Origin of the sequence: Ectothiorhodospira lacustris (assembly GCF_022227845.1) — a bacterium.
GTDB classification, from domain to species: Bacteria; Pseudomonadota; Gammaproteobacteria; order Ectothiorhodospirales; family Ectothiorhodospiraceae; genus Ectothiorhodospira; species Ectothiorhodospira lacustris.
This window is the reverse complement of sequence record NZ_JAJNQN010000015.1, coordinates 1-95,800: the sequence shown is the minus strand read 5'-3', so window position 1 is coordinate 95,800 and position 95,800 is coordinate 1. Positions and strand designations below refer to the sequence as shown.

At 62.5% G+C, this 95,800-nt stretch carries 79 protein-coding genes, 2 tRNA genes and 2 pseudogenes; 36 read left to right on the top strand and 47 right to left on the bottom strand.

Annotated features, from left to right (window positions below; translation table 11 throughout):
* Positions 1-74: 74 nt before the first annotated feature.
* A complete protein-coding gene (gshA, locus tag LQ956_RS11645; protein ID WP_238630020.1) occupies positions 75-1,661 on the bottom strand; it encodes a glutamate--cysteine ligase in 1,587 nt (528 codons plus the stop codon).
* 69 nt (positions 1,662-1,730) lie between these two features.
* Between gshA and LQ956_RS11640 the strand changes: the two genes are divergently transcribed.
* From LQ956_RS11640 to LQ956_RS11630, 3 genes are read left to right on the top strand one after another with little or no spacing between them, the layout of a single operon-like run.
* Entirely contained in the window at positions 1,731-2,549 is an 819-nt protein-coding gene (locus tag LQ956_RS11640; protein WP_238630021.1) for a M90 family metallopeptidase, read from the top strand.
* A gap of 3 nt (positions 2,550-2,552) precedes the next feature.
* Positions 2,553-3,113 (top strand): DUF2058 family protein, encoded by a 561-nt coding sequence (locus LQ956_RS11635; protein ID WP_238622145.1) that lies wholly within the window; start codon positions 2,553-2,555, stop codon positions 3,111-3,113.
* A gap of 58 nt (positions 3,114-3,171) precedes the next feature.
* A complete protein-coding gene (locus tag LQ956_RS11630; protein WP_238622144.1) occupies positions 3,172-3,597 on the top strand; it encodes a flagellar basal body-associated FliL family protein in 426 nt (141 codons plus the stop codon).
* 30 nt (positions 3,598-3,627) lie between these two features.
* On the opposite strand, the gene LQ956_RS11625 is transcribed toward LQ956_RS11630, so the two are convergent.
* On the bottom strand, positions 3,628-5,532 hold the full coding sequence (locus LQ956_RS11625; protein ID WP_238622143.1) for an ATP-binding cassette domain-containing protein: 1,905 nt from the start codon (positions 5,530-5,532) through the stop codon (positions 3,628-3,630).
* Between the two features lie 202 nt (positions 5,533-5,734).
* On the opposite strand from LQ956_RS11625, the gene LQ956_RS11620 reads away from it, so the two are divergent.
* The gene (locus LQ956_RS11620) at positions 5,735-6,673 is read left to right on the top strand and encodes a GGDEF domain-containing protein (protein ID WP_238622142.1); all 939 of its coding nucleotides are present in this window, start codon (positions 5,735-5,737) and stop codon (positions 6,671-6,673) included.
* A 4-nt stretch (positions 6,674-6,677) separates the two neighbouring features.
* Here LQ956_RS11620 and LQ956_RS11615 read toward each other — a convergent pair whose 3' ends face one another.
* The gene (locus LQ956_RS11615) at positions 6,678-7,613 is read right to left on the bottom strand and encodes a hydrogen peroxide-inducible genes activator (protein ID WP_238622141.1); all 936 of its coding nucleotides are present in this window, start codon (positions 7,611-7,613) and stop codon (positions 6,678-6,680) included.
* Between the two features lie 495 nt (positions 7,614-8,108).
* On the opposite strand from LQ956_RS11615, the gene LQ956_RS11610 reads away from it, so the two are divergent.
* Positions 8,109-9,542 carry an adenylate/guanylate cyclase domain-containing protein gene (locus LQ956_RS11610; protein ID WP_238622140.1) on the top strand — a complete coding sequence of 478 codons (1,434 nt, stop codon included), beginning with the start codon at positions 8,109-8,111 and terminating at the stop codon, positions 9,540-9,542.
* Positions 9,539-10,621: a tetratricopeptide repeat protein gene (locus LQ956_RS11605; protein ID WP_238622139.1), complete on the top strand. Its 1,083-nt coding sequence runs from the start codon at positions 9,539-9,541 to the stop codon at positions 10,619-10,621. The genes LQ956_RS11610 and LQ956_RS11605 overlap by 4 nt, the downstream gene beginning before the upstream one ends.
* A 10-nt stretch (positions 10,622-10,631) precedes the next feature.
* Here the strand turns inward: LQ956_RS11605 and LQ956_RS11600 are convergent, their stop codons facing one another.
* The 4 genes from LQ956_RS11600 to LQ956_RS11585 form a co-directional block, all read right to left on the bottom strand.
* Positions 10,632-11,846 (bottom strand): TraB/GumN family protein, encoded by a 1,215-nt coding sequence (locus LQ956_RS11600; protein ID WP_238622138.1) that lies wholly within the window; start codon positions 11,844-11,846, stop codon positions 10,632-10,634.
* An 85-nt stretch (positions 11,847-11,931) separates the two neighbouring features.
* On the bottom strand, positions 11,932-12,876 hold the full coding sequence (locus LQ956_RS11595; protein WP_238622137.1) for a pentapeptide repeat-containing protein: 945 nt from the start codon (positions 12,874-12,876) through the stop codon (positions 11,932-11,934).
* A gap of 63 nt (positions 12,877-12,939) precedes the next feature.
* The gene (locus LQ956_RS11590) at positions 12,940-13,476 is read right to left on the bottom strand and encodes a Slp family lipoprotein (RefSeq protein ID WP_238622136.1); all 537 of its coding nucleotides are present in this window, start codon (positions 13,474-13,476) and stop codon (positions 12,940-12,942) included.
* A 2-nt stretch (positions 13,477-13,478) separates the two neighbouring features.
* A complete protein-coding gene (locus tag LQ956_RS11585; protein WP_238622135.1) occupies positions 13,479-14,033 on the bottom strand; it encodes a Slp family lipoprotein in 555 nt (184 codons plus the stop codon).
* Between the two features lie 118 nt (positions 14,034-14,151).
* On the opposite strand from LQ956_RS11585, the gene hrpB reads away from it, so the two are divergent.
* The gene (gene hrpB / locus LQ956_RS11580; protein ID WP_238630022.1) at positions 14,152-16,659 is read left to right on the top strand and encodes an ATP-dependent helicase HrpB; all 2,508 of its coding nucleotides are present in this window, start codon (positions 14,152-14,154) and stop codon (positions 16,657-16,659) included.
* A gap of 4 nt (positions 16,660-16,663) precedes the next feature.
* Here hrpB and LQ956_RS11575 read toward each other — a convergent pair whose 3' ends face one another.
* Together LQ956_RS11575 and LQ956_RS11570 are read right to left on the bottom strand one after the other, a co-directional pair.
* Positions 16,664-17,521, bottom strand: coding sequence for an HDOD domain-containing protein (locus LQ956_RS11575; RefSeq protein ID WP_238622133.1), 858 nt, complete (start codon positions 17,519-17,521; stop codon positions 16,664-16,666).
* Between the two features lie 67 nt (positions 17,522-17,588).
* Positions 17,589-18,860, bottom strand: a complete 1,272-nt coding sequence (locus LQ956_RS11570) for a response regulator (RefSeq protein WP_255722455.1) — start codon at positions 18,858-18,860, stop codon at positions 17,589-17,591.
* A gap of 317 nt (positions 18,861-19,177) precedes the next feature.
* Here LQ956_RS11570 and LQ956_RS11565 point away from each other — a divergent pair, with 317 nt between their 5' ends.
* Both LQ956_RS11565 and LQ956_RS11560 read left to right on the top strand, forming a co-directional pair.
* Positions 19,178-19,873, top strand: coding sequence for an SDR family oxidoreductase (locus LQ956_RS11565; RefSeq protein ID WP_238622131.1), 696 nt, complete (start codon positions 19,178-19,180; stop codon positions 19,871-19,873).
* A gap of 4 nt (positions 19,874-19,877) precedes the next feature.
* Complete coding sequence (locus LQ956_RS11560) at positions 19,878-20,462, top strand: FKBP-type peptidyl-prolyl cis-trans isomerase (protein ID WP_238630024.1); 585 nt, start codon at positions 19,878-19,880, stop codon at positions 20,460-20,462.
* A 22-nt stretch (positions 20,463-20,484) separates the two neighbouring features.
* On the opposite strand, the gene LQ956_RS11555 is transcribed toward LQ956_RS11560, so the two are convergent.
* Positions 20,485-22,026 carry a bifunctional GNAT family N-acetyltransferase/carbon-nitrogen hydrolase family protein gene (locus tag LQ956_RS11555; RefSeq protein WP_238622129.1) on the bottom strand — a complete coding sequence of 514 codons (1,542 nt, stop codon included), beginning with the start codon at positions 22,024-22,026 and terminating at the stop codon, positions 20,485-20,487.
* Positions 22,027-22,061: 35 nt separating this feature from the next.
* Positions 22,062-25,823: a methionine synthase gene (gene metH / locus LQ956_RS11550; RefSeq protein ID WP_238630025.1), complete on the bottom strand. Its 3,762-nt coding sequence runs from the start codon at positions 25,821-25,823 to the stop codon at positions 22,062-22,064.
* A 303-nt stretch (positions 25,824-26,126) separates the two neighbouring features.
* Here metH and LQ956_RS11545 point away from each other — a divergent pair, with 303 nt between their 5' ends.
* On the top strand, positions 26,127-26,837 hold the full coding sequence (locus LQ956_RS11545) for an arginyltransferase (RefSeq protein WP_238630026.1): 711 nt from the start codon (positions 26,127-26,129) through the stop codon (positions 26,835-26,837).
* A gap of 289 nt (positions 26,838-27,126) precedes the next feature.
* Here the strand turns inward: LQ956_RS11545 and LQ956_RS11540 are convergent, their stop codons facing one another.
* From LQ956_RS11540 to ampD, 4 genes are all read right to left on the bottom strand, one after another.
* Positions 27,127-27,891: an inositol monophosphatase family protein gene (locus tag LQ956_RS11540; RefSeq protein ID WP_238622126.1), complete on the bottom strand. Its 765-nt coding sequence runs from the start codon at positions 27,889-27,891 to the stop codon at positions 27,127-27,129.
* A 59-nt stretch (positions 27,892-27,950) separates the two neighbouring features.
* On the bottom strand, positions 27,951-28,562 hold the full coding sequence (locus LQ956_RS11535) for a histidine phosphatase family protein (RefSeq protein WP_238630048.1): 612 nt from the start codon (positions 28,560-28,562) through the stop codon (positions 27,951-27,953).
* A gap of 63 nt (positions 28,563-28,625) precedes the next feature.
* Positions 28,626-29,501 (bottom strand): regulatory signaling modulator protein AmpE, encoded by an 876-nt coding sequence (gene ampE, locus LQ956_RS11530; RefSeq protein WP_238622125.1) that lies wholly within the window; start codon positions 29,499-29,501, stop codon positions 28,626-28,628.
* 479 nt (positions 29,502-29,980) lie between these two features.
* Positions 29,981-30,547: a 1,6-anhydro-N-acetylmuramyl-L-alanine amidase AmpD gene (ampD, locus tag LQ956_RS11525; protein ID WP_238622124.1), complete on the bottom strand. Its 567-nt coding sequence runs from the start codon at positions 30,545-30,547 to the stop codon at positions 29,981-29,983.
* Between the two features lie 158 nt (positions 30,548-30,705).
* Here ampD and rep point away from each other — a divergent pair, with 158 nt between their 5' ends.
* A complete protein-coding gene (rep, locus tag LQ956_RS11520) occupies positions 30,706-32,706 on the top strand; it encodes a DNA helicase Rep (protein ID WP_238630027.1) in 2,001 nt (666 codons plus the stop codon).
* Between the two features lie 8 nt (positions 32,707-32,714).
* Here rep and LQ956_RS11515 read toward each other — a convergent pair whose 3' ends face one another.
* The 6 genes from LQ956_RS11515 to LQ956_RS11490 all read right to left on the bottom strand — a co-directional run bounded on the left by LQ956_RS11515 (position 32,715) and on the right by LQ956_RS11490 (position 41,259).
* Positions 32,715-34,433 carry a potassium/proton antiporter gene (locus tag LQ956_RS11515; protein WP_238622122.1) on the bottom strand — a complete coding sequence of 573 codons (1,719 nt, stop codon included), beginning with the start codon at positions 34,431-34,433 and terminating at the stop codon, positions 32,715-32,717.
* A gap of 476 nt (positions 34,434-34,909) precedes the next feature.
* Complete coding sequence (locus LQ956_RS11510; protein WP_238630028.1) at positions 34,910-37,384, bottom strand: heavy metal translocating P-type ATPase; 2,475 nt, start codon at positions 37,382-37,384, stop codon at positions 34,910-34,912.
* A gap of 462 nt (positions 37,385-37,846) precedes the next feature.
* On the bottom strand, positions 37,847-38,479 hold the full coding sequence (locus tag LQ956_RS11505; RefSeq protein WP_238622858.1) for an OmpA family protein: 633 nt from the start codon (positions 38,477-38,479) through the stop codon (positions 37,847-37,849).
* A 148-nt stretch (positions 38,480-38,627) separates the two neighbouring features.
* Positions 38,628-40,268, bottom strand: a complete 1,641-nt coding sequence (groL, locus tag LQ956_RS11500; RefSeq protein ID WP_238622859.1) for a chaperonin GroEL — start codon at positions 40,266-40,268, stop codon at positions 38,628-38,630.
* A 54-nt stretch (positions 40,269-40,322) separates the two neighbouring features.
* Positions 40,323-40,613, bottom strand: coding sequence for a co-chaperone GroES (gene groES / locus LQ956_RS11495; RefSeq protein WP_238622860.1), 291 nt, complete (start codon positions 40,611-40,613; stop codon positions 40,323-40,325).
* Positions 40,614-40,743: 130 nt separating this feature from the next.
* Positions 40,744-41,259, bottom strand: a complete 516-nt coding sequence (locus tag LQ956_RS11490) for an FxsA family protein (RefSeq protein ID WP_238630029.1) — start codon at positions 41,257-41,259, stop codon at positions 40,744-40,746.
* Between the two features lie 575 nt (positions 41,260-41,834).
* Between LQ956_RS11490 and LQ956_RS11485 the strand changes: the two genes are divergently transcribed.
* From LQ956_RS11485 to fis, 13 genes are all read left to right on the top strand, one after another.
* A complete protein-coding gene (locus LQ956_RS11485) occupies positions 41,835-42,398 on the top strand; it encodes a thioredoxin family protein (RefSeq protein ID WP_238630030.1) in 564 nt (187 codons plus the stop codon).
* Positions 42,395-43,723 (top strand): TolC family protein, encoded by a 1,329-nt coding sequence (locus LQ956_RS11480; RefSeq protein ID WP_238622863.1) that lies wholly within the window; start codon positions 42,395-42,397, stop codon positions 43,721-43,723. The genes LQ956_RS11485 and LQ956_RS11480 overlap by 4 nt, the downstream gene beginning before the upstream one ends.
* Positions 43,723-44,502, top strand: a complete 780-nt coding sequence (locus LQ956_RS11475; protein WP_238630031.1) for an efflux RND transporter periplasmic adaptor subunit — start codon at positions 43,723-43,725, stop codon at positions 44,500-44,502. The genes LQ956_RS11480 and LQ956_RS11475 overlap by 1 nt, the downstream gene beginning before the upstream one ends.
* Before the next feature lie 81 nt (positions 44,503-44,583).
* Positions 44,584-44,904, top strand: a complete 321-nt coding sequence (cutA, locus tag LQ956_RS11470) for a divalent-cation tolerance protein CutA (RefSeq protein ID WP_238622864.1) — start codon at positions 44,584-44,586, stop codon at positions 44,902-44,904.
* Entirely contained in the window at positions 44,901-46,703 is a 1,803-nt protein-coding gene (gene dsbD / locus LQ956_RS11465) for a protein-disulfide reductase DsbD (protein WP_238622865.1), read from the top strand. Before cutA ends, dsbD begins: the two co-directional genes overlap by 4 nt.
* A gap of 2 nt (positions 46,704-46,705) precedes the next feature.
* Positions 46,706-47,275 carry a TlpA family protein disulfide reductase gene (locus LQ956_RS11460; RefSeq protein WP_238630032.1) on the top strand — a complete coding sequence of 190 codons (570 nt, stop codon included), beginning with the start codon at positions 46,706-46,708 and terminating at the stop codon, positions 47,273-47,275.
* Positions 47,276-47,589: 314 nt separating this feature from the next.
* Complete coding sequence (gene aroQ / locus LQ956_RS11455; protein WP_238622867.1) at positions 47,590-48,033, top strand: type II 3-dehydroquinate dehydratase; 444 nt, start codon at positions 47,590-47,592, stop codon at positions 48,031-48,033.
* A gap of 6 nt (positions 48,034-48,039) precedes the next feature.
* The gene (accB, locus tag LQ956_RS11450; RefSeq protein ID WP_238622868.1) at positions 48,040-48,501 is read left to right on the top strand and encodes an acetyl-CoA carboxylase biotin carboxyl carrier protein; all 462 of its coding nucleotides are present in this window, start codon (positions 48,040-48,042) and stop codon (positions 48,499-48,501) included.
* Between the two features lie 20 nt (positions 48,502-48,521).
* Positions 48,522-49,868 carry an acetyl-CoA carboxylase biotin carboxylase subunit gene (gene accC / locus LQ956_RS11445; protein WP_238622869.1) on the top strand — a complete coding sequence of 449 codons (1,347 nt, stop codon included), beginning with the start codon at positions 48,522-48,524 and terminating at the stop codon, positions 49,866-49,868.
* Complete coding sequence (gene prmA / locus LQ956_RS11440; protein ID WP_238622870.1) at positions 49,868-50,755, top strand: 50S ribosomal protein L11 methyltransferase; 888 nt, start codon at positions 49,868-49,870, stop codon at positions 50,753-50,755. The genes accC and prmA overlap by 1 nt, the downstream gene beginning before the upstream one ends.
* 5 nt (positions 50,756-50,760) lie before the next feature.
* A complete protein-coding gene (locus tag LQ956_RS11435) occupies positions 50,761-51,639 on the top strand; it encodes a zinc-ribbon and DUF3426 domain-containing protein (RefSeq protein ID WP_238622871.1) in 879 nt (292 codons plus the stop codon).
* A gap of 105 nt (positions 51,640-51,744) precedes the next feature.
* Positions 51,745-52,731, top strand: a complete 987-nt coding sequence (gene dusB / locus LQ956_RS11430) for a tRNA dihydrouridine synthase DusB (RefSeq protein ID WP_238622872.1) — start codon at positions 51,745-51,747, stop codon at positions 52,729-52,731.
* Positions 52,728-52,979 carry a DNA-binding transcriptional regulator Fis gene (gene fis, locus LQ956_RS11425; protein WP_238622873.1) on the top strand — a complete coding sequence of 84 codons (252 nt, stop codon included), beginning with the start codon at positions 52,728-52,730 and terminating at the stop codon, positions 52,977-52,979. The genes dusB and fis overlap by 4 nt, the downstream gene beginning before the upstream one ends.
* Positions 52,980-53,020: 41 nt before the next feature.
* Here fis and LQ956_RS11420 read toward each other — a convergent pair whose 3' ends face one another.
* Positions 53,021-53,773, bottom strand: coding sequence for a THxN family PEP-CTERM protein (locus LQ956_RS11420; protein ID WP_347402223.1), 753 nt, complete (start codon positions 53,771-53,773; stop codon positions 53,021-53,023).
* Between the two features lie 264 nt (positions 53,774-54,037).
* Between LQ956_RS11420 and LQ956_RS11415 the strand changes: the two genes are divergently transcribed.
* Entirely contained in the window at positions 54,038-55,141 is a 1,104-nt protein-coding gene (locus LQ956_RS11415; protein WP_238630033.1) for an efflux RND transporter periplasmic adaptor subunit, read from the top strand.
* A 12-nt stretch (positions 55,142-55,153) separates the two neighbouring features.
* Positions 55,154-58,681, top strand: coding sequence for an efflux RND transporter permease subunit (locus tag LQ956_RS11410; RefSeq protein ID WP_238630034.1), 3,528 nt, complete (start codon positions 55,154-55,156; stop codon positions 58,679-58,681).
* Positions 58,682-58,806: 125 nt separating this feature from the next.
* On the opposite strand, the gene LQ956_RS11405 is transcribed toward LQ956_RS11410, so the two are convergent.
* Positions 58,807-59,793: an EDSAP-1 family PEP-CTERM protein gene (locus tag LQ956_RS11405; RefSeq protein WP_238630035.1), complete on the bottom strand. Its 987-nt coding sequence runs from the start codon at positions 59,791-59,793 to the stop codon at positions 58,807-58,809.
* 324 nt (positions 59,794-60,117) lie between these two features.
* Positions 60,118-60,774 carry a DapH/DapD/GlmU-related protein gene (locus LQ956_RS11400; RefSeq protein ID WP_238630036.1) on the bottom strand — a complete coding sequence of 219 codons (657 nt, stop codon included), beginning with the start codon at positions 60,772-60,774 and terminating at the stop codon, positions 60,118-60,120.
* A 185-nt stretch (positions 60,775-60,959) separates the two neighbouring features.
* On the opposite strand from LQ956_RS11400, the gene LQ956_RS11395 reads away from it, so the two are divergent.
* Positions 60,960-62,174: a glycosyltransferase gene (locus LQ956_RS11395; RefSeq protein ID WP_238630037.1), complete on the top strand. Its 1,215-nt coding sequence runs from the start codon at positions 60,960-60,962 to the stop codon at positions 62,172-62,174.
* Between the two features lie 75 nt (positions 62,175-62,249).
* Here the strand turns inward: LQ956_RS11395 and prsT are convergent, their stop codons facing one another.
* From prsT to LQ956_RS11380, 3 genes and pseudogenes are all read right to left on the bottom strand, one after another.
* Positions 62,250-65,060, bottom strand: a complete 2,811-nt coding sequence (gene prsT, locus LQ956_RS11390) for an XrtA/PEP-CTERM system TPR-repeat protein PrsT (RefSeq protein WP_238630038.1) — start codon at positions 65,058-65,060, stop codon at positions 62,250-62,252.
* A gap of 218 nt (positions 65,061-65,278) precedes the next feature.
* Positions 65,279-65,623 (bottom strand): hypothetical protein, encoded by a 345-nt coding sequence (locus LQ956_RS11385; RefSeq protein WP_238630050.1) that lies wholly within the window; start codon positions 65,621-65,623, stop codon positions 65,279-65,281.
* A gap of 186 nt (positions 65,624-65,809) precedes the next feature.
* Positions 65,810-66,148: pseudogene (locus tag LQ956_RS11380) on the bottom strand (GNAT family N-acyltransferase); the annotation flags it as partial.
* 352 nt (positions 66,149-66,500) lie between these two features.
* On the opposite strand from LQ956_RS11380, the gene LQ956_RS11375 reads away from it, so the two are divergent.
* The 3 genes and pseudogenes from LQ956_RS11375 to LQ956_RS11365 all read left to right on the top strand — a co-directional run bounded on the left by LQ956_RS11375 (position 66,501) and on the right by LQ956_RS11365 (position 70,617).
* Complete coding sequence (locus tag LQ956_RS11375) at positions 66,501-67,334, top strand: PEP-CTERM/exosortase system-associated acyltransferase (protein ID WP_238630039.1); 834 nt, start codon at positions 66,501-66,503, stop codon at positions 67,332-67,334.
* A gap of 20 nt (positions 67,335-67,354) precedes the next feature.
* Positions 67,355-68,218 (top strand): annotated as a pseudogene (locus tag LQ956_RS15115) (ThiF family adenylyltransferase); the annotation flags it as partial.
* 1,184 nt (positions 68,219-69,402) lie between these two features.
* Positions 69,403-70,617: a glycosyltransferase gene (locus tag LQ956_RS11365; protein WP_238622469.1), complete on the top strand. Its 1,215-nt coding sequence runs from the start codon at positions 69,403-69,405 to the stop codon at positions 70,615-70,617.
* A 93-nt stretch (positions 70,618-70,710) separates the two neighbouring features.
* Here the strand turns inward: LQ956_RS11365 and prsR are convergent, their stop codons facing one another.
* From prsR to LQ956_RS11330, 7 genes are all read right to left on the bottom strand, one after another.
* Positions 70,711-72,084: a PEP-CTERM-box response regulator transcription factor gene (gene prsR / locus LQ956_RS11360; RefSeq protein WP_238622470.1), complete on the bottom strand. Its 1,374-nt coding sequence runs from the start codon at positions 72,082-72,084 to the stop codon at positions 70,711-70,713.
* 12 nt (positions 72,085-72,096) lie between these two features.
* A complete protein-coding gene (prsK, locus tag LQ956_RS11355; protein WP_238630041.1) occupies positions 72,097-74,229 on the bottom strand; it encodes an XrtA/PEP-CTERM system histidine kinase PrsK in 2,133 nt (710 codons plus the stop codon).
* Between the two features lie 98 nt (positions 74,230-74,327).
* Positions 74,328-75,851 carry a TIGR03013 family XrtA/PEP-CTERM system glycosyltransferase gene (locus LQ956_RS11350; RefSeq protein WP_238622472.1) on the bottom strand — a complete coding sequence of 508 codons (1,524 nt, stop codon included), beginning with the start codon at positions 75,849-75,851 and terminating at the stop codon, positions 74,328-74,330.
* 370 nt (positions 75,852-76,221) lie between these two features.
* Positions 76,222-76,297, bottom strand: a tRNA-Thr gene (locus LQ956_RS11345).
* A 91-nt stretch (positions 76,298-76,388) separates the two neighbouring features.
* Positions 76,389-77,021, bottom strand: coding sequence for a hypothetical protein (locus tag LQ956_RS11340; RefSeq protein WP_238630042.1), 633 nt, complete (start codon positions 77,019-77,021; stop codon positions 76,389-76,391).
* Positions 77,021-77,776 carry a type III pantothenate kinase gene (locus tag LQ956_RS11335; protein WP_255722444.1) on the bottom strand — a complete coding sequence of 252 codons (756 nt, stop codon included), beginning with the start codon at positions 77,774-77,776 and terminating at the stop codon, positions 77,021-77,023. Before LQ956_RS11335 ends, LQ956_RS11340 begins: the two co-directional genes overlap by 1 nt.
* The gene (locus tag LQ956_RS11330; protein ID WP_238622475.1) at positions 77,773-78,765 is read right to left on the bottom strand and encodes a biotin--[acetyl-CoA-carboxylase] ligase; all 993 of its coding nucleotides are present in this window, start codon (positions 78,763-78,765) and stop codon (positions 77,773-77,775) included. The genes LQ956_RS11335 and LQ956_RS11330 overlap by 4 nt, the downstream gene beginning before the upstream one ends.
* Before the next feature lie 108 nt (positions 78,766-78,873).
* On the opposite strand from LQ956_RS11330, the gene LQ956_RS14975 reads away from it, so the two are divergent.
* Entirely contained in the window at positions 78,874-79,479 is a 606-nt protein-coding gene (locus LQ956_RS14975; RefSeq protein ID WP_347402065.1) for a lytic transglycosylase domain-containing protein, read from the top strand.
* Here LQ956_RS14975 and pgeF read toward each other — a convergent pair.
* The 6 genes from pgeF to LQ956_RS11290 form a co-directional block, all read right to left on the bottom strand.
* On the bottom strand, positions 79,460-80,206 hold the full coding sequence (pgeF, locus tag LQ956_RS11315; RefSeq protein ID WP_238630043.1) for a peptidoglycan editing factor PgeF: 747 nt from the start codon (positions 80,204-80,206) through the stop codon (positions 79,460-79,462). The two genes, LQ956_RS14975 and pgeF, sit on opposite strands and share 20 nt — an antisense overlap.
* 58 nt (positions 80,207-80,264) lie before the next feature.
* Positions 80,265-81,560: a sensor domain-containing diguanylate cyclase gene (locus LQ956_RS11310; protein ID WP_238622477.1), complete on the bottom strand. Its 1,296-nt coding sequence runs from the start codon at positions 81,558-81,560 to the stop codon at positions 80,265-80,267.
* A 389-nt stretch (positions 81,561-81,949) separates the two neighbouring features.
* A tRNA-Phe gene (locus tag LQ956_RS11305) sits at positions 81,950-82,025 on the bottom strand.
* Between the two features lie 107 nt (positions 82,026-82,132).
* Positions 82,133-82,405, bottom strand: coding sequence for an oxidative damage protection protein (locus LQ956_RS11300; protein ID WP_238622478.1), 273 nt, complete (start codon positions 82,403-82,405; stop codon positions 82,133-82,135).
* Positions 82,371-83,468 carry an A/G-specific adenine glycosylase gene (mutY, locus tag LQ956_RS11295; protein WP_238630044.1) on the bottom strand — a complete coding sequence of 366 codons (1,098 nt, stop codon included), beginning with the start codon at positions 83,466-83,468 and terminating at the stop codon, positions 82,371-82,373. The genes LQ956_RS11300 and mutY overlap by 35 nt, the downstream gene beginning before the upstream one ends.
* A complete protein-coding gene (locus LQ956_RS11290; protein WP_238630045.1) occupies positions 83,465-85,642 on the bottom strand; it encodes an AsmA family protein in 2,178 nt (725 codons plus the stop codon). Before LQ956_RS11290 ends, mutY begins: the two co-directional genes overlap by 4 nt.
* 111 nt (positions 85,643-85,753) lie before the next feature.
* On the opposite strand from LQ956_RS11290, the gene LQ956_RS11285 reads away from it, so the two are divergent.
* Complete coding sequence (locus tag LQ956_RS11285) at positions 85,754-86,203, top strand: arsenate-mycothiol transferase ArsC (protein WP_238622481.1); 450 nt, start codon at positions 85,754-85,756, stop codon at positions 86,201-86,203.
* A 23-nt stretch (positions 86,204-86,226) separates the two neighbouring features.
* Here LQ956_RS11285 and moaC read toward each other — a convergent pair whose 3' ends face one another.
* Positions 86,227-86,721 carry a cyclic pyranopterin monophosphate synthase MoaC gene (gene moaC, locus LQ956_RS11280; RefSeq protein WP_238630046.1) on the bottom strand — a complete coding sequence of 165 codons (495 nt, stop codon included), beginning with the start codon at positions 86,719-86,721 and terminating at the stop codon, positions 86,227-86,229.
* A gap of 96 nt (positions 86,722-86,817) precedes the next feature.
* Here moaC and LQ956_RS11275 point away from each other — a divergent pair, with 96 nt between their 5' ends.
* Entirely contained in the window at positions 86,818-87,051 is a 234-nt protein-coding gene (locus tag LQ956_RS11275) for a MoaD/ThiS family protein (protein ID WP_238622483.1), read from the top strand.
* Positions 87,052-87,055: 4 nt separating this feature from the next.
* Positions 87,056-87,493: a molybdenum cofactor biosynthesis protein MoaE gene (locus tag LQ956_RS11270; RefSeq protein ID WP_238622484.1), complete on the top strand. Its 438-nt coding sequence runs from the start codon at positions 87,056-87,058 to the stop codon at positions 87,491-87,493.
* A gap of 18 nt (positions 87,494-87,511) precedes the next feature.
* On the opposite strand, the gene LQ956_RS11265 is transcribed toward LQ956_RS11270, so the two are convergent.
* From LQ956_RS11265 to LQ956_RS11240, 6 genes are all read right to left on the bottom strand, one after another.
* Positions 87,512-88,903 carry a DegQ family serine endoprotease gene (locus LQ956_RS11265; RefSeq protein ID WP_238630047.1) on the bottom strand — a complete coding sequence of 464 codons (1,392 nt, stop codon included), beginning with the start codon at positions 88,901-88,903 and terminating at the stop codon, positions 87,512-87,514.
* 273 nt (positions 88,904-89,176) lie between these two features.
* Positions 89,177-90,118 carry a DnaJ C-terminal domain-containing protein gene (locus LQ956_RS11260; RefSeq protein ID WP_238622486.1) on the bottom strand — a complete coding sequence of 314 codons (942 nt, stop codon included), beginning with the start codon at positions 90,116-90,118 and terminating at the stop codon, positions 89,177-89,179.
* 86 nt (positions 90,119-90,204) lie between these two features.
* A complete protein-coding gene (locus LQ956_RS11255) occupies positions 90,205-90,639 on the bottom strand; it encodes an Hsp20/alpha crystallin family protein (RefSeq protein WP_238622492.1) in 435 nt (144 codons plus the stop codon).
* Positions 90,640-90,736: 97 nt separating this feature from the next.
* Entirely contained in the window at positions 90,737-90,955 is a 219-nt protein-coding gene (locus LQ956_RS11250; RefSeq protein WP_238622487.1) for a DUF2835 domain-containing protein, read from the bottom strand.
* 45 nt (positions 90,956-91,000) lie between these two features.
* The gene (locus tag LQ956_RS11245; RefSeq protein ID WP_238622488.1) at positions 91,001-91,867 is read right to left on the bottom strand and encodes a YicC/YloC family endoribonuclease; all 867 of its coding nucleotides are present in this window, start codon (positions 91,865-91,867) and stop codon (positions 91,001-91,003) included.
* Between the two features lie 129 nt (positions 91,868-91,996).
* A complete protein-coding gene (locus LQ956_RS11240; RefSeq protein WP_238622489.1) occupies positions 91,997-93,889 on the bottom strand; it encodes a TonB-dependent receptor plug domain-containing protein in 1,893 nt (630 codons plus the stop codon).
* 451 nt (positions 93,890-94,340) lie between these two features.
* Between LQ956_RS11240 and rph the strand changes: the two genes are divergently transcribed.
* The gene (gene rph, locus LQ956_RS11235; protein WP_238622490.1) at positions 94,341-95,057 is read left to right on the top strand and encodes a ribonuclease PH; all 717 of its coding nucleotides are present in this window, start codon (positions 94,341-94,343) and stop codon (positions 95,055-95,057) included.
* Positions 95,058-95,174: 117 nt separating this feature from the next.
* Positions 95,175-95,768: an RdgB/HAM1 family non-canonical purine NTP pyrophosphatase gene (gene rdgB / locus LQ956_RS11230; RefSeq protein WP_238622491.1), complete on the top strand. Its 594-nt coding sequence runs from the start codon at positions 95,175-95,177 to the stop codon at positions 95,766-95,768.
* The last annotated feature ends 32 nt before the right edge of the window (positions 95,769-95,800 follow it).

The following is a 95,800-nucleotide window of genomic DNA, read 5'->3' as shown; positions in this document are numbered from 1 at the left end:
AAATGCCTTCGCGACTGCGGCGTCAGGGTGCTTGCGCGGGGGTGACATCAAGACACCTGAACGGCCGTGACGGCCTATCGAAAATAACGTCGCAGGTACTCGGCGAAGGACACGTCATCCTCCGCCTCCAGGCGCTGCTGTCGTACCAGGGACTCCCGGGCCCCGGCCTCCAGCATCGCCTCCCTCGCCGGGTCAAGCCCCGCTCCCCGCAGGCAGGTTGCATGGGCCAGGGACATCTGCCGCGCAAACTCGTGAAAACCCTGCTCGCGCTCACACATCAGGGCCAGCATGCGGGCGGAAGGCGTCAGCTTCGCATCGGCCACCTTGGCCTGCTGCTCCGCCAAGGAACGGGAATAGGGCTGCTCCGCGTCGCCGTCATCCAGCACCCGACACAGCGGTGCCATCTGCTCCAGCACCTCGGTCGCCCAAGCCCGTAACGGCACCTGCCCGCCGTTGCGCATGAGCTGCAGCGACGGGTCCCTGCCCCGGTGGGCGGTGGCGCTCTGGTTGTGATCAATGGCAAAACGCTCCACCTCGCTGATGGGCGGACTGTCCAGCAGCAAGGCATAGATCATGAACGCCTCCAGGAAGCGAAGCTGGGACTCATTGACCCCCAGGGGATCAAAGGCATTCACGTCCACCGAACGTAGTTCCACATAGGCCACGCCACGCCGCTCCAGAGCCACCGTGGGTCGCTCATCCCCCTCCGTCACGGGTTTGGGGCGCACGGTACTGTAATACTCGTTTTCGATCTGCAGGATATTGGCGTTGAGCTGGCGATATTCCCCGCCCACCTCCACGCCGATCCGGGCATATTCCGGCGACGGCGTGTTGATGGCCCGGGACAGGCTGCGGACATAGCCCTCCAGGCTGTCATAGTTGGCCTTGATGCCGCTTTCTTCTTCCTTGCGGTTCTGATAGCCGATATCACCCATGCGCAGGCTGGTGGCCCAGGGTTCGTAAAAAGTGGTCTCGTCAAATTCCACCAAGGTGGTGGGCTTGCCGGCGAGGAAGGATCGACACACCGCCGGGGAGGCCCCGAAGAGGTAGGGGATCAACCAGCCCAGGCGCTGCAGGTTGCGGATCATGCCGAAATAGCCGCGGTCACGAAACCGGCGAGGCTCTTCTCCCTCTGCCCCCAGTACCTGCTGATAGATGGGCCAGAAACACTCGCCCATGGAAAAGTTGAAATGTACGCCGGCGATCACCTGCATCAGACGCCCGTAACGGTGACCCAGACCCAGACGATAGACGGTCTTCATGCGTCCGGCGTTGGAATCGCCATAGCGGGCCACCGGAATCCCCTGCTCCCCCGCCAACACGCAGGGCATGCTGGTGGCCCAGAGGAATTCATCATCGATGCGGGGATAGGTGAAGGCGTGCAGGTCCCGCAGGAAGGCCAGGGCCTCACCCGGGGTATCGCAGGGCGGGGTAATGAATTCCAGCAGGGCTTCGGAATAGTCGGTGGTGATCCAGGGGTGGGTCAGTGCCGAACCGAGCGCGCGCGGGTGGGGCGTCCGGGCGATGCTGCCGTCCGTATCCACCCGCAGGCTTTCCTTTTCCAGACCGATGCGGGTACCCCGCAGACAGCGGGCACCGCCCAGGTTGAGGATCTGCCGTAGGCGTGTTTCACAGTGGGTGTACAACGTTGACTTCTCCATCGGAGCCATCCTTCATGCCATGCCATCATACTATGGCTGTGGCTGAAAACTTCAGTGCTACCCCCCATAATGACCCTGATCCACCCCTACCTGACGCACCCCGGCATGCCCCCTCTGTTCAAATCCTGGCGACGACAGCGCACCCTGGCCCGGGACCCCATTCCGGACGTACTCTGGCATGCCGGGCTGGCGGCGCAGCCCATACTGACCGGACTGAGCGGTACCGAGCGGGCGGAGTTGCGCCGCCTGGCTACCCTGTTTCTGCATGAAAAGCACCTCCACGGTGCCCATGGCCTGGAGATCAACCCTTCCATCGCCCTGCACATCGCCCTGCAGGCGTGCCTCCCCATCCTCAAACTGGGGATCGACTGGTACGACCAGTGGTCCACCATCATCGTCTACCCCGATGACTTTCTGCCCCGGCGAGAGATCATGGACGATGACGGCATCCTGCACCTGGATGAAAGCCCCTACAGCGGCGAGGCCTGGGAGCGGGGGCCGGTGCTGCTGTCCTGGGCGGCCATGGCCGCGGGAGAGCCGCTGGCCATTCACGAATTCGTCCATACCCTGGACCTGCGTAACGGTGTGGCCAACGGCATGCCGCCCCTGCACCCGGAAATGTCCATTCAGGACTGGACCCGGGCCCTGAGCAGGGCCTACGATGAGCTACATGCTCGGCTGGACCGGGATGAGCCGGTGGACCTGGATCCCTATGCGGCCAGCGAACCGGGTGAATTCTTTGCCGTAATGAGCGAATATTTCTTCGTCGAACCCTGGACCCTGGCTCAGTCCTATCCGGATGTCTATGGGCAATTCCGCCAATTCTACCGCCAGGACCCCTTGGCTCGACTGCCACGGGGCCCCGGCGTTTTGCACGTTAAGGAGTAAGACATGACCCAGAGCCTCCGCGAGCAGTTGCTCCAGGCCGGACTGGTCACTGAAGAACAGGTCAAGCAGGTCGAACAGGCCAAGACCCCTGTCGCCCGTCAGGGTGAGCGCCGAGGGGCGCGAAACGCCGCCCCCGGCAAGGGCGGTCACGGGGCCGGACCCAAGCGCCAGGGCCCGCGCAGTCCGGGACGCAGAACCGGCAAACCCCAGGGGCAGACACCTCGCGGCAAGCCTCAAGGACAACAGGCATCAGAGACGCCGGCGCCTCAAGCCGTACCCCGACCCGATGCCCGCGCCCTCAAGCACCAACTCCGGCAACTGGTGGCGGCCCACCGCATGAACAAGGAGGAGGCCGATGTGGCCTATCACTTCCAGGTGGGCAGCACCATCAAGCACCTCTACGTGACGGCGGAACAGCAGGCAGCCCTGGCGGAAGGCCGTCTGTGCATTGCGTTTCTGGATGGCCGGCGCAACCTGCTGCCCGTGGCGCAGGGGCGCGAGATCCTGCGCATCGACCCAAGCCGCACGGTGATCTTCCCCGGCGATGACGATTCCACCCCATGACCCGGCCGCCGAATCGACCGGGGCCGGGACCCTCACTGCTTCCACACAGGCTCAAGACATGCAACGCCAAAGAACCAAACTGACCGTTTTCCCGGCCCTGCTGCTGATCGCCCTGCTGGGGTGGAGTCAGACGGCGCCGGCCGCGCCCTCCGGAGGGGGGGCCACCTGGCCGGGCTATATCCCCCTGCAGCCGGCCCTGGTGGTGAATCTGGACAATCCTCGCCGGGCCCAGTATCTGCAGCTCAATGCCCAGCTCTACGTGGAGACGGCGCAGGAGGCCCAGCTGGTGGAACACCACATGCCGGTGATCCGCCACCACCTGATCCTGTATTTCGGCGGCCGTGATCCGGAACTGGTGCAGACCTCCGCGGCCCGGGAGCAGCTGCGCACCGAGGCCCTGGACAACCTGCGTCAGGTCATGACCGATCACACCGGCACACCGGCCATCAATGGGCTTTATTTCACCGGTTTCATCGTGCAGTAATCCTCGGTATCGGCAGACTGTCGGTCGCCCCTAGTCCGCCGACTCCGCAATCTCCAGGGCCTCGCAGGCCTCCAGCCAGGTCGATTCCACCTCGGCCAGCCGCCGGGCGGTTTCCGCCTGGCGGCCCAGCAGCGACTGCAGGCGCTCCCTGGCGGATGCCTCATAGATCGCGGGGTCCGCCAGGGCCTCATCCAGGGACCGTTTTTCCTGCTCCAGGGTTTCGTGTTCCCGTTCCAGCCGTCTCACCTGATCCCGCAGGGGCTTGAGCCGCTGCCGGAGTGCCGCCTCGTCCCGCTTGCGGGCCTTGCGGGATGCCGCGCCCTGTTCACCACCCATTTCCCGGACGTCACCGCCCCCCTGGGCCCGCTCACGGGCCGCCAGCCAGTCCCGGTAATCTTCCAGGTCACCCTCAAAGGCCTGGGCGCCCCCATCGGCCACCAGCAGGAAGTCGTCACAGACACTGCGCAGCATGTGACGGTCATGGGACACCAGCACCACCGCCCCCCCGAAATCCTGCAGGGCCTGCTCCAGGGCGTGACGCATGTCCATGTCCAGGTGGTTGGTGGGCTCGTCCAGCAGCAACAGATTGGGCCGCTGCCAGACCAGCAGGGCCAGCACCAGTCGGGCCTTCTCCCCACCGGAGAAAGGTTCTACCGGCGCCAGGGCCTGATCCCCCAGAAAACCGAAGCCACCGAGGAAGTTGCGCAGTTCCTGCTCCCGAGCCCGGCCGTCCAGTCGCTGCAGATGCAGCAGGGGACTGGCCTGGGGATCCAGCTGCTCCAGCTGGTGCTGGGCGAAATAGCCCACCGACAGATCAGGTGCCGGCTCCCGGGAGCCAACCAGGGGGGCGAGGTCCCCGGCCATGATCCGGATAAGGGTCGACTTGCCCGCGCCGTTGGGGCCCAGCAACCCCAGGCGTGCCCCCGGATGCAGGGAGTATTTGACCCCCTGGATCACCGCTGTCTCGCCATACCCGCCGGAGATGCGATCCAGCTTCAGCAAGGGATCGGGCAGGCGCAGGGGCTCGCGAAAGGCAAAACGAAACGGTGAATCGGCATGGACCGAGGCCACCCGGGTCATGCGCTCCAGGGCCTTGAGGCGGCTCTGGGCCTGGCGGGCCTTGCTGGCCTTGGCCCGGAACCGGGCCACGAACGTCTCCATGTGTTCGATTTCCCGCTGCTGGCGCTCATGCAGGGCCTGCTGGCGGGAGAGGGCCTCCGCACGGGCCAATTCGAAGGCGGAATAATCGCCGGTATAGAGCCGGATGCCGCCCTGCTCGATATGAGCCACATGGGTCACCACCCGGTCCAGGAAGTCCCGATCATGGGAGATGAGCAGCAACGTCCCCGAATAGGATATCAGCCACCGCTCCAGCCACAGCACCGCCTCCAGGTCCAGGTGATTGGTGGGTTCATCCAACAACAGCAGGTCCGACCGGCACATCAGGGCACGCCCCAGGTTCAGGCGCATGCGCCAGCCACCGGAAAAGGAGGCCATGGGGCGTCGCTCATCCCCCGGCCCAAACCCCAAACCGTGGAGCAGCTTGCCGGCCCGGCTTTCCGCAGTCCAGGCATCAATGGCATCCAGGCGGGCATGCAGTTCCCCCACCCGGGCCCCCTCCCCCGCGGCTTCCGCCCGGGCCAGATCCCCTTGCAGACGACGCAGCTCGGCGTCGCCGTCCATGACGTAATCCAGGGCGCTGCGTTCGCTCCCCTCCACCTCCTGTGCCACGTGGGCGATAACCCAGTCCGAAGGCAGACTGCATTCCCCCTGGTCAGGGGCCAGCTCCCCCCGCAGCAGGGCAAACAGGCTGGACTTGCCGGTGCCGTTGGCGCCGGTCACACCCACCCGCCAGCCCGGATGAATGGTGAGATCCGCATCCTGGATCAGGACCCGGGTACCGCGTCTGAGGGAGAGATGTTCGAGTCTGAGCATGGGGGCAGAGTGTATCAGTCCGCCGCGAAAGACCGCAGCACGACTTTCCGGCACCGGCGGGAAAATCCGACCGGCAGCGGCGTCATTTTTCCGCCGCCCAGCGCATCAAAAAACAATAAATATTTGTTTTATTAAAATATTTATAGGTGGCACGGAATTCGCTTCAATTACTTCACAGAGGAACAGAGCCGAGACAGGACACATGATCCGTCAAATCATCCAGGCCCCGATTGAAACCCGTTACCAAGCAGGTAACACCGTGGTCAAAGCCCCGCAGTTCCTGGGTGGCCGCGCCGCGCCCCCCGGCCCGACCGAACTGATCGACACACCGCGGCTACTGCACCGACTGCAGACCACCCTGGACCTGGACGAACTGATTGATATCTTCTCCAACTCCATCGCCTGGCGCATCCCCCACGACGGCCTGACCTTCGATCGTGAAGACCGGGGCATTCATGTGAGCCGCGGCCGCTTGTCCCGACATAGCTGTCGTTACAACCTGATGGTGGACCAGTGTGAGCTGGGGGAACTCCGGCTGCTGCGGGGACGTAAATTCCGGGAGTCGGAACTGGCAGCCCTGGAAGAGGCCCTGACCGCCCTGATCTATCCGCTGCGTAATGCCCTCCTCTATTACGAGGCCCTGCAGGCGGCCCAGACGGACCCCCTCACCGGCCTGCAGAACCGTACCGGAATGAATCGGGCCGTGGAGCGGGAACTGGCCGTGTGCCGTCGTACCGCACAGCCGATGGCCATGCTGGTGCTGGATGTGGACCACTTCAAGCGCATCAATGACCACCATGGCCATCATTCCGGCGACCAGGTGTTGATGGCCGTGGCGCAGCGTCTGCGGGAAGTCACCCGCAAGAGTGACATGGTGTTCCGCTTCGGGGGCGAAGAATTCGTCATCCTGATGGCCGGCACCGATGCCCCGGCGGCGGCCGTGGGAGCCGCCCGGGTCCATGAGGCCATCCGCGACTGCCCCCTGCCCCTGGGAGGCGGGGATCATGTCGAGGTCACTGCCAGCATCGGCGTGACCATCTATCGAGAGGAAGACACCCCCCACAGCCTGTTCCAGCGTGCCGACCAGGCCATGTACCGGGCCAAGCAGGCAGGCCGCGACCGGATCGAATGGGCGGAATGATCCTTCAGGCGGCGCCCTTGACGTGCTCCAGGCAGGGCACATGGATCTCCATGATGGCCTGCCGGACCACCTCGATGGCGCGGGGACGCGGAAAGCTGCTGCGCCAGGCCAGGGCCACCCGACGCTCGGGCACGGGGTCATTGAAGCGTCGGATTGCCAGCAGATGCCGGGCGTAGCGATCCGCGCCCGCGGCTGAACAGGGCAGGATGGTCACCCCCATGCCGGTCACTACCATGTGACGGATGGTTTCCAGGGAACTGCCCTCCACCGAATGCTGGATACGGTTGCCTGAAGATACCGTGGAATGACAGGCGGGACAGGCCAGCAGGACCTGCTCCCTGAAACAGTGCCCCGCTCCCAGCAGCAGCAGGTTTTCCTGTGCCAGTTCATCGATATCCAGCTTCTGACGTTGCGCCAGCGGGTGATCGGCGGGCAGCACGGCAACGAAGGGTTCGGCATACAGCGGGAGGGTCACCACCCCCGGTTGCTCGAAGGGTAGCGCCACGATGATGACGTCCAGTTCTCCCTGCCTGAGTCCCTCGGCCAGGCGTGCGGTGTAGTTCTCCTCGATGATCAGGGGGAGCTGCGGCGCCCGGCGGTGTATCTCAGGCACCAGATGGGGCAGCAGGTACGGACCGATGGTATGGATGGCGCCGAGGCGCAGGGGGCCGGCCAGCTGATCCTTGCCCTGACGGGCCAGATCCACCAGGGTATCCACCCCTTCCAGAATGCGCTGGGCCTGCTGCACCACTTCCTCGCCCACCGGGGTGATGCTGACCTCGGTCTTGCTGCGCTCAAACAGCATCACACCCAGTTCTTCCTCCAGCTTCTTCACCGCCACGCTCAGGGTGGGCTGGCTCACATGACAGGCCTCGGCGGCCCGGCCGAAATGCCGCTCCCGTGCCACCGCCACGATATAACGCAATTCTGTCAGGGTCATGAGATCATCCCGTCATTGATCCACCAAGGGCGTCGCTGCTGCAACCGAGTGTAACCCAGAGCATCGGCAAGTCATCCCGCCGGAGCAACGGCCTTGACCCCGGTCTACCTTCCTACTCCCGCACACCAGAATTGAGCATAACTCCGGTCTACGGCCGAGAATGTTCTGAACACGCCATTTCCGACTCATAACACGTCACTCCCTCATAACACGCCATTCCCCCATAACACGCCATTCCCCCATAACACGTCATTCCCGACCCCATGACACGTCATTCCCGCGAAAGCGGGAATCCAGCGCGCCCTGAACTCCCGCTTTCGCGGGAGTGACACGGTAGAGAGAGGTGGGAATGGCGGTAAGGGGGCCGGAGTGATGGGGAGGCCCTTTCCGGGAGCAACCAGAAGAACCTTCTCGTAAGCGACGACAGGAGGTTTTCATGGGAGTAGTGATATCATCATGGCACCCATACCGCCACCTCATGCCCCCGAGACCTCCATGGCATCCCCCCTCCTCAGGCTGAGGCGCCATATCGACGCATATCGACCGGGTCACCTGCCGGTTGCCCATAAACTCGGCCTGAGCATTTCGCTGCTGATCATCGGCTGCGTGACCTTGCTCGGCCTGGTGATCATCAACCAGCAGAGCCGACTGCTTCACGAGCAGATGGACGGCTTCGGTCAGGCGATGGTGGAACAACTGGCGGAAACCTCCAAGGAACTGGTGCTGGCCGATGACAGCCTGGCCCTGAATGCGCTGATCATCAACCTGGCAGGCAGCCCCACGATCATGGGTGCCGCCGTCTATCATCGCGACGGCCACCCCCTGGCCCGATCGGGGCTGGTTCCGGAAACCCTGACACAGAGACTGGCCAGCCCCCTTCACCATCAGGCCTCCAGTTATGCGGGCAACATCCATTTTCAGGATGTACACCTGGGCACCGCGGTGGTGACCCTGAGCCAGGCGGAACAACACACCGCCGCACGTCATGCCGTGACCGCCATCGCGCTCTCCACCCTCATCATCAGCCTGATGGCCGGGATTGCCGCCTTTCTCATGGGCAAGCACTTATCCCGCCCCATCGACCAGCTCATGATCGCCACCCGGGCCATCGGCACCGGCGATTACCGCTACCGGCTGGAGAGTCGTCGACGGGACGAGATCGGGCAATTAATGACGGCCTTCAACCGGATGGCCCGGGGGCTGGAGGAAAAGTCCCAGGTGGAAGGGGCGCTGAGCCGCTATGTCTCCGTCGGTGTGGCGCGCAAGATCATGAACAATCTGGATCAGCTGGAGTTGGGTGGACATCAGGTGGAGGCGTCGGTACTGTTTGCCGATATTGCCGGCTTCACCTCCCTGTCCGAACAGCTGGAGCCGGATCAGGTGGCGCGACTGCTGAACGAGTATTTCAGCTACGTCAGCCGCATCGCCCATTGCTACCGGGGCACCATCGACAAGTTTCTGGGCGACGGCGTCATGGTGGTCTTCGGCGTCACCGAGGACGACCCGGACCACCGTTTTCATGCCATTGCCTGCGGCGTGATGCTGCAACGCCTGGTGGCCCGCCTGAACCGGATACGGGTCAAGGCCGGCCAGGTACCGGTGCGGTTCCGGGTGGGCGTAAACAGTGGTCTCATGCTGGCCGGCAACATGGGGGCGGACGATCGCATGCAGTACACGGTGGTAGGTGATGCCGTCAATCTGGCAGCCCGCCTGATGGCCTCGGGCGACCCGGGGCAGGTCATCATCCCGGCGGCCCTGCTGGCGGAGGATGAGCTGGCGAAAGCCATCCAGACCCGCTCCCACGGCTACCTGTCCCTGCGAGGCAAGGAAGCACCGGTCCATACCTGCGTGGTCGAGGATGTGAGCGAACCGTATCGCCCTTTCATGGAGCGGAATATCCACGCGTTAATCACGGGGCCCGCCCCATGATGATCCTACGACGTGCCGTCCTGCCGTTACTGCTCGCCCTGGGGTTGTCGGGCTGCACCACCGTGATGATCCAGCCCTACAGCCCCGAACAGCGCCTGCAACTGGCCCTGCAACGGGGTGATGTCGTCTTGGTACAGGGAATCATGGCCACCCTGCCGCCGGCGGAGGATGACCCTGAACGGGCCTCCCTCCGGGTCTGGCTGGAGCGTGCCGGCCCGCACCTGGAGCAGGCCATGTTGATGCAGGCGGCCGGACACCTGCGACGGGAACAATGGAGCCATGCACAGGAAAGTTATACCCGCGGGCTGGCCGTGCGGCCCGACAGCGAAGCCCTCAAGACGGCCCAGGCCCGAGCCCTCAAGGAACAGCAGGAGCACCTCCAGCACTTGCGGGTGAGGCTGCTGCTGTCCCAGGGACGCGCCCTGACCACCCTCACCCCGCTCTATGCCCAGATCCTGCGGGCCGACCCCGCGAACGATCGGATACAGGAGGCCCTGGTGCAGGCGAAACAGGATACCGGACGGGTGGCCGAGGCCCTGCTGCAACTGGGTCTGTCAGCCCTGGAGGAAACGGATCACGCTCTCGCGGTGGAGGCCCTGAGCTTGTCTCTGGCGCTGGCTCCCGACGAGGCGGCTGAACAGGCCCTGCGATCGACCCAGGCCGCACAGAGCCGGCAACAGGCGCTTGAGCGACGGGCTCACCAGGCCCAGTTGCAGGCGCAATGGGCGCAGCGCAACCAAGCACTCTTCAGCAGTTTCCAGGGGGCCATGGAATCAAGCGACCTGCCGGCGGCCCGCCGCCATCTGCTGGCGCTGGAACAGGCCCAACCCCGGGATGCCACCGTAAGACGACTGCGGCGGGAACTGGCCAAGGCGGTGGATGCGGAGGTGACCCTGGGACTGGAGACGGGCCGACGCCTGTATCTGGACGGCAGGATTCCCGAAGCCCTGGAGACCTGGCGCAACCTGCTGGAACTGCGGCCCGATCACCCGGAGTTGCAGGCCCACGTCAGCCGCGCGGAGCGGGCCCTGGAGTCGCTGCGCCGCCTGGAACCGGGCGCATCCGCGACCAGTCCATAAGGATCAAGCTTCAGCTGCCCAGGAGACGCTCGGCGATGCGAAAACCCGCCGCGTAGGTGCCGATGGCCGAGCCCAGGGTCGTGAACAGGAATACCAGCAACACCCGCGAGACCCGGTTCTTCCACCAGCCCCGCAGATGAGTGGTGTCCTGACGCAAGCGGGAAAAGTCACCCACCGTGGGCTTGCGCAGGAAGGTTTCCATCGCTGCGGCCACGAAACCGACGCCGATGGTGGGGTTCAGGGAGGTGAGCGGCGCCGCCAGGGCCGCGGTGACCACGGTCACCGGATGGCCGCCGGCAATGAGTCCGCCGATACCCGCCAAAGTACCGTTGATGAGCACCCAGTCCATCACCAGCTGCCAGCCCAGTTCCGGATTGCGGCTGAAGCCCAGGATGAAACCGAAGATCACCAGGGCTACCACCAGCCAGGGCAGGACCTTTGGCCACATGGCCGGCGGCGGTTCTTGGTCCAGCCGCCGGATCAGGTCCGCCGGCGACTCGGCGTCGGTCCCGGCAAGGGCCTGGCGGATACCCTGCAGATGGCCCGCCCCGACCACGGCCAGGATATGCCGGTACTTTCCTTCCCGGGCTTCCTGCCTGAGACGGGCCGCCATGTAGTGATCCCGTTCCTGGATCAGGGGGGTGTAGAGGGCCCGGGATTCCTCAGCAAACTGGGTGAAGGTGGACTCCAGCACGTCACCGCTCTTGAGGCGCTCGATCTCCTCTTCCGAGATCTTTTCCTTGCTCACCACACTGGCCATCAGGCCCGCGAACAGATTGATGCGCCGCCACCAAGGGACGTTACGGTAACAGCGCTTGAGGGTTGTCCCCACTTCCCGGTCGATGAGCAGCACGGGCAGGTGGGCTTGGCGGGCCTCGTCGATGGCCGCCCGCATCTCGGCACCGGGCTCGATACCGAACTGTTCCGCCAGCCGCTGCTGGTAGGCCCCCAGGGCCAGGCTGGCAGTCACCATGGGCACCTTGCCCTGGCGCAGCACCTGAAACAGATTCATCTGCGCCAGGGCATCCGGATTGAGAATGGCATGATGGCGACTGGGGCACAGTTCCACCGCGACCGCATCAAACCCCCCACTCTGCAGCAGTCGGCTCACCGCCTCGGCGGAAACCCGGGAGACATGGGCGGTGCCCAGCACCGTGATTCGGGTGCCGTCAAGGGTGAGGGTGAACTGGGGTTCATCCGAGGAAGAGGCGACTTGATGATCCATGCAGGCGTCCAGGGAGTGATGCGGAAACGGCCGGGCAGGCCGGGGCCGCCACCATAGCAGGGCGGCCGGACTTAGGCCATCCTCATCAGGGGGTGGGGTCCTGACACGTCCCCACGGAGCCGGCGGCGCAGATACGGCCATCCACCCAGACAGCTCGACTCAGGAGGGCACCGGTGAGGTCCGCTCCGCTCAGATCGGCACCGCGCAGGTCGGCATAGCTCAGATCGGCACCCGTCAGCCGTGACCGGATCAGGCGGGCCTCCACCAAGATCGCCCCGGTGAGGCGGGCGCCGCCCAGGTCCGCATCCGTGAAACGGGCCTGACGCAGATCGGCATAGCTCAGATCCGCGTCGGTCAGACGGGTCTGCTCCAGACGCCCGGCCAGCAGATCCGCATTGTTGAGCACGGCCCCGGTCAGGTCGGCACCGCGCAGGTCGACCCCCAGCATGCGGCAATAGCTCCAGTTCACCCCCGGTGCCGCCGGGGCCTGACAGTCCGGCGGCGGTGAGGGCGGCGTGCGCCCCAGCGAGGACACCAGAAGGCCCGCCAGCAGGAGCAACCCCAGCAGACCGCCAAACAACACCCAGGGCATCCAGGCCTTGAGTGAGTCATCGCGGGGTCGGCGCTCCAGGAGTTCCGCCCTTTGCTGGCGGAAGTTCAGGATCTCCGGCGGTTCGGACCGGCGCCGATCCGGGCACGCGCGCGCCTCCGGCGCGACCTGACCATCCTCTTCCGTCTCTTCCGGCGCTTGCGTGCGTCGCTCCCGGATGCGTTCATCCTCCCGCAGACGGGCCTGCAGAAGCCGCAAGTGCCCTTCTGGACCGTGGGTATTGAGCAGTTCCTCGGGAATCAGGTGGGGGTGCTCGGCAATGCATTTCCAGTGCTCGCCATCAGTGCTGATCTGATCTTCGATCTCCAGGCGGCCCAGCAGCAGATACCGGGACACCACACGACCGGGGTGTGGCCCGCTGACCCGGCCGTCGCGGCGCGTGAACCACAATTGGCGACCACTGTCCTTGGAGGCATCCATGAGAGAGATATTGACCCCGCCGACCCCGACAAAGCAAGCCGCAAAGAGACACCTTCGGCAGCGTCAGTTCCTGAAGATCACACCGATGCCGATGTTGAAACGCGGGCTGCCGGAAGCCGGCACGGCATGATCCCGGGGCCACAGGTGGAACTCATCCACCTCGACCCGGGGATAGAGGTACGGGGCCGCCCCCACCTTGCCCGACACGGTGCCGTCGAGACCGCCGCTCACGGTCAGACGACGCCCGGGCTCGAAGTCCACGGTTTCCAGATAGCCGGGGACGTGAGCCAGGAAACGCCCCTGAGGTGCGCGCGTGGTATCGGGTCCCTGGCTGCGGCCGAGGGGGTAGCCCAGGACCTCGATCTCGGTGACATCCGCCAAATTGCGGGCATGGACGATGACGCCACCCCACAGCACCCGGGTACCGGCCAGGGCCTGGGCATCCCGGACGGCCCCGGCCGGGGTCAGGGCCGCATCCACCCGCCCGGTATCAAAACGCGGCCCGGTGGCGCAGCCCACCGGGAGAAGCAGGATGAGCAGCAGGATCAGCAGCCGGCGAGCGCGCACCGCGGGATCTTTCCTTGCGAGGGCATCATGCATCTTCAATACCGCCATGGTCGGTAGTAGGGGTGATAGAAGGGGTACCATGGATCATACAGTGGAGAATGAAACGGCGGCGGATAATGGTGATAAGGGTCACGAGTCGGCTCGGGCCTGGGGCTCCACAGGTGGGTCCCGGTGGTCAGGATCAGGGGAAAGGCATACCGGTACTCACCGATGGGTCGATGCACCACCCCTTCCACTCGCCCGGTCACGGTAAATTCCCTGCCTTCGACATAGACCAGCGGGTCCAGAAAACCCTGGACATGGGCCAGGAACCGGCCCTCGCTGACATCCACCTGCCGGGGACGGCCCCGGCCATCCAGGGGCCGGGACACCACCTCCACCACGGTATGATCCTGCCGGTTTTCAACCCCGGCGATCACCCCGCCCCAGCGGACTTCCCGCCCCAGCCAGGCATCCGGATCGGCCCGGACCACCATCAGGGCGGGTATCGCCTCTGGCACGTCGGCAATGACCGCAGGCGGACGGGAAGCGCAACCGGCGAGCAGGACGCCGCCCAGCAGCGACACGAACACCAGCCACCCGAACCTCATGGTCTTCACCTCGTAGAGACAACGGAACCTGTTACGGACCGAATGCACGCAGCACGGTCCGACATGACGTTAAAATCCATGTCCCTTCGACAGGACCGCAGCGGAAACATTCCCCATCATGCCCCATCCTCCCCAGCCCATCGATGTCGTCCTGCCGCAGGTGATGCAGGCCCTTGCCGAACAGGGCGCCGCCGTGCTGCAAGCCCCGCCGGGGGCCGGCAAGACCACCCGGGTCCCTCTCGCCGCCCTGGATGCCCCCTGGTGTACGGGCACGATCCTCATGCTGCAACCTCGCCGACTGGCCACTCGGGGCGCGGCCCTGTTCATGGCCGGGCTGCGAGGTGAAGCCGTCGGTGACATGGTCGGCTATCAGACCCGGCTGGAACGCCATGTGGGCCCCCGTACCCGCCTGCAGGTGATCACCGAGGGGATACTCACCCGGCGCCTGCAGCAGGACCCGGCCCTGGAGGGGGTGAGTCTGGTGATCTTCGACGAATTCCATGAACGCAACCTGCAGTCGGACCTGGGACTGGCCCTGTGCCTGCAGGCCCGCGGCCTGCTGCGGGAGGACCTGCGGGTGCTGGTGATGTCCGCCACCCTGGACGTGGCCCCGGTGGCCCGGCTGATGGGTGACGTACCGGTGATTCACAGCGTGGGGCGTCGGTTTCCGGTAGACATCCGCCACCTGACGCCGTCACGGCGAGGCCCTGTCGACCTGGAGACGCTGATGACCACGACCCTGCGGGGGGTGCTGACGGAGGAGCCCGGCAGCGTGCTGGCCTTCCTGCCCGGACAACGGGAGATCGAGCGGGTGGCTCAGGCCCTTGGCAGCGGCAATCTACCCCGGGATGTGGGCATCCACCCCCTCTACGGCAGTCTGCCGCCGGAAGCCCAACAGGCGGCCATTACCCCCTGCCCTGCTGGACAACGCAAGGTGGTGCTCACCACCGACATTGCCGAAACCAGCTTGACCATCGAAGGCGTGCGGGTGGTGGTGGACAGCGGCCTGGCCCGGCGGCCCCGGTTCGATCCCGCCTCCGGACTCACCCGGCTGGAGACGGTGCGCATCAGCCGGGCCTCGGCCACCCAACGCAGCGGTCGGGCGGGCCGTCTGGAACCCGGCGTGTGCCTGCGCCTGTGGACCACCGGCGACGAACAGGCCATGCCGGAACACAGTCCGGCGGAAATCCTGGAAGCGGATCTGGCGCCCCTGGCCCTGGAACTGGCCCGCTGGGGTGCCGATGCCGGGGAACTGGCCTGGCTGGACCCACCACCGCCGGCGGCACTGGCCCAGGGCCGGGATCTGCTGCAACGGCTGGGGGCACTGGATGAGGCCGGACGCCTGACCGCCCATGGCGAGGCCATCGCCGCCCTGGGGACCCATCCCCGGCTGGCCCACCTGATGCTCAGTGGTCGCCGTCTGGGTCTGGAAACCCTGGCCTGCAGACTGGCGGCCCTGCTGGAGGAGCGGGATATTCTCGGCGGTCTGGACGGCCCCGCCGAAGCGGACATCTATCTGCGACTGGAAGCCCTTGAGGGACGGACGGTACCCGGCCACCGCATCCATCGCGGCAGCCGGGAGCGAGTGCTGCAACAGGCCCGGCGCTTTGCCACGGCCATGGCACGGCGTCCCGCCCCGCCGGCCACGGGGCCGGCACCACCGCCACCCCGGGAGGCTGCCGGACTGCTGCTGGCGCTGGCCTATCCGGACCGGATCGGACAACGCCGCTCCGGCGCCGAAGCGCGCTACCGGCTCTCCGGGGGGCGCGGGGCGACCTTCAGCCGTCACGAATCCCTCTCCGGCAACGAATGGATCGTGGTCCCCAATCTGAACGGCGCCGGGCGGGAGGCACGCATCTTTCTGGCGGCAACGCTGAACCGGGAGGACCTGGAGAGCCATCTGGGCCGGCTGCAGGAACGGCGGGAGCAAGTGGTCTGGGATGCCCGGGTCGGCGCCGTGGCCGCGCAGCAAGACATCCGCCTGGGGGCATTGACCCTGGAGACCCGCCCACTGCCATCACCGGATCCGGAACGGATCCGCACCACCCTGCTGGAAGGTATCCGGGACACGGGCCTGGCCTGTCTGCCCTGGAACCGGGAGTCCCAGGGACTGCGGGAACGGGTGAACTTTCTGCACCGCACCCAGGGATCCCCCTGGCCGGATCTGTCGGATGCGGCCCTACTGCAAGGTCTGGAGCATTGGCTGGGTCCCTGGCTGGAGGGTATGAACCGGCTGACACACCTGCAACGCCTGGACCTGACGGCCATCCTGCGTGGCTCTCTGGGCTGGCCCCTGCCCCAGGACCTGGACCGGCTGGCCCCCACCCATCTGACCCTGCCGGGGGGACAGCGGGTCAGGCTGGATTACGGCCGGGGAGAGGTGCCGGTGCTGGCGGCCCGCCTACAGTGGCTGTTCGGTCTGAAGGAGACGCCCCGCATCGCCGGCGGTCGAGTGCCGCTACTGGTGCATGTGCTGTCGCCGGCCCAACGGCCGGTCCAGATCACCAGCGACCTGGCCGGTTTCTGGTCACGGACCTATCCGGAGGTGAAGAAGGACCTGAAAGGACGTTATCCCAAGCATGCCTGGCCGGACGACCCGCTGGCGGAGACCCCTGCCCGGCGCTAAGCCCTCAGGGGTGATGCAGGACCAGGGATTCCACATCCACCACCTGCTGCTGCGCCCGTTCGATGAGGGAACGCACCACATCAGGTTCCAGTCCGACACGCTCCCAGGCCCGGGGGTCGATCGGAGGGACATCGCCGGGGTCCTGGGTATCCAGTTCGGCCATGTGGGCCACGCTGTTGGCAATGTGGACCAGGGCGACCTCGACGGGATAGTCCGTGGGGCTCGCCGGCTCGTGGTGATAGCGGATGCAATCCTGAAGCTTCCGGGGCAGGTTGAGACGGGCCGCCAGCGCCCCACCCACCTGGGCGTGGTCATGCCCGAGAATCCGGCGCTCGGCTTCGTGGGGCGGTAAAGTGCTCACATTCTGCAGGCTCAGCAGAAAGGCCTTGTGGGCCTCGTCCGGCTCCCGGTTGAAGACCAGCAACCGGCCGATGTCATGGAGCAGGCCGGCGATGAACATGGACTCACTGTGACGCAGGTTGAGGTCTTCGGCCAGCATCCGGGCAATGAGGCCACAGTAGACACTGTGACGCCAGAAGGCCTCCATGGACATGAGTTCGTTGGGGATACGCTCAAAGGCCTGCCCCACGCTGGTGGCCAGTACCAGATCCCGGATCTGCGAAGTACCGATCACGGTGACGGCGCGGGAGATGGTCTCCACTCGATGGGACAGGCCGAAGAAGGGGCTGTTGGCCAGTTGCAGCAGACGAATGGTCAGGGCCGGGTCCTGGCTGATCAGGCGACCGATATCCGCCGCGGTACTGTCCGGGTCATTGACCATGGCATTCAGGCGCACCGCTACCGCCGGCAATGAGACCAGTCCCGTGGATTCTTCCACCAGTTGTTCGATGCTGAGTGACATGCTCACCCCCGAAGTGGTTGCCCGCCTATCATACACCCTGGAACCCGGGCCGCCACGGCAACATCGTTCATCCCAGCAGGGTCCCCAGCCAGAATGCCAGAACCAGTGCCGCGAGGCCGCCCGCCGAGAGTATCAGCCACGTCCGACGACGACGCGCACGGCCACGCTCCGCTTCCCAGCGCGCCACCGATTCTGACCCCTTGCGCTCATCCCTGAACGCTTCCGCGACGCTCGGCGAAGGGCCGGATACCGGTTCGGCGATCACCGGGCCGGATGTCTCCGCCTTGTCTCGGGGCGCGGCCTCGGCCACCTGGGTCATGACCTGGGCCAACCGGCCCTCCAGTTCCCGGCAATGGGCTTCCAGCTGCTGTTCCCGCTCCCGCTGAGTGCTGCGCAGACGCCCCGTATCCGCCTTGGCCGCATGCACTTCCTGGTGAGCGGCGGCCAGGGCCGTTTCCACCTCCTCCAGACGTCGGCTGACAGTCAGTAGTTCGTCCTCCGCCTGCAGTCGGGCCAGCTCCTCGGCCTTGATGCGGGCCTCCTGATTGCGTGTCCGGCGCTCGGGGACGTCCGGCCGCTCACGGGCCCGGACCAGTTCTGCTGCGGCCTGTTCCAGATCCCGGGTCAGACTCTGCAGCCGCGCCTCCAGTTCGTTGTTACGGGCCTGCTGCTGCTCCAGCGCCGCCACCAGCCGCTGCTCTCCGGCACGGGCCGTGGCCAGGGCCTGTTCCTGCTGTTTCAGGCGCACCTGCATCTCCCGCTCATCCGAGGTCTGCTGGCGCAACATCAGCTCGGTCCGCAACTGCTTGAGTTCCTTCTCCACCTGATCCCGCCCCTTGAGCGCGGCGGTGGCCTGGGTCAGGGCCTGGGCCAGCTGATCGCGCAACGACTGGAGTTCATCCGCCGGGGCGATGGCAACCGCAGAGGCGGGCACGGCTCCCGGGGCCGGGGTGCCCAACAGACGCGTCGTGAGCTTGAGTACCTCTTCAGCGCGAAACGGTTTTTTCAGCATCTCGTCGGCGCCGTGATCCCGTACCCGCTGCGCGGTGCCCACATCATCTTCGTTGCCGGTCACGACGACCACCGGCAGCCCCCTGATCCGCGCATCCTGACTGTCACGCACCCGTTTGAGCAGGCCGTAACCATCCAGCCCGGGCATGGACAGATCGGTGAAAATGCCGGCGATGGCGGGCTCACGCTCCAGCAGGCGCCAGGCCGCTTCCCCGTCCTCGGCCTCAAGCACCTGGTAACGGGAGCTGAGAATCTTGTTCAATGCCTGTCGCATGACCCTGGAATCATCCACGACCAGAACCGTAACTGCATGGGCTGATGAACTCATCGATCCTTTCTCCCGCTCCGGCATGAGCATCGGTGTGGTTTTAACGGTTGAGTTTAGCGCCTGACACCCGGCGATGCCTCCCGACTGGTCAGTACACGGACTCCTTCCGTCGGTCGCTTGATCCCTTGCAGCACTCAAGCCATTATGAAAACACTGAACAAGTCCGCTGCCGTCACCGAGCAGGCCCCTTGCCGTCACTCCCGCGAAGGCGGGAGTCAAGGATTTTCAGCCTGTGACCGGATTCCCGCTTGCGCGGGAATGGCTTATTCAGAATATTTTTATCGGACTGTTCATTTTTGTGCGGAGGAGAAAGCGGCATGACGGAAACCGTAGTCATCACGGGGGCCAACCGGGGTATCGGGCTGGCGTTTGCGCAGCAGTACGCCGAGGCCGGTGCACGGGTGCTCGCCGCCTGCCGCCACCCGGAGCAGGCCCGGGAGCTGAACCGCCTGGCCGCCAAGACCCGGGGCCGGGTCAGCGTACATCCCCTGGATGTGACCAACCCCGTCCAGATCCAGGCGCTGGCGGGCATCCTCTCGGATACGCCGGTGGACATCCTGATCAACAACGCCGGCAGCTACGGTCCCGCAAGCGCCTTCGGCAACACGGACGTGGCGGGCTGGATGGAGACCCTTCACATCAACACCGTGGCCCCGCTGAAGATCATGGAGGCCCTGGTCGATCCGGTGGCCGCCGGCAACCGTCGCCTGATGATCAATCTCTCCAGCAAGATGGGCAGCATGGGGGACAACGGCTCCGGCGGTTCCTACATCTACCGTTCCACCAAGGCCGCCCTGAACGCGGTGGTGGTCAGTGCGGCGCGGGATCTGAAGGCCCGGGGCATCACCGTGGTGGCTCAGCATCCGGGATGGGTACGCACGGACATGGGCGGCCCCAACGGGGAAATCGACACCACCCGGAGCGTCACCGCCATGCGGGGGATCTTCGAGCACCTGTCCCTGGCGGACAGTGGCCGCTTCATTGATATCGACGGCAGCGACATCCCCTGGTGATCCGATGCTGAGTCTGTTGCGCAATGTCCTGTTTTTATCGGTCCTGAGCCTGGTGCTGCTGGTGGCCTTGTTCCTGGGCGCGCGCAGTTGCGGGCTGACCCCGGAGCAGGCCGAGGAGGCCCGCCTGCTGGTGGAGGTGAATATCGAGGACGGCGAGGCCTATCGTAGCCGCAACGGGCAACAGGCCGGGGTCGTGACCCTCCCCAGCGGCCTGCAGGTGGAGATGCTGGACCGGGGTGACGGGCCCGTGCCGACCCTGGAAGACCAGGTGGTGGTGCATTACCGGGGCATGCACCTGGATGGGCGGGTGTTCGACAGCTCCCGGCGTCGGGCGGTACCGTCGGTGGTGGCGGTGCAGGATACGATCCCCGGCTGGCGGGAGGCCCTGGTGAACATGCCGGCAGGCAGTCGGGCCCGGCTGGTGGTGCCTCACTGGCTGGCCTACGGCGAGGGGCGGGCCGGGGCCGTCATCGGGCCGGGGGAGACCCTGATCTTTGAACTGGAACTGCTGGAGGTACTGGTTCCCGGGGAACCGGAAGACCCGCCGCCGGCGGACCCCATGCAGCAGACGGTACCGGGCATCGGCTGAGCCGCCTCCCCGGCTCCGACCCTCAACGCTTCCAACGCACCTCGTACAGATCCAGCCGCCGGTCCACTAGGTTGCGCACGGCGCCGTGGGTGCGCAGTTCCTTGAGGTTGTCCAGATCCAGGTCCGCGATCAGGGTCATCTCGGTATTGGGGGTGGCCTCGGCGGCCACCGCGTCATGGGGGAAGGCGAAGTCGGAGGGGGTGAAGACCGCCGCCTGGGAGTACTGCATGTCCATATTCTCGACCTTGGGCAGGTTGCCCACGCTGCCGGAGATGACCACGTAGCACTCGTTCTCGATGGCCCTGGCCTGAGCGCAGCGACGTACCCGCAGATAGGCGTTCTTGGTGTCGGTCCAGAACGGCACGAACAGGATCTGCAACCCCTGGTCCGCCAGCAGACGGGGCAGTTCCGGGAATTCCACGTCGTAGCAGATCAGGATGCCGATCTTGCCGAAGTCGGTCTCGAAGATGCGGACCTCATCGCCGCCCTTCAGGCCCCAGTAGGCCCGTTCATCCGGGGTGATGTGCAGCTTGTACTGCTTGTCCCAGCTGCCGTCCCGACGGCACAGGTAGGAGACGTTGCGCAGCTCCCGTCCATCGTACTCGGGCATGCTGCCGGCGATGATGTTGATGTTGTAGGCCAGGGCCAGATTGACCATCTCCTGACGCAGGGTGTCGGTGTAGTCGGCCAGGTGGCGCACCGCCTCGGCGGTGTTGTCCTGGTTGAACTGGCCCATCAGCGGACCATTGAAGAATTCCGGGAACAGGACCACGTCGGCCTGGTAACCGGACACCGCGTCGACGAAATATTCCACGTGCTGCAACAGTTCGTCCAGGGATTTCAGGGGGCGCATCTGCCACTGCACCGCCCCGACCCGTACCACCTGCTTGGTGGCACCGATGAGGGTTTCCTTTTCCTCGTAATAGATGTTGATCCACTCCAGCAGGGTGGCGTAGGCGTGGGATTCCTTGTCGTCGGGCAGGTAGTCGTTGATGATCCTGCGTACGTGGAAGTCGTTGGAGAGCTGGAAGGTGAGCACCGGATCGGTGACTTCATGGGATTTCACCAGTTCCACATACTGCTGGGGGCTCATCTCATCCCGGTAACGGGCGTAGCCGGGGATACGGCCGCCGGCGACGATGGCCCGCAGGTTGAGTTTTTCACACAGTTCCTTGCGGGCATCGTAGAGACGGCGCCCCAGGCGCATACCCCGGTATTCCGGATCCACGAACACATCCACCCCGTAAAGGGTATCGCCGTCCGGATCATGGGTGGTAAGAAAGCCGTTGCCGGTGATCTCCCAGTATTTATGACGATCGCCCCAGCGCCGATAGTCCACGATCAGGCTGATGGCGGCAGCCACCACCCGGCCGTTGTCCTCGATGCAGATCTGGCCTTCGGGAAAGCGCTGGATCTGAGACTCGAACTGTTCCCGACTCCAGGCACCGTCCAGACTGGGATAGACGGCCTCCATGATGTGATGGATGCCGTCGTAGTCTTTCAGGCGGGTATTGCGCAGGACGAGGCGGTGCGAGTCGTGTTCCGTGTCGCGGGACTCAGGCATGGGGACTCCGATGGATGTGACGATGTGAACGGGGCTCAGTCCGGATCATACCCCAGGTTGGGCGCCAGCCAGCGCTGCGCCTCTTCCAGCGCCATGCCCTTGCGCCGGGCATAGTCCTCCACCTGATCCCGGTTGAGCTTGCCGACGCCGAAGTACCGGGACTCCGGATGGGAGAAATAAAACCCGGAAACGGACGAGGCCGGCGACATGGCATAGCTGTCGGTGAGGGTCATGCCCGCGTGGGTCACCGGATCGATGAGTTCCCACAAGAGCCCCTTTTCCGTGTGTTCCGGGCAGGCCGGATAGCCGGGGGCCGGACGGATGCCCTGGTACTTTTCCTTGATGAGGTCATCGTTGGACAGGGCCTCCCGGGAGGCATAGCCCCAGAACTCCCGCCGCACCCGCGCGTGCATGTGTTCGGCAAAGGCCTCCGCCAGACGGTCCGCCAGGGACTTGAGCATGATGGCGGAGTAGTCGTCGTGGGCGGCCTCGAAGCGCCTGACGTGCTCGTCGATGCCACCTCCGGTGGTGACTGCAAAGGCCCCCAGATAGTCCTGCAGACCGGTATCGGCCGGGGCGATGAAGTCGGTCAGGCACATGTTGGGGGCCTGGCGGGGCTTGCGGGTCTGCTGCCGCACATGGTGCAGCCGCATCAGCGGCTCGCCGCCCACCGCGTCCCGGTAGAGCTGGATGTCGTCGGCGCCCACCGCCTGGGCGGGGAAAAAGCCCACCACCGCCCGGGCCCTGAGCCAGCCCTCTTCGATGATCTGCCGAAGCATGGGCTGGGCATCGGCAAACAGCTTGGTAGCCTCCTCGCCCACGACCTCGTCATCCAGGATGCGGGGGAAGGCGGCATGCAGATCCCAGGCACGGAAGAACGGGGTCCAGTCGATGTAGTCCACCAACCGATCCAGGGGATAGTCGTCAAACCGCAGCAGGATGCTGCCGGGACCATGGGGATGCAGAATCTCCGGGGCCGGCCCGCCCGCAGACGGGGCCTGATCCGCATCCAGGATGAGGGGGCGCGGCGGGGTGTAGCCGGACCACTCCACCGGCGTGCGGTTGGCCCGGGCCTCGTCCAGTTTGAGCCAGTCCTGGGTCTTGCGGCGGGCATGGTGCTGTTCGCGTACCTCGACATATTCGGCTCGGATTTTCTCTCCGTAGGGGCCGCGCAGCTCCGGGCTGACCAGGCTCTGCGCCACACCTACGGCCCGGGAGGCGTCCTTCACCCAGACCGTGACCCCTTCGTAGCCGGGGGCGATCTTCACTGCGGTGTGGGCGCGGGAGGTGGTGGCACCGCCGATCATCAGCGGGGTGCTGAAACCTTCCCGCTGCAGCTCCGCCGCCAGGTGGGCCATCTCTTCCAGGGACGGGGTGATCAAACCGGACAGGCCGATCACGTCCACCTGGTGTTCCCGTGCCGCTTCGAGAATCTTCGGTGCGGGCACCATGACCCCCAGGTCAATGACCTCGAAGTTGTTGCACTGGAGTACCACACCGACGATGTTCTTGCCGATGTCGTGGACGTCCCCCTTCACCGTGGCCATGAGGATGCGGCCGTTGTTCTTTGAGTCGTCGCCCTTTTCCGCCTCGATGTAGGGGATCAGGTGGGCCACGGCCTTCTTCATCACCCGGGCGGACTTGACCACCTGGGGCAGGAACATCTTGCCCGCGCCGAACAGATCGCCCACCACATTCATGCCGTCCATGAGAGGGCCTTCAATGACATGAATGGGCCGGTCGAAGGTCTGACGGGCCTCTTCCGTGTCTTCCACCACGTAGGCGTCGATCCCCTTCACGAGGGCATGCTCCAGACGCTTGGCCACGGGCAGTGACCGCCAGGCCAGGTCCTCTTTGCGGGTCTCGCCGCCGGTGTCGCGGAAGCGGTCGGCGATCTCCAGCAGACGCTCGGTGCCATCGGAACGACGGTTGAGGACCACGTCTTCCACCCGTTCCCGCAAGTCCGGCCCGATCTCGTCGTAGACCGTCAGCTGACCGGCGTTGACGATACCCATGTCCATGCCCGCGCGGATGGCGTGGTAGAGGAACACGGCATGGATCGCCTCGCGCACCGGATTGTTGCCCCGGAAGGAGAAGGAGACGTTGGAGACACCTCCGGAGACCATGGCATGGGGCAAGGTCTGCTTGATGCGGCGAGTGGCCTCGATGAAGTCCACGCCGTAGTTGTTGTGCTCCTCAATGCCGGTGGCGATGGCGAAGATGTTGGGGTCGAAGATGATGTCCTCGGCCGGGAAACCCACCACCTCGGTAAGGATCCGGTAAGCCCGCCGACAGATCTCCACCTTGCGATCCTGCGTATCCGCCTGACCGGCTTCGTCGAAGGCCATGACCACCACCGCCGCCCCATAGCGCCGCAGCAGGCGGGCCTGGCGAATGAAGATCTCCTCCCCCTCCTTGAGGGAGATGGAGTTGACGATGCCCTTGCCCTGGATGCACTTGAGGCCGGTTTCGATCACCTCCCACTTGGAAGAGTCGATCATCACCGGCACCCGGGAGATATCCGGCTCGGCGGCGGCCAGACAGAGGAAACGCTTCATGGCCTCCAGTGCATCCAGCATGCCCTCGTCCATGTTCACGTCGATGACCTGAGCGCCGCTTTCCACCTGTTCCGCGGCCACCTCCAGGGCGGTTTCGTAGTCGCCGTCCTTGATCAGGCGCTTGAAGCGGGCACTGCCGGTGACATTGGTGCGCTCCCCCACATTCACGAACAGGGTATCCGCGGTGATATTGAAGGGCTCCAGGCCCGACAGGCGGCAGGCGGGGGCGATCTTCGGGAGCGGACGGGGGGCATGTCGTTCCACCGCCTCACGGATGGCGCGGATGTGGTCGGGGGTGGTGCCGCAGCAGCCGCCGACGATGTTCAGCAGGCCGCTGCCGGCCCACTCGGAGATCTCTTCGGCCATCTGCGCCGGGGTCTCGTCATAGCCGCCGAACTCGTTGGGCAGACCCGCATTGGGGTGGGCGGAAACGTGAGTGTCGGCGATGCGGGAAAGTTCTTCCACATAGGGCCGCAGCTCCTTCGGCCCCAGGGCACAGTTCAAGCCGATGGACAAAGGTTTTGCATGACGCAGGCTGTTCCAGAAGGCCTCGGTGGTCTGGCCGGTCAGAGTACGCCCGGAAGCATCGGTGATGGTGCCGGAGATCATCACCGGCCAGCGTTCGCCCCGATCCTCGAACAAGCCCTCCACGGCAAAGACGGCGGCCTTGGCGTTGAGGGTGTCGAAGACGGTTTCGATGAGCAGAATATCCGCCCCCCCTTCCAGCAGGGCCTCGGCGGCCTCCCGGTAGGCGGCCACCAGCTCGTCGAACCAGACATTGCGAAAACCCGGGTCGTTGACGTCCGGGGAAATGCTGGCGGTGCGGTTGGTGGGGCCGAGGATGCCGGCCACGAAACGGGGGCGGTCGGGGGTCTTGCGAGTGTATTCGTCGGCCACTTCCCGGGCCAGGCGGGCGGCCTCCCGGTTGATCTCCGGGACCAGGTCTTCCATGCCGTAATCCGCCATGGCGATGCGGGTGGCGTTGAAGGTGTTGGTTTCGAGGATGTCGGCACCGGCCTCCAGATAGGCGGCGTGCACCTCGCGGATGATCTGCGGCTGGGTCAGCACCAGCAGGTCGTTGTTGCCCTTGATGTCCGACGGCCAGTCAGCGAAGCGCTCACCCCGGTAATCGGCTTCCTGCAATCCATAACCCTGGATCATGGTGCCCATGCCACCATCCAGAACCATGATGCGGCGCTTGATCTCCTGGTGAAGCTGATTCAGTCTGTCGGAATTCATGAACATCTATCCGGTTGCGTCAAAGTTTTTCAGCATAACATGCCTGCAAGACCCATTCGTAGGCACCACCCCGCCGCCGAACCCGCATTCGGGGCATGACCGCCATCCCGGCCGGCAACTGATCCAGATCAGAGATTTACAACTCAACCTGCACTAGCCTCGATTCGTGGCTGAAGGACATATCCCGGGTCTCCTGATCCTTGGCCATTGTCCCGCTGTTATTTGCGGGTCTCCATCCTCACACGGTTCGGGCTGCCGCTGGCGGCCCTTTTTTTGTCTTGCAAAAAGATCCGGACTCGCACCGTGTCTCAACATGAATCTCTGATCTTCTATGCCACGGCGCCGGATACCTGCCCATACCTGGAGGACAGGAAAATGGTGAGCCTGTTTGCCGATCCGGGCGGGCCGATGGATGTCGGGATCTACGGGGAACTGCTTCACAACGGCTTTCGCCGTAGCGGCAATCATGTGTACCGCCATCAATGTCCCCACTGCCGGGCCTGCGTCCCCTATCGGATACCCGTGGCGCACTTCACGCCGGATCGCAGTCAGCGTCGTGCGCTCAAGCGTAACGAGGGGCTCTCGATCATCACCCATGAGGCGGGATTTGATTCAGAACACTATCACCTGTACACGCTCTATGTGACTCAACGCCACCGAGGCGGCGGCATGGACAACCCCACACCGGAAAGCTATCTGGGATTCGTGACCAGCCGATGGTGCCGCACCTGGCTGGTGGAGTTCAGGGAAGACGGCAGACTGCTGGGCGTGGCGGTGGTCGACCGGCTGCCGGACGCCCTGTCGGCGGTCTATACCTTCTTTGATCCAGCGGCCCGGGCGCGCAGCCTGGGCACCTTGGCGATACTATGGCAGATCCGGCGTGCACGGGAAGAAGGCCTGCCCCACGTCTATCTGGGCTACTGGAATGCCCAGAGCCCCAAGATGGCCTACAAGAACCGCTTCCAGCCGGGGGAAGGGCTGATCAACGGCATCTGGACACCCGTAACCACCTGAAGGCGCCCCGAGCCACGCATCCCGGCAAACATCGGTTGTAGGTCCGTCATTCCCGCGGGCATCAATCAGTCATTCCCACGGACATAAAAGCCCGTCATTCCCGCGAAAGCGGGAAACCAGTCGCGGACTGACAGCCTTGGACTCCCGCTTTCGCGGGAGTGACGGTGAAAAAGCGCTTTCAAAGTGGCCCTCACGGATATGAAAGCCACTTCTCTTGAGTCCATTGCGGGAGCGACGGTGAAGGAGAGTCTTTCAAAACGGCCCTCACTACCCGGCAGGCCCGGCTTTCTTACGGGTTGAGCAGGGCCAGGGCCTCGGTGTGAAGTTCCGGGGTAGCCGCCGCCAGCACGCTGGTAGTTTCCAGGGTCAGGGGACCACCCTGAAGGTCGGTGAAGATACCCCCCGCCTCACGTACGATCACCGCCAGTGCGGCGATATCCAGGATGTTGACATCCGACTCCACGACCAGATCGATACGCCCCGAAGCCAGCAGGTGGTAGTGGTAGAAATCCCCATAACCCCGGGTCCGGTTCACCTGCTGAACGATCTGCGCCAGCCCCTGCCAGCCGGGACCGCCCGCCAGGGTCTTGACGTTGCCGATGGACAGGGTCGCGGCTTCCAGGGTGCGAATGTCGCTCACCCGAATGGCCTCCCCCGCCAGGAAGGCACCCTCCCCCGTTTCCGCGTAGGCCATTTCCTCGAACTCGGGGGCATTAGAGACTCCGGCCACCAATTCGCCGTCGCGGCGCAGGGCGATCTGAGTCGAGAAGAAGGGATAGCGACGCACGAAGCTTTTGGTGCCGTCGATGGGGTCGATGAGCCACAGGTAATCTGAATCCATGCGCTCCTGGCCGGTCTCTTCGCCGTAGATACCGTGGTCGGGAAAGGCGGCGGTGATGATGGACTTGATGGCCTTTTCCGATTCCAGATCGGCCACCGTCACCGGTGTCTGGTCCGGCTTGATCTCCACCACCACATCCTGGCGATAGTAGCGCTGGATCACGTCCTGGGCGCTCAGGGCAGCGTCGATGGCGGTCTTCAGGAATGGGGTCATGGCATCTCCCGGCAGGTATGGAAAGGGCGCAAGGTTAGCACGAGCCGCAGGGACCGCGGTCAGGCGGAGTCGGCCGGATGCCGGCGATTGACGAATTCCAACATCATGCCCCGATCATCCCGCCGCAGGCGCGTAGCGCCCGCGTAAGGGATCCTGATGCGGTACATGGCCTCTGTGGGCACCTCCAGCGCGGCGCAGATGACCGCCCGGATCACGCCCGCGTGGGTCACCACCAGCAGGTGCTCTCCGGCATGCTGACGCAGCATCTCGTCCAGCGCCCCATCAACCCGTCGGCGAAAGTCGTCCAGGGGCTCGGCGCCCCGGGGGCGGGCGTGCATGGGATCATGGAAAAAGGCGAGGAACTCCTCCGGGCTGTTCCTGCGAAGATCCTCCGGGGTGCGGCCCTCCCAACTACCGAATCCCACTTCCCGCAGATCCGGCACTTGAGTGAGCGGCAGATTCAGGGTACGGGACAGTGGCGCTGCAAAATCCAGACAACGACGCATGGGAGAGCTGATGATCCGGGTCCAGGGCACCGAGGTTGGTGCACGCCCCCCCACGGCCTGCCACATCTGCTCCAGACCCGTCTCGCTGAGGGGGTCATCCACGCCGCTGCCGCGATAGCGTTCGCCACCGGTCGGTTCGCCGTGGCGCAGAAAATCGATACGGATCATTCAGGACAGTCCTGCCCTGCCGGGACTCCATGGCCCGGCAGGGGCATCGAACGACAAGGGCTAGCTGCTCAGCCCGACGATGGTCAACAGCGCCAGGATGGCCACGAAGGCAATCAGGCTGCGGAATACCAGACTGGAGGCGCGCTCCACGGCAGACCGGGCCTGCAGGGGTTCCTTGAGCTCTTCTTCGCTGAGCTGGATGGCCTCGCAACCGGCATCACGCAGCAGGGCCTCGTTCTCGGCGGCCATGTTGCCCCAGCTGCCCAAGACACCGGTACGCAGCACGGGGAAGGACCGGTCGAAACTGCCGGTGAGGGCGTAGAACAGGGCCACCAGGCGGGCGGGAATCCAGTCCAGCAGTCCCTGGAGCTGGGTGGCTGTCTGCTGGAATCCATCCGGCTCCGCCCCCTCGGGGGCGCGCATCAGATTGGCCAGGCGATACAGCAGGGCGCCGACGGGACCCAGTACCACGAACCAGAACAACACGGCGAAGAGACTGCTGTTGCTGCCGATGAGCATTCTCTGCAGGACGGCGCGTGCACGTTCGGCGGCGTCATCCGGGACCTGGTCACCCAGGAGGTTGCGGGCATGCTTCATCTCCCGCTCCTCATCCTTCATGGCACCGGCCTCCAGGAAGGCATCCACTTCCTTGCTCAGGTTGCGGGGTCCGATGCTGAACAACAGTACGGCCAGAGCGATGAGCACACCGACCAGGCCACCCAGTATGCCGCCGATGAGCTGCATGAGGATGACCAGCACCACCAGTGGAATGGCCACGGCGATGACCAGGGTGGGGGTGCTGCCAAGGCCGAAACCCTCGCAACGACCGCGTACCAAGGCAGTATATCGATCCAGCCAGGCAAAGTTTCTCAGGTTTTCTATAGCATTGGTGAAGCGTTCGATAAATAGCGTGACAAGTATGATGAACAGTGACATGGCGGGCTTCCCGGGTTTCAAAAGGTGACTAAAGTTTCGTCGCTAAAAATTCTGCTTGCAAGTTCCGGTGATGATGGATTTACTACGAAATCACATGATTTTTCTCCAAGCAAAAAACTTGGATTTACTTAACAGGAAGTTCTGAAAAGCCCGTTGCCGTCACCCCCGAGCTTTACCGTCACTTCCGAAATTACCTTCACTCCCGCGAAAGCGGGAGCCCAGGGCCCCCAGCCTGCGACTGGATCCCCGCTTTCGCGGGAATGACGGATTTGGAACCGTCACCCCCTCATTGGCCGTCGCTCCCGCGAAAGCGGGAGCCCAGAACCCCCAGCCTGCGACTGGATTCCCGCTTTCGCGGGAATGACGGATTTGGAACCGTCACCCCCTCATTGGCCGTCGCTCCCGCGAAAGCGGGAGCCCAGAACCCCCAGCCTGCGACTGGATTCCCGCTTTCGCGGGAATGACGGATTTGGAACATCCTATGCTCGGGGGCTGGTCGGATCATCCAGCAATACTTGCAACCTGGACCATTCAAAACAAGGTCCTGGATCAGTCTTTCGGCCTGGAGCGATATCTGAGTGACCAACCACGGGGGTATCGGCCAGACCGGCATAGTTTTTTTTCAAGGCAGCGATGAGTTCGGCAAGCCGCTCATACTGGGCGCAAGTGAAGGGATGAACATCACTGCCTTCCAGCTCAATGCCGATGGAAAAGTCATTACAGCGTTCCCTCCCCTGGAAACAGGACGCCCCCGCATGCCAGGCCCGCTGGAGAAAAGGGACATACTGCACCAGTTCACCATCACGCCGGATCAGGACATGGGCGGAGACCTTGAGCCCCTGGATCTGCGCAAAATAGGGATGCCCCTCCGGCGGCAGGGTATTGGTGAACAGCCGGTCGATCCAGGGACCACCAAACTCCCCCGGCGGCAGGCTGATGGCGTGGATGACGATGAGCCCCGGAGACATCCCCGAAGGACGGGCGTCCTGGTTGGGAGAAGGAATCCGTGTTGCGATGTCCAGCCAGCCGGCGGTGTCGATATCCATGAAAGTGTCCTGAAGCCCTGAAGCCCTGAAGCCCTGAAGCCCTGAAGCCCTGAAGCTTTGAAGCTTTGAAGCTTTGAAGCTTTGAAGCTTTGAAGCTTTGAAGCTTTGAAGCTTTGATAATTTGATAGAATGCCGCCCCGTCCCATACCCCCGTCGCCATGGACACCCTCAACCCGCAACAACGCGCCGCCATCGAGTACGTGGATGGCCCCTTGCTGGTGCTGGCCGGCGCCGGCAGCGGCAAGACCCGGGTGATCACGGAAAAGATCGCCCATCTGATCCGTCATCGGGGCCTGTCCCCGAAACGGATCGCCGCCATCACCTTCACCAACAAGGCCGCCCGGGAGATGAAAGCCCGCGCCGGAAAACTGCTGTCCCGGGACGAGAGCAAGGGCCTGACGGTCTCCACTTTCCATACCCTGGGTCTGGACTTCATTCGCAAGGAGATCAAGACCCTGGGCTACAAGGCGGGATTTTCCATCTTCGATGCCGCCGACGCCCTGGCCCTGCTCAAGCAACTCACCCACCGGGACGACGATGCGGTGGAGGCCGAATCCGCCCGCCACCGCATCAGCCGTTGGAAGAACGACCTGCTCAGCCCGGAGCAGGCCCTGTCCCTGGCCGAGGACGACCTGGAGGTAGGCCAGGCCCGCCTGTATGCCGCCTACCAGCGGGCGCTCAAGGCCTACAACGCCGTGGATTTCGATGACCTGATCGTGCTGCCCGTGCGCCTGCTGGAAGAAAACCCGGAGGTGCGCGAGCGCTGGCGTCATCGCCTGCGCCACCTGCTGGTGGACGAGTATCAGGATACCAATACCTGTCAGTACCGTCTGGTCCGCCTGCTGGTGGACGTAGACGCGAGCCTGACCGCCGTGGGCGACGACGACCAGTCCATCTATTCCTGGCGCGGTGCCCGACCCGAGAATCTGGTGGCCCTGCAACAGGACTATCCCCACCTGAAGATCATCAAGCTGGAGCAGAACTACCGCTCCACCAACCGCATCCTGCAGACCGCCAACCACCTGATCGCCAACAATCCCCATGTGTTTGAAAAGCGCCTGTGGAGCGGCCTGGGCCAAGGCGATCCCATCCGGGTGCTGCCCTGCAAGGATGCGGACCACGAAGCGGCCCGGGTGGTGACCGAGATCATGAAGCACCGATTCAAGCACCGTCTGGAATTCAAGGACTACGCCATCCTCTATCGAGGTAATCACCAGGCCCGGGTATTTGAAAAACTGCTGCGGGAAAACAACATTCCCTACAAAGTCAGCGGCGGCCAGTCCTTCTTCGAGAAGGCGGAAGTGAAAGACATCCTGGCCTACCTGCGCCTGCTGGCCAACCCCGATGACGACAGCGCCTTCCTGCGCATCGTCAATGTGCCGCGACGGGAGATCGGGGCCGCCACCCTGGAAAAACTGGGAGAGTATGCCGGTCGCCGCCACGTCAGCCTGTTCACCGCCTGTTTCGAATTCGGCCTGACGGAGGCCCTTTCCGCCCGGGCGGCGGAGCGGCTGCAGGCCTTTGCCCAGTGGTTGCAGGACAAGTCCCAGGCAGCGTCTCAGGGCGACCCTGCCACCGTCGCCCGTACCCTGGTGGAAGAGATGAACTACGAAACCTGGCTGCTGGACCAGAGCCCCAATCCCAAGGCGGCCTCTAAACGCATGGAAAACGTGCAGGAGGTGCTGGACTGGATGGGGCGGCTGGCCAAGGAAGGGACCGGCGATGGCAAGAACATCGGTGAAATCGTGGCCCACATGACCCTGATGGATATCCTGGACCGGGCCGGCGGCGAAACCGAGGCCGACGGGGTGCATCTGATGACCCTGCACGCAGCCAAAGGGCTGGAGTTTCCCTGCGTCTTCCTGGTGGGTATGGAGGAAGAACTGCTGCCCCATCGGGTCAGCCTGGAAGAGGATACCCTGGAGGAGGAACGGCGCCTGGCCTACGTGGGCATCACCCGGGCCAGGAAGGCCCTGACCCTGACCTATGCCTGTCGGCGCACCCGTTTCGGCGAGACGGTGGACTGCGAGCCAAGCCGTTTCCTGGCGGAACTGCCCGCAGAGCACATGGAATGGCCCGATGCCACCCCCCCGGACCCGGAAGAAGTCCGGCTGACGGGGAAGGCCCATCTGAACAACCTCAAGTCCCTGCTGGGGTAACGGCACAGTCAGCGGCTGAGCTTCAGGCCCACCCGGGCAATCCGGTCCCCCGACATTTCCCGCACCACCAGTTCTACCTCGCCGCATTGCAGCCGGTCCCCCACGACCGGCTGGGTGTTCAGGCGATTCAGGATGAATGTCTCCAACGTCATGCCTTTGGTGGACTCCGGCAGCTTGAGCCCGTAGACCAGAGACAGGTCATCCATCTTGGCATAACCGTTGAGTACGAATTCGCCGAAGAACTTGCGCTCAGACAAACGTTCCGGTGCCGAGCTGGCCACGAACAAACGATCCAGGATCGGCAGGTCGTCCGGCGAGGCCAGCAGATAGAGGTAATCCCCTGCTCGCAAGTCCAGCATGTTCAACGCGTCCAGCAGGATCTTATCCCGCATGTGGGCCACCACCCGCACGCTTCGGGGCAAGGTGAAGCTGGTCCATTTTTCCCGCACCACCGGCGTGTTCTCCGCCAGCCGGTAGGCCACCAGTTCCAGTTCCTGCTGACCGGGGATATTCAGCTCCACCCGCTGCACCACATGGGTGGTAGGCGGCACCTCCAGCCGCAGCCAGCGAGCCACCGGCGTGATGCTCCACCCCTGGACCAGCAGGGAGATGATGACCACGAAGAAGACGATGTTGAACAGCATCCCCGCCGCCTCGATCCCCGCCAGCATGGGAAACAACGCCAGGATGATGGGCACGGCCCCCCGCAGCCCCACCCAGCCCACAAAGACCTGCTCGCGCCATGGAAAGTTGAAGGGCAGCAGGCACAGCCAGACCGCCAGTGGACGGGCCACCAGGATCAGCACGGCGGCAATCAACAGGGCATCCACGGCCACGGGCATCAGTTCCGAGGGGGTCACCAGCAGCCCCAGCATCAGGAACATGCCGATCTGGGCCAGGCTGGCGATCCCGTCATGGAAGCGATTCACGTACTGGGAGGCCTGCATGGGCCGGTTCCCCACCACCAGCCCCGCCAGATAGATGGCCAGAAAGCCACTGCCCTGCAAAACCGACGCCAGGCCGAAGATGGTCAATCCGCCCGCCAGGGCCACCAGAGGATAGAGGCCCTGGGAGATCTCCAGTCGATTGATGAGCCAGACCAGCCCCAGGCCACCCAGAATACCCACCAGGGCACCCAGCCCCATCTGACGAATGAACTCCCACAGCACGGTGAGCCCCATGTTGCCGTGCCCGCCCACCAGCAGTTCGATGAGCACGATGGTGAGGAAAATGGCCATAGGGTCGTTGGAGCCGGACTCGATCTCCAGGGTGGAGCCCACGCGCTGCTTCAGTTCCAGGCCCTGGGAATGCAGCAGGGAAAACACGGCGGCGGCATCGGTGGAACCGACGATGGCCCCCAGCAGGAAGCCCAGCATCCAGTCGATCTCCAGCCACCAGGCCGCGAAGGCGCCGGTGATGCCGGCGGTGATGATCACCCCGATGGTGGCCAACCCCAGGGCCGGACGCAGTCCCACCCGGAAGCTGTCGATGGTGGTGCGCATGCCGCCGTCAAAGAGGATGATGGCCAGGGCCAGGCTACCGAAGAGGTGGGCCATCTGGATGTCTTCGAATTCGATCCCGCCCGGTCCCTGCTCGCCGAGGAGCATCCCGATGAACAGGAACACCAGCAACAGGGGCACCCCCAGGCGTCGCGTGATGACGCTGGAAAGGACGCTGCCCAACAGAATGAGGCTGCCGAAGAAGATGATCTGGTTAGTCAAATCCATGCATAAACTTTATCAGCCTTATTAAAAAATGGCATGAGTTTAAGGATGTTCTAAACAGACTCATTTCCGTCCATGAGCGCGTCACTCGCACCCATGGGCACCTCATTCCCGCCTATGGGCACGTCATTCCCGCGAAAGCGGGAATCCAGAGGGAGCCTGCTGGAAACGCCTGGGCTCCCGCTTTCGCGGGGGTGACGACGGAGGGAAGGCGTGACCACGGAAGAAGGAGTAACGACAGGGGGCAGGAATGACAGCAAAGGGCACGAACCGCACGAACCGCACGAACCGCACGAACCGCACGAACCGCACGAACCGCACGAACGGAGGCTGGGGGAGGGTCAGCAGTTCCTTGAAGACATGTCCTGCATAAAAAAAGGGCCGGATATCCGGCCCCAAGCGTGCGAGAAGAGGAGAAATGCGACACACACCTTAAATAATAATCTTTCTCATTATCATGTCAACTGATTTCTGCACATTCATGCTGCCGGCCGAAAACGCTTGAGCCGCAGCGCGTTGCTCAGTACCGAGACCGACGACAGGGACATGGCTGCCGCCGCGAACATCGGCGACAGCAGCAGCCCGAAGAAGGGATACAGCACCCCGGCGGCCACCGGCAACAAGGTGGCGTTATAGGCAAAGGCCCAAAACAGATTCTGCTGGATGTTGCGGATGGTGGCCCGGGACAAGGCAATGGCGTGGGCCACGTGACGCAGGTCATCGGACATGAGTACCACCGAGGCCGACTCCATGGCCACATCCGTGCCGGAACCGATGGCCAGACCCACATCCGCCGCCGCCAGGGCCGGGGCGTCATTGATGCCGTCGCCCACGAAGGCCACCTTCATGCCCGAAGCCCGCAGGCGCTGCACCGCCTCCACTTTCCCTTCCGGCAACACCTGTGCCACTACCTCGTCAATCCCCAGATCCCGAGCCACCGCCCGGGCCGTGCGCTCATCATCGCCGGTGACCATCACCACCTTGAGCCCCAAAGATTTGAGACGGGCCACAGCGGCCACCGCCGATGGCTTGAGCGGATCGGAGATCCCCAGCAGGGCAGCCGGCCGACCGCCCAACGCCACCAGCACCGGGGTTACACCCTGCCCCGCCAGGTGGGCCACGGATGCCTCGGTACCGGCAATATCAATGTTCGATTCAGCCAGAAAACGAGGAGAGCCGATGACCATCTCACGGCCCTTCACCCGGCCCTGGAGTCCGCGTCCGCTCAAGGAGTCGAAATGTTCCACCTCCGGCAGGGTCAGCCCCCGCTCCCGGGCACCACGCACCACAGCCTGGGCCAAAGGATGCTCCGAGCGGGCCTCCAGGGCCGCTGCCAGGGTCAGGACCTCGGCCTCATCCCACTCCCCCAGCACCGAGACCCCGGTCAGCTCGGGGCGCCCCTGGGTCAGGGTGCCGGTCTTGTCCAGGGCCACCACCTGCACATCCCGCAGGGACTGCAGGGCGTCACCGCCCCGGAACAGTACGCCCATCTCCGCTCCCTTGCCGGTGCCCACCATGATGGAGGTAGGTGTGGCCAGCCCCATGGCACAGGGGCAGGCGATGATGAGGACGGCCACTGCGTTCACCAGCGCCAGGGTGAGCGCCGGTGCGGGACCGAAGAAGAACCAGACCAGGAACGTGACCAGGGCAATCCCCATCACCGCCGGGACGAAATACCGGGTCACCTGATCCACCAGGTTCTGGATCGGGAGCCGGGCAGCCTGGGCAGACTCCACCATGCGGATGATCTGGGCCAGCACGGTGTCCGAGCCCACCCGCTGTGCCTTCAGGGTCAAGGCCCCCTGGCCATTGATGGTGCCGCCCACCAGGGCGGCGCCGATCTGTTTGTCCACCGGCACCGGCTCGCCGGTGATCATGGACTCGTCCACCCAGGACCGCCCCTCCTCCACCACCCCATCCACGGGAATGCGCTCTCCGGGCCGCACCTGGACCCGGTCATCGGGCTGCACCTGATCCACATCCACCTCGGCCCAGTCGCCGTCACGCCAAACTCGGGCGGTGCGGGGACGCAGTCCCATGAGCTTGCGGATGGCCTCCGAGGTGGCGCCCTTGGCACGAGCCTCCAAATAGCGCCCCAGCAGCACCAGGGTGATGATCACCGTGGAGGCCTCGTAGTAGACATGCACCGACCCCGCCGGCAGGACCCCGGGCAGGAAGGTGGCCACCACGGAATAGCCATAGGCGGCGGAAGTCCCCAGCATGACCAGGGAGTTCATGTCCGGCGCGCCCCGGACCAGGGCCGGGGCGCCCTTGCGATAGAAACGCAGCCCCGGACCGAACTGCACCCCGGTGGCCAGCAGAAAGAACAGCAGGTACACGGTCTGGGTACCCAGAGTCCCATGCACCATGTGATGGAAGGCAGGAAAGAAATGTCCCCCCATGTCCAGCACCAGCACCGGCAGGGTGAGGACAGCCGCCAGGATCAAGGCACGGCGCAGCCGGGACAGTTCCTGCTTGCGGGCTACCCGCTCCCGATCTTCCCGATCCGGCCCGGCTTCGTGGACCCGGCTCTCGTAGCCGGCCTCGGTGATACGCCGGGCCAGGTCCGCGGCGGAGAGGGCGCCGGCAGGGATGCGGACCCGGGCCTGACCGGTGGCCAGATTGACGCTGGCCTCCAGCACGCCCGGAGTCCGCTCCAGCAGGTTCTGCACGCGGCTGCTGCAGGCGGCGCAGCTCATCCCGGAGACGGCCAGGGTCAGGGTATCGAAGGCCACGTCATAACCGGATTTGCGGATGGCCTGGACCAGAGCGGCGACATCGGGGGAAGTCGAAGTGGTGACGGAGGCCTTTTCAGTGGCCAGGTTAACGCTGACGGTATCGACGCCCGGAAGAGGTTTCAGGGCATCTTCCACCCGCGTGACGCAGGCGGCACAGCCCATGCCCGTGATGGGCAGGATCAGTGTATGTGGGGAAGTACGACGGGTACTGGACATGATGCTTGCCGGAAGAGGACCGGTGTCCAGATTAATACCTGAGCGGGATCGATGGAAACTCCTGTGGTCGTTCTCCCCTCACCCCAACCCCTCTCCCACAAGGGGAGAGGGGCTTTAATGCACGTCCTGAACAAGTCCTTCCCACCCATGAGCACATCATTCTACTCATGAGCACGTCATTCCCTACCGTGAGCACATCATTCTACTCATGAGTACGTCATTCCCTCCCGTGAGCACGTCATTCCACTCATGAGTACGTCATTCCCTCCCGTGAGCACGTCATTCCACTCATGAGTACGTCATTCCCGCGAAAGCGGGAATCCAAGAGGGAACCTGCTGGAAACCCCTGGACTCCCGCTTTCGCGGGAGTGACGGCAAGGAGAGGGAGTGACGCCAAGAAAACAAAGTGACGACAAAAAAAAACAAACCGGCGACAAGGGACTTGTTCAGTATCCCCTTGACTTAGTTGACCCGCTCGGTCATCTCGATGCGGATCTCGACGCGCCGGTTGGCGGTACGGCCTTCTGCAGTGGTGTTATAGGCCACCGGACGGTCATAGGCATAACCGGCAGTTTCCATCTGGCGAGCCGGGATGCCGCGCTCCACCATAAAACGCTTGACGGACTCGGCACGGTCCTTGGACAGACGCTCGTTCAGTGCCCTGGAACCGGTGTTGTCGGTGTGACCACTGATCACCACCCGCTCCAGACGGGAACCGGCCTGGCGAATCCGATCGGCCACCCGGTTCAGTTCGCTGGTGGCAGCCGGGTTCAGCTGATGGCTACCGATGGCAAACAGCACTTCGGAGCCCAAGGTGATGGTTTCATAGACAGGCTCCGGCGCGGGGGCCGCGGGGGCCGGCGGCGGGGCACGCTCTACACGCGGTTCCGGCGCAGGGGCGACATACCCGGCACAGCCTTCAATGGCGCGATCCGTGCTCCAGCGGGGCGTACGTACACACTCACCGGAACCATCACGCACGACGGTACCGCGCGGATCCGAGGCAAAGCCGACGTCCGCAAAGGCCATCGACGTCCCGGCCGCCAGCAGGGACGAGGCCAGTATCAAAGTGCCGGCGAAAGTTGTCTTACGCATATCGTGTGTTCTCCTGAAAATGGGGCGGATAGCGTGGCGACGCCACAGCAACAATATTAAACCTAAACACAAAGCCCCGCACGAAGCGGGGCTTTGCTTGCCGTCATGGAAAGACGGCATTCACTGCGGTCTTTTCAGACTGCAGGGCTTACATCATGCCCATGCCGCCCATGCCGCCCATGTCGCCGCCCGGCATTGCGGGCTCGTTCTTCTTGGGCAGCTCGGCCACCATGGCTTCGGTGGTGATGATCAGACCGGCCACGGAAGCGGCGTTCTGCAGCGCGGTGCGGGTCACCTTGGTGGGGTCCAGGATGCCCATCTCGATCATGTCACCGAATTCGCCGGTGGCGGCGTTGTAGCCCTGGTTGCCCTTGAGCTCACGCACCCGGTTCATGACCACTGCCGGCTCTTCGCCGCAGTTGGCCACGATCTGACGCAGGGGCTCTTCCATGGCGCGCTTGGCGATGGCAATGCCCATGTCCTGATCGTGATTGATGCCCTTGACCTCGCCCATGGCTTCCAGGGCGCGTACCAGAGCCACACCACCACCGGGGACCACGCCTTCTTCCACCGCGGCACGGGTGGCATGCAGGGCGTCTTCCACGCGGGCCTTCTTCTCTTTCATTTCCACTTCGGTGGCGGCACCCACCTTGATCACGGCCACGCCGCCGGCCAGCTTGGCGACACGCTCCTGCAGCTTTTCCTTGTCGTAGTCGGAGGTGGCGTCTTCGATCTGGGCACGGATCTGTTCCACGCGGGCCTTGATCTCGTCGTGCTTGCCAGCGCCATCGATGATGGTGGTGTTTTCCTTGGTGACCACGATGCGCTTGGCCATACCCAGGTCGTCGATGCTGGCCTTCTCCAGAGACAGGCCCACTTCTTCGGAGATGACCTGGCCGCCGGTGAGGATGGCGATATCCTGCAGCATGGCCTTGCGACGGTCACCGAAACCGGGGGCCTTGACGGCAGCCACCTTGACGATACCGCGGATGGAGTTGACCACCAGGGTGGCCAGGGCCTCGCCTTCGATGTCTTCGGCGATGATCAGCAGGGGCTTGCCGGACTTGGCCACGCCTTCCAGCACGGGCAGCAGGTCGCGGATGTTGGCGATCTTCTTGTCGTACAGGAGCACGAAGCAGTCATCCAGCTCGGCGCTCATGTTCTGCTGGTTGTTGACGAAGTAGGGGGACAGGTAGCCGCGGTCGAACTGCATGCCTTCCACCACTTCCAGGGCGTTCTCCAGAGAGGAACCTTCCTCCACGGTGATCACGCCTTCCTTGCCCACCTTTTCCATGGCGCTGGCGATGATCTCGCCCACGGACTCATCGGAGTTGGCGGAGATGGTGCCCACCTGGGCAATGGCCTTGTTGTCGGTGCAAGGCTTGGACAGGTTGGCCAGTTCGGCCACGGCCGCGATCACGGCTTTGTCGACACCGCGCTTCAGGTCCATGGGGTTCATGCCGGCGGTGACGGCCTTCATGCCTTCGCGGACGATGGCCTGGGCCAGCACGGTGGCGGTGGTGGTGCCGTCACCGGCCACATCGGAAGTCTGGGAGGAGACTTCCTTCACCATCTGGGCACCCATGTTCTCGAACTTGTCTTCCAGTTCGATCTCCTTGGCCACGGACACGCCGTCCTTGGTCACGGTGGGGGCACCGAAAGACTTTTCCAGCACCACGTTGCGGCCCTTGGGACCCAGGGTGACCTTTACGGCATTGGCCAGGATGTTCACACCCTTGACCATGCGGGCACGGGCATCATCACCGAAGCGGACTTCTTTAGCGCTCATACTTGTCTTATCCTCTAAATATATTCTGTGCGGGGGGGCAGGAAGGGCCGGCTATCAGCCTTCGATGACGGCCATCACGTCTTCCTCGCGCATGACGAGGAGCTCCTGACCGTCCACCTTGACTTCGGTACCGGAGTACTTGCCGAACAGCACCTTGTCACCCACCTTCAGGTCCAGCGGGCGCACTTCGCCATTCTCCAGGCTCTTGCCCTTACCCACGGCGACCACTTCGCCGCGGATCGGCTTCTCGGCAGCGCTGTCGGGGATCACGATGCCGCCGGGGCTGGTGCGCTCTTCTTCCATGCGCTTGATGATCACCCGATCATGCAATGGACGGATATTCATGGGCCTTGACTCCTTAGAAGCAGGTTTTGGATTGACTGTGACTGTGTCTGATCCCAGGGGCTGTTAGCACTCCCCCTTGGTGAGTGCCAATAATAGGGGCGGACTTCCGGATGTCAAGGGGCAGGCGCAATTACTCTTGGCCCCGCTTGTGCTCCGGAGGCTCCTCTTCGGGACGCACCGGCTCTTCCCGCTCCCATTCTCCCTCGATGGTGCGCCCACGCTGCTCCTGACCCGGCGGCTGCCGGCCTTGGGCCTGGTACTGAGCACGGACATGGGTATGGGCGGCGAAAACCCCGCGCCGGATCATCCAGGCCGCCAGCAGTTGACGGGTGAGGGGAATCAGGCAGGCAAAGCCGATGGCGTCGGTAAAGAAGCCGGGGGTCAGCAGCAGGGCACCGCCGATGACCAGGAAGAATCCTTCCACCAGTTCCCGGGCCGGCAACTGCCCCTGGTCCATGGTGCGCTGGACCCGAGTCAGGGTGGCGATGCCCTGCTGCTTGAGCAGGTAGGCCCCGATCACGGCGGTGAGGATGACCAGGCCGACGGTGGCCCAGACACCGATGATCCCGCCCACCTTGATGAGCACGAAGATCTCGATCAGGGGGATGGTGAAGAACAGCAACAACAGGATGGGAAAGACAGGCATGATGGTGATATCCGTGTGTGGTGGATGAGCGTCGGATACACCGACCCATGATCGGAGGCACCGACAAATGAAAAGCAAACACTGAACAAGCCAACTTTGCCGCCACTGCAAGCGTTCTCTGCCGCCACCGCAAGCGTCCCCTGCCGTCACTCCCGCGAAAGCGGGAGCCCAGAATTTCCAGCCCGCGACTGGATTCCCGCTTGCGCGGGAATGACGACACCCGGAATCCATCGCGGCCTTGACCACCTGGATCCCGTCTGTGCGGGAATGACGGCCGGTGGACCACTCCGAGGCCATGCCCGCTTCCTGACCTAGACTCCCGCTTGCGCGGGAATGACGAGCGAGGCCCTGGGTTCAAGCGCCGAGCGCCCCTGGATGCCCGCTGATGCGGAAAAGACTTGTTCAGAATATCCAAAGGGTCACTTTGGCGGCCCGCCCCCATGAATTCAAGGCATACCGTTCTCGTTCTTCGGGATCTCGGTCTGGAAACACCCACTTGCCAGCCACCCCCGGGATTGGGTAAAACAAGGTTATCGACTTATCTCAATTGGAAATATGAAGCCTGGAGGCCGGCCATGCCCGTTATCGGATCACTGCCAAGGGTATTGCTCGGCACGGGCCTGTGCCTGCTGACGCTGCTGTGGAGCCTGTCCCTGCGCGCGTTGGAAAAAGACCCTTACGAGCACTTCTTCCAGTTCACCTTCGGGGATTTCCAGGAAGAACTGGACACCGCCCGGGGGGCAGGCAAGAAGGCGGTGCTGATCTTCTTCGAGATGGACGAGTGCCCCTTCTGCCACCGCATGAAGGACACCGTGCTCAACCAGCCCGAGGTCCAGGACTATTACCGTGAGCACTTCGCGGCCTTTGCGGTGGACGTGGAAGGGGCCATCGAGATCACGGACTTCCAGGGCAATGTCACCACCCAGAGGGAATGGGCCTTTCAGGACAACCGGGTCCGGGCCACACCGGTGTTCCAGTTCTTTGACCTCAATGGCCGGCCCATTGCCCGTCTGACCGGCCCTACCGCGGGGACCGAGGAATTCCTTTGGTTCGGCGAATACGTGGTCGAGGGACAATATCGGGAGCAACCCTTCAGCCGCTACCGGCGCGAGCGTCAGGAACAGGCACGGGGGCTATGAGCCGACGTATTCTGCCCCTGCTGATCGCGCTGTGCCTCCCCGGCGCGGCAGCCGGTGCCGATACCCCCCTGCCCTCGCCCCTGACCCTGGAGGACGCCCTGGCCCTGGCCGACCCGGCACATCCCCGCCTCGCCCTGGCCCGTGCCGAGCTTGACACCGCACGGGCCGAGCACCGGGTGGCCGCAAGCCGCAACGATCTGGCACTGGGCCTGCAGCTCAACCCACGTTGGGTCGAACCCAATGACCTGGCACCGATGCAGGATCATGACGACTCCCGGGCCATCCTCCACGGTCGCAAGACCCTCCACGACTTCGGTCGCAGCCGCCATCACCTGGCGGCCGCCGAATCCGCCGTGCTGTCCCGGGAGCGGGAACAGGATCATGTCCTGGCCGATCATCGCCTGCGGATCATGCAGGGCTTCTTCGAGGTACTGCTGGCGGACCTGACCTACACCCGGGACAACGAGGCCATGGCGGTGGCCTTCGTGGAACTCAACCGCCTGCGGGAACGCCATGGCCTGGGACAGATCTCGGATATCAACCTGATGGCACAGGAAAGCCAATACCAGGCAGCCCGACTACAGCGACTGGCCAGCTGGCAGCAGACACGCATCGCCCGCCAGCGCCTGGCGGCCCTGCTGGGACGGCCGGATCAGGTACCGGGGCGTCTGCGTACCCCGGCCCTGGCGGGCAACGACCGGGAGTTACCGGATGTCGAAATCCTCTGGACACTGTCCCGGGACCACAACCCTCGACGCCAGGCCCTGCACATGACGGTGGAGGCGGCCATGGCCCGGGTGGGCGCGGAGCGGGCGGAGCGCAGGCCCACCCTGAGCGCCGAGGCTCAGGCGGCCTGGTGGCAGCGGGAGTTCGGCGGCGACCGCAACCCCCTTGCCCTGGGGCTGGTGCTGGACATCCCCCTCTACGACGGGGGCCGGGTGGGTGCTCGCACGGCCCGAGAACAGGCCGGCCTGCATGAGGCCCGCGCCCGCCTGCAGGATTTCGACCTGTCCCTGCGCCAGGCGGTGTTGGAGACCTGGCTGGAGATCCAGCGCCTCAAGATCCAGCGGGAACAAGCTCGGGTGCAGGCGGATTACCGGGACCTGTACCTGGATCGCAGCCGCAGTCTCTATGAAATGGAAGTGGCCACGGACCTGGGCGATGCCATGACCCGGCAGTCGGAGGCCATGCTGTTCACCGCCGGCACGGAGTTTCAGCTCGCCCTGGCCTGGGCACGCCTGGCCCTCCTGACCGGGCAGGCCACGGCAGACCCACTGGCACCGGGGCCATTTTCACCCGCGGCCATGCAGGAGGATGATTCGTGATGCGTTCCAAGACTCGCCCCAGCCTGGTCATCTTATTCCTGCTGGCGCTGACGGTCACGGCACCGGCACTCCAGGCCGAGGAGGTCCCCGCCCGACTGGCCTGGGCCGACCGCCTGGAACTGGGCACTCCCATCTCCGGCACCGTCACCAAAGTGCTGGTAAACCCGGGGGACCGGGTGCGACAGGGCCAACCCCTGGTGGAGATGGACACCCGCGCCCTGCAGGCGGAGGAACAACAGGCCCGCGCCCAGGAGCACCGGCTGCGACTGGCCCGGGACGAAGCCCGCCGGGAGCACGAGCGAACCCGGGAGATGTACGACCGCACCCTCATCTCTGAGCGGGAACTGGCCCTGGCCGAGATTGCCCAGCGCATGGCCGAGGCGGAACATCAGGCGGCGCAGGCGGCCCTGACCCGGGTGCGGCTGGATCTGGAACATGCCCGGGTGACGGCCCCCATGGACGCCCGGGTGATCGCCCGGCATGTTGCCCCCGGCCAAGTGGTACACAACGCCCTGCGGGTACAGCCGCTGGTGACTCTGGCGGCGGATGGGCGCATGCTGGCGGTGGCAGACGTGGAGGCCGCTCTGCTTGACAGGCTCTCGCCCGGCACGGAGGTGGAGGTACGTGTGGGGGATCGGCCCCTCGCCGGGCGCGTGCTGGGACTGGGACTGGAGCCAGTGAACGAGTCCTTGCCCCGCTTCAGGCTGGAGGTGGTGTTTTCACCACCGGAAGCGCTCGGGCTGCGGGCCGGGTTGACGGCGGTGGTGGTCTTGCCCTGATGATGTGCGGGGGTCGGGGGAGAAGGGAGGACCGATGCATCTTCCGATCCGAACATTTTTCCGATCTGAAAAGGGCCACCCATGAGCGACAAACTATTGATCCTCACCACCCTCAACGACCCCGTCCGCGCCCGTGAGCTTGCCGGCGAGTTGGTCAGGCGACGCCTGGCCGCCTGCGTCAGCATCCTGCCGGCGGCCACCTCCGTCTATGTCTGGGAAGGCGAAATCCAGGAAGACGCCGAACATATTCTGCTCATCAAGTCCCGCGCCGACGGCTTCGACACCCTGCAAAGGACCATCCAGGCCCTGCACCCCTATGAACTTCCGGAGATCATCGCGGTTCCAATCACCCACGGCCTGGAAGGCTACCTGCGCTGGATAGACGACAACACCGACTCATGATGCGACGCTCACTGCGATTCCTGCTGCTGGCACTGCTGCTGCCGGCCCTCCCCGCTCTCGCCCAGTTCGGCATGGGGGACGAACTCCTGCCTCCGGACAAGGCCTTCGCCTTCGATGCCTATCTGGAAGATGAAGACACGGCGGTGGCCCACTGGCGCATCGCCGAGGGCTACTACCTCTACGGCGCCCAGTTCCGGCTCGAGTCGCAGACCGAGGGCATCGAACTGGGCGAGCCCCGCCGCCCCGCCGGCGTCATCAAGGAAGACGAATTCTTCGGCCAGGTGGAAACCTACCGATATGACATCCGCATCCACATCCCCCTCCTGCGCGGCGAGGATGCCCCTGACACGCTGACCCTCAAGGCCCGCTCCCAGGGCTGTGCCGACATCGGGGTGTGCTACCCCCCCCATTTCCAGACCGTCAGCCTGGATCTCACCGACATCCGCGGCCCCCAGGCCCTGGAACCCCGGCCTGCGGCAGACGGCCCGCCCGTGACGGAACAGGACCGCATCGCCGCCCAGTTGGCGGATGGACGCATCTGGCTGGTGGCTCTGGTGTTCTTCGGTTTCGGCCTGTTGCTGACCTTTACCCCCTGCGTCTTACCCATGATCCCCATCCTGTCCAACATCATCGTGGGCCAGAAGGATCTCACCACCCGCAAGGCCTTCTTCATCTCCCTGGTTTTCGTCCTGGCCATGGCGCTGACCTACACCGTGGCCGGGGTGATCGCCGGCCTGGCGGGGGCCAACCTCCAGGCGGCCTTCCAGAACCCCTGGATCATCGGCGGCTTCGTGGCCGTCTTCGTCGCCCTGGCCCTGGCCATGTTCGGCTTTTATGAGCTGCAGATGCCCTCCGGCATCCAGACTCGCCTGTCCGCCCTGTCCGGCAAACAGCAGAGAGGGACCCTCATCGGCGCCGCCATCATGGGCTTTCTCTCGGCCCTGATCGTCGGCCCCTGCGTCACCGCCCCTCTGGTGGGGGCCCTGATCTACATCAGCCAGACCGGTGATGCGGTGCTCGGCGGTCTGGCCCTGTTCTCCCTGAGCATGGGCATGGGCCTGCCGCTACTCATCATCGGCACCTCCGCCGGCAAGTTGCTGCCCCGGGCCGGCGCCTGGATGGATACGGTCAAGGCCGTGTTCGGCGTGCTGCTGCTGGCCATGGGCATCTGGCTGCTGGAGCGGGTGGTGCCCGCCCAGGTCGCCCTGTTCCTGTGGGCCACCCTGCTCATCGTTTCCGCCGTCTACATGGGCGCGGTGAGATCCCTGCCCGAGAACGCCGGCGGCTGGCGGGTGCTGTGGAAGGGGCTGGGTCTGGTGATCCTGATCTACGGGATCTTGGTCATGATCGGTGCCGCCTCCGGCGGTCGGGACATACTGCGGCCCTTGAGCGGCATCACCACCGGCACCTCGGCAACGGTCCAGGCCGAACTGCCGTTTCGCCCGGTGGACAGTCTGGCGGACCTGGAACGGGAGCTGGCCCAGGCCCGGGAACTGAGTCAGCCGGTGATGCTGGACTTCTATGCCGACTGGTGTGTGGACTGCGTGCGCATGAAACGCACCACCTTCCAGGACGGCGACGTGGCCCAGGCCCTGTCCGGGGTGCGCCTGCTCAAGGCCGACGTCACCGCCAATACCGGCGATCACCGGCAACTGATGCAGGCCTTCAACCTGTTCGGACCACCGGCCCTGGTCTTCTATGATGGGCAGGGACAGGAGTTAGCCCATGAACGGGTGGTAGGCTACATGAACGCCCGTCAGTTCACCGACCATCTGCTCCGCGCCCTGGGGAGATCCTGAGCATGTCATCACCACAATCCGGTCCTTCGCGCCGTTATCTGCTACCGGTCCTGCTGGCGCTCGCCCTGATCTCCGGCACCGCGGCCGGCTTCGGTTTCAGCCTGTTCTCCTCCGGCAAGCAAGCCGACGGCGAACTCACCGGGTCCGGGATGCTGGGTCAACAGCGCCCCGACTTTACCCTGCCCGACATGCAGGGCCGGGAGCGCACCATCGCCGAATGGGATAATCAGGTGGTGCTGGTCAACTTCTGGGCCACCTGGTGCCCGCCCTGTCGCAAGGAGATACCCACCTTCGTGGAAATGCAGGAAGACCATGAGGCCGCCGGTTTCACCATCGTGGCCGTGGCCATCGACGAACACCAGGCGGTGCAGGACTTCATGGATACCTATATGGTGAATTTCCCGGTGCTGATCGGTGAGGACACTGCCATGGAGGTGGCACGCCGCTACGGCAACCGCTTCGGCAGCCTGCCCTACAGTGTGCTGCTGGACCGAGAGGGGCGAATCCGGTATATCCATGCAGGTGAACTGACCCGGGCGACGCTGGAGCGAGAGTTGAAGCCGCTGCTTTAACGTGAACGAACCCAGGTTCAGCCACAGACACTCCCTTCTCCCCCTGGGGGAGAAGGGCCGGGGATGAGGGGGGCATCGCCATCAAGATGCATGAGAGTCAGGCGGCGAAGCATCCCACAAAACCTCTCGGAAAATTATTAGAACATGCCGTAAACTTCGGCAAAAAACCCATAATTCGGTTCAAACCCTGGACACCACCCCACCCTTGAGGCACAATCCCTTGCACCTTGGGGGTATTCACCTTTCCTGCGTCTGACCGCGGTTTCACCCCGCAAGGCCCGGCATTTTCCAGTCCTCGCGATGTTGTGAAGCCCATGGCCCAGTTCCTGCTGCTCAACGGTCCCAACCTGAACCTGCTCGGCACCCGTGAACCCGGCGTGTACGGCAACCGGACCCTGGACGACATCGTTCAGGCACTGACCGAACAGGCCCGGCAGGCCGGCCATGACCTGGACGCCTTCCAGTCCAGCGCGGAGCACGCCCTGATCGATCGCATCCACGCCGCCCGCCATCAAGGCGTGAACTGCATCCTGATCAATCCGGGCGCCTATACCCATACCAGCATCGCCCTGCGCGACGCCCTGCTGGGCGTGGCCATTCCGTTCATTGAAGTTCATCTGTCCAACACATTTGCCCGCGAGTCCTTCCGCCACCACTCCTACCTGTCCGACGTGGCCGCCGGTGTCATCATCGGCCTGGGCCCCCAGGGGTATGCGCTGGCGCTGCAGGCCGCCATGCAACTGACCAACCGAAGCTGAGACGCCATGGATATCAGAAAAATCAAGAAACTGATCGAACTGCTGGAAGAATCCGGCATCAACGAGATCGAGATCCAGGAAGGTGAAGAATCGGTCCGCATTACCCGGGCAGCCCCCAACAGCGGCACCGCCTTCATGATGCCGCCCCAACAGTACATGGTTCCCGGCGCCGCGCCCGCCGCCGCACCGGCGACGCCCGCCACCGTGGAAGACAAGCCTGCCGCCCTGCCCTCCGGCCACCAGGTCACCGCCCCCATGGTGGGCACCTTCTACCGCGCCCCCACCCCCGGCGCCCGCGCCTTTGTGGAAGCGGGCCAGTCGGTGAACGCCGGTGATACCCTGTGCATCATCGAGGCCATGAAGATGCTCAACCAGATCGAGGCCGACAAGGCGGGCGTGATCAAGGCCATCCTGGTGGAAAACGGACAGCCGGTGGAATACGGCCAGCCCATGTTCATCATTGACTGACCGCGGGGCCGAACAAGCACATGTTCAACAAGATACTGATTGCCAACCGGGGTGAGATCGCCCTACGGATCCTGCGGGCCTGTCGCGAGATGGGTATCAAGACCGTGGCGGTGCATTCCGACGCGGACCGGGATCTCAAGCACGTGCGTCTGGCGGACGAGTCGGTGTGTATCGGCCCGGCCCGCTCCATCGAGAGCTATCTCAACATCCCCGCCATCATCAGCGCCGCCGAGGTCACCGATGCCGAGGCCATCCACCCCGGCTACGGCTTCCTGTCGGAAAACGCCGACTTTGCCGAACGGGTGGAATCCAGCGGCTTCGTCTTCATCGGCCCCCGGGCCGAGACCATCCGCCTGATGGGTGACAAGGTCTCCGCCAAGGACGCCATGATCGCCGCCGGCGTCCCCTGCGTCCCCGGCTCCGGCGGCGCCCTCGGGGAAGACCCGGAGGCCAACCTGGAACTGGCACGCAAGATCGGATATCCGGTCATCATCAAGGCCTCCGGCGGCGGCGGCGGCCGCGGCATGCGGGTGGTGCACTCCGACGGTGCCCTCATCAACGCCATCTCCCTGACCCGCAACGAGGCGGCCTCGGCCTTCAACAACCCCACCGTCTACATGGAAAAGTACCTGGAACGGCCCCGGCACGTGGAGATCCAGGTGATCGCCGACGAACACGGCAACGCCGTCAGCCTGGGGGAGCGGGACTGCTCCATGCAGCGCCGCCACCAGAAGGTGATCGAGGAGGCCCCGGCCCCCGGCATCACCGAGGAACAGCGTCACACCATCGGCGAACGCTGCGCCGACGCCTGCCGTCGGATCGGTTACCGGGGCGCGGGCACCTTCGAGTTCCTGTTCGAGGACGGGGAGTTCTTCTTCATCGAGATGAACACCCGCGTGCAGGTGGAACACCCGGTGACCGAGATGGTGACCGGTATCGACATCGTACGGGAGCAGATCCGCGTGGCCGCCGGCGAACCGCTGAGCTTCACCCAGGATCAGGTCAAGATACAGGGCCATTCCATCGAATGCCGCATCAATGCGGAAGACCCGACCACCTTCATGCCCTCCCCGGGCACCATCAGCCAGTACCACGCCCCCGGCGGTCCGGGCATCCGCGTGGATACCCACATCTATAACGGCTACAAGGTGCCGCCCTACTACGACTCCATGATCGGCAAGCTCATCAGCTACGGGGCCACCCGGGAGATCGCCCTGTCGCGCATGCGCGGGGCCCTGGCGGAGATCGTGATCGAGGGCATCAAGACCAACATCCCCCTGCACCGGGATCTGATCAATGACGTGGCCTTCCAGAACGGCGGCACGGACATCCACTATCTGGAAAAGAAACTCAAGGCACAGAGCTGATGATTCAGATCACCATTCCGGCCGCAGCCGAGCAAACCGAGACCGTGGAAGACGCCCTGCTGGACCTGGGGGCCATCTCGGTGATGCTGCGGGATGCCGGGGATTTCCCCCTGCTGGAACCCCTGCCGGGGGAAACCCCCCTATGGCCGGATACCCTGGTGACCGGGCTGTTTGCCGCCGAGGCGGACATCCCCGCCCTCACCGCCGCCCTGTCCCAGGGACTCGGTCTGGAGCCGTCCCGCATCCACCACGAGATCTTGCCGGATCAGGACTGGGTGCGGGCCTGCATGGATGACTTCAAGCCCATCCGCTTCGGGCGGCGCCTGTGGATCGTCCCCACCTGGCACGAGGCACCGGACCCACAGGCGGTCAACATCCGCCTGGACCCGGGCCTGGCCTTCGGCACCGGCACCCATCCCACCACGGCCATGTGCCTGGGCTGGTTGGACCGGCACAGCCCCGTGGACCAAGAAGTCCTGGATTACGGCTGCGGCTCGGGCATCTTGGCCATCGGCGCCCTGGCCTTGGGCGCCCGTCATGCCTGGGGCGTGGACATCGACCCTCAGGCCATGACCGCCACCCGGGAGAACGCCCAGCGCAACGGTATCGCCCCGGAACGACTGCATGCGGCGCTGCCCGACGCCCTGCCGGACGAACTCCGTTTTGACCTGACCATGGCCAACATCCTGGCCGGCCCTCTGATCGCCCTCGCCCCGGCCCTGGGTCGACGCACCCGGGCGGGAGGACACATCATCCTCGCCGGACTGCTGGACCGCCAGGCCGAAGAAGTCGCTTCCGCCCATGACTCCTGGTTCGAGATGAGCGTGGCCGATCAGCAGGACGGCTGGACGCTGTTGCAGGGCGTCCGGCGCAGCGACATCACCTGACCCTCATGCTCACCTGCTGCCCCCATTGCCGGCACCGGTTCCACGTCAGCGATGCGGAACGGGAGGCCTGGGGCGGCCAGGTGAGATGCGGCGACTGCGGTCAGGTATTCGATATCCGGACCACCCAGAACGAACCCGTGGAGGACCTGGCTCAGCCGGACTTCGGAGAACGCCCCCGCAAGCTGAACCTGGGCGCGTTCGGCGTCTCCCTCCAGGACGCAGAGGCGCCCCGCGCCGTCGCCCGTGACAAACCGGGTCCTGGTGCCCCCGACGCTTCCCCTGAACCACCGCGGCGACGACCACCCGGGAACGAGACCCGGGATATTGCACCCACCTCGGTCCCGACGACCCCCGCCATGATCCCGGCCGTCCTAAAGGATGACCTGACCGTCGCGCACCCACCCCGTCGTTCCCTGCGCAGCACCCTGGCCTGGGGCCTGGCCTGCCTGTTTCTGATCCTGGCCCTGATGGCCCAGCTGGCCTACGAGGAACGCGAACAGTTACTGGCACATCCCGAGCTGGAACCCTGGGTACGCCAGGCCTGCGACCTGCTGGGCTGCCCGTTGCCGCCGCGCACCGACCCCGCCTCACTGCACCTGATCAGCCGTCAGGTACACAGCCATCCCGGTCATCCCGGCGCCCTGATGATCACCGGCCGCCTGGAAAACCGGGCCGACTTCCATCAGCCCTGGCCGATCCTGGAGATGATCTTCATGGACATCATGGGCAACCCGATGGCGGCACGGCGCTTTGCCCCCGAGACCTATCTGGTCCACCCCCCGGAAGGACTCATGCCGCCGTCACAACCGGCGGACATCCGCCTGGATGTGGGGGATCCGGGACCCGCGGCGGTGTCCTATGAATTCCGATTCCTCGCCCCCTGAACAACATATCCCTGCCCCGCCCGGGAACAAGGGCTTTATACCCTGCCCCCCACTGGGTATCATGGTTGGTCCGGCGCAAACCACGCATCACGCCCTTCAAGACCCATGCATATCGGACCCTACACCGTCGACCCGCCACTGATCCTCGCGCCCATGGCGGGCATCACCGACCGCCCCTTCCGTCAATTGTGCCGACAGCAAGGTGCCGGTCTGGCGGTCTCGGAAATGGTCCACTCGGACATGAGCCTGTGGGGGACCACCAAGTCCCGCCTGCGCCTGGACCAGGAGGGCGAGATCGGCCCCCGCAGCGTCCAGATCGCCGGCTATGACCCCGACATGATGGCCGAGGCCGCCCGGGCCGCCGTCGAGCTGGGCGCCCAGATCATCGACATCAACATGGGCTGTCCCGCCCGCAAGGTGGTCAACCGCAGCGCCGGTGCCGCCCTGCTGGCCGACCCGCCCCGGGTGGCCCGCATCCTGGCGGCTGTCGTCGCCGCCGTGCCGGTGCCCGTCACCCTCAAGATCCGCCTCGGCGTCGACCGGGATCACATCAATGCCCCCGACATCGCCCGTCTGGCCCGGGATCACGGCATCCTGGCCCTCACCGTCCACGGCCGCACCCGCGCCTGCGGCTTCAAGGGGACCGTGGACTACCAGGCCATCACCCGGGTCAGGCAGGCGGTGGACATCCCCATCATCGCCAACGGCGACATCCGCACCCCCGAGCAGGCCCGGCGGGTACTGGAGATCACCGGCGCCGACGCCCTCATGATCGGCCGCGGCGCCCAGGGCCGTCCCTGGCTGTTCCGGCAGATCCAGCACCACTTGACCCACGGCAAGCATCTGCCCGATCCCACCCCGGCCCAGGTCCATGACCTGCTGCAGGCCCATCTGGGCCGGATGTACGATTTCTACGGGGAAAGCCTGGGGGTGCGTACCGCCCGCAAGCACATCGGCTGGTACCTGGACGGCCGCCCCGGCGCCGCCGATTGGCGCCCCCGCATCCTGCGCGCCCCGGATCGTGCCACTCAGCAACAGCTGATCACCCGCTACTTCCAGTCGCTCCCCCAAGGCGAGGAAATTGCCGCATGAATCACGAGGTCAAGGGAGAGAGCGAAACCCTGGCCAAGGCCGTGCACCAGGCCCTGGACGACTATTTTGCCCACCTGGACGGCCACGAGCCGGACAACGTCTATCGACTGGTGATGGAAGAAGTGGAGCGCCCCCTGCTGGCCTCCGTGCTCAGGCACTGCGACGGCAACCAGAGCCGGGCGGCGCAGTATCTGGGGTTGAACCGGGGGACGTTGCGAAAGAAGTTAAGGCAATATGGGTTGGCGTGAGTTCTGAAAACGGGGCCCATTACAGACCCCGTACAATAGCATCAGACAGAGAATCTGTCCCTTCTGCGATACATCATGCCCAGCATGCCCAACCCAAACCCCATCAGAGCAATCGTTGCCGGCTCGGGCACAGGGGACGGATCCAGTGCGAGGATGCTGGTGGCAAACAGGAAAGTGGTGGTCTGCTCCTCCGGCGTCAACCATCCACGGCAACCCGAAGGCACAATATTGCCAGTTGCCGTCGCCACACTGGAGCAAGCCGCATCACTCAGCACATCCAGCCCCGGCGTCAGCCCCAAGGCACTTGCCGAAATATCGGACTCTGGTGCAATGCCAGCGGCAAGGATCCCGCCAAAGAAGCTCAAACCATACCAGTAGCCTTCGTATTCAAACATGACATCAAGGGTATCCTGATCGATCACGAAAATATCGGCGCAACCATTTACATTCACACCCTGATTGTTTGCAGTACCATCGGCACACGGATTGGCCGCATTCGGTGTTTCGTAAAAAGTGACGGGGAACGTGAGCGTCGTTGCTGCACCACCGAATGGATCCGGGGTCAGAGTCAAGGTCGAGAGTATATTGACGGATTCCAGAAAGGGGCCGGAAGTCTCGAAAATCGGATTATTCTCGTGAGTAATCCATACATTAGTGATCGCGTCACCGTTGGTGATCACCGTAGTCTCGGCACCGCCCCCACCAATCTCCAGAGCGCTTGGACCGCCGTTTCCAGCCCCCCACTCAGAGCTTAAACTGCTGTCTAGATATCGGGGTCCACTATATTTTGGTATCCGTTGCCCGGATTCGTCAAAATCACCACAAAATACCCTGATCTCGCGGCTACTGGCGCTCGCAGCGTGAGGGAAATCCGGAAACTTCAGCCAAAAAAAATAAAGCCCATAAAAAACAATAACATAAAAAACCCGCCTCTATGAGAGGGAAAGTTTGGCGCCAACATTCTCCACCAGACGTCAAAATGACCGACAGACCGCTCTCCAGTCCTAAAAACAGCTGCCGACACCGGAAAATCGCAGATTCGATGTAATGGAGTATGATTGACCATTGCCAGCAAGCTTTATCAGAGGGCGCGGGATACCATGTTCATTATTCGACTATCGGGGCGCATGAAGTTAAGCAGAACACGGTTATTACTGCTGTTTATGCTAACGTGCCTCTGGCTGACACCTCCCCTTCTCAACGCTTCGAGCGAATTCTCCCGCCCCATCACCACCCAAACCCTCGGAGAAGTGGGTTTTTTCCCTGTGCACAGCGCCCCTGCCAGCACTGTCAGCCTGAACGACACCCGCGTAAGCGCCGAGATCAACGGCGTTATTCAGGAGATCACGGTTCGTGCCGGTGAAGAGGTCGATGCCGGCACCGTCTTGGCACGCCTGGATTGCGAGGAACATACCCTCGCTCTTCAACAGGCGAGGGCCTTATCCCAAGCCGCCCGTGCTAATGCCGAATTTTCTGATTTCCAGCTTCAAAGGGCACAGCAGTTGGCGCGTTCACAGGCACTCTCCGCAGAGGTGCTCAACGAGCGTGATGCGCAGGCCAAACGAAACCGCGCCGAAGTGTCCCGACTGCAGGCGGCAGAACGCACCGCCCAGCGCAGGGTGAATCGGTGTGAAATTCGCGCCCCCTTTACGGCAGTGGTCATTGAACGGGTAGGCAGCGTCGGGGAGCTGGCCCAAGCAGGCACAGTCATCGCGCGTATTCTCGACCTGCAGGAACTGGAGGTCAGCGGTAATATCCAGCAGCAGGATCTACCGACGCTTGTGTCATCCGGTGCGATCAGGTTTGTAGCTGACGGAGAGGTTTACCCAGTCGATATCCGGGCCGAACTGCCCATGGTGGACGAACGTCTGCGCAGTGTCACGGTACGCTTTAGGTTCACCGAGCACAGAGCGCGACCCGGTCAAGTGGGTCGAATTGAGTGGGTCTCACACCAAATTCATGCACCAGCTGACCTACTGGTGCGCAGGAATGATCGCCTAGGTGTCTTTTCCGTTGCAGACGGGGAAGCGCGGTTCATCCCACTTGAGGGAATCCGGGAGGGGCAGCCACCACCGCTCAATCTTCCTATTGATACGCCATTGATCATTGACGGCAGATTCGCGTTGCGCGATGGAGATTCCGTCCGCATCGTACCCCGCTGACCGGAGTGCGCCATGCTTCGCAGTTTTTTGGAAAACCACTTCCTTGCCAATGCGGTTTTTCTTGTTGCCCTGCTTCTCGGCCTAGTCTCCTATCTTGGCCTGCCTCGCCAACAGGATCCCACTGTCAATCTGAACTGGGTCGGCATTCAGACGTTCATGCCAGGGGCTTCCGCCTCGGACATCGAGCAACAGATCACGGATGTCATAGAGGGTGCGCTGGAACGAGTCTCCGACATCCGCTTCATCTCCAGCACCAGTCGACAGGACATCTCCTTGGTCTTGGTTCGCTTCGAAAACATCAGAGATCGTGTCTTTGAAGAACGTGTGCGAGATATTCGCCGTGAAGTCCAGAATGTGGAATCAATTCTGCCCCTGGAGGCAAGGCGCCCTCGCATCACCACAGCGTCCAGCGCCAACGCTTTTCCAACCACTCTGATCGCCGTAGTCGGCAAGGGGCAAGACGAAAACCTGCGCTTTCAGGCGCAGCTGATCCAGCAGGACCTTGAACGACACGCAGGTATTGACCGTATTGATACCATCGGCCTGCAGGAACCGGAGCTTCAGGTTCTCTTTGAACCCTCCGCAATGATGGGCCTTGGGCTGACACCGTCGGATATCGCCGACACCGTCCAAGCCTATTTTCGCGACCTCGCCGCCGGGCGCATTGGTCTTGGCGAACAGGAATGGCTTGTCAGGCTTCGAGGGACGGATAATGACCCTGAATACCTGGCCAATCTCCCCTTGATATCCCGCCATGGTGAAATTCCGCTAAGGAGCGTGGCAGAGGTCCTTCGCGGCAAGGAAGATCCGGATCATTTAGCCAGATTTCAGAATCAGCCCGCAATCATCTTGACGATATTTAAGAAAGACGATGTCAACTCCATTGAGTTACTCGAGGAAATCAACGGCTACCTGCGTGATTATAACAAGCGGTTAAGCACGGCTACCGGCGTTGAAATGGTACTTCTGGACGACCAGACACTGGCAACACGCGTGGCAATCGCCACCATGGAGCGTAATGCCGCGCTCGGATTACTGTTCGTTCTGTTTACAACATGGCTACTCCTCGGCTCCCGAATTGCCTTTGCCACCTGCCTGAGCGTTGTCTTCGCCCTGGCTGGAACATTTCTGATCCTTGGCCTGATCGGTCAAACCTTGAATATCATCGTCCTGCTCGGACTGGTGATTGTACTGGGCATGCTGGTCGATGACACGGTGGTGGTCGCTGAAGCGATTCATTACCGAGTTCAATCGGGGATGCCGCCACTGCAAGCTGCTCTTGACGCGCTTCATGAAGTTGCGGCGCCCGTAATAGCTGCCGTACTGACTACTATCGCCGCTTTTTTACCCCTTATGCTGGTACCGGGAGTACTAGGCGACTTCATGAGAGTCGCCCCCATCGTTGTCGCTGTTGCACTGCTGCTCAGCCTCCTAGAAGTGTTCTGGATGCTTCCCAACCATATCATTACTTCGCGCCCCAAACCGGATGCCATGACCCGAAGCGGCCGGTTACGGCAAACTATCATACGCAGGGGACGCACAGGGTATGCAAGGCTGCTCGTTCAAGCCTTGCGGCACCCAAAACTAGCCCTTTCTTCAGTTACGCTACTCCTGCTCCTTGCACTTACAAGCGTGATCACGGGCCTGATTCGTACGGAATTTTTTGCAACTGATTCAGCTAGACTATTCTATATCAACGTGAACATGCCCTCGGCTACGCCCATTGAGAGGACACTGCAAGCCACACTTAAAATTGAAGGGGCTATTTCCGACAAGTTCCTGTCAGGTGAACTCAATTCAATCATCAGCTATGCCGGCGTGCAGTTCACGATGCGAGAGGATTTCTATGCTGGTTCCGTCGGTCAGATCATGGTTAGTCTACATCCTCAGCGGAGGAACGGGCGCAGCATAGATGCCGTCATGGAGATTGCCCGTAAATCTGCCGCCGAGATACCTGGACCCACGTCGATCGGCCTGGAAAGACAGGTTACGGGCGCCCCGCCACTAGGAAAGCCTGTCAGCATCAAAGTACGCGGCAATGACATGGCGGAACTTCGTGAAGCCGCCGACCATGTTATGAACATATTAAGTGATATCCCGGCGGCTTATGACGTTACTGACGACGCATTCGCAGGACAAATGGAGCTCTCATTGCAGTTGAATCCGGACGCAATAATGCGCGCAGGACTCAATCCGGCACAAGTGGTTCGCGACCTAAGGCTATTCACGGATGGCGAGGTAGTTGCGAGCATGCGGGATAGAGGAGAAACACTCAATGTCCGCGTGCGCGCCACCCCCGAAGCCCTCAGAAATATAGATAGCTTTCTGCATACCCCAGTAAGCCTGCCGGAAGGAGGCAACATCCTACTGGGAGCGCTGGTCACCCATGAAATCACTCGGGGGGAAGGCAATATCAGGCACTTTAACCTCCGCCGCACCATTACCGTGGAAGCAAGCGTAGATGAAAAAATCATGGACGTGGCCAGTGTCAACCGAAGAATAATTAATGACTGGCGCGATCTTTACGCTGATCGCCACCCAAATGTCGACCTGGATCTGTCCGGTGACTTTGATGATATTCTAGAAAGCATAGAAGCGATCACTTGGCTTTTTATGCTTGGATTACTACTGATCTACCTCATCCTCGGCACACAGTTTCGTAGCTACATACAACCCTTGATTGTAATCGCCGTGGTACCGATGGCACTGACAGGAGTTCTTTTGGGATTACTGGCCACACAAAATCCACTCAGTGTATTTACATTATATGGCGTAGTCGCTCTAGCGGGCATTGCCGTGAATAATGCCATCGTTCTCATTTCCGCCGCCAACGACCGGCAAAGACGAGGCATGTCGATCATGCATGCAGCATTCTTTGCGGCACGTCGTCGCCTTATCCCCATCGTCATCACTTCTACAACAACCATCGCGGGTCTATTCGCGCTGGCCATCGGCTTAGGTGGAAAATCGCTCATATGGGGGCCACTTGCCAGCGCCATCGTCTGGGGACTTATGGTATCAACCATCCTGACTCTTTTTGTCATCCCCGTCATGTATAGCCTCGTGGTGCGACCCGCCAAAAAGGAGGACGCCCTGAGTGAAGTCCCAGCCCTTCCCATCATCCAGGATGGCAGGAGCCTCAATCCAAGCCTGATTCTGCAATTACTGAAGCAAGGCGCTCTTGCAGGAGCTTCCCAGCTTGGGAAAAATCCTGACCTTGAGAAGGTGGGGAAGGATTCCACGCTGCGTGAACTATATAACGCTGGCCGTCATGCCATGATGAAGAGCGATTATGAATCGGCCATTCGAATTTTCGAAAGAGGGGCACGACTGGCACCGGAGTCAAGTACTTTCCACTTGTGTGAGGCTCAAGCACTTTTGCTTTACATGAAAAATAAAATAGGCTGGGATGAAGGTTATATGATGCGTCTCAGACGCTATTTAGACCATGGCAGTCGCTTAGCACCTAACGACGCAAGAGCGTTGGCATTGCGCCGAATCACGAATGAATTTATTAACTCAAATAAACATCCATCGTAGAGTCGGACTTCTTGTTCGCACCATCAAGCTCAAATATTTCCTGAGACATAAACCAACCTCTAAAAATAAAAAGGGACTCATCCCTGAGTCCCTTGAAACTCCATCAAGCATCTACCCGACTTACATCATGAGAACCGTCTGCGATTAGCGGCAAAACCAAGGAAGGCAAGCCCAAGGCCAAACAATGCCAAAACACCCGGCTCAGGCACTTCCTGGCGGACGGAGGCAAAAGTGGTTGCCCCAATGGTCAAGGTATAATTCCCAGCACCGAGTCCAAGTATGGATAAGGCAAAGTCACCCGTCCGCTCTCTCTCGGTGTCCAGCGGCGGCACGCCGGCAGGCAAGCCAAAGGAAGAGTTAAGATTGAAACCGTCGAGGGCCGTGCATGAAACTCCGGCAGGAACATCGCCCGGGAAACATCCTGCCACAAAGTTAGCGCCCGTGGGGGTCCACGACAAACCTTCCATAAGGCCGTCACCTTCAAGACCAAGGGTAAAAGCTTGACGCACCTGAGCATTAAAACTCAGCGCATCCAGGGTATCAATAAAAGTCCGCATGAATGAGTAGGCGGTAAAGTTCAGTAACAAATCCGCTGTTTGACCGATGGTAAAGTTGAACTCCAGCTTGGTTTCGGAGTCAACAGAAGTATCTGCCGCACCCGCACCCGTCCCGACCACACTCACTTCGGAAATCTGCTGCACACGGCTGGGATCCGCTCCCGCAGAAGTTAACTCCGAAGTAGTGATTTCCGAAGCTGCGGTCGAGTAACTATTGCCGAGCCCAGGCCCAAAGATAGTAAAGTCTCCTGCCAAGCGCTGCGCACCAGGCACACTTGCCACAGAGGTGATAACAGGATTGGCAACGCCGCAGGTACCGCCTACACACTGGTTGAAATCACCAATGGTAGCGCCATTCAAAGTGGCGTCAGCATTGGTCGAAAACGTATAGTTATCTCCAATAATGACGTCCTGGGGCGGCGCGGTAATTACAATTCGAAAATCCGAAATATCCAGCTTGGAGCCGGCATAGACAGCAGCGGCTACAGGGGAAGACACACCCACCACCAAGCACCCTGCGATTGCGGTGGCCAAGGCCGATCGTTTAACAGTCATTGTCAATCTCCTAACAAGTGATTCGAGTCAGACCACTCAGCAACAATCTGAGCAATTGAGGTTAAGCCGGTTCTCCAAGCAAAACACTCTTGGGATAAAACTGAAGCACATTCCGAGCCAGAAATAAAAAATTTATAAAAATCAGAAATATAAAGAAAAAAACCACCGCCATGCCTTGATTGGGCAACTGAATTCGTAAATTCTTCCGACACAGCCAACCAAGCACGCATTCCACGGGGTGGAACTTACCGAACCGGGCACAAAGGGGTCGGGTAGCGGGGCGGCGGTAACGTCGCCTCGCTACCCGATGCACAAAGGGTCCGCCTAACGGAGTCTTCTAGCTGGAACACCACCCCATATTTCACCGGGCCCGATCTGAGTGTGCTTAAGCACGACGGAACCCGCCGACACTATCGCACGGTCACCGACATTCACACCTGACATAATCACCGCGGTCGCACCGATGGTCACATTATTGCCGAGCCGAATTGAAGCTAATTCGAATCTGTCGCCTTCGATCGCATGACTGAAGAGCACCGCACCATGACCGATGATAGTATCTGAACCGATCTCGGTAAGCGGGGGATCAAGAATCACTCCCGCGCTGTAACTATTTTTCCCCATTCGGGTCCCTAGGGCCTGATATACAAGTCGCATCACGGGCACAGGAATGAAATGGGTTCTAATAAGCGAATTAAACAAGACAAGATAGAACAGAATATTAACTTGAGCAGAGAACTCCTCCCTAGAGCCGGGCAGGATCTTCCCAACACCAAGAGGTACGCGCCAAAGAAATATTCTATAGATCAAAAACGACCATAGATAAATGAATACAACACCAGAAATTATGAGTATGACACCTCGAAAATCCCCCAGCGGCATACTCCCGAGCATCATCCACACCGTTAAACTCCCAAGGCATACTGCCAGCCCGAAAAGCACGAGAAAAACCGCAATCTGTTTAATAGTGATAGGTCTCATAAACCACCCTTAATCATTGACACAGGCCACTCACTTTATATCAGCCATACAAACCCACCGAACCGACATATTCTGGAAGCATCCTGTTGACGAACGCATCATATTAAAGCAAGGTAGCGCAATGGCTGCGTACTACGCCCAGTTTTGAGATCAAAATCCTTCCTTGCCATCGAGTAAGTACACCAATGAAAATACTGGCCCTGCCCAATGCCCATGCCCTTGCCCATGTTTCCAGGCTACTGGAGGTTGCAAAGATTCTTCAGAAACGCGGACATGAAATCCTCTTCGCCGGACAGGGCAAATATCTGCAACTGGTCGAAAGAGATGGATTCGAGTTCAAAGAACTCCCCTATATTTCCGCTGAGCGGATTGTACAAGCCGTACGCACACAGAGGCTTTGGGAGCTTTACAAGGAAAAAGAACTGGAAGGCTTCATGAATGCAGAACGGTCACTATATCATGCGTACAAGCCTGAACTGGTGCTGATCGATAACAGACCTACTGCACGAACTTCAGCTGAAAAAGCAGGCATTCCTTCCATAGCAATATTGAACACGCACATGAGCAATTATAGGAGCATTCCTTTTTTTAGTTACAGGCAGTGGAGCGGAAGGGAGAATTCGATTCTCTGGGAAACGGCAGATGCAGTGGAAAACATCATCGAAAAAATCATATATGACCGCATTGTCATGGGAGGCCTGAACCGTATTCGAAAACGTTATGGTTTATCCACGCTTTTTGCATATGAACACGAGGCTGGCAGCCATCTTTCATTGCTGGCAGACATTCCGCAATTCAATCCCGCAAAAAAATTACCGGCAGACTACCATTTCATAGGGCCGCTCACATGGAGAAACACGCTTCCCGCGCCCACATGCCTCGAGCAGATGGACCCTGAGCGACCGGTAGTCTATTTGAGCCTTGGCAGCGAAGGACTGATTGATCTTGTCAACAAACTAGAAACATTAACCCGGGACGGCATTCAATTCATCATTGCCGGGGGCGGCGCAGATCTGGATGAAAGACATGCATTACCGGGAGGAGTTTATCTGGAGAAATATGTGAACACAGAAAAGCTCCTTCCGTACTGCAATCTCGTCTGCTGCCATGGAGGAAACGGGACGCTTTATCAAGCGCTCTCACATGGACTCCCATGTGTTGTTGTATCCACCCATGCAGAGCAAAACTATGGAGGCAAGCGAGTCCATCAATTAGGCTTAGGTCAAAACCTTACTCTCAAGCAAGTGAAGAAATCCGGCCCAGAGATTCTCTTGCAGGCCATTTCAGATACCTTGGAATCAAACGAACAACGCAATTCCGCGCTGAAATTTTCAAAGCATATTCAAGAATGGGACGCCCCTTCACTAGCAGCTGATACCATAGAAAAACTGGATTTTTAGGCCATTTTAAAAAGTGTAGACCACAAGCATCACTTGTGATACCGAGATTACATTGAAACATAAGAACACACACGACTACAACGCCTCAAGCAACGCCTTAGCCTCTTCAACAACCGCCCCTCCCTGCCCTTCCTCGATGATCGAGCCTAAGGAATCACGCGCTTGGTCAAATGATTTTCTTGCAACAAGTACCTTGCTCAAATTCAGGCGAATTTCAAGATTATCGGGCGCACGTTCAACAGCCTCACGCAAGTATCGATAAGAAGCTTCATCATCGCCCTCCTCAAGTCTAATCATGCCCACAGTACTTAAAACGAAGGGATCATCAGGGGCGAGAGAGATTGCTCTTTCGGCATAATGCTTGGCCTGCCCCAGATCCCTAGCCTTGTTCAGCCACGCCAAGTTGTTCAAGACCGGGACCGCGTTAGGTTGCAGCACCAAGACACGCTGATACACAGAGATCGCCTGAGTCTCATTATCTAGTGCCACATATGCACCTGCCAACTGCATAAGTAAGCCAATATCAGCGGGGTTTGAGTCCACCCATTCCTGCATCACAAAGATGGCATCCGTATAATCATTTTTCAGCCAGAGCGCATTACTCAAGAGCATTACCAATTCAGCATTAGGGCTTTGCTTCAAGGCCGACCGGAGGGCTGTTTCAGCCCGGCTTAAATCCCTCACAACTAAGGCATACCAACCCTCGACACCCATTATCTCAGGGTGATCACCGAAATCCGTACGAAGTGCGGTAAGTTCAGCTTCAGCACGCGCTGCCTCTCCTGAGGCCGCAAGCATCTTGATATGTGCAATACGAATTCCCAGATGAAGCGGGGCCAATTCAAGTGCTTCTGCTATGATCGCCTGAGACTCATCTAGGCGACCCGATCTTGCCAGGCTATCCGCATAAAATAATCTCGCCTCTGGCGAGCTGGGCGCAATTGCAACCCATTCACCGAAGCTCTGGATTGCCTCATCAATATTTCCCAGCTGCATTTCTGCTTTCCCTTGTATTTCGAGCAGCACCGGGTAATTTACCAGCGCGCTTCGATCGACATCATCGGTGAGCGCCAGTGCCTCCCTAAGATTTCCAGCTTCCAGATGGTGATTTGCAAGTCGTGATCTCACCATCCCAGCCTGAGGATTACTTTTCAGCGCATCCTCCAGCACCAAAATAGCATTGGTGCCGCCCGCCTCTTCCTCTAATCGGTATCTCAAAAGGGTCAGATTTTCATCACCCGGATGACGTACCCCCAGATCCGAGAGCAAAACCCTAGCCTGCTCAAGATTACCGGAAGAGAGTTCAACTCTAGCCAGATTCATCAACGTATTGAAGTCATTCGGTCTGTACTCAAGCACCTTTCTCAAATGCAGTTTTCCGGCATCCCAGTCACCAAGTGCAAAATGAACTGCTGCTATGAGATTGACCGGGTCAACCCTATCGGGATATCTCTCGTGAAGCTGTTGCGCGGCCAGCAGTGCCCCCTCGAAATCATTTGAGTTAAATGAGTGAAGCGCCCTCGTGAACTGGTGAGAATATGTCCGCTCTTCACCTGTTGTAGTCTGGGTCGGTAGTTCGTCATCAAGAAAACCAGTCGACCCAAACCTGGAAATCATCAGCATGCGCTGAAGTTCATGGGATCCGGGTCGGATCGCCAGTGCACGGGAAAAGTACTGCGCGGCTTTTTCAGGATCTTCGCCCTTAAGCGCTATCTGGCCCAAAAGGCTCAAAATTTCCACATCATCAGGCGCTTGAGCAAGTAGTACTTCCAGAAAATCTCGCGCCGCTTCGTATTCACCACTCGTGTAACGCACCACGCCCAGCAGGTGTCCTGCAACAGGCAAATCCGGGACATTCGCATACAGCCATCGGGCATGCAGACGCGCCTGCTCCATCTGCCCCAGACGCATGCGTGTTGTCGCCAGGTAAATGCGGGTAGGCACATGGGATGGTGAAGCATTGTAGCTAGCCTCAAAAGATCTGACAGCGTCTTGATATCTACCTTCGTTAAAATAAACCAAGCCATCAACGTAGCTCACAAAATAATGACCTGCCAGTCCACTTGATGCAACAATGTCCAGATCGCTACGAGCATCTGCAAGCCTGCCCAGTTGAACCCGGGAAAGTGCGCGCCTAGCCAGATTAAGAATCACATTACCTTGAATCTCAATGGCCTTGCTGAAAGCATGTTCAGCTTCTTCATGGCGACCCAACACTTGTTCAAGTTCGCCGAGCATTCGCCAACCATGCGATGTGCCGGGGTCTGCTTCAATAGCCTTGTTAATCCGTTCTCGTGCTGAGTTAGCGTCACGATTCACTCGCAACTCAACGAGACTCAATCCGAGGTGGGCCTTTGAAAGGCTGGCATCCATCTCCAGCGCCTGGCGAAGCGCAAGTTCACCCGCATCAATATTACCAATACCCAGAAGCGCCAACCCACGATAAGCTTCAAGCATGGGCTTCTGGTGATCAGGCGTTTCTTCGATGCTCCTGATTTCATCCATGATTAAACCGAATCGCTCTTGCTCCAGAAGCACTTCAAGCAGTAGCAGCCTTATCTGATCCGGATCATATCCAAGATCCCGAGCGCGCCTGAACTCTGCCTCAGCCGAGGCATAGTCCCCCATTTTCATCATGGTCGTCGCCAAGCGGTAGCGTCCTTCCGCATGGCCTGGATCCTTCTGCAATGCGTTTCGATACTCGATCGAGGCCGATCTCCAGTCAAAGGTTTTTTCGAACTCAATCCCACGATTGACATGGTTTTGTGCAGAATCAATTCCCTGGCCACACCCCACGGCGGACAGCAAAACTGCGACCGTGAGAATTAGTGCATACGTGGAAGAAAAAACACCCTTTGAAACACTCTTTGCAGGATTTTTAGTCACCAAATGGAGCCTCACCTCAGTTGAACAAAAACCTAAGCAACCGGACCACTCAAATGGGCCATTGAATAACATCGCTGAAAGAAATGATTCTTACACAATTTTTAACATACCGAGCGGCTCAGAACAGCCGCATTTTCAACTTGATCGCCCCAAAGACTCAATCCGCCAGATCAAACTAAAGGGAAACAGGGTGCGCCGCACATTTAAGCGTACACGAGTCACGAGGAAGCCTGCATCACCGGCATTGCCCCGCCGACACTGGCCTTATCTCCGGAACATAGCATATTGGCTGGCTCCTGCAAGTTTGCCCGGTATGCGAAACGCACCCCACGATACTGGCAAGGCCCTCCGACCCGATGGATTGAAAAACCGCCACGCTGGACGATACGGGCAAGTGCAGGCCTTACGAGAAAATACAGCGAAGCCGCGTCTTTCCTAGTCGAATAGCTGATGGCGGCCTTAAACATTGCCCAGATGACTGCAGCGCCATCCACCTTTTCCATGCCAACCTCATCATTTATCGAGCATATCACTGTTTTTAAAGGATATTCACGAACGTCCATGCTTCCGCGCCATACCCTTGAGTCTAGGCACTCTCCACCATCCAGGCCAGCTGACCAGAAGTAAGGCGGACGACTTTTTCCGCCATGACCTGATCTGCCCAAGGAAATGCCATCCTCGTGTGCATGGTTTGCGCTCTGCCGGCTATATTTATGGGTCGCCGACTCCCCGGGCTGTTGCTGGCGACGGAATCGGGATGGCACACATACACGGGAGATTTCCCATGCCCGTCCGTCAATACGGCCAAGATCACCGCATCCTTGATCACCCATAAGCCTCTGGAAAGGTAACCCACCCGCCAAACGGGGCACAAGCCGCATGGTACCTATCCATTGCCCCGAAGGCAGATGTCGAACCAGGAAATGAACCGAATGCTCATCCCAGAGGTCCCTCTCCTCTCCATCCGGATGCGCCGCGGGGTCTTCAAACCCGGTTTCCAGGCAATACACCTGATACCGGATCCGGTGGTGAATACGACGCGTCTCCCTCGTGTCGGCAACGACAACTTCGTAGTCATTCTCGATCATTTTGGTCAACTTTGCGTAATTTAAGGGCGCATTGAGTGTAGTCAGATGACCCCCTTGCAAGCCAAACGTAGATCACAGATCGGAAAAGCTACCAGGGAAGAGGCTAATTCCCGGATGATCTATTAGACCTCCGCCGGGGTTCCCCCGTCGGAGAGGGTCGTGAGCTGCTCTCACTCCCAGATACACCGCAAACCATCGCACGGGCATCGACCGGAAAAACGCCCACCTGGATACTGGAGACGGCGTAACTTTCCGGGCGGGTATATACTCGTTCGATACGTAGCAGGATTTCAGAAGGGGTCGATCACCGCACCGAACCTGCCCATTCACGCCTTACCTATGAAACCGCCCCATGCTAGCCATTGACCACTTCTTCAAGTATTTCCGCCTCGATTTCGCCCGCACCCCGGAACAACTCCGAGCCGTACAACGGGCAAGATATGACGTCTACGTGAAGGAATTCGGGTTTGAAAACCCCGATGACTGCCCCGATGGCCTGGAGCGCGACAGCTTCGATATCCAGTCGCTCCACTGCATGGCGATCTACCAGGGCGACAACAAGGAAAAGCGGATGGCAGACGAGGAGATCGTCGCCGGTTGTGTGCGGGTCGTCCTGCCCACGCTGAAAGATCCCGATGGCATGATGCCGCTGGAAAAGTACTGCCAAGCCAGCCTGGCCCCCGGCAATCCCCGACACCCACGCCGCACGCCCAGGGACACGCTGTGTGAAATTTCCCGCTTGGCGGCACACCCCGAGTTCCGCAGACGCCCCAGGGAAGCCGAAACCCGCATCGGTGCCCTGCCCGACAAGCTCGATCTGCCCTCCGAAGAGGAGATGCGTACCTACCCCCTGGTCAGCATGGCCATGATCTGCGCCTCCCCCGCCATTGCCTTGCTGGTGGGCCGCCCCAACATGTTCATCATGGTGGAGCACTGGCTTGCGAAACTCCTGATGCGCATGGGCATCCCTCTGGAGCAGATCGGTGAACCCACTGACTATCACGGCACCCGCACGGCCTACTACATTCGGGCCGAAGGCATCGTGCAGGGCTTCAACTCGGACATGCGACAGCTGTACGACCGGGTGGAGGCAACCTTGCGCGACAATCTGGCCCAGGATGAACTGGGCACCATGATCCGTGCAGGAGACCACCCCATGGGCCTTGACATGAAAAACCAGCCTTAAGTACCACCTGGGGAAGCAGAATGAGCGTATCGGACTTCGATTACCAGACGGCCTTTTCACGCAACTTGGGCTGGCTCACCGAAACGGAACAGATCCTGCTGAAAAGCAAGCGCATCGCCATCGCCGGCATGGGCGGTGTGGGCGGTACGCACCTGCTCACCCTGACCAGACTGGGCATCGGCGCCTTCCATATTGCCGACCTGGATGTCTTTGAGCAGGCCAACTTCAACCGTCAGGCAGGGGCCATGACAAGCACCCTGGATCACCCCAAGGCGGAAGTGCTGGCGCACATGGCCAAGGACATCAACCCGGCCCTGGACCTGAAGGTATTCAATGAGGGTGTACAGGGGGACAATCTCGATGCCTTTCTGGAGGGCGTGGATCTGTTCGTGGACGGGCTGGATTTTTTTGCTCCCCAGATACGTGCGCAAGTCTTTGCCCGATGCCGCGAACTGGGCATCCCCGCCATCACCGCGGGCCCCATCGGCATGGGTACCGCCTATTTGATATTCACCCCGGATGGCATGAGTTTTGAGGATTATTTCCGCATGGCGGGGCTGTCGGTGGAACAGCAATATGTGAACTTCCTGGTGGGCCTCACGCCGTCAGGCTTCCATCGTGATTATCTGGTCGACCCGCAACGCCTGAATCTGGCTGAAAAACGCGGTCCCTCCACCATCATGGCCTGTCAGCTCTGCGCCGGCGTCACCGGAACCGAGGCGGTGAAGATCCTGCTGAACAGGGGGCCGATTCATCCGGCTCCCTACTATCATGTATTCGATGCCTACCGCCCGCGGTATCGCCGGGGCCGCCTGCACTGGGGCAACCGAGGCCCCCTGCAGACCCTGAAATGCAAACTCGGCTACCGACAGGTGGCGCGTCTACTGTCAACCCAGACACAGGCATCCACGGACGCAGCCACACCCGAACTGCCCAAGCCGCTGGCTACCATCCTCTCCCAGGCCCGCTGGGCCCCCAGCGGCGACAACACCCAGCCCTGGCGTTTCGAGATTCACGACGACACCCGCTTCACCATTCACGGCCACGACACCCGTGACCATGTGATCTACGACCTGCGGGGCCGTGCCAGCCAGATCGCGCTGGGCGGATTGCTGGAAACCCTGGACATCGCCGCCGCTACCCATGGATTTCGTTGCGACATCCAGCGACGGCTGGATGCGCCTGAAAACCGGCCCACATTCGACGTGCAACTGATCGAAAGCCCGGCACGAAGCCATCCCCTGGCACCCTTCATTGCGGCCCGTAGTACCCAGCGCCGATCCATGCAGCGCCGCCCCCTTACATCCCGTCATCGTGCCGCGCTGGAAGCGGCGGCGGGCCCGGAGCATGACGTAGTCTGGCTGCAAGAGCCCAAAGAACGTCGCCGCATGGCCAGGCTGCTGTGGGATAACGCCCTGATCCGCCTGACCACCCCCGAGGCCTATCCGGTCCACAGCAGCATCATCGACTGGAATGCGCAGTACAGCACCGAGCGCATCCCCGATCAGGCCCTGGGCATGGACCCCCTGGGGTTGAAGCTGATGCGCTGGGCACTGGCCAGTTGGCAACGGGTTCATTTCCTCAACCGCTACCTGGGAGGCACCCTGCTGCCAAGACTGCAGATGGACCTGCTCCCGGCCCTGAATTGCGGGGCGCATTTCATCATCGTATCCAGACAGCCGCTGACCACCATGGACGACTACATTGCCGGTGGCCGGGCCATGCAGCGTTTCTGGCTGACCGCAACCCGACTGGGCCTGCAATTCCAGCCGGAGATGACGCCGCTGATCTTCGCATCCTATGTGCATGAACAGGTAGAATTCAGCCGCGTGCCCAAATCCATCGAGCGGGCCGTCAGGCTGACCCGGGATCTGCAGGCCCTGGCGGGCGAGACCGCGGTACACCAGGGAGTCTTCATGGGCCGGGTCGGCTACGGTCCCAATCCGGCGGCACGGTCCCTGCGCCTGCCCCTGTCAAAATTGCTCAAGACTTCCGGACACGACAAAATTACTTCATGACCGCGATCTTCCATCCCGATAAAACACACAGTCCAGGGATGGAAAGTAAAATGCCGGCACACCACCAGGCGGACAGGAAACGCATCCTGTTCGTCGGTGAATCCGTCACTCTGGCCCATGTGGTGCGCCCCATGGTGATGGCCCGTGGCCTGGATCCTGCCCGCTACCAGATCATATTTGCCTGTGATGACCGCTACCTGAAACTTTTCGATGCCCTGCCCGGGGATCTGCGCCCCCTGCGGACGATTCCTTCGAGGGATTTTCTGGAAAACCTTGCCAAGGGCAAAGCGGTTTACGACAAGCCTACCCTGCGAGACTACGTACGCTCGGATCTTGAACTACTGGAATCCACTCGACCGGACCTTGTCGTGGGAGACTTCCGGATCTCCCTGGGCATCAGCGCGCGCCTTTGCAAGGTGCCTTACGTCACCATCACCAACGCCTACTGGTCCCCCTACTCACGCCTGAAATTTCCGCTACCCGAACATCCGATCACCCGGGTGTTCGGGGTCGGGCTGTCCGAGTGGTTTTTCTCCAGGCTACAGCCCACGATCTTTGCCCTGCATGCCCAGGGGCTCAATACCATCCGCAGGGAATACGGGCTACCCAGCCTGGGCGGCAGCCTGCAGAAGGCTTACACGGACGCTGACCTGACACTCTATGCGGACATCCCGGCATTTGTGCCGACCACTTCCCTACCGGCCAACCATCAGTGGCTTGGTCCGATACTCTGGTCGCCGGACAGTCCCAGACCCGACTGGTGGGACACGCTGCCGGAGGACCGCCCCATCGTCTACGTCGCCCTGGGCAGTTCCGGGGATCAGCGGATCCTGCCCCGCATCCTGCAGGGTCTGGCCGCCCTGCCCGTAACCGTCATTGCCGCCACCTCCGGCCGCACCCTGAACGACCTCCCCGACAACGCCCTGACTGCCGATTTCCTGCCGGGCATTGAGGCCGCGGCCCGATCATCGCTGATGATCTGTAACGGCGGTAGCCTTTCCACCCAGCAGGCGCTAGCCGCCGGCGTGCCGATCCTCGGGATTGCCGACAACATGGATCAGTACCTAAACATGATGTGTGTTGAAAAATCCGGCACGGGGACACGGATGCGCGCCGGACAGGTCTCTCCCGAGGGAATCGCCAGACTGGCGAGTCAACTGCTTGAGGTGCCCGACTATGCGGAAAACGCCCAAACGTGGGCCAGGATCGTAGCGGAACATGACACCGGCCTGCGCTTCGAAAGACAGATCAGGTCACTTTTGTAGAGCACCTTATAGAGCACCGGCTCGACCACATCCGGCACAAGGGCGCCGAGGGATCCGGCGTCCAGGCCGGCGCCATCGTAGGGCACGCCGGATTCAGGCATCCTCTTTGCCTAAATCATGCTTCTTCAACAAATCATATAGCGTCGGCCGGCTCACCCCCAGCAGTTCAGCCGCCCGGGAGATATTGCCCCCCACCATCTGCAATGTCCGCCGCACCGCCTTGCCTTCCGCCTCGTCGCGTACCCGACGCAGGTTGAGCATGAGCGGGTCTTCGCCGTCGGCCGACAGTTCCAGATCCTCCGCCGTCACCTGGTTGCCTTCGGCCATGATCACCGCCCGCTTGATGCGATTTTCCAGTTCCCGCACGTTGCCCGGCCAGTCATGGCGTTCGATGGCGCTCTGGGCATCCTGTGAGAAACCGCGCATGGTACGCCCCTGCTTGCCGGCAAATCGTTCCAACAGCACACGGGCCAGCAGGTGGGCGTCACCGATACGATCCTTCAGGGCCGGGATATGGATGGTGATTTCACTGATACGGTAGAACAGGTCCTCGCGGAACCGGTCCTCGGCAATGAGGGTGGAAAGGTCCTGGTGGGTGGCACAGACCACCCGTACGTCCACGGGGATCTCTCCCCGGCCGCCGATGCGCTCGATGACCCGCTCCTGCAAAAACCGCAGCAGCTTGGCCTGCAGAGGCATGGGCAGGTCGCCCACTTCGTCCAGGAACAGGGTGCCGCCGTCGGCGTACTCGATCTTGCCCCGGGTCTGCTTGACGGCACCGGTGAAGGCGCCTTTTTCATAGCCGAACAGTTCGCTTTCCAGCAGGTTTTCCGGGATGGCGGCGCAGTTGATGGCCACGAAGGGGCCTTTATTGCGGCGACTCAGCCCATGGAGGGCCTGGGCAATCACTTCCTTGCCGGTGCCGCTGTCGCCCAGCAGCAGGGTAGTAGCATCGGTGGGCGCCACCTTTTCCACGGTGCGGCAGACCTTGAGCATCTCCGGGCTGGCGGCAATGAGGCCCGGCAGGGGTTCGGTGGCCTGGCGGGCCGACAGGCGGCGGTTTTCCGCTTCCAGTTCGAACAGGCGGTGAGCACGCCTGACGATGAGATTGAGGATGTCCGCGTCCACCGGCTTCTGGTAGAAATCGTAGGCCCCCAGGGCCACGGCCTTGACGGCGTTGTCGCGGTCGTTGTTGCCGGTGACCACGATCACCTTGGTCTCCGGGGCCAGGGAGAGGATCTGCTCCAAGGTGGCAAGACCTTCGGTGGCACCGCCCGGATCCGGCGGCAGACCCAGGTCCAGGGTGACCACGGAGGGTTCGCCGCGACGCAACTGGGCAATGGCCTCCTCCCGGTTCTGAGCGGTCAGGACCTCGAAGTCGTCAAAACACCAGCGCAGCTGACTGAGCAGGCCGGGGTCGTCCTCCACCAGGAGAAGTACGGGATTTTGCTGAGTGCTTCCGGTCAACGTCTGGGTGCCTCACTGGCCGTGGTCTGGTTGCTTTTCTGCGAGCGGGAGAGGGGCTTCTTCTTGTTCCTGGGCCAAAGGAATACTGATCCGGAATCGCGACCCCACGCCCGGTTCGCTCCACACCTCCAGATCCCCCCCCAGGGCGCGAACGAATTCACGGCTTTCATAGGCGCCGATGCCCATGCCGGTGAGTCCCTTGGTGGTATCAAAGGGCCGGAACAGGCGTTCGCGGATGAACTCGGCCGTCATGCCGGTGCCGCTGTCGCGGATCTCCAGGTAAGCCTGGCGGCTGTCACGCCGGAGATTGAGCCTCACCTCGCCCTCGGGCGGCGTGGCTTCCTGGGCATTCTGGATCAGATGATTCATCACGGACAGCAATCTCTCCGGGTCAGCCAATACCGGGATCGGCGCTCCATTGTGAGCCAGTTCCGGCATCGGTGCACGCCCCTGAGCCTGCGCCACGGCGCGGGCGGCCAGAAGTGCCACATCCACCGGCGCCATGTCACGCCCCGGATCTCCGGTACGCAACTGCAGCATGAGCTTGTTCATGCGCTCCACGGCGTTTTCCACCGTGCCGATGGCATCCTTGAGAAAGGCCGGATTGTCGCCATGGCGTCGGGCATTGCTGACCACCAGGGACAGCTGGGCGATCAGGTTCTTCAGGTCATGCACCACATAGGCGGACAGCCGGTTGAAGGCCTCGAACTGCCGGGCCTCGGACAGGGCCTGCAGGGCCTGCATCTGGGCCAGATGGCTGGCGGCCTGAAGCCCGGCGGTCTTGAGCAGGTCCCGGTCCTCCCAGTTCATGGTGCGGTGGGCCCTGGGGGGCAGCAGCACCACGAAGCCCAGCAATTCCTGCCCTTGTTTCAATGGAATCAGCAGCCAGATCCGTTCACTGTGCCGTATCCAGTCCGGCAGCCGCAGATCGGGATGGCGGTGGGGTTCGGACCGGCATTCCTCCACGTCCAGCACCCAGCCCGTGTCCAGCAGATAGCAGGCCAGACTGCCGTCCATCGGCTCGGCATGGTGGCCGGCCTCGGCCATGTTGATCTGGGCCATCTGGGTGAAATGCCGACCGCCGCTGCGCATCCACAGCTGCCCACCGGGGCTGTCGACGATATCCGCCAGGGCGCGGATCACCCGGGTGGGCAGGGCCTCATGCCGGGTCTCGTCGGCCAGGGTGGAGATGAAACGCAGCCACTCTTCCCGATAGTCGTACTTGTAGTTAAAAAAGTGTTTGCTGACAAAGACCTTGAACTGAGCGCGCAGGCGCCCGGAGGCAGCCAGCGCCAACAGGCTCACCAGGGCAGCAAACAGGAATACGACTTGGAATACCTTGCCCCATTCACCGCCGAAGACCCGCAGATAGTAGCCTGCCGCCGCCATCAGCAGTAGATAGACACCGGCCCCCAACAGGGTGGCTGTGTGGAAGACCATGCCCCGAGAGACATAGACATCCAGGGACCACCGGGGATTGCGGGCGGCAGACACGGCGATCAGGGGCACTACCAAAGCGTTGATGAATCCCCTCGCCTCCCACAGACCCGCATCCACGTTGCGAAACAGCAGGGACTCGGCGTACATGTAAAAATCGAACAGATAGATGCCTCCCACACCGAGACACAGATATTTGATCGCCCACCGCCCCTCCCGGGAAGTATTGCGGTAGATCTGTTCCACCAGCAACAGGGCAATGAGGGTCAGCAAGAGCTTGCCGCCGAGGAGGACATCCCCGCGCATCCAGGCCTCCGGCAGCATGGAATGGAGCAGCAGGTAGATGGATAGCCCCAGGATCAGCAGCAATGCCGCCACACCCAGCAAGATGAGAGGACGACCCGGATCAGTATTCGCGGCGTCTGCCGGGGATGAGGGCGTGCCGGGGCGTGCCTGCCAGAGCAACCCCCAGAGAAATCCGATCCAGGCCGCATCCCGGAGCAGTTCGGCGGGGAAAGCAAGGAACAGGGGGATGCGTTCGGGCCAAGCGGCCTGGGCGGCCAGGGTCAGCGCCCAGAGGATGCCGGCAGCGGCGGCCAGGATCAGCAAGGCGCCCTGCAGGCGGCGCTGCCAGCCGATCAGCAGCACGGCCAGCAGAGCGAAAAAGCCGGTGGCGGCGATGGCGTATCCGGTCACGCCCAGGGACACGGGAAACCTCCATGGTCATCCCTCCTCCCCGCCCGCGTGGGAGAGGGTCGGGGTGAGGGAGAACGATGCCTGCGGGGGAGCGTGAAGGCTGACCGCTGTCAGCGCGAGCCTCTGCCCCAGAGAACGACTTCCACGGTCTGGACAATGGTCAGCAGATCCAGGGACATGCTCTGATTCTTCACATAATAAAGATCGTATTTGAGCTTCTCGAAGGCATCCTTCTCGGAGGCCCCGTATGGGTAATGGATCTGGGCCCAACCGGTGAGCCCCGGCTTGACCCAGTGGCGATGGTGATAATAGGGGAGTTTGCCGCCCAGTTGTTCCACAAACTCGGGGCGCTCGGGCCGTGGACCGACGAAGCTCATGTCGCCGCGCAGCACGTTGATGAGTTGGGGCAACTCATCCAGTCGTGTCTTGCGCATGAAGGCACCAAAGCGGGTGACCCGGGGATCGGATTTCTGGGCCCAGCGGGCCACGCCGTCCTTCTCAGCATCCATGATCATGCTGCGGAACTTGAACAGCGTGAAGGGCTTGCCATGCTGCCCGGTGCGCACCTGGCGGAAGACGACCGAACCCTGCCCCTTGCTCTCGATCATGACGGCGACGGCACAGATCAGCATGAAGGGCCAGACAAAGGCCAGCATGGCCAGACTGGTGACCACGTCCAGTGCGCGCTTGGCATACTGCTGATAGAGGGTCTGGCGAAAGCCCCGTCCGAAGATCATGCTGGAGGGACGCAAGATATCCAGCTTGAGCAAACCCGCCTCCCGCTCGAAGAAGTCGGCGATGTCCAGCACATGCAGACCCTGCATCTTGCAATGCATCAACTCCTCCGCCGGAAAGCCGCCGCGGGGATCATCATAGGCGATGACAAGATCGTCCACGTGATGACTGCGCACGAACTCGGGTAACGGGGTGTCCAGCCTCAGCGTGGAATCACTGGCCACCTTGGTCTTTTCCCCGGGTCTGGGCACAAACCCCACGAGGATGAAACCCACCTGATCGGACTTGCGCCGCAGGCGATTGAACAGTTGGGCAGACTCCCCCGCCCCCAGTACCAGCACCCGCCGCTTGAAGGCATCGTGAGCCAGCAGCCGGAAAATGCCGAAACGGGTGACCAATATGCCGGGAATGGCCAGGCCCATGGCGATGGCCATGATGCCACGACCAAAGTACAGGTCCGGAAAGACATAAAAGAGCATGGACATCATGGCGACCGACAGCAGGGCGGCGCCCAGGATCCGTAGTACCACTGCGTTGGCGCCACCGCGGAATCCCCGTCGGTAAAGGCCCATACTCAGCATACCCACCATGCCCAGCACAACAAAGGCCAGCATCTGCAGGGACCAGATGATGTCCAATACGGCCGGGAGGGGCGGTGGAAACGGAAGTTTGATGAAACAGGCGGCCAGAAGTGCCAGGCCGAAGACCAGGGCCTCGGCGGAGGCCAGGAAAATGACCGGGGTGGAGATATCCCGTCCGAGGATATTGATATGACCGTGCCTGACCCTGACCGGCCGCTTTATCCCCGCCGTAGCCGAACTCAGCCCACTGTGGGATGTGTTACGAACGCCGGGTTGAGGTTGAACTTCATATTCTGCGCTGTCGACGACGGTAGCCAACACCCTATTTTCTGCTGGATTGCCCATACCCAAACCTCTCTCTTGCTTGGGTGACACGCGGTGATCAACCTGATCCTGGAGTGACGGTAGGTATGTCGATACCTGCCGTCCTTTACACCATGCCACGGACTTATATGACGTGTGTCACACATACTATGTGACGCAGCTCACACTTTTCAAGCCCTACGGCTGAGGATAGTCGATTTTTTTGACAGTGTCTAAGGGGCAGACGAACCGGAGCAGGCCATTCGAGCAGCTTGAACGGCTGACGGGAGGCACAAGGGGAGCATACGGGAGGCATAAGGTCAACGGGTGGGCCGCAGCTCCATGTAAGGTCCGCACCTTTGGGCAAGGAAAAATCATACCAAGATGGTGCCGGCACCAGGAGTCGAACCCGGGACCTACTGATTACAAGTCAGTTGCTCTACCAGCTGAGCTATACCGGCCTTGCCCACGTTAAGACAACAGGTGAACTCTACCATCACGTGCAGTGATTGGGTATCCCTCACCGGCTTTCAGGCAAGGTCCCAAGGCAATTTACCGACACGTCCGCTCCACCAGCAAAATGCCCTCGGGCAACCCTGGAAGCAACGCCCCAAGCATTTGCAAGGAGACATCCACCTCGACCCAGTACAGGGTCACATCCCGGTAGCGCGTCTCAATGACGGGCTCCAGCCCGATCCCGCGCACCTGCTCCAGGCGTCTCAAGGCCCTGGCGTGCTCGGAGAACAGCCCCAGTGACAGGCCATCCCGATGGGGACCGTCGGTGATGATGAAATGATCATTCATCCCCCGGGCCGCCAGCATTGCCATGGCCGCCTGCGCCCCGGCTCGGCCGTCAGTGGGCTCAAGCACCACCCAGTAGGACAGGGGCATGGACTCGACCATGGGCCGCACACGGTATAACAAGCCTTCGCCCGATAGCAGGGCCTGCAAGGGAGCGGCCGCCCGGGGGGTACTGAAGGGTCCCAGGCTGACGCAGGCAGCCCTCCCTGCCTGCGATATCCCATCCGTGGAAGGCACGCCTTCACTCAGCAACCGAAGCAGGGGAATGTCGGCGCGCTGCTGCATTGGCACCGGCTCCAGAGCGTGCTCCGACGCAGGCCGTGCCGGTCCATACAGCAGATACGCCAGGTTCAGCATCAGCAATAGCAGAAACAGCCACCGCATCAATCGCGATCCGCCACGTGGGCCAACCCCCGAAATACCAGGTGCGGCTCCACGGACCAGTCGTCATCCAGCAGGGGTTGAAGGTGCCGGGCATCGCCACCGGTGAGCAATCGAGCCGGAGCAACGCCGTCAGCGCCCATGTTCTTGAGCAGTCCACGACTCAGATGCGCAATAGCGGCCGCCAGACCTTGCAGCGTCCCCGAGGCCACCGCGTCGGCCGTACAGACCGCCACGTGGCAATCATCCTTCCCCTCGGTCATGCCGGCCACCCCCGGTGCCCGTCCCAGGCTGCGACGCATAAGTCCCAGCCCCGGCAGGATCAGGCCGCCCCGATGTCGCCCTTCCGGTACCAGCAGGTCCAGGGTCACCGCCGTGCCGCAGTCCACGATGATGGCGGTTTCATGTCCCAGCGCCCTGGCACCGGCCATGGCCGCGTAGCGATCCAGCCCGAGCCGGGCCGGCTCAAGATAGTCGCTGTAAATCCCATGCAGGGCAGGATCCGATGAAAAGAAGCGCGGGACAGGCCAGCCTCGAACCTCGCACAATTCACGACAGGCGCACCGAAAATCATGCCCAAGCACCTCCACCACCCAGACCGCCTCGGGCGTGACCGATCCCAGGGCGGCATCAAGACGGCGCGGAAGATCCGCCCAGTCGCTCCCGCCGTGGGCCACCCCCCCGGAAGCTCCCGGCACGCCCGCTTCCCAGCAGCTCCATTTGACACGGGTGTTACCCCCGTCCAGCAGCAGTTTCATGGATCGGCCCGCAAGCTGACCTCCCCCGCCTCCACAAGCTCCATGCCCCCCGCGGTCAGCACCCGCAACCGCCCACCGGCATCCACACCGCACCCTGTACCCTCCAGGGTGCGGGTTCCCCGGACCACCACCGACCGGCCGGCGCAGGCATCATGGGCCAACCACTGCGCCCGGTAGGCGGCAAAGCCGGGGTCGGGATAGGCGATAAGCATGTCGGTCAAGGCCTCCAAGAGCCTGGCGGCCAGGACATTGCGGGACACAGCCGGATCCAGGCCGGCGCCCTGTAGATCGCCATAGGGCTGATCGATGGGCAAGCCTTCGGGCAGACGCAGATTCAGTCCCAGACCCAGGATCAAACCGGCCCCAGAACCTGCCTGGGCGTGCCCTTCCACCAGGATGCCCCCCAGCTTGCGGCCATGGACCAGGATGTCATTGGGCCATTTCAGGCTCAGCCCCCGGGCACCCAGGCTTTCCAGCACCCGGATGACCACCACCCCCGTCGCCAGGGTGATGGTGGGGTCCGGTACAGGCCAGTGGTGGATATCCCAGAGGATGGACAAGGGCAGCCCGGAGCCCGGCGGCATGAGCCACTGCCGTCCCCGACGTCCGCGCCCGGCCCACTGGATATCGGCCACACAGGCCATCGGCGGTGCCATCCCCTGGCGGCGCATCTGCGCCAACCGGGTATTGGTGGAGTCCACCTGTTCCAGGACGTGTAGCTTCAGGCCGCGGTCACCGCCGGTGCCGGCCGCCCTGATGCGCGCCTCATCCAGCAACTCCAGCGGATCCCGAAGGCCCACTCGGGCCTCCGTCCTCAGCAATGCAAGGCCCAGGGAGTCCAGGATATCCAACCCCGCTTCAACCTCGGACTCCGCAATGGACAGATGCTGCGCCAGTTCCGCCCGGGGCCAGGCGGACCGCCGGGCAAGCGCCCTGAGCAGGCCGTCCGGAAAAACCGGGCGATTATCGGTGAATGAATGACCAGACATGCGTGGTGCCGGTTTTTAGGTTATCCATTATGATCTGCGCAGAGAGGTCCAAACACAATGCATCGCTTCCTCCGACGATGGGGCAAACCGGCGGCACTGACAATATCAGTGCTTGCCCTCTGCCTGCCCATCGGTCTGGGCGCGGATATCTACATCTACAGGGACCGGGACGGCACCCCTTTGTTCACGGACCGGCGCGACATGGGCCCGGACTATACCTTTGTGGGGCGCTATGGCCGCCCCACCGCCTCCCATGCCTGCCGTGGCGTGACCCGCACCATCATGAATCAGCGCGCCCTGGATCATCTGCTCACCATCCGCCATTACGCGCGCCATCATGGGGTCGACGAGGAGATGATTCGGGCCATCATCATGGTGGAATCCTGTTTCGATCGCCACGCCGTCTCCCGGGTGGGCGCAGAGGGCCTGATGCAATTGATGCCGGGCACCGCCCGGGAGCTGGGCGTGAGCAATGCCTTTGATGCCGCCGAGAACATCCGCGGCGGCGTCACCTATTTCGCGCGGATGCTGGAACGCTTCGACCATGACGTGACCCTGGCTCTGGCCGCCTATAATGCCGGCCCGGGTGCCGTGGAGCGCCATGGTGGTGTGCCACCGTTTGCCGAAACCCGTCAATACATCATACGTGTGATGGAGCAGTACCAATACCTGCGCCCGGAGGCCGGGATAACCCTCAGTCCACCAACCAGATGAGCGTGGCCATGCGCCCGGTCTCCCCGTCCCGGCGAAAGGAATAGAAACGGCGCGCGTCACTGAAGGTGCAGGCGGTTTCCGCCTGAATGCTGCGTAGGCCGCAGGCCGACAACCGTCGTCGTGCCAGCATCCGCAGATCCGCCAGCCAGCGCCCTGTCGAGGACGGCGCAAAGGCGTCATGGGCGCCCGGATCCTGCTGCAGAAAGGCGGCCCGCACCTCGTCTCCCACCTCGAAGGCGCCGGGACCGATGCAGGGCCCCAGCCAGGCCATCAGTTCCCCGGGCGGGCAGCCCAGGGCCTCAACCGTGGCCTCCAGCACCCCGCCGGCCAGCCCCCGCCAGCCGGCGTGGGCCGCCCCCACCCGGGTGCCGGCGTGGTCACAGAACAATACCGGCAGGCAGTCCGCCGTCATCACCACGCAGGGCGGCCCCGGTGCAAAGGCAACCACCGCGTCCGCCGCTGGCTGATCACCGCAACAACTGGTTTCCACCACGCGGATGCCATGCACCTGATGAAGCCAGCACGGCTCGCGGGGCAGACCCAGGCGCTGCCTCAGCAGACGGCGATTGTGGATCACGGCCTTCGGGTCATCCCCGTTATTCAGGCCCAGATTGAAGTCGTCAAACGGGGGCCGGCTGACGCCCCCGGCGCGGGTCGTCGAGATCGAACGCACACCGGCCGGTGCCGGCCAGGCGGGTACGAGCAATCCGGGTTCGGCACAGCGCATGGTTTCCCCCTTCGGGAAAGGGCCTGTCGTCCCGCACATGGGATAAATAATCAACAGGTCAGAACGGGGCCAGAGCCACCTGATTCCGGCCATTGTGCTTGGCCTTGTAAAGGGCCTCGTCGGCCCGGCTCAAGCTCGCGTCCGGACTACCGTCTTCAGGGCTGAGCCGCGTGATACCAATGCTCACGGTCATCGCAATGATGGCCCCCGGTGTCACGGCCGGGGTGGATTTCACCTTGCGGCGAAGGCGTTCCGCCAGAACCAGAGCCTCCTGCTCCGTGGTCCCCGGCAGCAGGATCGCAAACTCTTCACCGCCGGTACGGGCGGGCAGATCCATCCTGCGCAGGCAACTTTGCAGGATATCGGCAAAGTGCTGCAACACCAGATCACCGGAGGAATGCCCATAGGTATCATTGATGTTCTTGAAGTAATCCAGATCCACCATCAGTAAGGTCGAGGGCTGATGCGGTCGGCGCCGAACGCGGGCCAGTTCATCGGTCATACGGGCGATGAAGTGACGGCGATTGAAAAGCCCGGTCAGAAAATCCGTGGTGGCCATGCGGCGCAATTCGGATTCCAGTTTCTTGCGGGCGCCGATGTCCGAAAGGGTCCCCACCACGCGCAGGGGCCGGCCACCCTCATCCCGGCGGGCAACACGGCCCCGCGCCAGCACCCACTTCCACCCTCCATCCTTGCAGCGCATGCGAAATTCACACATATAGTGGGAAGAGTCCCCCTGCAAATGATCCTGCAGGGCGCCGGAAAACCCCCTCAAGTCATCCGGATGCACCAGACTCACCCACTGTTCGAAGCTCTTGTCCAGTTCCGCATCCGAGAACCCGATGATCTGCCGAAAACGGGCACAGTAGACCACGTCATTAGACTCCAGGTCCCAGTCCCAGACCCCGTCACCGGCACCAAACAGGGCAAAGCGCCAACGCAGCGAGCTTTCCGTCAGACCATCCGCCCAGGGAGAGGGCAGACCCGGGGACTCATCCCGGGACTCATTGACCTCGGTCAGCACACACAGGAAGTGTCGATCCGAATCCGCATCCAGACGATTCAGGTGCACAAGGACCTCGAACTTGTGACCATTGGCATCCCGGCATTGTGCTCTGAGCTGCTGGGGACGAGACAGGGTGCAGCAACTCTCCATCAGATCCGCCAGCCCGGCAACATTCAGAGAGAACAGGAAATGGGTCAGATCAGGCCACTGACTGCGATCTTCCGGCAGGGCCAGACGATCACGCGCCGAGGGGTTGGCCTCAAGGATGGTCCCGTCGATATCCACACTGAGCAACGGCAACGGCAGGTTCCGGAAAACGGCCATTGCCCCGGTTGCAGCTTTTTCCATAAGCGGCCAATCCACAACATTCTGCTCCCGTCAGGCCTTTAGGGAAGTTTTGAAAAAGTCCCTTGCCGTCACTCCCGCGAGGACGTCTCGTCATCACCCCCGCAAGAGCGTCTCGTCGTAACCTCCGCAAGGGCGTCTCGTCATCACCCCCGCGAAGGCTCCCCGTCGTCACTCCCGCGAAGGCGGGAGCCCAGGCCTTTCCGACTCGTGACTGGATTCCCGCATTCGCGGGAATGACCTGTTCAGACCAGGGAACCACCTGCCCATACACGGCAATGACGGGTTCAGAACATCCTCAGGAGGTTCTCCGTCGTTCCCTAGCATAGCGTCTTTTTGTAGCGGCGCAGACGAAAAAAAACCCCGGCAGCCAAGCAGCCGGGGTTTTTGTATGGTGGCCAGGGACGGAATCGAACCGCCGACACGGGGATTTTCAATCCCCTGCTCTACCAACTGAGCTACCTGGCCTTTTTGTCTTTTTCACCGCACCAAACTGCGGTGCGGCGAAGTTGCGTATTAAAGCGGCATCAGGCGCTTTCGTCAAGCCCCCTGAAACCAACCCACGTGATTTTTTCCTACTTGGTGGGATCCACGTAGCCTTCCGGCATGCTGGCTCCCTCGCCGAAGAAGAATTTTTCCATCTCTTCTTCCAGGAACTTGCGGGCCTTGGGATCAACCGTGGCCAACCGGTACTCGTTGATGAGCATGGTCTGATGCCGGATCCACTTCTGCCACGCCTCCTTGGAGACGTTGTCGTAGATTTTCTTGCCCAGGTCACCGGGATAGGGCGCAAAATCCAGCCCCTCGGCCTCGTTACCCAGGTAGACGCAATTCACCATGCGAGCCATTGATCTCTCCGTCCTCATGCGCAATATGATCCAGAAGCCGGGCCACCGGCGCGGCAAGCCCCAGCTCCGAACGAGCTTCAGGTTTATACCAGACCCGGCCAGGGGCTTCCATCACACTGGCCGCGGGGTCTTTCACCCACAGTCGCAACGGGGCGATGTGCAACCGAAAATGGGTGAAGACATGCACGAAGGGCTGCAGTGGATGCTCCTCGTGTACTTCCGTGCCCAGATGACGCAGGCACCACTGATCCGCCTCCTGAACGGATGACACCTCCGGAAATCCCCACAGCCCGCCCCACAGGCCCGTCGGTGGCCGCTGTTCCAGCAGGATCCCCTCGGGGCCACGGATGATGAGCATCACCGTGCTGCGCCGGGGCTGCTCCCGCCGGGGGCGGGGCGTAGGCAGGAGGGACTGACGACCGGTGGCATGAGCCACACAGTCCGACTGTACGGGACAGCCCCCGCAGGCGGGCCGACTGCGGGTGCAGACGGTGGCCCCCAGGTCCATGATGGCCTGGGTGTAGTCGGCCACCCGCGCTGACGGCGTCAGGGCCTCCGCCAGCGCCCAGAGCCGGCGGGAGACCGCCGTCGTGCCGGGCCAGCCCTCCACACCGCGATGGCGGGCCAATACCCGCTTGACGTTACCGTCCAAAATGGCCCGGCGCTGACCGCAAGCAATGGACAGGATGGCCGCGGCCGTTGAACGACCAATACCGGGCAGGGCCTCCAGGCCCTCGGGGGTATCCGGAAAATGGCCCTGATGCTGCGCCACCACCTGCCGTGCCGCCCGATGCAGATTGCGGGCCCGGGCGTAATAACCCAGGCCGGACCAGTGGTGCAGCACTTCGTCGATGGGCGCCCGCGCCAGGGCCGCCACATCCGGGAAACGGCCCATGAAACGCTGGTAATAGGGAATCACCGTCACCACCTGAGTCTGCTGCAGCATGATCTCGGAGACCCAGACCCGGTAGGGGCTGATCTCCTGCTGCCAGGGCAGATCATGGCGCCCGTGCCGGTCAAACCAGTCCAGCAGACGGGCGCCGAAGTCCTGTGCAGCGCTCAACGGAGCCGATCCAGTAGACGGTCGCCCAGCTGATCGCGGATACGGTCCGCTTCCTGCTGCACCCGGTCACGCTGCTGGTCGATCAAGGGCTGAACCTTTTCTTCCACCCGCTCCTGCACCTGCTGCTCCAGCCGCTCCCGCTCCTGATCCAGCCGTCCGCTGACCACGCCGGCCAGGTCCAGACCGAAACGGGGTTCGCTGAACGTGCCGCGGATGGTGATGGGCAGATTCACGTTGCGCAGGTCATCCAGGGAACGCCCCCCCTGCCCCTCCAGGGTGGCCACCAGGCCGGTATCCAGACGGTAGTCCAGCCGCTCCCGGTTCAGATCCACGGTGCCCCGCCCACGCACCCGCAACAGCGGCGAGGACGCCTGCAGGTCCTGATTATCAACCACCCCGTTGTTGATCCTGAAACTGCCGGTCAGCTCGGTGAAGTCGGTCTGCACCGGTTCGTCGGTCGGCTCGACGGCACGCCCCCGCAACCGACCTTCCGCGTCGCGGATGATCTGGGCCACATTGATCCCTTTCACCGCACCATCGGCAAAGCGCAGATCCCCATCGCCATTGAGGCCGGCGATCAGGGCCTTGACCGAATCGCCGCGGCTGTTCAGGTCAAGCCGCAGGTTGGCAGTGCCGGTGACCATCGGTGCCTCGCCGGTGAGGTCCTGGAGCAAATTGCCCATGCGCACCCCTTGCAAATTGCTGCGGGCCTGGAAACGGGGGATCTCCCCCCGGGCATCCAGCCCCAGAGCACCTTCCACCCGACCGTCATACAGCGCGGCGCGGAAGGGACGCAGCTCCACCTGGCCGTCCCGGGCACGCAGCTCCAGCACCACGTCGGACAGGTGCAGGTTGCCGACCACCAGTCGGCCGATGCCCAGATCGCCGCTGAGGTTCAGCGGCCGCAACAGTGCCAGCGGCAGGTCGATGGTTTCCTCCGGCCAGCCGTCCCGGGGAGCCGGTACCTGACCCGCACCGGGCGCGGGTCTGTCCTCGGCGGGCGGCAGGTAATGATCCAGATTGATGCGATCCACCTGCAGGGACAGGTTGATGGCGGGCGTGGCAAAACCACTGACGGTGGCCCGCCCCGTCAGGGTGGTCTCGTCCAGGGTGACCATGAGCTGGCTCAGATCCAGACGCTCCCCCTGCATCACAAAGCCCAGGTCCAGGGCGGCATTCTTGAGTACGTCGGGATTGGCGGTCTCGGGTTCTTCCATGCCCAGGGCCTGCATCAATTGGCGGGGATTGATGCGACCGCTGCGCAGCTCGCCGTGCACACGGGGTTCATCGGTGAGTGACTCCACCTTCATCAGGCCGGTGAGCTGGGTGTCGAAGGCGGTTACGGTCAACCGTTCCAGCGTGGCCGTGTCGTTGCGCAGGTCCGCCCACAGATCCCCTTCAAGGCGTGCCAGGATGGGGGCCGGCAGGGTCTCGCCGCGGGCATCCAATGTTGCCGTCAGGCGCCGCAGGCCATAGCGTTGATTGGCCACATCCAAATACAACAGGGCCGACAGGTCGGTGACCGCCGTCAGGGCCGGCTCTCCCAGCCGGGTCTGGAAGGTAAGTTCCAGCGGGGTCTCCTGCCCCAGACGCAGACGGCCCAGGGTCAGATTGAAGGGGTCCACCACCAGATCGGTACCCGCCTGGGCGTCACGCCAGCGTACCCGGGCGTCAATGACCTCAATGCCGGCAATGTCCAACCCCCTCAGGGCCGACGGGAGGGCATCCGACTCCGAAGGCGGCGTCTCTGCGGACACCTCCGGGGCGTCCACGTCTTTCAGCAGATCGTCCCAGTTGCTGCGCCCCCGGGCATCCCGTGCCAGATTCAGATCCAGCCCTTCCAGACGCACCCGTTCCACCTGGAGTTCACGACGCAGCAGGGGCAGCATGGCGACTGCCACATCCACTTCCCGGATGCGAGCGAAGTGGTCATCGGGGAAGCCTTCCCCGTTGGCCAGGGTGGTTTCCCCTAACGCCAGGGCCAGGCGCGGGAAGATGGACAGCCCGATGTCGCCGCTGATGGTGAGTTCCCGGCCGGTCTGTTCCTGGACGGCGGTGCTGATGCGATCCTTGTAGGCGTTGGGATCGAAGGTGGCCAGCAGGAAGATCAGCAGGGCCACGAACAGCACCAGCACGAGCGCCACGGCCATCAGGGCACGTTTGATCCATTTCATCGGGTACATACCTCATTTGGGTCGGAGTACGTATTGGGTCTTGCCACTGTTGCAGTGTAACGTGGTCGATCAAGAGACGCAGGGTTCCCCCGCCCCTGCAGGTGATCCTGCATGACAAACGCATCGAATCTGCGACGCAAGCCTCATATCCTGTTCCTGGGTCCGACCAATACCGCCCGGACCCTGATGGCGGAGGCCTGTGCCCGTGCATACCTGGCCGATCTGGCCGAAGTGCGTTCCGTGGGCATGCGCGCCGGCGACCCGGACGACAGGACCCTGGCGGTACTGGAGGAGGATGGCACGGACACCTCGGCACTGAGGCCCAGGGATCTGGACGCGGCGGTGCTGGAATGGGCCGATCTCATCGTCACCCTGACCCCCGACCCGACCCGGCTGCCCGCGCCCCGGGGGGACAGTTTCATCAGCAAGAACTGGCCCCTGGATGACCCACGGATGCAGGGAGACAACGGCCCGGATCTTGATGCATACCGTCGCTGCCGCGAGGAGATCAAGCGACGGGTGCGCCAGCTGGCCAACTCCATACGGCTGATGCAGCGCTGACAACCGGGATGATCACGACGGCACTACACCTGCAAACCGGCGGGATCGAGATGCCAGTCACCGGACCGGCCACCGGCCTTGTGCAACAGACGGATACCCTCCATCACCATGCCCCGGTCCACGGCCTTGCACATGTCATACACGGTGAGCAGAGCCACCTGAACCGCCGTCAGGGCCTCCATCTCCACCCCGGTGGGTCCTCGCGTTTCCGCCGTCACCCGGCAATGTACCGCAGGCGGCTGATCCGTGGTGTCCAGTTCCACCTCCAGCCGGGTCAGGGCCAGGGGATGGCACAGAGGGATCAGCTCGGCGGTCTTCTTACCGGCCATGATCCCGGCCACCCGGGCGATGCCCAGGACATCCCCCTTGCGATAGCCTCCGCCACGGATCAGCACCAGGGTATCAGGGGACATGACGATGCGTCCCTCGGCCACGGCCACCCGATGGGTGCTGTCCTTGCCGCCCACATCCACCATATGGGCGTGGCCGGCCGCGTTGAAGTGGGTCAATCCGGGCATGCTGGACTATCCTTATGACGGGGATGGCACCCATGGTCTCAGGCCCGCCCCCACAGGTAAACATCGACCTCGCTGAAAACCGGAGTATCTCGCTACGTGACCGTCACTGTTCGCTATTTTGCCTCCCTGCGAGAGTCCGCGGGGCGCGCCCGGGAAGAGATGGATGCCGCGGGCGTCCACTGCGCCCTGGATGTCTGGCGGCGCGCCCAGGAAGGACGCCCCCTGCCCCCCGGGACGCTGATCGCCGTGAATCAGGAATATGCCGCGGCCGATCATCCCGTGCAGGAGGGTGACGAAGTGGCCTTCTTCCCGCCGGTGACGGGGGGCTGATGCCGTGGCCGTTCATCTCTTTGCCGACGCCCTGGACCCCTGGGGTACGCTGATCCGGCACCAACAGGCTCTGACCGCGGGCCAGTTCGGCGCCACGGCCGTCTTCGTGGGGACCATGCGCGACTTCAATGAGGGTGATGACGTCCAGGCCATGACCCTGGAACACTATCCCGGCATGACCGAGCGTCAGCTGGAGGCCATCGAGCAGGAGGCCCGGGAACAGTGGCCACTGGAAGACGTGCTGATCGCCCATCGGGTGGGCCGGGTACACCCCGGCGACCCCATCGTCCTCACCGCTGTCTGGTCGGCCCATCGTCAGGCGGCCTTCGAGTCCTGCCGGTTCCTCATGGAAGCCCTCAAGTCCAGGGCTCCTTTCTGGAAACAGGAGCGCCTGCAAAGCGGACAGAACCGCTGGGTGAAGAGCAGCACGCCCGGCATGTAGGGGGAACGGTTGTCAGGCCTACTGCAGCAGCAGGAAGAAGGCGCTGCTATCGCGGCGCAGATTCAGCAGTAGTCGTTGTCCGCCGGTACCGGCGGCCTGCCTGACTTCCTCCAGGCTGGTGACCGGGCGACGGTTCACCGAAAGGATCAGGTCACCCGGCCTGAGGCCGGCACGGGCGGCCGGCGAACCCGGCGCCACCCGAGCCACCAAGACGCCCTCCACCGCACCGTACAAAGGTGAGTCTTCCTGAATCGCCCCCAGGGCGGCCCCCTCCAGACGGGGACTGATGCGGCCACCGTCCAGGCTGGAGGCCTGGATCTCACTCACCTGAGCCCGGATCACACGGGAACGTTTGTCTCGCAGCACCTCCAGTTCCACGGTGGCCCCCACCCGCAGCAACCCGATGGCGTTGCGCAGCTCGGCGGCGTTGCGAACGGCACGCCCGTTCACCCGGGTGACCACATCGCCCTCCTTGAGCCCGGCCCGGGCCCCCGGCGAAGCCGGCTCCACCCGGGCGATGACCGCCCCACGGGTCTGCTCGATGCCGAAGGCCCGAGCCAGATCCGGAGTAAGGTCCTGCACCGACACGCCCAGACGCCCGCGCCGCACCTCACCATACTCCACCAGATGATCCATCACCTGCAGGGCCATGTTCACCGGAATGGCGAAACCGATACCGATATTGCCGCCGCCGCGGGTCAGGATGGCGGAGTTGATCCCTACCAGTTCACCCCGCAGGTTCACCAGTGCGCCGCCGGAATTGCCGGGATTGATGGAGGCATCGGTCTGGATGAAATCCTCATAGGCCTCCACGCTCAGCCCGGTCCGCCCCAGGGCGCTGACGATGCCCGAGGTCACGGTCTGTCCCAGACCGAAGGGGTTGCCGATGGCCACCACGAAATCCCCCACCTTCAGGGCATCGGAATCGGCAGCCGGGAGTGCCTTGAGGCCCTCGGCCTCCACCTGCAGCACCGCCAGGTCGGTGGCCTGGTCGGTACCGATCACCTTTGCATCCAGGCGGCGGCCATCATGGAGCGTAACCACGATTTCATCGGCATTCCGGATCACGTGGTCATTGGTGAGGATGAAGCCTCTGCCCGCGTCCAGGATCACGCCGGAGCCCAGTCCCTGGGTCTGACGCTCCCGAGGGGCCTGAGGCAGGTCGAAAAAACGGCGGAAGAAGGGGTCATCGAACAGGGGGCTGACCCGTTCCTGCACCCGGCCCCGGGTGGCCAGGTTCACCACACCGGGGATGGTCCGCTCCAGCATGGGGGCCAGGGACGGCAGGGGTTCGCCATCCACTTCTACCGGCAGACGGGCGGCCGCCGGCAGGCTCAGGCCCAGCAGGAGTACCAGCAGGAGGGGCCACAAGAGAGGTTTGTGCAACGGATGAAGGTGTTTCGTTCTCATGGCGAATCGTCAAGACACTGAGTTGCTTGAAAGGAACGCCCCGCGCTTCCCTGGCACGTTTCCATCCCGTCATTCCCGCGAATGCGGGAATCCAGTCACGGGCTGAAAATCCTGGGCTCCCGCCTACGCGGGAGTGACGACAAAGGGGCCTACGCAGCAGTGAAAACAAAGGGTCTGCCAGGGCCTCCATTGAGACTGTCGGTAAGCCTTCGGGTTCAATACCGACCATCGCCATCCCATCATCCTTCGCGGCAATTTCGGCCACGGGGCCATTCAGGACTTCAGGTGCGCCCTGGGGTCGAAAGGCATTTCCTTGCTCATGCGTTCGTACAAGGATCGGGCGGCCTTCTCGTCGGCGGGCGGCGTGTGGATCTGCAACACCAGGTACTGGTCCCCCGGCGGGGCCCCCGGCAGACCGCGCCCCTTGAGCCGCAAACGGCGGCCGGACTGTGAGCCGGCGGGGATCTTCATATCCACCCGCCCCTCCAGGGTGGGCACGCTCACCGTCGCCCCCAGGGCCGCTTCCCAGGGGGTAATCGGCAGATCCAGATGGACATCCCGTCCTTCCAAACGGAAGTAGGGATGGGGTTTGATATGGACCTCCAGATACAGATCACCCGCCGGTCCGCCGCCGGCGCCCGGGGTGCCCTGCCCCGTCAAGCGAATGCGCTGACCCTCGGTAACACCGGCCGGGACCTTCACCTGCAGGGTCCGGTCGCCGGCACGCACGGAGACGGCGCCGCCTTTGACGGCGCGTTCCAGATCCAGACGGATGCGGGCACTCCTATCCTCGCCCCGGCCGGTAAAGCCGCGCTGGGTACGGTGGCCGCGGGTTCGCTGGGCGCCCTGCCGACCGAACAAGGCCTCGAAGAATTCGGAAAAATCGCTCTGGGTGAAGCCATCATGGAAGTCACCGGAAAAACCACCGGCACGGCCACCGCCCCTCCCCCCGAACCAGGCGTCAAAATCCGGCGGCGGGCGAAAATCCTGCCCCGGGCGCCAGTGGCTACCCAGTTGATCGTAGGTTTTGCGCTTCTCCGGATCGCCCAGGACCTCGTAGGCCTCATTCACCGCCTTGAACCGTTCCTCGGCATTGGGCTCCTTGCTTACGTCCGGGTGAAACTTGCGGGCAAGGCGACGATAGACCTTCTTGATCTCGTCCTGGGTGGCGGTACGTTCCACCCCGAGCACCGTGTAATAGTCTTTGTATTCCATGGCCCGTCAGGATACTCCGAAAGCAAGTGCGCCGCGTGGGAACGCGGCGCAAAGTGGGTGTCACGGGAAAAAACCGTCGACGGACATCAGCCTTCCACGGAAATGCGACGGGGCTGGACCTTCTCCTGCTTGGGGATGCGGACCTCCAGCACACCGTTCACGCTGCGGGCGGAGATACGCTCCGCATCGGCGGTATCCGGCAGGCTGAAACGGCGGAAGAAGCTGCCGCGGATGCGCTCCACACGCTTGTAGTTCTCCCGCTCTTCCTTGGTCTCGGCCTTGCGCTCGCCGCTGATGGTGAGCACGCTGTTCTCCATGTGGATTTGGATGTCCTTGGGGTCCACGCCGGGGACATCCGCATGCAGGACATAGGCGTCCTTTTCTTCCCGGATATCCACGGCCGGCACCCAATCGGCGGCGGCGGCGGTCTCCTCGCCGCCGTAACCGCCCCCGTGCAGGCGATCAAGCTCACGGGACAACTGATTCAGAAGACTCCAGGGTTCATAACGGGTCAACATGATAACGTCCTCCTGTTCACGGCTCGTCGGTTTGGGCTGTGAGCCCCTTTCGTGAGCAGATATAGGTTCGCCGTGGAGGATTTCAAGGGGAAGCGGCCTCTCAGAGACGTTCCAGTGACAGAAGTTTGAACTGGTCGTCAACCGTGAGCCGAAAGCGGCCATGAACCCCATCATGCAGCACGAACGGACGCAGTGCAGAGGCCGGAAAACGCACCGTTCTCCCCTCCCGGGACATGGCCACTACCGCAGAGGCCGCGCCGCTGTAGTAGCGCAGGTAGTCGTCGCGAGAGATGCTGAGGTTGAAGTGAAAATGCTGCACGGGGATGGCGGGTCGGCACCGGGTTGACTGGAGAACGGCACGATCTCATTCGATGTTCTGGATCTGCTCCCGCATCTGTTCGATCTGCACCTTCAGCTCTACCGAGGCCTGGGTGGTTTCCATGTCGTTGGCCTTGGAACCCAGGGTATTGGCCTCCCGGTTGAACTCCTGCATGAGGAAATCCAGCCGTCGCCCCACCGGTTCATCCCGCTGCAGACAGGCCAGTACTTCCTTTACATGGCCGTCCAGACGGTCCAGCTCCTCGGCCACGTCCAGCTTCTGAGCCTGGAGGGCCAGTTCCTGCTCCAGCCGTCCGGGCTCCAGATCCACCCCCAGCTCACTGATGCGGGTACGCAGGCGTTCCCTCAGGGCCGTCACCACCTCCGGGCGACGGGCGCGTACCTGGGCCACCTGTTCGGTGATAGCCCGGCAGCGGCTTTCCAGCAGACTGTGAATATGGGCACCTTCACGGGCGCGGTGCTCGATCAGGGCATCCAGGGCCTCATCCAGGAGGTTCAGGGCGGAGGTATGCACCGGCTGCAGGTCGGGCTCGGACTGGCGTACCACGCCGGGCCAGCGCAGGATCTCCATGGCACTCATGCGGGCGGCGTTCATCATCCAGTGCTCCACCTTGACCACCTTGGTGATGAGTTCCTTGGCCAGGTCGTCGTTGATCTCCAGGGTGCTGTCGGTGGTGTCCGCCTTGCGAAAGCGCAGATTGCACTCCACCTTGCCCCGACCCAGGCGGGCGTTGACCCGCTCACGTACCGGACCCTCCAGGGCGCGCAACTCATCGGGCAGACGCGTGCTCACGTCCAGGTAGCGGTGGTTGACGCTGCGCAGCTCCCAGGCCAGGGTGCCGATATCGCCGGAAGATTCACATCGTGCGAATCCGGTCATGCTGCGGATCATGGGGTGTCCTTGCGGTCTCGAATGTGGCGTTGATTGTAGCGCATCCATACCCGGCTCCGGGTTCGAGGCCCCGGCAAGCGATCCATCTGCGCTCGGCGCATGGTGGCCCGGCTTACACATGTGATGAAGTCAGAAATCCACCCGGAGACTGACATAGGCCTCGGCACTGCGGCGGTTCGGCTTGATCAACGAACCTTGCGGGCGCGTATCGTACCCCCGTGCCAGGACATCGGTCAGAGATAGGGCCGCCTGCACCCGCCCCCCCAGATCACGACGCAGGTGCAGGTCCAGGAAACCGTCGCTGGCGTCGATGGCGGGACCGGTCGGGTCATCGTTCCACCGCAACGAACCGTAGTGGTAATACTCGGCGGTCAGGAGCCAGGGTTCGGTCGGGGCGAACGACAGGGCCAGGTTGACGATGTGGGCCGGCACCGACTCGACCTGCAGGCGGGCTTCACGATCGCTGCTACGACTGGACAGCAGGGACAGCCCCCCATGCAGCCACACCCGGGAGCCCGGGCGATAAGCCACCTGGGTCTCGACACCCTGCAGGATCATGCCGCCGGCATTGACGAATTCTCCCTCCGGCTCGATGCCGTGCAGCACCTTGTAGGGGACCTGGATCAGGTCATGCAGCCGGTTCCGGAACAACTTGATGTCGGTGACCAGGCGGCCATCGGCCCACTGACCTTGATACCCCAGCTCCAGAGAACGGATCACCTCGGGTGCCAGGCCGCCGGCGGAGGCGATGGCACCGTCGGCGGTACGCACCTTTTCTTCCACCAGACTGGGGGTGCGGATCGCCCTGGAGGCCACCAGCCGGAAGCTGTGGGACTCGTCGGGCATGTAGACCAGGGCCGCCCGAGGCATCAGGTCATCACCGGTGATGTCGTTGTGCTCGTACATGCCGCCCAGGTTCACCAGCCAGCGAGGATCGGGCGACCACTCCAGATTGCCGAATGCACGGTAAATCCGATTACTCACCCAACCCGGGGCATCGAAGAAATAGGGTGATTCGGAACTGTCCAGACGCGCACCCACACCCCAGACCAAGCGGGTGGCATGAGAAGCCCTCAGATGGGACTCCAGTTCCACGTCGTGGCGCCGGGAGCGGGAATTACGATTGGTGGCGAAGGGATTGTCCTGCACGTCCAGAGCAATGTATTCATCGGTCAGATCGCTGTGCTGATAGTAGTACTGCAGCCGATAGGTGGCATCGGTGTCACGGCTGTCGTGGAGTTCAAGATGCACGTGTTCCATCTGCCGCTCGAAAGTGCGAGGGGGATTTATGCGGCTGACGACCCCCTCGGACCCCTTCTGCGCCTGAGAGGCCCCGAGATGGCTGATCAGGGTGATGCCCGGCAAAAGCGTCCAGTCGATGCGCGCATCTACCGTATCCAGCCGGCGCTGATCCCGCTTACCGCGAAAGCCGTCGTCTTCCTGGTGATGGTAGGTCAGCCGGTAGGCGGTCTGAGGGGTGATGCCCCCATGGCGTATCCGCAGATCCCGGATGCCCTGGGAGCCCAGGCGGGTGACCACCCGCTGCCCCTGAGTCTCGGCCGGATGACGGGTCAGGATGTTGATGATGGCAAAAAAGGAGTTGGAACCGTAGGCTGCGGAATTCGGCCCGCGGATGATCTCGATACGCTCGATATCATCGGGACTCAACCCCAGGCTGCCCCACTGGGCACCGCCGTTGGTGGGGGTATAGATGGATCGGCCGTCCACCAGAACCTGCAACTGGCGCACGAACTGCTCACCCAGCCCATGATAAGTGACGATCGGGCGGTTGCCGTTATTTCTCCCCACCAGAAAACCCGGGACCATTCTGAGCACCTCCGCCAGGTTGCGTGCCTGGCTCCTTTCCAGCCACTGGCGATCGATCACGGTGACCGATGCGGGCGCTTCTATCAGGGGCTGCTGCAGGCGGGTGGCCGTAAGGGCCACCGGAAGGTCCATGAAATAGTCCTGCTCCAGGGCGGTCAGATCATCGGCGGCAACAGGGAGACATGCCCCGGCCATCAGGACAGCCAAACCGGCACCCCACCCTGCAGACACGCCACGCGGGCCGGCGGCATGCGCAGGCATGGACGCCATGCATGAGCGCGGTTCAAAACGGAGCATGGCCAGCCTTACGGTCGTGTCAGATCCTCTTAATGGCCAGACCATCTCATCTCTCATCCCGGCACACGTCGTCAGCAACCATCCATCGGTTTACCCGCTGTATCTAACGGACGCAACCTTCAGCCACCGACCGCATACGCGGGAGGACCGGGCCGCTCATACCCCTCCTGGATACATTCTAAGCAAAGCTGCTTCTTATGGAGAGTATAAATGATCTACCTGTCCGTCCGCACCGAAGGCCCGGCTCGCTGCCCCACTCGGAACAAGCCGGTAGACCGCAGACCGCCCTACATCAGGATGAGCGGGACGGGTATAATCCCCGGCCATTTGCCCAATTCAGGAGTCCCCCATGCGACCCAGCGGCCGTGCCCCGGACCAGCTTCGCCCCATCCGTTTCACCCGCGGGTTCACCCGGCATGCGGAAGGGTCCGTGCTGGTGGAGTACGGCGATACCCGGGTGATCTGTACCGCCACCATTGATGAGCGGGTGCCTCCGTTCCTGAAGGGCAAGGGCCGGGGCTGGGTGACGGCCGAATACGGCATGCTGCCCCGCGCGACCCATGAGCGCATGGGCCGGGAGGCGGCTCGGGGCAAGCAGGGTGGGCGCACCCTGGAGATCCAGCGCCTGATCGGCCGCAGCCTGCGGGCGGCGGTGAATCTGGAAGGGCTGGGCGAGCGTCAGATCACCGTGGACTGCGATGTCATCCAGGCCGACGGCGGCACCCGCACCGCCGCCATCAGCGGCGGCTACGTGGCCCTGTGCGACGCCATCGCCGGCCTCAAGGCCCGGCGGCAGATCAAGCGGGACCCGATGTTCGGCAGCGTGGCGGCGGTTTCCGTGGGTATCTACAAGGGCGTGCCGGTGCTGGACCTGGACTACCCGGAGGATTCCGATGCGGAGACGGACATGAACGTGGTCATGAACGAGGCCGGCGGCTTCATCGAAATTCAGGGTACGGCGGAAGGGCATGCCTTCCGGGGCGAAGAGCTGGACAGCATGCTGGCCCTGGCCCGCAAGGGAATCGCCGAGATCATCCAGGCCCAGCAGGTAGCGTTGGGCAACTGAGCTCACCCTAATGGGGGCTGGCAGACCGACTCCCACGGGCATGGGCCTCTGTGGGAGCGGCCCCCGGCCGCGAAAGATGACTGACGACGCCTACCGTATTGCGTTTCGGAGCCAAGAATGAAAATCGTGCTCGCCACCGGCAATGCCGGCAAGGTCAGGGAATTTGCGGATCTGCTGGCCGGCAGCGGCCATGAAGTCCTGCCCCAGTCCGATTTCCAGGTCAGGGAAGCCGAGGAAACCGGGCTGAGCTTTGTGGAAAATGCCATCCTCAAGGCCCGCAATGCCGCCGAACAGACCGGTCTGCCGGCCATGGCCGATGATTCGGGGATCGAGGTGGACGCCCTGGACGGGGCACCCGGGATCTACTCGGCCCGTTACGCCGGCCCCGGCGCCGCAGCGGGGCAGAACAACAGCAAACTGCTGGAAGCCCTGAAAGGGGTTCCGGAAGGTCGGCGCACCGCCCGCTTTCGCTGCATCATCGCCTTTCTGCGCCATGCCCGGGATCCTTCGCCGATCCTCTGCGAAGGGACCTGGGAGGGGGCCGTGGCCCTGCGACCGGCGGGAGATGGCGGACACGGCTACGACCCGGTGTTTCTGGTGCCGGAGTTGGGACTGACAGCGGCGCAGATCAGCGCCGAGGAAAAGAACCGGCGCAGTCATCGGGGCCAGGCGCTCACCTCGCTGCTGACGCGTCTGGGCGGGCCGCGGTAAGGGGCATCCCTCGACCGGATATTGCGCCTCTG

Excerpts from the sequence above, each read along its gene's own strand:
- LQ956_RS11485 (WP_238630030.1), top strand. The coding sequence starts at position 41,835 with ATGCCCGTTATCGGATCACTGCCAAGGGTATTGCTCGGCACGGGCCTG.
- LQ956_RS11570 (WP_255722455.1), bottom strand. The coding sequence starts at position 18,860 with ATGAGTTCATCAGCCCATGCAGTTACGGTTCTGGTCGTGGATGATTCC.
- LQ956_RS11640 (WP_238630021.1), top strand. The coding sequence starts at position 1,731 with ATGACCCTGATCCACCCCTACCTGACGCACCCCGGCATGCCCCCTCTG.
- LQ956_RS11240 (WP_238622489.1), bottom strand. The coding sequence starts at position 93,889 with ATGGCCGGGGCATGTCTCCCTGTTGCCGCCGATGATCTGACCGCCCTG.
- LQ956_RS11585 (WP_238622135.1), bottom strand. The coding sequence starts at position 14,033 with ATGAGGTTCGGGTGGCTGGTGTTCGTGTCGCTGCTGGGCGGCGTCCTG.
- dsbD (WP_238622865.1), top strand. The coding sequence starts at position 44,901 with ATGATGCGACGCTCACTGCGATTCCTGCTGCTGGCACTGCTGCTGCCG.
- LQ956_RS11410 (WP_238630034.1), top strand. The coding sequence starts at position 55,154 with ATGCTTCGCAGTTTTTTGGAAAACCACTTCCTTGCCAATGCGGTTTTT.
- prmA (WP_238622870.1), top strand. The coding sequence starts at position 49,868 with ATGATTCAGATCACCATTCCGGCCGCAGCCGAGCAAACCGAGACCGTG.
- LQ956_RS11375 (WP_238630039.1), top strand. The coding sequence starts at position 66,501 with ATGCTAGCCATTGACCACTTCTTCAAGTATTTCCGCCTCGATTTCGCC.
- rdgB (WP_238622491.1), top strand. The coding sequence starts at position 95,175 with ATGAAAATCGTGCTCGCCACCGGCAATGCCGGCAAGGTCAGGGAATTT.
- LQ956_RS11335 (WP_255722444.1), bottom strand. The coding sequence starts at position 77,776 with ATGAAACTGCTGCTGGACGGGGGTAACACCCGTGTCAAATGGAGCTGC.
- LQ956_RS11330 (WP_238622475.1), bottom strand. The coding sequence starts at position 78,765 with ATGTCTGGTCATTCATTCACCGATAATCGCCCGGTTTTTCCGGACGGC.
- rph (WP_238622490.1), top strand. The coding sequence starts at position 94,341 with ATGCGACCCAGCGGCCGTGCCCCGGACCAGCTTCGCCCCATCCGTTTC.
- ampE (WP_238622125.1), bottom strand. The coding sequence starts at position 29,501 with ATGTCACTGTTCATCATACTTGTCACGCTATTTATCGAACGCTTCACC.
- LQ956_RS11565 (WP_238622131.1), top strand. The coding sequence starts at position 19,178 with ATGACGGAAACCGTAGTCATCACGGGGGCCAACCGGGGTATCGGGCTG.
- ampD (WP_238622124.1), bottom strand. The coding sequence starts at position 30,547 with ATGGATATCGACACCGCCGGCTGGCTGGACATCGCAACACGGATTCCT.
- LQ956_RS11300 (WP_238622478.1), bottom strand. The coding sequence starts at position 82,405 with ATGGCTCGCATGGTGAATTGCGTCTACCTGGGTAACGAGGCCGAGGGG.
- LQ956_RS11435 (WP_238622871.1), top strand. The coding sequence starts at position 50,761 with ATGCTCACCTGCTGCCCCCATTGCCGGCACCGGTTCCACGTCAGCGAT.
- LQ956_RS11245 (WP_238622488.1), bottom strand. The coding sequence starts at position 91,867 with ATGATCCGCAGCATGACCGGATTCGCACGATGTGAATCTTCCGGCGAT.
- rep (WP_238630027.1), top strand. The coding sequence starts at position 30,706 with ATGGACACCCTCAACCCGCAACAACGCGCCGCCATCGAGTACGTGGAT.
- LQ956_RS11540 (WP_238622126.1), bottom strand. The coding sequence starts at position 27,891 with ATGACCCCATTCCTGAAGACCGCCATCGACGCTGCCCTGAGCGCCCAG.
- accC (WP_238622869.1), top strand. The coding sequence starts at position 48,522 with ATGTTCAACAAGATACTGATTGCCAACCGGGGTGAGATCGCCCTACGG.
- LQ956_RS11400 (WP_238630036.1), bottom strand. The coding sequence starts at position 60,774 with ATGAGACCTATCACTATTAAACAGATTGCGGTTTTTCTCGTGCTTTTC.
- LQ956_RS11265 (WP_238630047.1), bottom strand. The coding sequence starts at position 88,903 with ATGAGAACGAAACACCTTCATCCGTTGCACAAACCTCTCTTGTGGCCC.
- aroQ (WP_238622867.1), top strand. The coding sequence starts at position 47,590 with ATGGCCCAGTTCCTGCTGCTCAACGGTCCCAACCTGAACCTGCTCGGC.
- LQ956_RS11365 (WP_238622469.1), top strand. The coding sequence starts at position 69,403 with ATGCCGGCACACCACCAGGCGGACAGGAAACGCATCCTGTTCGTCGGT.
- accB (WP_238622868.1), top strand. The coding sequence starts at position 48,040 with ATGGATATCAGAAAAATCAAGAAACTGATCGAACTGCTGGAAGAATCC.
- LQ956_RS11575 (WP_238622133.1), bottom strand. The coding sequence starts at position 17,521 with ATGTCACTCAGCATCGAACAACTGGTGGAAGAATCCACGGGACTGGTC.
- LQ956_RS11635 (WP_238622145.1), top strand. The coding sequence starts at position 2,553 with ATGACCCAGAGCCTCCGCGAGCAGTTGCTCCAGGCCGGACTGGTCACT.
- LQ956_RS11610 (WP_238622140.1), top strand. The coding sequence starts at position 8,109 with ATGGCATCCCCCCTCCTCAGGCTGAGGCGCCATATCGACGCATATCGA.
- LQ956_RS11505 (WP_238622858.1), bottom strand. The coding sequence starts at position 38,479 with ATGCGTAAGACAACTTTCGCCGGCACTTTGATACTGGCCTCGTCCCTG.
- cutA (WP_238622864.1), top strand. The coding sequence starts at position 44,584 with ATGAGCGACAAACTATTGATCCTCACCACCCTCAACGACCCCGTCCGC.
- LQ956_RS11560 (WP_238630024.1), top strand. The coding sequence starts at position 19,878 with ATGCTGAGTCTGTTGCGCAATGTCCTGTTTTTATCGGTCCTGAGCCTG.
- LQ956_RS11555 (WP_238622129.1), bottom strand. The coding sequence starts at position 22,026 with ATGCCTGAGTCCCGCGACACGGAACACGACTCGCACCGCCTCGTCCTG.
- LQ956_RS11615 (WP_238622141.1), bottom strand. The coding sequence starts at position 7,613 with ATGACCCTGACAGAATTGCGTTATATCGTGGCGGTGGCACGGGAGCGG.
- groES (WP_238622860.1), bottom strand. The coding sequence starts at position 40,613 with ATGAATATCCGTCCATTGCATGATCGGGTGATCATCAAGCGCATGGAA.
- LQ956_RS11480 (WP_238622863.1), top strand. The coding sequence starts at position 42,395 with ATGAGCCGACGTATTCTGCCCCTGCTGATCGCGCTGTGCCTCCCCGGC.
- groL (WP_238622859.1), bottom strand. The coding sequence starts at position 40,268 with ATGAGCGCTAAAGAAGTCCGCTTCGGTGATGATGCCCGTGCCCGCATG.
- LQ956_RS11600 (WP_238622138.1), bottom strand. The coding sequence starts at position 11,846 with ATGGATCATCAAGTCGCCTCTTCCTCGGATGAACCCCAGTTCACCCTC.
- LQ956_RS11310 (WP_238622477.1), bottom strand. The coding sequence starts at position 81,560 with ATGGAAAAAGCTGCAACCGGGGCAATGGCCGTTTTCCGGAACCTGCCG.
- LQ956_RS11490 (WP_238630029.1), bottom strand. The coding sequence starts at position 41,259 with ATGCCTGTCTTTCCCATCCTGTTGTTGCTGTTCTTCACCATCCCCCTG.
- moaC (WP_238630046.1), bottom strand. The coding sequence starts at position 86,721 with ATGCCCGGATTGACCCACTTCAACGCGGCCGGCCACGCCCATATGGTG.
- LQ956_RS11385 (WP_238630050.1), bottom strand. The coding sequence starts at position 65,623 with ATGGACGTTCGTGAATATCCTTTAAAAACAGTGATATGCTCGATAAAT.
- LQ956_RS11515 (WP_238622122.1), bottom strand. The coding sequence starts at position 34,433 with ATGGATTTGACTAACCAGATCATCTTCTTCGGCAGCCTCATTCTGTTG.
- LQ956_RS11340 (WP_238630042.1), bottom strand. The coding sequence starts at position 77,021 with ATGCGGTGGCTGTTTCTGCTATTGCTGATGCTGAACCTGGCGTATCTG.
- LQ956_RS11285 (WP_238622481.1), top strand. The coding sequence starts at position 85,754 with ATGACAAACGCATCGAATCTGCGACGCAAGCCTCATATCCTGTTCCTG.
- LQ956_RS11620 (WP_238622142.1), top strand. The coding sequence starts at position 5,735 with ATGATCCGTCAAATCATCCAGGCCCCGATTGAAACCCGTTACCAAGCA.
- dusB (WP_238622872.1), top strand. The coding sequence starts at position 51,745 with ATGCATATCGGACCCTACACCGTCGACCCGCCACTGATCCTCGCGCCC.
- LQ956_RS11260 (WP_238622486.1), bottom strand. The coding sequence starts at position 90,118 with ATGGAATACAAAGACTATTACACGGTGCTCGGGGTGGAACGTACCGCC.
- LQ956_RS11590 (WP_238622136.1), bottom strand. The coding sequence starts at position 13,476 with ATGCATGATGCCCTCGCAAGGAAAGATCCCGCGGTGCGCGCTCGCCGG.
- pgeF (WP_238630043.1), bottom strand. The coding sequence starts at position 80,206 with ATGCGCTGTGCCGAACCCGGATTGCTCGTACCCGCCTGGCCGGCACCG.
- LQ956_RS11395 (WP_238630037.1), top strand. The coding sequence starts at position 60,960 with ATGAAAATACTGGCCCTGCCCAATGCCCATGCCCTTGCCCATGTTTCC.
- LQ956_RS11625 (WP_238622143.1), bottom strand. The coding sequence starts at position 5,532 with ATGCTCAGACTCGAACATCTCTCCCTCAGACGCGGTACCCGGGTCCTG.
- LQ956_RS11405 (WP_238630035.1), bottom strand. The coding sequence starts at position 59,793 with ATGACTGTTAAACGATCGGCCTTGGCCACCGCAATCGCAGGGTGCTTG.
- LQ956_RS11595 (WP_238622137.1), bottom strand. The coding sequence starts at position 12,876 with ATGGATGCCTCCAAGGACAGTGGTCGCCAATTGTGGTTCACGCGCCGC.
- LQ956_RS11460 (WP_238630032.1), top strand. The coding sequence starts at position 46,706 with ATGTCATCACCACAATCCGGTCCTTCGCGCCGTTATCTGCTACCGGTC.
- gshA (WP_238630020.1), bottom strand. The coding sequence starts at position 1,661 with ATGGAGAAGTCAACGTTGTACACCCACTGTGAAACACGCCTACGGCAG.
- LQ956_RS11290 (WP_238630045.1), bottom strand. The coding sequence starts at position 85,642 with ATGAAATGGATCAAACGTGCCCTGATGGCCGTGGCGCTCGTGCTGGTG.
- hrpB (WP_238630022.1), top strand. The coding sequence starts at position 14,152 with ATGCCCCATCCTCCCCAGCCCATCGATGTCGTCCTGCCGCAGGTGATG.
- LQ956_RS11510 (WP_238630028.1), bottom strand. The coding sequence starts at position 37,384 with ATGTCCAGTACCCGTCGTACTTCCCCACATACACTGATCCTGCCCATC.
- LQ956_RS11605 (WP_238622139.1), top strand. The coding sequence starts at position 9,539 with ATGATGATCCTACGACGTGCCGTCCTGCCGTTACTGCTCGCCCTGGGG.
- metH (WP_238630025.1), bottom strand. The coding sequence starts at position 25,823 with ATGAATTCCGACAGACTGAATCAGCTTCACCAGGAGATCAAGCGCCGC.
- LQ956_RS11475 (WP_238630031.1), top strand. The coding sequence starts at position 43,723 with ATGCGTTCCAAGACTCGCCCCAGCCTGGTCATCTTATTCCTGCTGGCG.
- fis (WP_238622873.1), top strand. The coding sequence starts at position 52,728 with ATGAATCACGAGGTCAAGGGAGAGAGCGAAACCCTGGCCAAGGCCGTG.
- LQ956_RS11630 (WP_238622144.1), top strand. The coding sequence starts at position 3,172 with ATGCAACGCCAAAGAACCAAACTGACCGTTTTCCCGGCCCTGCTGCTG.